Below are 115,343 nucleotides of genomic sequence, written 5' to 3'. Positions count from 1 at the left end.
CTACCTGCAGTCATTTGTCCGTACATCATCAGGCCTTCTTTATCGAGCTCATTGAAGTGCTCCCAATTGGCCCAATGTGGAACTAGGTTTGAGTTCGCAATCAGAACGCGTGGCGCATTTTTATGAGTCGGGAAAACGCCCACGGGCTTGCCTGATTGAACGAGAAGAGTTTGGTCATCGTCGAGTCTTTCTAACACTTCAACAATCTTATCGAAGCATTCCCAATTTCGTGCTGCTCGACCGATACCACCGTATACAACGAGCGAGTGAGGGTGCTCAGCTACGTCTGGGTCAAGGTTGTTCATCAGCATACGAAGTGGGGCTTCCGTCAGCCAAGATTTGGCGCGCAGGTCGGTACCGCGTGGAGCACGAATTGTTCTGCTGGTATCAAGTCGTGGATCTTGTCCTTGGCGCTGTGTCATTTTAAGACTCCTTTAGTTTCACGTGTACACCAAGTCTGTGCTTGGCTATTTAATCGTTATTGGGTTTATTTATTTAGGCTTGTCGTTTTTCTCTGCCATAGCATTAGCGATGTCCCAACATAAGCGGGCTGCCAATCGAGCGGTTTGACTATCGACGTCATACGTGGGGTTGTACTCGGCAATGTCTGCAAGCATGAGTTTGTTTTTGTAATGTAGGATTCGGTCGAGAAACGGCGAAATGATGTCGTAGCTAACCCCTCTCGCCGCTGGAGCGCTTACACCCGGTGCTGTTGCCGCAGGGAACACATCCAAATCAATCGTTAGATAGAGGTAATCGCAGTCATCGATAAAGTGCTGTAGCTGCGTTAAATGGTAGCTGTGATTCATGTAGCAAAGCTGTTTGTCTTCCACATACCAAACATTGAGTTCGTCCGCTTTCTGGAATAGTGCTTTGGTATTGCTGCTGCGACTGACACCGATGCAAGCGTAATGAAACTTCCAATCATTGTGTTGGCAGAAGTGATGGATTTGATTAAATGGTGTCCCTGAGCTCGGTTTTACATCTGCCAGCGAACTTTTAAAAGCGCGTAGGTCAAAATGTGCGTCGAAGTTGATTATGCCAATCTTCGGCTGCTTTTCTGGGTGATGAGTTTTGAAGTATTCGGCCAACCCAGAAAATGACGCCCAGGCGATCTCGTGCCCGCCACCTAGGACGACGACCGGCGTGTGGGGTAGTGCTTGAGCAACCGTGGTCGCGCATTGCGATTGGCTGCTCTCTAGTAAGTCGTCTTCGCAAACGACAGTACCAAGGTCATAAAGCGGCGCATCTTGGTGCCAAGCGAGATTGGCTAGGGCACGACGGATCAAATCCGGTGACTTTTTCGCGCCGATACGGCCTTTATTTCTGGCAACACCCGCATCGGTAGCAAAACCAAGGATCGAGACGCCTTCGCTTTTGCTCGGTAACTCTTCGACAGAAATATTTTTAATCACGTGGTGAACGCGTTTACCCAGTTCTCCATCTTCTGCATCGTGGCGACCTTGCCAGTGAAATGGAGCGGTATTTGGATCTGATTGAGCCATGTTACAGTCCTCCGTGAGAGACATATTCACCATTGACTATACGACCTACCAAACGTTTTGCGCCGACTTGGTAACTGAGGTCTGCCGGGTGTTCGATATCCCAAATTGAGAAGTCAGCGTCATAACCGACTTCAATCACGCCACGAGATTCCCCATAACCCAATGCTTTTGCTGCATTCTGGGTAACACCACGCAGCGTTTCTTGTGGCGTTAGGCGGAACAGAGTACAAGCCATGTTCATCATCAGGGTTAAATCTGCGAACGGCGACGTGCCAGGGTTGATATCTGTCGCTATTGCCATTGGCACCTTGTGCGTTCTAAGTAAATCGATAGGTGGTAATTGGGTTTCACGTAAGAAGTAAAATGCACCAGGGAGCAAGGTTGCCACGGTAGAAGAGTTGGCAAGGGCACGTACGCCAATTTCATCGAGATATTCAATATGATCGGCAGAAAGACCATTGTATTGGGCTGTTAGCGCCGTACCACCTAAATCAGAGAGCTGCTCAGTATGACCTTTCACATGCAAGCCATGTTTTTTTGCCACCTCAAAGACACGCTCTGTTTGCGCTAAGTTAAAACCAATCGATTCACAAAACACATCGACGCTGGTGGCGAGCTTTTTTTCTGCCACGAGGGGAATAATGTCATCACAAATATGTTGGATGTAATCGTCAGCTCGGTCTTTAAATTCTGGTGGAAGTGCATGAGCGGCGAGCAGGGTTGTGGTGATTTTGACTTTGCGCTCTTGCTCTAAGGCTTTGGCTGCTCGCAGCATCTTGATTTCATCACCTAGCGTGAGACCGTAACCAGACTTAACCTCGATAGAGGTAACGCCACTGGCAAGTAACCCATCTAAACGTGGTAGAGCGAGCTCAATAAGTTGCTCTTCACTGGCAGCACGAGTGGCATGAACGGTAGAGAGAATACCGCCGCCTTGCTTGGCGATTTCTTCATAAGGCACACCATTGAGACGCATTTCAAACTCGTTGGCTCGATTTCCGGCGTATACAAGATGAGTGTGGCAATCAATCAAACCTGGCAACAAAAGCTTGCTTTGAAGATCAATGGTTTGTTCGTAGTGGTCCGGATTCAGGATGGATTCAGTTTCTGCACTGTCTTCGCCTTTTGCTGCGGTACTGAGTGCAACAATTTTTCCTGACCGAATGCCGACGCGAGCAAGGGGAGAGGTTAGGTAACCTTGTTCTCCTTCTTGCATAGTGACGAGGCGTGCATTTTCAATCAGCAAATCCATTCTGATGTTTCCTTCTGATTTGTATCTTTAAATGTATATACAAATAAATAGGAGAAAAAAGCATCACTGACAAGGCTAATGTTGCTGAAATGTGATCAAAACGAAGAAGTAACGCCTAGTTTATAGCAGGATCTTAGAGCTTAATTTGTACTTGTTGCCCGGATGATAAAGGAGAGCTGTGCTGACCAGTTTATCTTGACTCCATGTTCGACGATTCAACAGCAAACACGGCTCGTTGGCTTGCATTTTTAGGTCTTGTTTTACACGAGCGTCGGGGATAATCGCTTCGACAGTATGTTCGATGGCACTGAGTGGACAGTTGCCCGACAAGTACTGGTTTGGCGTCATACAAGTGAAATCTTGTTGCAAGTAGTTGGGCGCATATTGGCTGTTGACCCAACGCAGCTCTAGTTGGATAGGAGTGTGGTCTTCAAAATGGACAATCTCACTGTAAAACACCGTGGTGCCAAGCATGACGCCAAGCTTGGTCGCAATACTGTCATCGGCTTTGATGGAGATTTGTTGCAACACTTCACTGTGATGTTCTCGTCCGCGGTTACTGATTTCATCGGCAATGTTGCGAATGTCTAAAAGTGGAGATTCAGACTTTTCTGCCGGATCGCAAACAAAGGTACCGAGGCGTGGTCGGCGTTGAAGTTTGCCTTCATTTACTAAATCTCGGATCGCTTTGTTGACGGTCATGCGGCTCACACCAAACTGTTCCGTCAATTCGATTTCTGTTGCGATACGATGACCAACCATCCACTCACCCGAATCAATTTTATCGAGGATAAATCGTTTGATTTGCATATAGAGTGGTGCAGACATAAAGGTTTCCTTTTAATTGACTATACAAATAGTGCGTAATCTATAGACAAATTGCAAACAGACATACGTATTTTGTGCAGTGATAAAAGGAATTAGTCCGCATTCTTGTCGTCTATTGCTTGCAGGAGTTTCATCAGTTGTGTAAACAGAGACTTATCAGAATAAAGAAAACAGACAGTCACAAAGGAATCGCATGTTTAAAAAACTAAAAGCGTCACTCGGTATCGGCTCAGCAAAAGTAGATACGATTTTAGATGAGATGAGTGTGTATCAAGGCGCGACTTTGCGTGGTCACGTTCAAATTAAAGGCGGTGATGTTGAGCAACAAATCGATGCCATTACCATTAAATTGAACACAGAAATGAAGGTGGAAGAAGACGATAGCGTTAGCTACCAAACTTTCACCATTGATCAATTGAAAGCGGTTGAGCCGTTTGTCATTCAACCGAATGAAGAAAAACAAGTACCTTTTGAACTCAAACTGCACGATGAAACGCCCATCACAGCCGTTAACGCACATAAAAACCAGTGTCATGTTTGGGTAGAGACCACACTGGACATCGGCTTTGCGATAGACCCTCGCGATCGTGATTACATTGAGGTTAAACCTTTGCCTGTTGCTGCTCGTGTGATTCAAGCGATAGAGCAAGCCGGTTTTACGATGGTAAAAGCAGATGTTGAAAAAGGCTTCTTGCGTGGGAATACCTTCTCTTCACGTTCGGGTATTTACCAAGAATTAGAATTCCGCAATAACGGCTTCGTTTCTACGAAAGAGATAGAGCTTTCCTTTATCTTAGATGGTGGGACTATCCACTGTTTAGCAGAGATTGACCGCTCGTTTAGTATGTCGGGTGACCAATACCGTTCGTTCTCGTTACCGATTGGGGCTTCTGATTCACAAGTTGCGGCAGCCATTGCGCCAACATTGAATCTGTAATATTTCTAGCTCTCATTATCTGGAGCGAACAAGTACCGATATCCAAATGTAAAGGCGATATCGGTACTGTTATCCATATTCCTCGCATTCTCAATCGCCATGACTTCTATGGCAGAGTTCTCCATTAAATAACGATACCCAATCACGAACTCATTCGATGCGTCGGCAAACTCACTTGGCCCTTCTGTCGAACCTTGATACCAATGGTATTCAAGTATGAAGTGGTGATTGTTTTTTAGTGCATAGCGATAACCGCCAGCAAAGGCGGCGGTGTTATGTCGATAGGGGAGATCAGCGAGTGCTTTATCACTGTTTCTAAAGGTCATTCCGGCCATCGAATAGAACACATTGGCTGCATTGAATCGATAGGTGTAGTTGATTTGTACCCCTTGCTCAAAACTGTTGCCTTTGAAAGAGCCATGAGCAACATCGTTATAGTAGAGACTTCCACCAACAGACAAACCATGATGTTCATTTTGTATTATTTGGTATTGGATATACGTTGAGAGGTTGTTCGCTAGCGTTTCACCTTCAAAATCCTCTATTAAAATGTCGTAGTCAGGCATCGACATATAAAAGCGGTTCTTGTCGACTTCATCACGTCCATTTTGTCCAATACCAAACAGGTCATGAAAGCTTTCGGTCAATCCATCTAAATGGTTATCCGCAGCAAAGACCCAACGATAGTTCAGTTCCCATTGCCACTTTTCATTGATTTGCCACTTACCGCCTAACTCGAGTTGGTTGTGGTAATAGTCTAGTGAATAGTCGCTGGTATGCGCCCAGACACTAGCAATTGTGCCCGAACCATACGCTTCAACATAACCAGAGGGGAGGGCATATCCGGAGCGAAGTATGTTCGTGTGGCTGACAACTTGCACTGGAGATTGAGCATAGGAACGTAGTGGACCATACAAATCTGAAGCGCAGATAGCCGGCGCAGATAGGAGAATGGTGCAACTCATGAGCGTAGGTTGCCATCTTAAATCCATCATGATGAGAGCCTAAAGTGAGATTACTCAATAGATTAACTATAGTCTTATCATGTTTTGAATGCCGTTCAATTGTATTAATTCCTCAATCTTTGCTTATCGATGAATTTGCTGTGATGAAGTTTCAATGACATTTTGAAATCGCACTTTGCATTCTAAATGTGAGCTATGTACAATCCTTGTTCCGATGAAGGTCCGGTATTCGTGTTACTGAGCGACCGTCATCGACTCTCGAAATATCTTCTAATTTGAATAACATGTGTTGCTTGGTGTGCAACACCACTGTAAAGGACATAGCATGCCTATTATTACTCTTCCTGACGGCAGTCAGCGTCAATTTGACAACCCAGTTTCTACTATGGAAGTTGCGCAATCGATCGGTCCTGGTCTTGCAAAAGCAACTATCGCTGGTCGTGTAAACGGTAACCGCGTTGATGCGTGCGATCTAATTGAAGAAGACGCAAGCCTTGAAATCATCACAGTAAAAGATGAAGTCGACGGTCTAGAAATCGTTCGTCACTCATGTGCTCACCTTCTTGGTCACGCTCTTAAGCAGCTTTACCCACAAGCTAAAATGGCGATTGGTCCAACCATCGACAATGGCTTCTACTACGACATCGACTTAGATGAGTCTCTAACGCAAGAAGATCTTGAAAAGATTGAAAAGCGTATGAAAGAGCTAGCGAAAACCAAGTACGAAGTTGTTAAGAAAAAAGTGAGCTGGCAGGAAGCACGTGATACGTTTGAATCACGTGGCGAACCATACAAAGTGGAAATCCTAGACGAAAACGTATCTCGTGATGATCGTCCAGGTCTTTACCACCATGAAGAATACATCGACATGTGTCGTGGTCCTCACGTTCCTAACATGAGCTTCTGCCAACATTTCACTCTATTGAATGTTGCGGGTGCTTACTGGCGTGGTAACAGCGACAACAAAATGCTTCAACGTATCTACGGTACTGCTTTCCACGATAAGAAAGCACTGAAAGCGCACCTAACTCGCTTGGAAGAAGCGGCGAAGCGTGACCACCGTAAGATCGGTAAGCAACTAGACCTATTCCACATGCAGCAAGAAGCACCTGGCATGGTGTTCTGGCATCACAATGGTTGGTCTGTTTTCCGTGATCTAGAAGTATTCATCCGCTCTAAGTTAGATGAGTACGGTTACCAAGAAGTAAAAGGTCCGCTAATGATGGACCGTGTTCTTTGGGAACGCTCTGGTCACTGGGACAAATACGCAGATGCAATGTTCACGACTTCTTCTGAAAACCGTGAGTACGCAATCAAGCCAATGAACTGTCCAGGTCACGTACAGATCTTTAACCAAGGTCTTAAATCGTACCGCGACCTACCGTTACGCATGGCTGAGTTTGGCTCATGTCACCGTAACGAACCATCTGGTGCACTACACGGTATTATGCGTGTACGTGGCTTTACTCAGGATGACGCTCACATTTTCTGTACTGAGAGCCAAATTCAAGAAGAAGTAACAAACTGTATCAAGATGGTGTACGATACGTACCAAACATTTGGTTTCGACAATATCGTAGTGAAGCTGTCCACTCGTCCAGAAAAACGTGTAGGTTCAGACGAAATCTGGGATCAATCTGAAGAAGCATTGAAACAATCTCTTGAATCGATGAAAATCCCATACGAAATTCAAGAAGGCGAGGGTGCATTCTACGGTCCTAAGATCGAATTCACTCTATACGACTGTCTAGACCGTGCGTGGCAGTGTGGTACTGTTCAGCTAGACTTCAACCTACCAGGTCGCCTAGGTGCAACTTATGTAGGTGAAAACAATGAACGTCTTGTACCGGTAATGATTCACCGTGCAATTCTAGGTTCACTAGAGCGTTTCATTGGTATCCTTATCGAAGAATATGCTGGTTTCTTCCCAACTTGGTTGGCGCCAGAACAGGCAATTCTTATGAACATTACTGATAAACAATCAGAATATGTTCAAGAAGTAGTACAAAAACTACAAAAAAGTGGAATTAGAGCTAAAGCGGACTTGAGAAATGAGAAGATTGGCTTTAAAATCCGCGAACACACTTTGAAGCGTGTACCGTATATGCTTGTAGTCGGTGACCAAGAGATGGAAGCAGGCGAAATCGCAGTACGTACTCGTAAAGGTAAAGATCTCGGCAAATTTAAAGTGGATGATTTTATCGCATACATCCAAGACGAGATCTCTAGCCGTAAGCTCAATCTGGAGGAATAAGCTATTAAAGGCGGAAGACGCGGCCAACAGCCGGTAAAACAAAACCCACACCGTATGAACGGTGAAATTCGTGGCGTTCGTGAAGTTCGACTAACTGGCGCTGACGGTGAATCAGTTGGTGTTGTATCGATTCAAGAAGCGATCGCAGCTGCTGAAGAAGCAGGCATGGATCTTGTGGAAATCAGTCCTAACGCTGAGCCGCCAGTCTGTCGTGTTATGGACTACGGCAAATTCCTCTTTGAAAAGAGCAAATCTGCTAAAGAGCAGAAGAAAAAGCAAAAACAGGTTCAGATTAAGGAAGTAAAATTCCGTCCTGGAACTGATATTGGAGACTATCAGGTAAAACTACGCAACCTGACGCGTTTCCTTGAAGAAGGCAACAAAGTGAAGGTAACAATTCGCTTCCGTGGCCGAGAAATGGCACACCAAGACATCGGTGTTGACGTTCTTCATCGCTTGAAAGAAGACACTGTAGACTTTGCTGTAGTGGAATCTTTCCCAAGTAAGATCGAAGGTCGTCAGATGATCATGGTTCTTGCCCCTAAAAAGAAGTAATTAACGGCTCATCAAGTAATTAAGACCTGGCCGTTTCCCTTTTAAAGGTAAACGGCTGGGTTTTGTTCGCCCTAATTACGTTGTTTATTAAACCTACTCAATGCGGAGTTATTCATCATGCCTAAGATGAAAACCAACAAAGGTGCTGCTAAGCGTTTTAAGAAAACTGCTGGTGGTATTAAGTACAAGCACGCTACAAAACGTCACATTCTGACTAAGCGTACTACTAAGAACAAGCGTCAGCTACGTCCAAATGCAATTCTTCCACGTTGTGAAGTTGCTGCAGTTGTTCGTATGTTGCCATACGCTTAATTCTTTTTAGTTATCAATCGTTTAGTTTAGGAGAAGCATAATGCCTCGCGTAAAACGTGGTGTACAAGCTCGTGCACGTCATAAGAAAGTTCTAAAACAAGCTAAAGGTTACTACGGTGCACGTTCACGTGTTTACCGCGTAGCTTTCCAAGCAGTTACTAAAGCTGGTCAATACGCTTACCGTGACCGTCGCGCTAAGAAACGTCAATTCCGTCAACTATGGATTGCACGTATCAACGCAGCATCTCGTCAAAATGGTCTATCTTACAGCCGTTTCATCAACGGTCTTAAGAAAGCATCTATCGAGATCGACCGTAAGATCCTAGCGGACATCGCAGTATTCGACAAAGCAGCATTTGCTGTTCTAGTTGAAAAAGCGAAAGCTGCTCTTTAATTAGCAGTTTAGGATTAAGAGAAGGAGAGCATTAGCTCTCCTTTTTTATTGCTTTCTGTTTCTTCTACCATAAATTCTCCCGTTTCCCGTTCATATCCCAACTCTGACCAAATCAGTTGCTCTAATGGCTGGATTTGCTATTTTTCCTCTACTCATCAAGTCATGGATAAGGAGCATCTGTGTTACCGAGCTATTGGGAATCAAAGCGTTTAATCTTTTCTACTTTTGATACAACACAGGCTGAGCTAGCCAAATCTCTATTCGATTCTAATCACCAAAAAGTGGTTTATGACCATACTTTTCGTGATTGGCCAATTGCAGAATATCAAGCGCTGATTTCAAAGAGTTCTCTACCAAAAAATCCCGATGACCTCGAAGCTTTTTACCTCAGAAAAATATCGACACAGGAGGGGGAGCCGATAGGTTATATCCAACTCGAACTGAATTTTCCGTACAAAGGGTGTTTATGGATCCCTATGTTGTGTCTTATTCCTGACTATCAATGTAGAGGTTTAGGAAAGGAAATCGTCGATAGTGTATTGGACGTTGCTCTTGAGTATGCGTCTTTCAATAAAACCATGCTAAACGTGTACGTTGAGAATACTGACGCTTTTCGCTTTTGGTATAAGCAAGGCTTCAATCACATAGAGCAATTTGATGATACTGAGCATGAGTTAGGGCGCGAGTACCATTGCATTGTCCTAAGTAAAGGTATATCGCGTTAAATCATTCTGTTATCTACTTATGGTAGGGTTTATTAGGATTACAAACAAAAGGATTAGAAATGGATATTCGACAACTACAAGCGCATATAAAAGAGTTTGATCACGACCCGGAACAGAAACAGCATTATTTCCTCAAACTGATTGAAGAAGTGGGTGAGTTGTCTGAATCGATTAGGAATGACGCCACTGGACAACCGACAGAGGACACAATTAAAGGAACAATCGCGGAAGAACTCTACGACGTACTCTATTATGTTTGTGCATTAGCCAATGTTTATGAAATAGATTTAGAACAAACGCACGAAGTGAAAGAGATACTGAACAAACGAAAATACAACCGCTAGGGAAGGGGAAACTACATGGTTCAACGAATCAGTTACGAATTTTTGCCGCAAATTTCTGGTCCTTATGTTCATGCGACAAGACATTGTGAGACCTTGTATGTGTCAGGGCTGACAGCTATGGGTTCACCAAGTCAAAGTGAAAGCCTAATCGAGCAAACGAAAACGATTCTGTCTTACTTGTCGCAGATACTCACTGAAGAACAAAGAGAGAAACGCGATCTCGTCAAGCTGACGATATTTGTAACCGACATGAACCAATTGCCAGAGATTCGGTCGGTATTATTCGACTTCTATGAAGGGTATTTACCTGCTTGTTCTTTAGTCGAGGTGAGCCGTTTGATTCACCCCGACTTATCTATTGAGATTGAGGCAGTCATCTCATCTGAAGCATTGTAGAGAGGCTTTAATGAAAATAAACCGCTTGGATCACCTTGTACTGACCGTTAAAGACATTCAAACCACACTGGATTTCTATACACAAGTTCTCGGTATGGAAAGTGTTACTTTTGGGGAAGGACGTGTCGCTTTGGTATATGGACGACAAAAAATCAACCTTCATCAGCTTGGCAATGAATTTGAACCTAAGGCGAGTCAGGTGGCCTCTGGGAGTGCCGATTTGTGTTTTGTATGTGATACGCCAATTGCAAACGTGCTCTCCCATTTAGACTCCCATTCTATCGAGGTTATTGATGGCCCCGTTCAACGGACAGGTGCAATTGGTAACATCCTATCGGTTTACATTAGAGACCCAGATGGTAACTTAATTGAGTTATCTAACTATCTTACTGAGGTATAACATGATTTATTCAACAACCGAGACGATTCCTGGACGAGAGATTGCTGAGATAAAAGGTGTTGTGACGGGAAATGTGGTTCAGTCAAAGCACATTGGACGTGATTTCATGGCTGGCTTAAAAAGCATTGTTGGTGGTGAGATTCGTGGCTACACCGAAATGATGACGGAAGCCCGAAATATTGCTATTCAACGAATGGTAGAGGATGCCGCGAACCTAGGAGCAGATGCTGTTGTCGGTATTCGTTTCACCACCAGTTCGATCGTTGATGGTTCTTCAGAGATTCTTGCATTTGGCACTGCAGTAAAGCTTGTTTAAGAGCGACTAGCCAGCGCGATGTGTTGCTAACTCATGATCAATAGAATGGGTTAGTAAGCTCCAACTCGATTATCCATTTTAAGTGAAACGCAGAATCTCGGCAGTGATGTTCTGCGTTTGCATTTCTGACGCCTACCTAATGTTCCTACATACTCACCTTATTGATCCGGATCGTAGCGTTCGCAAAAAATAATAGATAGAGATTTAGCATATGTAATTTGAATAATTATGCATTTCGGGTTGCATGTTTTGTAGGGTAAATATTCTAAGTTTTTGTGATGTCTTAAGTCGGAAATACTCTGAGAAAACGCTCAAGTTAGTAGTTAATGCGACGAATAGCATGTTGATTAACATGTTTATAATCTATTTTGATAACAACTTATAATGAAACTGAATGCATTTTAAGTGCCAGTATTAACATCATAAATGTGAATGAAAGTATATTAATTCAAAGTTTTCTTATAAAAATATGAACTTATGCCTTGCGAAGTGATTCTAAATTGTTACAAATACTATACAGCTGTAACATTGCCATAAGGAATTGTAGATGAGAGAACTCACTCCCGAGTACTTGTTAGCCGCATTACGACAAGCGATAAAAACTAAAGGGCTAACATATCGAGAGTTATCTGAGAAAATGGGCATGCCGTTGTCCACTTTTAAACGTCATTTAACTAGTACTAACCTTGCTTTAGATAAGCTACTCGAGTATTGCCGCGCGGTTGACTGCACCCTCGATGAGTTGCAGAAGTTGGCAAATCAACTTCAAGCTGAGGATCAAGATTACTTTAGCCACACGCAAGACGAAGTCTTTTTCCAATTTCCTCATCTTTACGATTTTTATCGAGAATTACGGATGCTTCGTGGGAAAGACGGCTATACCATCCTAATGAAAAAGTATGACCTCTCGAAACAAAGTATGTCGGACTATTTAGGCGCGCTAGAATTACTTGATCTGGTTTATGTTGATGAAGAAAACAACATTACGCTGCATGGTCCGCTTTACTACAGCTATGCTGAAAACTCGAAGCTTAACGACAAGTACACAGAGATCATCAAGGATCAAACGACCACGCACGAGAAGTGTGTTCGAGTCGCTTTGTCTCGCATGAAAATCACAGAAGAACAACTGCTTATCTTGGAAGAACAGGTCGCGAATACTGTGCTTGATTTTCATTCGAAAAATGTAGTGGCAGAGAACTTTAACGTATCCGATTTTACCAATGTCCTTTTGATTGCAGGCCCACATCAGCCCGTTACTTTTTCAGATGGTATCGTTCAAACAGAGACAAACTTTATTGATGATATTCGTTATGCGATAGCATCCGCAGGGGATAAGCCGAGTCTCTCGATATAATCTCTAGTTATTTTTAATGATTTATAAATTCATTGTTGAAATGTTTATTTGTTGAACTATTATGACGAAGTGTCAATTATGACGATTCGTCAGAAATGTGATGTCGTTTCTGCAAACCATATTCGTGTTACACTTCATTTGGGTTATACAGGGATACGGAACAGGGAAATATGTTTAACTTTGGCTGCAAGAAAAATGACAAACAAGAAGGGTGTCGTGTGGTTTCTGGTTTGACTAAGAAACAACAAGCGATCGCCGATCGTGAGGTGGAGTTAATCCAACTTGCAAAGTCATTGGTTCAAGAGCAGGGGTTTGCGAATCTCACCATGGATAAGCTGACCGCCGCAAGCCCTTACTCAAAAGGGACAATCTACAACCATTTCTGCAGCAAAGAAGATGTGATTCTCGCGCTTTGTATCCATTCTCTAAAAAGTGAGGCGGTGTTTTTTGAACGCACGGCCAACTTTGATGGCAATACTCGTGAGAAGATCATTGCAATGCATGTGGGCTACCGAATCTACGCTCGCATGGAGCCTGTCTTATCGACGTGCGCAATTGTTGCTAAAACCCCTTGGGTGATTGAGAAAGCCTCTCCGGCCCGCCTAAATGAATTGAATAAGCTTGAAGAGGAAGTGATTTCTGGTGCGGATGCATTAGTGAACCATGCGGTAGAAGTTGGAGATTTAAAATTCTCACCCGCAGTAGGCTCTGATGCCATTGTATTCGCAAACTGGTCTATTGCTTTTGGTTCTAATGCGCTTGCGCAAAATGCGTCAAATAGTCGATGCATACAGCGCTTGCAAGACCCTTTCTCAGTGCTCCATAACGCCAATATGTTACTTGACGGTTTGGGCTGGTTACCGCTCTCAACTGAGTGGGATTACCGCAAAACCTGGCGTCGAGTAGAGCAGGAATTATTCAGTGAAGAGCTTGCTTATCTTGACTCAGTCAATCGTTAAGTAAGCAACAAGCCAATCAAACCAGCGGATTGGCTTTTTAATCACACTATTTGACGGATCGTCAATAACGATGATTTTTACACCAATACTTCTAATTAAATCGGTGTAGAGATCGCGTTAGAAACGTATCTGGAATTAGAGAACAGCTAATGCTGCTTTTTTAACTCCGTTTTATGACGAAACGTCACAAAGGGAGAGTGTGATGAAACACCACCAAGCTCAACAAGCTTCCTCTGCTCAATGGGGGAAGATTCCAACCAAGTACAGTATATGGGTACTACTGGCCACAGTATTACTCGTTGTTATCGCGACAATAGGAGGAAAGAACCTTTATTTTCGTGGTGACTACAATATCTTCTTCGATGGCACCAATAAGCAGTTATTGGCGTTCGATGAAATTCAAACCACTTTTGCTAAAACAGACAATCTCGCCATTGTTGTTGCACCAGCCAACAACGACGTCTTCACTCCGGAAATCCTCCAACTTATACAAAGCCTCACCGTCGATTCGTGGCAAGTGCCTTATTCCAGTCGTGTTGACTCTATCGCCAACTACCAACATACCGAAGCGTTTGAAGACGATCTTCTCGTCGAGGATTTGTTGTACGAAGACTATGAGCTAACCCCTGAACGCATCGCTAAAGTCAAAAGCATTGCGTTGTCAGAACCTGTATTGAAAAGCGCATTGATTTCGGAAAAAGGGGACGTAACGGTTGTGAACATTACTGTTCAACTGCCAGAAATAGACAAGACGGCCGAAGTGCAAGAGGTGATGTCCCATATAAGTGCAATGCTAGAGCGTTACCAAGAGAAGTACCCAAATGTTGAGTTCCATAAAGCAGGCATTATCGCCATGAACTATGCGTTTATGACGGCAGCGCAGGAGGACAGCTCGACATTGGTGCCAACCATGCTGTTAGTGATCTTGGTGTTCTTGACCATTATGTTGCGCTCATTCTTGAGTGTCGTCGCCACTTTGATCGTTATAATCGGCTCAGTCATGGCGACAATGGGGCTTTCTGGTTGGGCGGGCATGTTCTTGAGCACGGCGACCGTTAATGTGCCAACACTAGTGATGACACTTGCCGTTGCTGACTGTGTGCATGTCATCACCACCATGCGCCACTCGATGCAAAATGGCTTTAGCAAAGCGCATTCTATCGAGAGAAGTATTTCACTTAACTTCATGCCAATTCTGATCACTTCAGTGACCACAGCTATCGGCTTTTTGATGATGAATATGTCCGATTCTCCGGTATTGAGAGACTTCGGCAACTTGTCAGCGTTAGGCGTAATGATCGCATGCTTCCTTTCTGTCACGCTTCTCCCAGCCTTGCTGAAGTTGCTTCCTATCAATGTTAAGCAAACGCCTTCGAACGGCAAGTCTGACTTTATGGATAAACTGGGCGACTTTGTTGTTACACATCGCAAAGCGTTACTGCCAGCATCTGTTTTGGTTATTGCAGTCAGCGCGAGTTTGATTCCTTTGAATCGCGTCAATGATGAATCCGTGAAGTACTTCGATAACCGCAGTGATTTTCGCCAAGCTGCCGACTTTATGGAGGCGCGCATCAGTGGCATGACCAACATCAGTATTGCGATTAAAACTAACGAGTCACAAGGGATTGCAGACCCGGTATTTCTCAATGCTATTGGTGGGTTTACGGATTGGCTGCGAATTCAACCAGAAACTGACCATGTCGCGACGCTAGCGGATGTGTATAAACGTCTCAACAAGAACATGCATGGTGACGATGAAAGCTACTACGCGTTGCCACAAAATCGTGAACTGGCTGCGCAATATCTGTTGCTTTATGAGATGTCCTTGCCGTATGGACTCGACCTAAATAACCAAATCAATGTTGATAAATCGTCAATTAAAATGGTCCTCACCGTCGATAACTTAGGCAGTGTTGAATTGGTTGATCTTGAGAATCGTATCTATGCTTGGTTTGCTGACAATGCCCCTCAATATGAAGTAGTTGCTTCGAGCCCTTCTTTGATGTTCGCCCACATTGGTGAGACCAACATGGCGAGTATGCTCTCTACTTTACCTATTACATTAGTGCTCATTTCCGCGCTGCTTATCTTTGCGCTTCGCTCTCTCAAACTTGGTTTGATCAGCTTGGTGCCAAACATCGCACCAGCCGTGATTGGCTTTGGTCTCTGGGCGCTTATCTCAGGTGAAATCAACCTCGGGCTATCTGTTGTTGTCACATTGACGCTCGGGATTGTGGTCGATGATGCCGTTCACTTCCTTTCCAAATATCAGCGTGCCCGAAAAGAAGGCCAAACCGCCGAACAGGCAGTGCGTTACGCCTTCCATACTGTTGGGCGCGCGCTCTGGATTACCACTGTTGTCTTGGTGGCAGGCTTTTCGGTGTTGGCCATGTCGAGCTTCCGTTTGAATGCTGATATGGGCCAACTCAGCGCGATTGTCATCTTTATCGCTTTAGTAGTGGATTTCTTATTCTTACCGACTTTGTTGATGCTGTTTGATAAGGCCGCTTACTCACAAAACACAGGGACGAAAAAAACACCTTCAGAATCTGAGAAAAACGTTACGGCGACACCGTTGTAATCGAGAAACGAACTTCAGGAATTAAGACAAGGAACACATGATGAAACTAGTTAAAACACCATTCAAAGTCGCCGCGTTATCGGTTTCACTTTTGCTTTCGCCTTTTACATGGGCAGATGAGGCAAAAGGATTAGAGATTGCACAGGAGCGCAAAGCTCGTGATGAAGGTTGGGGGGATTCGGTGGCAACCATGCAAATGATCCTTCGCAATGCACAAGGGGAGAGCAGTACGCGTTTGATGCGCTTGAAATCACTTGAGATTGCCGATGATGGTGACAAAGGGTTGACCATTTTTGATGAGCCACGTGATGTAAAAGGCACAGCATTCCTGAACCATTCCCATACTGTTGGTGCAGATGACCAATGGCTCTACCTACCGGCTCTTAAGCGTGTAAAACGTATTGCTTCACGCAATAAGTCCGGTCCGTTTATGGGCAGTGAGTTTGCTTATGAAGACCTGAGCTCATTCGAGATCGAAAAATACCGTTTCAATTACCTAAAAGATGAAACGATGAATGACCAAGAGGCGTTTGTATTAGAGCAAATCCCGACAGATAAAAACTCCGGTTACACCAAGCAGGTGGTTTGGTTGGACAAGGCGCACTATCGTCCTCTGAAAGTAGAATTTTATGACCGCAAAGGCGCGTTGTTAAAAACACTTTTATTCTCCGACTACAAACAGTATCTGAATCAATACTGGCGCGCTCACACCATGGCCATGACGAATCACCAAACGGGCAAAAGTACGGAACTGACGACCAGCGAATTGACGTTCCAGACTGGTTTGAAAGACAACGATTTCAACAAAAACGTCCTTAAGCGCGTTAAGTAGGGAGGTTGAATGACTAGGGCAATCGCTGCAAGCCGAACCTTGGCTGGCATTACGGCCATGCTGTGTTCTTCGCCTTTGTTTGGCGTTGAACTAGCGGGGCAGGTCAATATCGAGCATCGCCAGTTTTTCACTGACGGTGCTCAGGGGCAAGACAAAGGGCAAACATCACTCGTGTTGCAACCCGAGCTTTATTGGGAGCTGCAAGACGGTGATGCGAGTTTCACTTTCACGCCTTTTTATCGCTGGGATAGCATGGATGATGAGCGTACTCATGGTGATATTCGAGAAGCTTTATATTTAACCTATTGGGATGATTACGAACTCCGAGTTGGCATCAGTAAGGTGTTTTGGGGCGTCACAGAGTCTGCGCACTTGGTTGATGTTGTAAACCAAATTGATGCGATAGAGGCGGTTGATGGAGAAGATAAGCTCGGCCAACCTATGGTTCATTTTACTTCTATCAAAGATTGGGGGACGGTGGATGCGATGTTATTGCCCTATTTTCGTGAGCGAACATTTGCAGGTAAAGATGGACGTTTGAGGATTGATCCTGTTGTCTCTGATGATGCGCTGTATGAATCTAGCCGAGAAGAAAAGCATGTTGATGTCGCTTTTCGGTACGCACAAATGTTCGGCGATTGGGATGTAGGTTTAAGCTATGTCTATGGAACAAACCGTGACCCGTATTTTCGGTTTGATCAAGGAGAGTTAAAACCTTACTACGCCCTCATGAGTCATGTTGGGCTGGATGTTCAAGGCATCGTGGGCGATTGGTTATGGAAGCTAGAGAGTGTCTACCGCGATAGCTTCGACAATCATGTCGGCGTCGTGACGGGTTTTGAATACACGATAGTAGGCGCTTTTGATACGGTATGGGACGTAGGCATTATTGGTGAGTATCTCTATGATAGCCGTGGTAACAATGCGCAAAACATCGGTCAAAATGATGTCTTTGCAGGCATTCGTTTAGCACTCAATGACGAAGACGGCACAGAAATTCTTACGGGTATAACGCAAGATCTCGACAACTCAGATGTGTACAACGCAAAACTTGAGGCTTCCAGCCGCATTTCAAATCATTTCAAGTGGCAAATCGATGCTTGGTTGTTTAAAAATGACACGTCAACGGACCTGCTTTATTTCGCACGGGACGACGACTTTATCGAACTCTCTATCCAGTATTATTTTTAAATTGGTAGATAAACTAATCGAAAAGTTGGAGGCAAGTAGATCCACGTCATTATTTTGACTGACTGCTAAAGCGTTAAGGAAGATTTGTCGATACTATTCCTTATGTTTATTGTGGTATTGATAGTTGTATATAAGCAACTATCAATACTCACTGGTTTTACTCAGGAGTAGTAGCGTTGAATTCATTTCGTTGGGACACATATTTCGAAACTGGAATCGAACAAGTTGATGAGCAACACCAGTATTTAGTCGGCTTCATCAATAAGTACGGCGAACTTTTGGCGCAAAACAGCATCTCCCTGACCGATATTCAAGTCGCCTTGTTTGATCTTTCTCGTTACGCCGAGTTCCACTTCAAAGAAGAAGAGAACTTGATGCGCGAAGTGGGGATCTATCCTGAGCATCTACAGAAACATATCCAAGTCCATCGCGCGTTCATGAGCGATATCATCAGCATGCAAAGCTTCATCAATGAAGAAAATAAGCGTGCAGCCGAACAGTTACTGGATTTCCTTATTCATTGGCTGGCGTACCACATTCTTGGCATCGATCAGAATATGTCCAAACAAGTGGCGGCGATTCAATCCGGCATGTCTCCAAAAGCAGCGTATGAAGAGCAAGAAAAACAAGCTAATGCCTCAACAGAGCCGCTGCTTGACGCGCTAAATGCGCTATTTTCGCAAGTTTCCGAGCGAAATCGAGAGTTACTCAAGCTGAACCTAGTTCTAGAGGAAAAGGTGGACGAAAGGACGAAGCAGTTATCGAATGCAAATAAACAGCTAGAAGCCTTGTCCTTGACCGACTCATTAACCCAGTTACCAAATCGTAGAAGCGCGATAAAAACGCTTAAGGAATTGTGGAAGGATGAGGACGCTAAAGACCAGCCTTTGGTTTGTATCATGATCGATGCCGATTACTTTAAACAGGTGAATGATACCTGCGGCCATGAAGCCGGGGACTTAGTCCTAACCGAACTCGCGCAAGCATTGAAGCACTACTTCCGCAGTGATGACATTGTGTGTCGTTTGGGTGGTGATGAGTTTTTCGTGATTTGTCCAGATACTGGATTAGAGGGTGGTTTGCATGTGGCAGAGGCGGTGAGAAAGCAGGTCTCCCATATGCTTGTTCCTACTTCATTCGAACCTTGGCGAGGGAGCATCAGTGTTGGTGTTGCAGAGCGTCGAGACAATATGGAAACCTACACGGATTTGATTCGAGTTGCAGATGAGGGCGTTTACTTGGCAAAACAGAACGGTAAAAACCGAGTTCAAACCGTACAAAAACTGACGCCTTTAAACTAGATTACTTCTCATGTTAGTTCGCCAAAGAAAACGGGCTTCTTTTCCCGCTTGATAAGAACAATACCAGTGACTTTCTTTGGCCTCTTATGCAAAAACAACCTCGATAAAATGGGCGTTATTCCTAGACAAGGCTGCTTTTTTTACGTTTTTGTGTTCTTTTTATTCAATAACCTCTTCTTTTCATAATTCAATTTGGCTTTGGTGGCGCGTTTGGCTACTATGTACAGCTATCAAAAAACCAATCACTCCCTTATGGATACTACCAATAGGTAGATGAGGAAACGATGCAACATCTAGAAGAGATCATTGCTAACGCGAGCGCAGCAATTGAAACTGCAGAATCGCTAGTCGTACTTGATGAAGTGCGTGTTCAGTATCTAGGTAAAAAAGGTGAGCTAACTGCTCAACTTCAAAGCCTAGGTAAACTACCACCAGAAGAGCGCCGTGAAGCTGGTCAAGAGATCAACAAAGCGAAAGGCGTAGTTCAGCAAGCTGTCGCAGCTCGTAAAGATGCACTACAACGTGCAGAGCTAGAAGCGAAGCTAGCAGCAGAAACGATCGACGTGACACTACCAGGTCGTCGTATCGAGAACGGTGGTCTACACCCAGTTACTCGTACTGTTGAGCGTATTGAGAAGTTCTTTGGCGAACTTGGCTTTAACACAGAGTCTGGTCCAGAAATCGAAGATGCATTCCACAACTTTGATGCACTAAACATCGCAGCTGATCACCCAGCGCGTACTGACCACGATACTTTCTTCTTCAACCCAGATTTGATGCTTCGTACTCACACGTCAGGCGTACAGATCCGTACGATGGAAAATGGTAAACCACCATTCCGTTTCATCGCACCAGGCCGTGTATACCGTAACGACTACGACCAAACGCACACGCCAATGTTCCACCAAGTGGAAGGCATGTTGGTTGATGAGAACGTGAACTTCGCACAGCTAAAAGGCATCCTGCACGATTTCCTATGTAACTTCTTCGAAGAAGAAGTGGAAGTACGTTTCCGTCCATCTTACTTCCCATTCACTGAGCCTTCAGCAGAAGTTGATGTGAAAGGCAAAAACGGTAAATGGCTAGAAGTACTAGGCTGCGGTATGGTTCACCCGAACGTACTACGTAGCGTAGGCATCGACCCTGAAAAATACTCTGGTTTCGCATTCGGTATGGGTGTTGAGCGTCTAACAATGCTTCGTTACGGCGTAAACGACCTACGTGCGTTCTTCGAGAACGATCTTCGTTTCCTAAAACAGTTCAAGTAATCCAGGGGATAAATCACTATGAAATTCAGCGAATCATGGCTTCGTGAGTGGGTTAGTCCTTCGATTACCACTGACGAACTAACTCACCAAATTACAATGGCGGGTCTAGAAGTTGATGACGTGCTACCTGTAGCAGGTTCGTTCAACGGCGTTAAAGTTGGTCACGTTGTTGAATGTGGTCAACACCCAGATGCAGACAAACTGCGCGTAACTAAAGTTGACGTGGGTGAAGAAGAGCTTCTAGACATCGTTTGTGGCGCACACAACTGTCGCCAAGGTCTGAAAGTAGCAGTAGCAACAGTTGGTGCTGTTCTTCCAGGCGATTTCAAAATCAAAAAAGCGAAACTACGCGGCCAGCCTTCTCACGGCATGCTTTGTTCATTCACTGAACTAGGTATCGACGTTGAGTCAGACGGCATCATGGAACTAGCAGAAGACGCAGTAATCGGTACCGATTTCCGTGAATTCCTAGGTCTAGACGACGTAACAGTAGACGTAGACCTAACAGCAAACCGCGCTGACTGTTTCAGCATTCGTGGTCTAGCCCGTGAAGTTGGCGTACTAAACCGCGCTGACGTGACTGAGCCATCAGTAGAAACAGTAGCGGCTTCAATCGAAGACAAAGTGTCTATCGAAGTGAAAGCGCCAGCTGCGTGTCCACGTTACCTAGGTCGTGTAGTTAGGAACGTAAACGTTCAAGCTGAAACGCCACTATGGATGCAAGAAAAGTTGCGCCGTTGTGGCATTCGCTCTATCGACCCAGTAGTAGACATCACTAACTACGTTCTTCTAGAGCAAGGTCAACCAATGCACGCATTCGATCTAGCGAAGATCGAAGGTGGCATCGTAGTTCGTATGGCTGAGCAAGGTGAGAAGCTAACACTTCTTGACGGCAGCGAAGCAGAACTAAACGCAGATACACTAGTAGTTGCTGACCACAACAAAGCACTTGCAATCGCAGGTATCTTTGGTGGTGAAGAGTCTGGTGTAACAACTGAGACTAAAGACGTTCTACTAGAGTGTGCATTCTTTGCACCTGACCACATCCGTGGTCGCGCTCGTAGCTACGGTCTGCACACTGATTCTTCAATGCGTTTCGAGCGTGGTGTGGATTACGCACTACAAGTGAGCGCAATGGAGCGTGCAACTCAGCTTCTAGTTGAGATCTGTGGTGGTGAAGTAGCACCTGTTGTTGCAGTAGAGTCTGAAGCAGACCTACCTAAGCCAAACAAAGTTGCTCTACGTCGCACTAAACTAGACAACCTACTAGGTCACCACATCGCTGATGCTGACGTAGTAGAAATCCTAGAGCGCCTAGGTCTGACTGTAGAAGCTTCAGAAGAAGGTTGGATGGCAGTAGCGCCAACATGGCGTTTCGATATCGCTATCGAGCAAGACCTGATTGAAGAAGTTGGCCGTATCTACGGTTACGACAACATTCCTAACCAACACCCAGCAGCAGCACTTAAGATGCACAACCACGTTGAAGCGGATCTTCCACTGAAACGCGTTCGTGATCTTCTTGTTGACCGTGGTTACCACGAAGCAATTACATACAGCTTCGTCGAGCCTGAGCAACAAAAGCTAGTTGTACCTGGTGTTGAGCCTCTAGTGCTTCCAAACCCAATTTCTGCAGACATGTCAGCAATGCGTCTTGGTCTTATCCAAGGTCTGCTGAACACGGTTGTTCACAACCAGAAGCGTCAACAGCCACGCGTTCGTCTATTCGAATACGGCCTACGTTTCATCCCATGTGAATCTGCAGAAAACGGCATGCGCCAAGAGCCTATGCTTGCAGGTGTTATTGCTGGTACTCGCGGTGAAGAGCACTGGGATATCGAAACTAACACTGTTGATTTCTTCGACCTTAAGGGCGATCTAGAAGCGATTCTAGAGCTATCTGCGAACGAAAAAGCGTACTCTTTCGCTGCTGCTAAGCACCCAGCACTTCACCCAGGTCAATCTGCGGCAATCATCGTAGACGGCAAAGAAGTGGGCGTGATCGGTACAGTTCACCCTGAGCTTGAGCGTAAGTTCGGTCTAAACGGTCGTACTATCGTATTCGAAATCGAATGGTCTGCAATCAACAGCAAAGTGATCCCAGAAGCGGTAGCACTTTCTAAATTCCCTTCAAACCGTCGTGATATCGCGGTAGTAGTGGATGAAGCTGTTGCATCTGGTGACATCGTTAACGCTTGTCTAGAGCAAGGTGGCGAGTTCCTTAAAGATGCGAAACTGTTCGACGTTTACGTAGGTAAAGGCGTTGAAGAAGGTAAGAAGAGCCTAGCCATCGCTCTGACTCTACAGTCACTTGAGCGTACGCTTGAAGATGCAGATATCGCGGGTGCGGTTGACGCTATCGTTGCTCACGTTTCTGAGAAGTTTGGTGCGTCTCTACGTGACTAATCTCACGTAACGTATCTTCTTAAGAAATGAAAACCCTGCCAGCTCGGCAGGGTTTTTTGTATTAAGGGAATAGGGAATCGCTAGAGCCAAATTGTCTCCACTTTTATCCTCTCACCTTCAAAGCAAATCTTATTCACACCAATCCTTTCACTTCGGTTGTATTCCTCAAGACTGTGGTCAAAGCCATAAGCGGTTGCGGGTGCCATATGTTGAGTCACACCTTGACGCGTTATAGTCAGTGCATCATGACCATGCCCACAAATTACATCCTGAACTCGATGCTTTGCCAAAAGCGCAAGTAAGCTTGCATCGTTCTCCAAGCAAATCGCTTTCATCCAGTCTGAGCCAACAGGAATAATGGGATGGTGGACAACGACGACCGGGTTGGCGACATGGCGAAGCTGTTTAGTTAGGACTGCTAAACCACGGTTATCAACTCGGCCAGAGCCTAAAGGGTGTCGCTTATCCAATGGCTTTGCACTTGAGTCCAAAAATATAACCTCTCGTCCATGGAGCTTGGCTTTATCGACAACGGCGATGCAACTTCCACGCAGTTCTTGTTTCATCAGTTCATGGTCATCATGATTACCAGCGATGGCGAAGATACGCTTGTCTCGGGTGTGTTGCTCTATGAAGTTGACCAGACTGAGGTAGTCGCCTGATTGAGGGTTGCAACACAGATCACCAGTGAGAAAAAGAGTATCGCAGGATGAATCATTTTGAGCACACAACAGCGCTTTGCGCAGGTTTTCAAAGCTAGCTGGATCGCTTAAGTGACAATCGCTGATCTGGAAAATCGACTTCATGGAATTTCGCAATGTAACGTTTGGTTGAATGGTTTCAGTGTAACACTTAACCTCTTGGTTTTAATAGTAAACCTCTACCTTGCATATTACCGCTTTGTAAGAAAGGTAGATCTAAATCTTCCACTGGCTAATCGGACCTTTAGGGAACGTTCTCAAACATAAAGCTCAGCGTAGCAGCTAACGAGAACTTAAGTACTAAACCATAAATTAAAAGATGCTTTAGAGCGTTAGGTTGATCACGATTTTTGCTGTCTATGATCCGATGTTATCTATTAATTCGTTATTTGATATGTTATTTTTGCAAACGTTCCCAATTTGAGTTTTAGGTTAAAGTAAATGTCGTTAGCACCATACATTGCCGTTTGTGGGGGAGTTGAAAACATCTCTCGCGTTTTGATTCCTGATTCAGACCTTATTTTTGAAGTGCGTGAACACACGCTAATTCAAGACTCTGAGCTGATTGAGCAACTACAAGAAGTTCAGGGAAAAATGCAAGTGAGATTTGTGCGCTCAGATTCTGTCAGTGCGGAAGCATTACTTCAGCTAGGAGAGGCGATCACCAAAGAACAAGCGAAGCGTTTTGAATCACTTCAAGAGCCTGTTGAATGTGAGCACCGTCCCTTATGGCATATAACGCCACCACAAGGTTTGCTTAACGACCCAAACGGTTTTGTGTTCCACAATGGCCAATACCACATGTTTTACCAATGGTATCCGTATGGGTGCGAACACAAAGATAAGCATTGGGCACATTTAACCAGTACTGACTTGATCAACTGGGAATGGCAACCCGTTGCGCTCACACCTTCAGATTGGTTCGATAGTCATGGTGTATTTTCTGGTCATGCGCTTAGCCAAGAAAACGAATTGATGTTGTTCTACACAGGCAATACACGAATTGGGCCGCAACGAGATCGTCATACAACCCAGTGCTTAGCGACTTCAACTGACGGTGTGAACTTCGTTAAGCATGGTCCGGTGATTGGTGAACTACCTCCTGGTGTAACACCACACATCCGCGACCCTAAGGTGATTCGTCACGATAACCAGTGGCTAATGTTATTGGGTGCGCAGACGGAAGAGCTAAAAGGGCGCCTAGCGATTTACAAATCTGACGACTTGTATCAATGGACGTTTGACGGTTTGTATGGCGATGAGTTTGGTGATTTCGGATATATGTGGGAATGTCCGGACATGTTCAATTTGTCTGAGCAGAACTTTGTTGTCATTGGTCCACAAGGAATTCCTTCGTTTTCCGAATACAACTCAATTCCTCACCATAATGGCATTGTGAAGGCAAAGTGGAATGAAAAAGATGGCCTTCAGCTGAGCGAATTCCAGCATCTCGATTTTGGTTTTGATTTTTACGCGCCGCAAACCATGCTTACGCCAGATGGTCGCCGTGTTATGTGTGGCTGGATGGGATTACCAGATGAAATCGATCAACCGAGTTCAGACAATGGCTGGGTACATCAACTGACGACAATGCGTGAAATGAGCTTCCGTGATGGCAAGCTGTATCAATTTCCAATTCATGAGCTTGAATCGCTAATTGAATCAACAAACCAATTTGTGTTGAATTCCGATGGTATGGATATCGGAACCAAGTCTTTCGATTTAACTATCACGTTAGAATGGGGAGACGAGTTATGCCTCTTCGAAAATACAGCGCAAAAACTGACGATAAAAGCCGATGACGTTGAGCGTCGATTGATCTTAGATCGTTCTAAAACATTGAATCGAGCACAAGATACGGTTCGCGAGCTGCCTCTAGAGTCTGGCAAGATTGAACTGCGTATCTTAGCGGATACTTCTTCTGTTGAAGTGTTTGTTAACGGTGGTGAAGCGGTGATGACGTCGCGTGTGTTTACTGATGTCGATGCGACACGTTTGTCTTTACAAGGTGGAGAGCGAGAAACAACTCTGCATTATTTGAAAGCGGCAAAAGCGCCTTTCCAAAAGGTTTAATTCTAAAAACGGCAAATAAAAAAATCCCCGCAATTGCGGGGATTTCTATTTTATTACCTGAGCTTCAACCTATGGAAATGTTGTTTTAGATGTAAGCCAACAAAGCATCTTGAGTTGGCAATGCTGTCATCGCGCCTTTTTGCGTCGTCGCTAAAGCACCACAACCATTTGCCCAGTTAACTGCTGAATGGATCGCTTCTTTGTTCGCCCACTCATTTTGTTGAGCTAAACGAGCCAGCAAACCACCCACAAATGCGTCGCCAGCGCCTGTTGTATCTATTGGTTTGACTGCTTGGCCTGCAATCAGCTCTTGTTCACCTTCGAATACAACCAACGCGCCTTTTGCACCTTGAGTAATAAGGACAAGCGTATTGTTGAATGCTTTGATGGCTTCAAGACCCGCTTCAAGGGAGTCCGTGTCGGTCAGGAACAGTAGCTCATCATCAGAGAATTTCACCACGTCAGCCAGCTCAATTGCTTGGCGAACCACAGGTTTTAACTCTTCTGGGTTCGCCCAAACTTCTTCACGCAGGTTTGGATCAAAGCTGACGAAGCCACCGGCCGCTTTAATATCTTGCATCGCTTTTAGTGTGCTGCTGCGGCTCGGTTCGGTTGCTAGTGCGATTGAACAAACATGTAGCCATTCACCCTGAGCAAATTCGGGGATGTCAGCAGGGATTAGGAATTGGTCTGCACTTGGTTTCACCATAAAAGTAAAACTGCGTTCACCTGAGTCATCTAAATCTACAATCACTGTTGATGTGCGCTGTGCTTCATCCAACAGCATGTAATCTGTGTTGACTTGTTCTTGTGCCAGCGTTGCTTTCATGAAGCGACCCAAAGGATCTTGACCAACGCGGCCAAAGAAAGCACTGTTACCGCCTAATCGAGAGATTGCGACTGCAACGTTGGCTGGCGCGCCACCAGGGCACTTCAAATACGTGCTTTCTGTATCTGGAATCAAATCAACAACGGCATCGCCAGTCACCCAAATCTTACTCATAACTACTACCTAAAATAGAATCTAATCACTAACTACATTTTTGCTAAATCGTTTTAGCTAATCAATGTTTATTTGAACCAAAAAGGTCAAAATGACGTTAATTGTGATCTTAACCATGATCTAGAGTGTTTGCCCAAGCGCAAAGTGGGGGATTGTGATGGCTTTCATAATTAACCTGAGTATCATTGGCGGGATAATAAAAAAGCCCAAGCTTAAAATAACCACGGAATGACCAGGTGAAGAACAAAAAATTAAAGCTAGCGGACATTGCAGAACTAGCCGGAGTCTCTAAATCCACAGTCAGCTTTGTCTTAAATGGACACGCCAAGAAACACCGAATCAATGAAGACACCGTAAAACGTGTCCAAGCTGTCGTCGCGGAACACAATTACGCACCAAGCCTTTATGCCCGCGCTTTAAAAGCGAAAAAAACGTATACCTTGGGCTTGGTTATTCCTGATTTGGCCAACATGGGTTTTGCCACAACCGCTAAGCAACTCGAGAAGCTCGCTCGAAGCAGCGGTTATCAGCTGTTGATCGCCTCTTCTGAGGATGAACCTGAGCAGGAGCAAGAAGCAGTAAAGAGCCTATTAGAAAGACAAGTTGATTTACTGATGGTCGCAACGTCTATGTCTGACGATAGCTTTTATCAAGAAGTCAGACAGTCTACGCCCGTGATCTTGTTTGACCGTGTTATCGAGCAGCAACAGATGACGACAATCAAAACCGATGCTCATAACGCCGCTAAGCAAGTGGTAGAGAAGTTGGGTAAGGAAGCAAAAGAATGCGCTTACTTTGGTGGTCAGTTAGAGCTTTCTCCGAGTAAAGACCGTTTTGCTGGTTACCAAGCAGGATTGGAACAAGCCGGAGTGAAATTTGAAGCGGCATTAGTTAAACATAAGGATTACCAACCCGAGTCAGGCTATCAAATGATGCAGGAAACCTATCAAGAGTTAGGCCGCCTTCCGGAACGTTTATTCGTTGCTTCTTACTCTATCCTAGAAGGGGTTTTGCGTTTTCTTTCAGAGCAGCAACTGTTAAATGAAGAGATGAAAATTGCGACGTTCGACAACTACGCGATTTTGGATTGCTTACCAATTAAGATAGATTCGATTGAACAGGATTGTGATTTGATTGCGCAAAGCTTATATGAAGCTGGCAAAGCATTGCTTACCGATCCAAAACACACCCCGCAGCAAGTGGTGCTTCCTGCGAAGATCCACTATCGCTAGGACTGATTTGCTCAAGAGAGTGAAAGGGTAAACAACAGCAGTAGCGGCAACGTGATTATACTGAAGAAATTACCAAACAACACCATTGAAGCGACTGTCATTGGCTCAATGTTCAGTCGCTCTGCAAACAAATAGTTCATGACGGCTGGTGGCAGCATAGTGAACAACACCATCATTTGTAGTTGCATTGTCGGCAGTGGGATAAACCAATAGATTAATGTAAATGCGATCGCACCTGTCCCAAGCGATTGCACGGTACACATAAGGCCTACCTTCACCCCCCCTAATCTCAGGTTCAACATCTGGGCACCCAATGAAAGTAACATCACTGGTACCGCCGCTTGTCCGAGTAATGCGGTCGCCTCATACAACGGGTTCCAAATACCAGTTCCTGAAAGATTAATGAACAAAGCGAGTGAAGCAGATAGGAAAATCGGCATCTTAATGATCTGTTTGAATGGATTACCGCTACTGAGCAGCATTACACCCAAACTGATGTGTAAACAGGCAGAGACAACGAACAACAGCACTGCCGAGGGTAGAGCGAGTTCACCGAACGTATACGTGAACAGCGGGATCGCTAAGTTGCCGCTATTTCGGAACATGTGTGGTGGTGCCCATGCTTTAAATGAAAGACCGGTCAGTCTCGTAATCGGTAGCATCACAATGCCGGGAACGACGACAGCAAAAACAGCAGCAACTAAAAGAGGGGCTTGGTCCATGTCGAGAGGCATGCTTACCAGCGATGAAAAGACGAGTGCTGGCGTGAACACATCCATATTAATGCGATTGATGGGGCGAAAATCTGGTCTGATGTAGCGGCCAACGAGATAGCCAACAAAAACCAAAGCGAATACAGGGAAGAGAATGCTGACGACTTGGTGAAACATGTTGGCTCGCTAGTAAGAGGGCGGTATGTGAAAACAGTATCAATGTTTCCATTTGCCGTCATGGAGTAACACGCAGAATTTTGTCTTCGTTCAAGCTTTCGTTTTTCAATTCACCTAGCAGAATAGGTAAAAAAAGTATGCTGAATGTGACTGGTCAGATCTATTTTTGAAGTGACTCAAACTACTGAAAAACAGAGAAGTTTTGTGTCAATTGTTTGTAAAATAGCCAGTATCTGACATTTTTATTAAATAGTGATTAATGTTGTTTTAAGGTTTTAAACTAGTAATTTAAACTGGATATTTTTCTCGATAGAGAGGGAATTAAAGTAAAATCTGGAAATGATGGTAGGTAAAGTACCGCAGTGGTAAAACATTCGGTATATTAGCAAAGAAAAAAGTTGGCGAAAATCATAAGCTTGGCATACACTTCCTGATGTAACCCCGATATGTTGTTGAATTGGTAGGGTAAAACTGCTCTGGCGCTACACTAGGTAGCATTGTTTAACATAGCTTTGAGGAAAGTTTTATGGCGCTCACAAAAGCCGAACTTGCAGAAAACCTGTTTGATAAATTGGGATTTAGTAAACGGGACGCCAAGGAAACGGTGGAAGTGTTCTTTGAAGAAATTCGTAAGGCACTAGAAAGTGGCGAACAGGTAAAACTGTCAGGTTTTGGTAACTTTGACCTTCGTGACAAAAACGAACGACCTGGTCGTAACCCGAAAACTGGTGAAGATATTCCTATTACTGCTCGACGTGTCGTTACGTTCCGCCCGGGTCAGAAGTTGAAAGCTCGCGTAGAGAACCTAAAGGCAGACCAGTAAGCCATGTAACATGGAATGAGACCACGCTTTGTCGTGGTCTTTTTGTCTGTACGCTTCGTTACTTGCTAAAGAACAAATAAAAAACCACCGCAATTGCGGTGGTTTTTCAGTATTGAGGAAATCAGTTTCTAAAAGACGGCTTGTTTACGCCGCTTCTAGGTGTGTTGTCAGGTACGGATGCCAAGCTTCTTGATACAAGTTTTTCGATTGAGTGCGCATGCTGCGAATCGAAGCTGTCTCGATATCATTTAAGTTTCGTCCTTCTACTAGAGCCTGACGCTCCAGCTTCTGAATTTGTTCGTACAAATCATGCTCCGGGCCATTCTTAACATCAGCAATGGCTTTAAGGTGCAGTTGAACTTCAGCAATCAAATTCGTTTTAGGAAGACGAACCAACAGGTTCAAGTCGCGGTAGCCAGAAGCCGTTGGTTTCTTAAAGCGGTTTTTCACTTTAACGATGGTAGTTTCACGCTCTAACGCTTCGTACACAGATACAAGGCTTGCTACGTCATCCGCGACGATAGTTGCTCGTGCTAAGTCTGTAATTCGCTCTACTTGACCATCCAATTCGTGAGCAATTTTTTCTTCGGCACGATGTTGAGATTTAACGCCTGCGAAGTAAGGTTGGGCGTCAGTAAGAAGGGCAGTACTTTTACAGATGGTTTCTAACTCGAACTGTGCTTGGTGAGCTTTGCTGTAAAGTACGTCGAAATCTGAATAAGGTTGAGTTGGTTTGGAGTCGATTGACTGAATGCCATACAAACCACTAAGGCTATGCTTAAACAATTTTGAGCAAACTTCGTTTTGGCTAGCAGAACGGTTTTGTTGCTCGTTACTCGGGACATTTGGAAGTGCGGCGAACGCCGGCGCACGGCTTAGTACTAAAAGCATCAATGCTGTAGTACGTAAAAATAAGCTCATTCACTCTCCTTAACTTGCTTGCACTTAGAAAATGGGTAACGAAAAGGTCACTAAGATTCGCAAATCAGGTACTACCTAGTTAATGGGGGCTCTACGATAGATTCCAAGGCCGTTTTTTAGCCTTATGGTGGAATCGTGTTCTAGATCACCATTTTGCTTTCCTTTATTCTGACAACCAGATAAAGGAAGGGTTCATTCTTGAACGATAGCCATACTACCATTGCAGTATTAACCAAAGATGAACGGCATAGACAAATTTGAAAAAATCATTAGTCTTACCCCACAAAAGCGAAGCGCAAAGCTCGAATCCACAATCAGCCGACAAGTAGAAGTAAAATGAGAGATCAAGAATTTTGGCACAGTAAATGGGCGAGTAACCAAATTGGTTTCCACCTAGATGATGTGAATCCACTGTTACCTGCATTCTGGCAGCATACCAATCCTAAACGTGAAGACACCGTGTTAGTTCCTCTGTGCGGAAAGTCAGAAGATTTGGTATGGCTTGCGACGAAGCATGATGACGTGCAGGGTGTCGAACTCAGCCTTATCGCCGTGCGTGCGTTTTTTGCTGAACACTTCTACACGCCGACTGTCACATCACTAAACGGCATGCATGAGTTGTATCAGTTCGATGAGTTGTCGATTTACACTGGCGACTTCTTTACTGCGCCTGTTTCTAAAGCCGATATCATTTACGACCGTGCTGCGCTTGTGGCTTTGCCGCAAGAAATGCGAGAAGAGTACGTAACTCGTCTCAAGCAACTGTTGAACCCTGGTGGACGTATTTTACTTGTGACTCTTAACTACCCACAGGATGAGATGTCAGGCCCTCCATTTAGCGTGCCAGTCGAAGAGATTGAACAGCTGTTTGCGGGTTATAAGGTGACTTGTTTGAATGTCGAGCAAGCCGACGAAAACCATCCTAAAATTGTGAAGAAAGGTCTAAGCCGCTTCTCTGAAGAAGTCTACTTAATAGAGAGCGAATAAAGGACTTTTCGAACCCACAGAAAGAAAAAGCGCAGCCAATTGAGCTGCGCTTTTGTCTATCTTTAGCTGATTAATGAAATCAGTAAACGATCTGCACTTTAGATGCGTTATTTACTGCATCTTCAATCGAGTCTTCAATAGTCTTACGACGCGTTAAAACAACGCCTAAGCGACGACGGCCGTCTATCTCAGGTTTGCCAAAAAAACGTACTTGAGTTTGTGGCTGAGCCAATGCCTTGGCAACATTGTCAAAGCGGATATCAGTTGATGTACCTTGGCCTAAAATAACCGCTGATGCTGATGGTCCATACTGAACTATGTTGTTGATCGGCATTCCGGTGAACGCTCGAACATGCAGTGCGAACTCAGACATTTCTTGAGAGATCATGGTTACCATGCCGGTATCGTGTGGGCGAGGGGATACTTCATTGAAAATGACCTTATCGCCTTTAACAAACAGCTCGACACCAAAGATGCCGTAGCCACCCAGTGCATTAACAACTTTCTCTGCTGTATATTCAGCCGCTTTGATGGCGTTGTCTGACATTGCTTGTGGCTGCCATGATTCACGGTAATCACCATCTTCTTGACGATGTCCGATCGGAGCACAAAAGTGCACTCCATCAGCTGCGCGCACGGTTAGCAATGTGATTTCGTAATCAAAGTCAATAAAGCCTTCAACAATCACACGCCCTGCACCTGTACGACCACCTTCTTGTGCGTAATCCCAAGCCGTTTGAACATCTTCTTCTGATTTGATAACGCTCTGGCCTTTACCAGAAGAGCTCATCACTGGCTTAACAACACACGGGATACCAACGTGTTCTACTGCTGCTTTAAAGTCCTCAAAGCTGTCAGCAAATTGATAAGGGGAAGTGTTTAGGGCCAACTCTTCAGCTGCAAGGCGGCGAATGCCTTCACGGTTCATTGTCAGCTTAGTTGCTTTCGCTGTAGGAACAACGTTCAAGCCTTTCTCTTCTAACTCGACCAATTTATCGGTCGCGATAGCTTCAATTTCAGGAACCACGTAAGCAGGTTGCTCTTTATTGATGATCTCTTCCAGTGCCTGTCCATCAAGCATGTCGATGACGTAGCTACGATGCGCAACTTGCATCGCCGGAGCATCGGCATAACGGTCGCACGCGATCACTTCCAAACCAAGACGTTGGCATTCAATTGCCACTTCTTTACCAAGCTCGCCAGAGCCCAAAAGTAATACACGGGTAGCATGAGTGCTAGTAGCAGTACCGAACATAGTGTTCCCTTACAAAATAAAGTGATGAAACCGAATTTGCAGGGGATCATACTGATTTTTACGCACGAAGCAAACGTTTGCGCAAGGTTTTTTGATAATAAAAAAGCCCTACACTGGGTAGAGCTTCTCGCTTAGCGTTTGGATAAATTAAACGTTCACAAAACTCACTGGAATATCAGGGTTTAGCGCTTCTAGCGTTGATTGAGTATCGGCTAGGTGGCTGATCTTGCCTTGCGAGTTCTCAACCAGAGCAGCAGCTTTGATGTCTTCAAACTGCTCACCAGCCATCAGGATTTGAATCAGTGCAACCTGAAGCGGTGGAAGGCTAGGGTTGAACGCCGCGTTTTCTGCGTAAGCGCCTTGGAATACGCGACCACTGTTCATCTCTAGAGCAATACCGCTCAAGTTGTTAGTGTAAGGCGCGTGGCTGATGTTCATTGCGCTGACCGCTTTTTGGATCAGAGCGTCATCTTCATCACACACAAACTCGTGTTTTACATCTGCCATTAGACCAGATTCGATGCCTAAGTCTGCAGGACCAAAAGCTTCTGGAAGGTAGTGGTGTAGTGACTTTTCTTCGCGTTCTGGCAATTGGATCTTGAGTTCTTTTGCAGTAGTGAGTTCATTCATGAACTGACGACAGTGACCACAAGGGCTGTAGTTGATGGTGATGTCTTTCACACCATGTTCGCCTTTCATCCAAGCGTGGCTGATCGCACACTGCTCAGCATGAACGGTTTGACCCAGTTGAACGCCGAAAAACTCCATGTTCGCACCAAAGTAAAGGCGACCAGATAGACCGCGAACAATCGCACCGACATAGAATTCAGAAATTGGAGCGTAAGAAAACGCTGCGGCAAAAGGAAGTAGAGCAACACGAAGCTCTTTGTCTGAAAGGTTGGTAGCGTTCAGCAGCTCATCAAACTGTTGCTCAGAAATAGTGGCATCAAAATCGTCAGCGAGAACGATAGGAGCAAGATGTGTTGAAAGTGCTTCAGGAGCGCTTGCTAGCGCCTGTTCAATGCGACTTTTCATGTTGAATCCTTGTTATTGCATGGACAGTTATTCTATGTGAAAGATGGAAATGTTCTGTGCTTTAGATCACGTTAATGTGTGTAATGATAATTTACGTTACATAATTAGAGTGAGCTCACACATGTATTCGATTTCACGACGATTTAACGTTATCTCTGTCCCACTAATAACTATATCAACGTATATTCATACTGCGAATTTTCTGGATGAGATTATGACCTGCTCACTTTATCGGGAAGCAAAGTAGAGCAGGTCATTGAGGTCTTTATTGGTATAACCAAACAGCCAAAGCAAAGAAGCTTGGCGCAAGAATAGAAGTGATGATGCCACACAGCACCAAAGCTAGAGATGAGAAAGCCGCATCACCAGGCTGTTTTTCAGCACATGTTGCTGTCCCAAGTGCGTGAGAGACAGTACCCATTGTCAGGCCACGAGCGATAGGGTGTTTAATGCCGATAAGGTTGAAGATTGGGTAAGCCAAAATCGCCCCGAATAAACCCACGATAAGCACTAAAATAGCCGCAACGGCAGCTTCACCACCTAAGTGGCTAGAGATTTCCATCGCGATAGGGGTGGTTACCGATTTGCCCACTAAGCTTGCAATGAGGCTGATGTCTGCTTTGAATGCAACGGCGATCAGTGTCGCTGTTAGCATCGACATCACGCTGCCCAAAGAGCAAGCCAGTGCGATAATGCGCCAGTTGGCTTTGATTTGAGGTAGCTGCTCATAGAGCGGATACGCTAGCGCAACAACAGCGGGCTGAAGCAAGAAGCTAATATACTCGTTGTCGGCGTAGTAGGTTTCAAACGGCACTTTCAAAAAGGTGAGTAGAGGGATCAATACTGCGATGCTGATTAAAAGCGGGTTTGCGATTGGGTTGTTAACCTTAATTGCGATTTGACGAGCGGCAAGGAAAACCACAATAGTGACAAGTAACCACATATTAGTGTTTCTCCTTCAGCAAGTAATCTAAGAACCACGCTAAGCTGACCAATACGATCAGTGAGCCGCCTACTGCACTCGCAATGATTGGCAGCGCATTCGCCAACAACATATCAAAGTGCTGCATCAAACCAACACTGATTGGGACGAACAATAAGATCATGTATCGAATGAAAAGCGTCGCGCCAGGCTTAACCCATTCGACTTTGACGAAGCCAAGGGTCATAGAGAAAAACAGCACTAGCATGCCGATGACACTTCCAGGAACAGAAACGCCAGTGAATTTTTGAATAGTATTGCCGATGCCAAGTGCTCCCATGATGAGTGCGAGGGAAATGAGCAAATGGACCAGCTGTAGTAATCGATCTTTAATCATTTTGACAGCATATAAAACAACAAGCACACCCGAAGGTGCGCTTGAACAAGGTAAGAAATTAGGAGGCTAAGCTCTCTACATAACGATAGACGGATTTTAGTATCGCTATCTTCTTTTCGTCACTTTCATGTTCGTGAACTAAGTTTTCTAAATTCAGCATGTACTCTTCAATTTGGCTTTCGAAAACTTCACGACAGTGTTGTGCCCAACGTCTTTGTTCTTGTTCATCCAGTGTGCCGGCGTAGTGACGGGCACGGTAACGGAACAGCAATGGCTTGATGCGTTTGTCATCAAACTCAATATCCAGCGCAGCAAGGTTATTTGGATCTGTTTCACGAATGATGTCCATCGCTGCGCGATCTGCTGGTGAAAAGAAGCCATCGTACAGTTGCGTATCCACATCATCGCTCTTTTCGAACTCACGCTCAATAGAGAATAGACTAATTAGCTTCTCACGGATTTCTGGGTGTTGACGCAGCAGTGCTAGATTACTCAAACATTTCTGACGGTCGATTCCAATTACTTCTGCGTTCTCTGCCGTTAACGTTTTAGCTGGAGCAAGGATAGGGCACTTGTTCAGATGTACGAGCTTTACGGGTACAGGCAATAAGTCACCCAGTTCTTCACGCTTGGTGTACAAACGCTCTTTCAACTCTTCTGCTGAAAGCTCAAGAATAGGCTGAGGATCTTTGGCTAAATCAATTGTGATGACGGCGTTATTGTTGGTTGGATGCCAAGCCACAGGAACAATCCAGCTTGTGTATTGGCACTCACGTCCCAACATGCCTGATACGTGCATCAATGGCGTCATGTTTACAATATCGACTAACTCGTTCAGTTTACGCTTGTTACGCATCGAGTAAAAGTAATCAAACAGCTTTGGTTGCGCGGCTTTGACTTTCTTCGCCATCTCAATAGTAGCAATTACATCTGCCATCGCATCGTGGGCATTGCTGTGTTCAATGCCATTTTCCACAGATAAATGCTCAAGCTTGAAACTCGTAAAGCCTTCATCATTCTCCGGCCATTCCACGCCCTCAGGACGAAGGGCATGACACGCTCGCATCACATCGAGCAAATCCCAGCGCGAGTTACCGTTTTGCCAGCTCCACGCATACGGGTCGATAAAGTTGCGGTAACAAGTGTAACGAGTGACTTCATCATCGAAACGGATGCTGTTGTAACCAAGGCTCGTTGTGTTTGGTTTAGAAAGCTCAGCGTGGATCTTGGCGATAAACTCAGGTTCAGGTAGGCCTTCTTGCATGGCTTTTTGTGGCGTAATACCAGTGATCAAAGCAGCTTCTGGCGAAGGGAGATAATCAGCAGGTGGGCGACAGTACATGACCAAAGGTTCACCAATGATATTGAAGTTTTCATCAGTGCGAACGCCTGCGAACTGACTTGGACGATCTTTGGCTGGACTTGTTCCCCAAGTCTCGTAATCAAAAAAGAAAAAAGTGGGCTGATTATCTTGGTGCATTCTGCTTACCGTTTACGGAACCGATTGAGGGTATTAGACCATTCAACGCCTTGACTCGCAACGAAAGATGCAAGGTGATGTTGTGAAAATGGAAAAGCCGAAGGCGAACCGTCGGCTTAATATTTGGGAATTGACTAATGCTTAGACTATTGAGGTGTTGTATCACCCAAAATCTAAGGTTAATAGCAAGCGAGGTTCACTCGATTCAATGTTCGGAGACCGGTGTACCAGACCTCTGTTTTCATTGCCGCTCCAACGTTCACCTTTCAGAAGTGCAACATCACCCACAGACAAATGTTGAATGTCATTCTCTTTCATGTACAAACCTGATTCCGAGTCTGGGAGTCCATTGCTACCGTGCCCCAGTTTGGCGCGATTGACGGCATCGTTGGCTAGCCACTGTGTCGCAGTACCATGATATGTGGTTACCAATCGGCAAGGTACTTGGTCAACGTGAAAGCGGGGGCACATTGCGCTATTGAGCGTTGCGAGGCGTAATCCTGCATCTTTGAGTTCAAACAGATAGCAGAACATATCAACCAACTCAGCAATATTTCTTAGTAGTACTTCTGGCGCTTTTCCGTCAGTTGCGAATTGCAACGTTTCTAAGGCGTTTTCCGGGGAGATGCTCAACGACTTACCAAAGTTGGGGTTTGATGTAACAAAGGCTTTGCTGGCATCAATGAGTTGTTGATCAAATTGACGCTGCCAAATCGCGATATTGATGTCTTCCTGATAAATGTCTGCCAACACCGTCGGTTCTTTCCGTGCACTGAAACATGCTGTTTTGTGCGTGTTTCCCAAGGCTTCAGTTGTAATGGACTCGGTTAAAGTTGAAGTCATGATATAACCTCCGATGTTATTCGTATGCGGCTTTAGTTTATTGAAATGTTATATCATAACAATTGTTGCTAACAAACCCATTTGCCGCAAATGTTGTTTAGACTCTGGTAAGTCTTTGAAAGAGATTGGGGGAGATTCGTCATGCTTTTATATTAGCGAGTCTTAAAAGCAAAAAAGCCGATGGGAAAACCATCGGCTCGTGTAAGAAATGTTTATTGGGTAGCGATTACGCTTTCTGTTCTTCCAACGCAGTTTCGCTATTGGTCGACTTTAGCACTCGGCTAGTAATCGTTCCGGCTGTCATCGCACCAGACACATTAAGTGCCGTTCGCGCCATATCGATCAATGGTTCGATAGAGATAAGTAACGCTGCAATTGTCACAGGCAAGCCCATTGCTGGTAGTACAATCAATGCCGCAAAAGTTGCGCCGCCGCCTACACCGGCAATACCGAATGAGCTAATCGTGATAATAGCAATCAGTGACAAAATGAAGTTGATGTCTAGAGGATCAATACCCATCGTTGGCGCTACCATCACTGCAAGCATTGCAGGGTAAATACCTGCACAGCCGTTCTGACCGATTGTGGCACCGAAAGATGCGGACAAGTTCGCAATCGCTGGTGGGACGTTTAACTTGGTGATTTGTGCTTCAACGTTAAGTGGAATCGTTGCTGCTGAGCTGCGTGATGTAAATGCAAATGTCAGTACAGGCCAGATCTTCTTAAAGTACTCTGCTGGACTCACGCCAACGAAAGACACTAGCAGTCCGTGTACAAGGAACATAAGTAAAATAGCAACGTACGATGCCACGATGAAGCCTAACAGATTAAGGATGTCACCAGCACTTGAAGTGGCAACGACTTTTGCCATCAGCGCAGCGATGCCGTAAGGCGTCAGTGCCATGATCATCTTAACTAAACGCATCACGATAGATTGAGCAGCCTCAACGAAAGTGCGAATCGGAGATTCTAGCTCTTCTTTTTCTGCCATCACTTTACGCGCAGCGATACCTACTAACACACCAAAGATAACCACAGCAATGATCGATGTAGAGCGAGCACCTGTTAGGTCAGCAAATGGGTTGGTTGGAATAAAGCTAACTAGCATCTGAGGGATCGTTAGGTCGCTTACTGAGCCTACACGGCTTTCTAGTACCGCAATGCGAGCTGTTTCACGCGCACCTTCTGTGAGGCCTTCAGCAGAAAGACCAAACGTTGTGGTAACCAGAATACCAATCATGGCAGCAATAGCGGTCGTAACGAGAAGAACAGAAATCGTAAGGCCAGAAATCTTACCCAGAGAGCCGCCTTTTTCCAGCTTAACAACCGCTGAAATCATAGAGACCAGTACCAATGGCATAATGACCATCTTCAACAGGCCAACGTAACCACTGCCGACGATACCAACCCATTCAAGTGTTTGAGCAATCACATCGCTGCCTTCGCCATGAATCAGTTGTAAAGCAAGACCGAAAAGTGAACCAGTCACAAGACCAAATAACACAAGACGAGATAACGTGTTCTTTTTTTGTTGTTGGTTAAAAAGAAAGAATAATATGGCGATAAACACCGCCAGAGAGGCAACCACTGCGAAATTCATAATCTGACCTTATTAATCAGCGCCAAATGCTGACTGTTTTTTATACGGGGCTATATACTGGTAACGTAAGATACCGATCGGGATATAACTTTAAAAATGAAAAACAGGTATTAGATAGATCGAAAATGAATATAAAAGTGAGACGCATATCTCGTGCAATAACGTTTTAGCACAAGATTTATCCGATTTTACTTAGTCATAATGCTTGATGAGGTCCATCATCTCTATTCTATGCAAATAGACGATTGGGTCTTGTTGATAGCTGAAAACTTGGTAAATCATCGCTTTGGCTACGTCTTGAGCTTGAATAGGCACAAAATTAGCCAGTTTTCCCAGCATAAGCGGACGAATTACTTTAGAAAGAGTCTGAACAACCTTCTCATCTGTACGAGGATTTTCTCGTTGCCCGACCAGAGGCCCCGGTCTTGCGAAGACCACTTCTTCAAAGCCCATCTTTTCAATATTTTTTTCCATGTGGCCTTTGCAAGCAAGATAGTGGGATGATGAAGAGGCTTTTGCACCCAAACTCGATACGACTGCAAGGCGTTTTACGCCAATCAACTTCATTTGCTGAGCCACTTTACACACTAACTCGACATCGATTTTCCTTAAACCGTCTTTGCTGCCGGCTTGCTTCAATGTCGTACCAAGACAAATAAAACCAACACGAGGGGTAGGCTGTTGTTCGTCCCAGTCATGAATGGTGAGCTCAGCATCGAGAAGTGGGATGATTTTATTATCAGGGTCGGCAATGTCAGTGAGGGCTCGTCGAGAAAGGGAATACAGAGTTTCGATGCTAGGCTGTGAGATCAGTTGAAGGAGGACTTCTCTACCAACCAGCCCTGTTGCGCCAGCGATAATGACACATGCATTTGAATCGTTACTCATTGTATTCTTCCTTATAGAGAACAGTTGCTTAGGCTATTGTAGCTTAATTGTTCAGCCAAGCATTAGGCATGCTATCAATGTTTGACGCACGACCCGTTTGCTCTCTCTTCAAACGAGGCAAATAAAAAGACCCGCGGGACAAACGGGTCTTTTTTCTTAGGAGAATGATAAGGGTATGGATCGCCGAGATTGGCGTGGTGGGTTTGGCTTGCCTCTCTTAGCGGGGCGACGACTTTGATTGGCAAACATAATTTCTCGCTTTTTGTGTTAGGGACGGTTTGTTTAAAGCATCACACGTGCCAACTTTCAAAATACAGACGATGAGGAAATCAGCTCTCGTTTCATTTACGCCTAATCTGTGTTGGATGTGCTATTGGATAGTTTTTATTTATCAATGCTTTAAGTTGTTTTGTTAGACTGATATTGACCATCAGACGTTATCAATTAGAGCGCTGAAAAATAAATGACTGAGACTGAGTTGGTTTAAGTTGAATGCTTTTTTTAGTGGAACAAGCTTGTTGAAATAATATTTTTATCAATATGACTGTCGAATTGACAAAAAGCGCTGTCAAAAAGAGAAAATCAGATGAAATTGCACGGGAGAGGGGTACACTTGTTCTCTCAATTTGTCGGGAGTCTTATCTCTCTCGCGGTTTTCTAAGACCAAGGATGTCGTATGAACATAGATCTCAGTACGCTTGCGCCAACGCAGGTGTACCATTTGATGACTCAAACTGTCATTCCTCGCCCAATCGCTTGGGTGCTCACAGACTCAGGTGAGCAAAACTTCAACTTAGCGCCATTTTCCTACTTTACTGCGGTTTCTAGCCGTCCACCTTTATTGATGATTTCTGTGGGAAAAAAGCCCAATGGGGACATCAAAGACACCACGCGAAATGCATTAGAAACCGATAAGTTGGTTATCCATATTGCACCCAGTGATCTCGCTGATAAAGTCACTTTATCTTCTGCCACATTAGAACACGGGGAATCTGAACTGGAGACGACTCAACTTGAGACGGTTGATTTCCAAGGTTTCGAATTACCACGCTTAGAGGGCGCGCCAATTGCATTCGGCTGTAAGTTGCATGAAGTGATAGAGATGGGGGAGACACCGCAAAGTTTAATCTTTGCAGAGATTGAACACATTTATGTCGATGAGCGGGTCATATCCATGGAGGGTGACCGTTTAAAAGTTGATGCCTTAGCTGTAGACCCATTAGCTCGGTTAGGCGGTAATGAATACGCCACGTTAGAAAAAACTTTTTCTGTCGCTCGTCCAAAATAAAGAATAAGGAATCATCATCATGGATCGCTCTTTTGCCTCAGAAATTCAAGCTCGCATTGATAACAAAACCAAGCCATTAGGCGCTCTTGGTTTGCTCGAAAAAGTAGCGCTAGAGCTGGCGTTAATTCAAAGTCAAGATAAGCTTCAATCGGTTGAAACAATTGAAATTCGCAAACCAACCATGTTGGTGTTCGCTGGTGATCATGGTATCGCAGAAGAAGGGGTGAGCATTGCGCCAAGCGCTGTGACTCAACAAATGGTGGCGAATTTTCTCGCAGGTGGCGCTGCCATTAACTGTTTCTGCGATCTCAACCAAATTGACTTTAAGGTCATTGATTGTGGCATGTTGTCACCGATCGATACCTTAGTTCCTGACTTTAAACATCATCCCAACTTGATTGAGAAACGTCTGGGAAATGGCACGGCAAATTTTGCTAAACAAACAGCGATGTCGTTAGAGCAAGTTGCATTGGGTTTGGAATATGGAGCCCAGGTCGCGCAGCAGGCGATCCTTAATGGCTCGAACTTGTTGATGTTTGGTGAGATGGGGATTGGCAATACCAGTTCGGCATCGGCATTGTTAACTGCGCTGAGTCCATTGGAAGTCGACCATTGCGTTGGCTATGGCACGGGCATTACTCAAGAGCAGCTAAACCGTAAGATCAAGCTAGTCGCACAAGGTGTGAATCGCTGTCGTGATCTAGATACCAAAGGCGCGTTGGCTCAAGTCGGTGGGTTCGAAATTGTGCAAATGGTTGGCGCATTCTTAGAAGCGAAACGCCACAAAACGCCAGTCTTGGTCGATGGATTTATCGTATCTGTAGCCGCTTATGTCGCGACTCTATTGGATGAAGAGACGCGAGATTACATGTTGTTTGCTCATAACTCAGAAGAGAATGGGCACAAGTTTGTGCTGGAATGCTTACAAGCGGAGCCTCTCTTAGATCTTGGACTGCGCTTAGGTGAAGGAACCGGAGCTGCACTTGCTTTGCCACTCGTAAAAGCGGCGGCTCAGTTTTACAACAACATGGCGAGCTTTGAGAGTGCGGGAGTGACGGTTTAGTGTCTGCTTCTGATAATACACTCCATTCAGAGACTCGTTCTTTGCGCTATCAGAGTGAGCTTTTCTTGCTCGCAGTAAGCTTTTTTAGCCGTATACCTGTGCCTTCTGATTTACCTTACAGTGAAACGCGCATGAACCAAGCGGGGAGATACTTTGCTTTGGTCGGTGTGTTGCTTGGGCTACTGTGCGCAGCTGTGTTTTCACTGGCAAGTTTATTGTTCCCAAACTCAGTTTCCATCGTGTTAACCATGGCATTTAGCCTGTTGCTTACCGGCGCGTTTCATGAGGACGGTTTAACGGATATGGCAGATGGCATTGGCGGTGGTATGACGTTAGAGCGCCGCTTAACCATCATGAAGGACAGCCGCATCGGGACTTACGGAGCAGCAACGCTAATGATGGCGCTGCTGGCGAAATTTGTATTTTGGAGCGAGTTAGCCAATGAGCCTCAGTTTTGGCTAATGATCGTCGTGGCGTACACAGTGAGCCGAGCACTGGCTGCCACTCTCATATATGACATGCCTTACGTCAGTGACACGGATACCTCGAAAAGTAAACCGTTAGCGAATAAGCAATCGAGCTTGGAAGTCGCGATACTGCTCTTAACTGGTGGGGTTGTAACGTTGTTACTGGGTGTGACTCAGGCTGTTGTTATTGTATTGGTATTGGCACTGTTTCGTGTCGGCTATAAACGCTGGCTGACCAAACGTATCGGCGGATTTACTGGCGACTGCCTTGGTGCCGCGCAGCAGCTTGCAGAGTTGCTTGTTTATCTCACTCTTATCGCATTTAGTCATTCATTATGAAGCAACTTATTCTAGGTGGTGCGCGCTCAGGAAAGTCGAGCTTAGCAGAGAGCAGGGCGCAACAGTCGGCACAAAACAAAAACGGAACGCTTCACTATGTGGCGACGGCATTGCCTTTTGATGATGAAATGAGGCAACGCATTGCTCACCATAAACTGCAGCGAGGGACCGGGTGGATTGAACATGAATGTTCGCTTAACTTGCCTGAGCTCATTTGTGAGTTTTCGTCTCAAGATGTCGTGTTAGTTGACTGCCTCACGCTTTGGCTCAACAACTGGATCTTTGAACTTGGTGATGACTGCTGTAATGAGCGGTTAGAGGAAAAGATACATCAGCTGGTGAACGCGGTAGCACAATCTGAAGCGACGCTGATTTTTGTCTCTAACGAAGTCGGGATGGGCATTGTGCCGCTTGGCGCCGTCAGCCGTTACTTTGTTGATAATGCGGGACGGATGAATCAAAAACTGGCGACCGTATGTGAGCAAGTCACGTTTGTCGCCGCGGGTTTGCCACTTGAGCTCAAACCACAGGAAGGGAAGAGATGAAAACGTTGAATATCTACTTACTGCGACACGGGAAAGTGAACGCAGCCCCAGGTTTACACGGACAAACCGATTTAAAAGTCGATGAAGCTGAGCAACGCAAAATTGCACAAGCCTGGCAACAGACGGGTCGAGAAGTAGAAGGGATCATCAGCTCTCCGTTGTCACGTTGTCACTATCTTGCTGACATACTCGCTGAGCAGCAACTTTTGCCTTTAAGTGTGGAACCACAACTTCAAGAATTGGATTTTGGTGATTTCGACGGCATCCCATTTGACATGCTTTCTGAGCACTGGAATAAGCTCGATGCATTTTGGAAAGCACCGGCACAACACACCTTACCGAATGCGGAGAGCTTGGATGATTTCTCTCATCGTGTAACTTGTGCTTGGTCTCAAATCATCAACGATATCAATGACAACTTGCTAATTGTCACGCATGGTGGCGTAATTAGAATGATTCTTGCCCATGTATTGGGTGTAGATTGGCGCAATCCGCGATGGTATTCGACATTAGCGATAGGAAATGCGTCAGTAACACATATAACAATTACCATCGATGATCAGATTTACGCCTCAGTTCGTTCGATAGGCGTACCACTATTTGAAAATTAGTCACGGAAGTAGCCAACGCTTGGATCTCTACCGAGTTTAAGAGAGAAAAGGGCTGGCTCGATTACATCAAAAGGAACCATAAATGACCGCTCCTAGCTGGGATTTATCCATCGTTTATAACGATCTCGCTGACCCACGAATTCAAGATGACATTGCCCTTGTAGAGCAATGCATTGACCTACTCAATAAACAGTCTGCTGATTGTAACTCTGTTGAAGTGATGCAAAACGCAATCTTAACCAGTGAGGCGGCAAGCCGTTTGGCTGGCACTATTGCGAACTTCGCTAACTGTTACGCGTCTGTGGATGCGACAAATGCAGAGGCGAAAGCACTGCTGGGTCGTATGACGCGTATTTTCTCTGAGCTTTCTCAAGCTTACAGTGCGTTTGAGCTTAAATTGACTCACGCTGATGAAGAGTTCATTACTCGCGTTTTGGATCATGAAAATCCAGACATCAGTGGTCAGGCGTTTTCAATCCTAAACTCTCGCAAACTGGCTGACACACGCTTAAGCACCGAAGAAGAAAAGCTGTTAGCGGCAATGAGCGTGGATGGAAAATCTGCGTGGGGTAAGTTATACAACAACCTCACGGGCTCTTTGAAAGTGAAGCTTGACTACGCTGATGGTGAAAGTGAAGAGCTTGGCTTCTCGCAAGCAGCAAGCATTCTTTATGGTTCTGAATTTGATCGCCAAGAAGCTGCATGGCGTGGCGTTCAAAAGGCGATGGCAACACATCAAGAATCTTTCGCTTCTATCCTTAACGCGCTTTCAGGTTGGCGTTTAACAGAGAATAAAAAGCGTTCTACCAAACGTGATGTTCATTTCCTTGATCCAAGCTTGCATGGCAGCCGAATCAAAGCGGAAACGTTGGATGCCATGATGAAAGTCGCTAAAGACAGCCGTGAGATTGGTCAAAAAGCCGGTTTGTTGATGGCGAAGGTACACGGTCTGGATGAGATGAAACCGTGGAATCATCTTGCTGCGATACCTGCTTTGAGTGGTGAAGCGAAAGTTTACCCCTTCGATGAAGCAATCGACGTCATTTGTGAAGCGTTCGAAACCGTGAATCCAGACATGTCCGAGTTTGTTCGCATGATGGTACAAAACGGCTGGATTGATGCCGCGCCTAATGCCAACAAACGCCTTGGCGCATACTGTACTAAGCTACCAGCGACGCGTACGCCGCTCGTGTTTATGACGTGGAGTGGTAGCCGCTCAGACCTGATGACGCTGGCTCACGAGCTTGGTCACGCCTTCCACAACTGGGTGATTCGTGACTTACCGCTTTGCCAAACGTACTATCCAATGACGTTGGCAGAAACCGCCTCGATTTTCGCTGAAAACATCGTTCGCGATCATCTGATTTTAAAAGCAGAAAGTGTGGATGATAAGCTCGAAATGCTGTGGGAAGAGCTCTCTTCGGCGTTAGCGCTGATGATCAATATTCCAGTTCGTTACGAATTCGAAAAAGCTTTCTACGAGCGTCGCCAAGAAGGCGAACTGACAGCAGATGACTTCTGTGAGCTGATGTCAGAAACGTGGAAAGATTGGTATGGCGATGTGATGAGCGAAGCTGACCCTTATTTCTGGGCGAGCAAACTGCACTTCTCAATCTCTGGGGTGAGCTTCTACAACTACCCATATCTGTTCGGCTTCTTGTTCAGTAAAGGTATCTACGCTCAACGTGAAGCTAAAGGGGAGCGTTTCTACGACGATTACGTAGATCTATTACGTGACACTGGCAACATGATGGCTGAAGAAGTTGTAGACAAGCACCTTTCAATGGACCTGACGCAACCAGAATTTTGGCAGCAAAGTGTGGAGCTAGTTCGTGACAAAGTAGACGAATTTGAACGTTTACTCGCACAACGTGGTGAATAAACGCTAAAAGTTGATCAAATCATAATGATCTTCTTTAGGGCTGTGGTAAAGTTCACAGCCCTAACACTTTGTAATTGTTTAAAAAATAAACGCCTCAATGCTTGATTTGAGTGCATGGCGCGAAAAGGTATGGGATTTTAAATAAATTTGGTGGCTTCTACTCATAAGTGGGATCGCAACAACAAAAATCCTTTGTACAATTTATTAACATACCCGCCGTGCTATTAAGGAGTAACGCATGACGAAGTCTCTCTTTCGCCAATCGTTTTTAACTGACACGTTAGATGTTCATATTGATGTCGCGCCAGCGGAGCAGGTGCTGTCTAATGGTGTAAAACTTAAACTCTATCAGCGTGGTGTGCTAGAAGTGATTCCTGATGAATACACTCAGGAAACAAAGAACGTCATCATCTCTTGTGGTGTCCACGGGGATGAAACCGCACCGATGGAGCTGGTGGATTCAATTATCAAAGACATCGAATCTGGCTTCCAGAAAGTCGAGGCTCGATGCTTATTCATTATCGCTCATCCAGAATCCACGCTGGCACATACGCGATTTTTAGAAGAAAACCTTAACCGACTGTTTGATGAGAAAGAGCACGAGCCGACTAAAGAGCTTGCGATTGCTGATACTCTCAAATTGTTAGTCAGAGATTTCTATCAAGATACGACAGCGGAAACACGCTGGCACTTAGATTTGCACTGTGCGATCCGTGATTCAAAGCACTACACCTTTGCGGTGAGTCCGAAAACGCGTCATCCTGTACGTAGCAAAGCCTTGATTGATTTTCTCGACAGTGCGCATATTGAAGCGGTGCTGCTTTCTAACTCGCCAACCAGCACATTCAGCTGGTTCAGTGCAGAGAACTACGGCGCTCAAGCTTTGACGATGGAGCTTGGTCGTGTGGCTCGCATTGGTGAAAACGACTTAGACAAACTGACTGCGTTCGATTTGTCACTGCGTAACTTAATTGCAGAGGCGAAAGCGGAGCACTTGTCTAAACCATGTATCAAGTACCGTGTTAGTCGTACGATTGTGCGCTTGCACGAAGATTTCGATTTCATGTTTGATGACAATGTTGAGAACTTCACCTCATTCGTTCACGGCGAAGTGTTTGGTCACGATGGTGACAAACCATTGATGGCGAAGAACGATAACGAAGCCGTTGTTTTCCCAAATCGCCACGTCGCGATTGGTCAACGCGCAGCATTAATGGTGTGTGAAGTGAAAACGCGCTACGAAGATGGTGAGTTAGTCTACGATTAATGCCATATCGCTTTAATTTCAGCGAATAAAGCGTAAGAACACATTTGCAATTTACCGAGGCTTAACTGTAAGGTTAAGCCTCGTTTGTATTTATCGGCTACTATGGATTTTCAACAACTTATCCTGAACAAGGAACGACGCTGGCAACGCAATCTTTTAATCATGTCAGTGATTCTCGTGCTGCTCTCTGCTATCCACTTGATGGTCGGAGAGGTATTCCTTTCTCCTTTTCAGTCTCTCTCTGCATTTGAACAAAAACTCTTGTTGGATTTACGCCTGCCACGTTTGGTTTCTGCTGCCATTATCGGGGCAGCATTGGCGGTCTCTGGTGCTACCTTACAAGTTCTACTCGGGAACGTATTAGCCGAACCCGGCGTTCTCGGGATCTCCGGTGGCGCGAGCTTGGCAATGGTGCTCGTCATGTTTGCCTTGCCAGTTTTACCGTCTCCAATGATCTTTATGTTGGCTGCCATTGCCGGTTCGATGTTGTTTACTGTTATTTTGGTTGGTATCGCTAGGGCAATGCATCTTACTACCGCACGGTTGCTGCTCGTCGGTGTTGCTCTGGGTATTTTGTCGAGCGCAATTGTGACGTGGGCATTCTACTTTAGCGATGACTTGAGCCTGCGTCAGTTAATGTATTGGCTAATGGGGAGCATTGGTGGAGCAAGTTGGTATCAGCACACGGTTACTTTGGTCATGCTACCTGTGCTAATTTGGCTCTGCTGCAAGGGCAAACCGCTTGATAAGTTGATGCTTGGGGAAATCCATGCCACTCAACTAGGTATTGATGTTCATCAGATGCGCTGGAAACTCATTTTGGCAATTTCCATTCTCGTTGGTGGTTCCGTTGCATTGGGGGGGATCATTAGCTTTGTGGGCTTAGTCGTGCCGCATCTGCTTCGATTAGCGTTTGGTACAGAAAACCGTTACCTGTTGCCTCTTTCTGCAATATCTGGCGCAGCCTTATTAGTGTTTGCTGATATCGGCGCGCGTTTGTTGCTCGATTCTGCTGAGCTGCCGCTTGGAGTGATGACCACTTCTATCGGCGCACCTATCTTCATTTGGATGCTGGTGAAAAGTCATGATGCACGTTAAGCACATCGCAGTGGGAAGTCGACTGCTACCGCTCTCCTTTGAATGTAAGCCGGGTGAGGTTGTTCATGTCGTGGGTCCAAACGGCTCAGGAAAGAGTACATTGCTTGGTGCGATATCTGGCACCTTAACTCAGCGTGAAGGCGTGAGTGGGGAAGTGCTTGTCGACAATAACGACCTGCTCACAATGCCACTTTCAGAACAAGCGCATATCCGTGGGTATTTGTGTCAGCAATCAAGGCCCGCATTCAATGTTGATGTCTTTCAATACTTAGCACTTTCATTGCCTATGGGTGCCAATATCAGCGATGACAAAGTAAGAGATGCTGTTAATATCGTTATTGAACTGGTGCAACTGCAAGACAAGCTTCATCGAAGTATTCAGACATTATCCGGCGGTGAATGGCAACGTGTCCGTCTAGCCGGAGTGTGTTTGCAAGTGTGGCGTACGATTAACCCTTACTCTCAGTTATTGATTTTGGATGAACCTGCAGCGCCGCTCGATATTGCCCAAGAAGGACTGCTATATCAGCTCATTAATGCCGTCGCTGCGCAAGGTATTGGGGTGTTGGTCGCAAACCACGACCTAAACCGAACGCTTAGGCATGCTGACAAGGTACTGCTGCTCAATAACGGCGTATTGCATTCTTCCGGTAACGCCGACGAAGTGCTATCAGAAGAAGGATTAGCTGAGGTGTTCCAAACACAAGTTAAGAAGGTCTTGGTAGAAGAAAGGCCGTATCTAATTTTTGATTAGTATCCTAAAGAAATACAGAGCATCCAGATGCCAAGCGTTTATTTGTTGAGAGACTAAAACAGAGGCATCTGATGTGAATGGGATTTCTTGATATCTAATGGGTTATCGACACTCTGAAAGTACTCCACCCAAACTTTATTACTTCTCGGAAACTCTCGTCGGAGGGCTTTCTTAACGTGTTTACGCGTACTGACCAAATCTCCTGTCATCGTCTGATTATGATACCCCGTTTCAACAACTTGGAACTGGCTATCTGCTATACAGTAAATTAGAAAACCGCGATCTCTTTTGTAAGTCTTAAACTCTACCGCTTCTTTAGGCTGCAATTCTTTGAGCTGTTTTTCGACTAACGGCAACACCTGAGATATATGAATCATAGGTAATCCACGATATGGTAATTGAGATTAGGTTATCAGAGGGATAGACCTTAGAAATATCAATAAATACTGAACAGGTGTTTAGTGGAGTTAAAAGCATGGATTAGGATTCATTGACCGGAGATTCGATGAGGTTTAACGTTTGAGTAATTAGGCTTTGAGCAGAATAAAAAAGCGCCCACAATATCGAGTATTGTGGGCGCTGAATTTTATTTGTAGTGCCTAATCGACGACTTACTGTGTAAGTGGCTTAAGGTCTGCAGGGCGGTAGTAAACTGATTTTAGAACCTTGCCTTTACGTACCGTTTTGCCTTCAGATACAAAATCTTCTGCACATTTTGCAATGATGTATTCGCCTTTTTGAACCGCCATCAGCTTGATGCCTTGTTCAGCGTAGAAAGCTTCTGTTTCTGCGTATTCTTGTTCGTTGCGACACACTTTGCTCATGTTGCTTGAGTGCACTTCGTCCCAGCAAGGAATAAAGTCGATACCACGGTTCACCGCTACGTTAAGCAGTAGATCGATCAAGTAGCTGATCGCTAGGTTATCTTCAACTTTGCTGTCACCAAGGTGTACTAGACGGCCCATTAGAACGTAAACGCTGTCAATGATTGCGTCTGCTTGCTCGGTTTTGCAATCCGCTTCCGCTAGTTCAGTAAGCTCTTCGATCGCAAGAGAAGTGTGTAGCGTATCTGCTTGTGCGTCTAGGCTTGCAACATCCGCCACTGGTAGGTCGAAAGTGCTACGGAACTCGGTAATGTCACGGTATAGGTGATCAAAAATCTCTTGGGTTAGCTTTGACAGTTGCATTCTAATGTCCATTGAATCGATTGAAGTCGCAATCATATCAAACCGAACTTTAATCCCCAAGCGATCCCATTCTAACTGGTTAGAATTCTGTCTCTTGGGGAGTGAGTTTTAGCGGAATAGGTAAGGGAAGAGCTTCTGACGTTCTTCCTCTGAAAGCGCTGAGACACGTGCAATATTGGTATCTGGAATGGACTCTGGATCAGGGTAGTGTTTAAGTACCTTTTCCATGCTCTCTTCACGGATCAAATGAAACACTGGGTATGGAGAGCGATTCGTCAGGTTTTCATCATCTTCTGGTTCTGCTCCGCCAAAGCAGTAATCAGGATGGAAGGTTGCAACTTGGAAAATGCCTTCCCAATCTTGCTGTTTGATCAAGCCTTCAACCCAATCAATGAAGAAGTTGTAATCCCAGAAATCTTGCAGCATGTTTGGAACCACAACCAAGGTTGTCTCCAGTTTTTCTGGCTCGGTATTACTGAGTTCGATCAGTTGCAGCAAAATGTCTTCAAGTAGAGCTTCTTCTTGCGAGGCTTCACTAACGAAGATTTTGATTTGTTTATTTCGCTGTGGCTTAGCGGCGAACGGGCAGAGATTTAACCCGATCACGACATCATTGAGCCACTGATCGACTTGCTCTGTGATCGCATTGATATCGGTGTTTGGTGATTCTTGTGTTGAGCGCGTTGGCATACGACTTTCTTGCTTTTATGAATGTGGCGCAAGCATAGCAGACCAACGCCACAACATAAAATCAATAGGGCTTAACGCCTTACTAAGCAGTTATATCTGCGTTATCGCCAGCGTCGATTCGCTCTGTGATGTGTTTTAAGAATGCGATAGCAGCGAACATGGCAATGTACAGTGCACTGCCACCGATGAGTACACTCGACCAACCGCCGTTTTGCCAGCAATAGAGCAATAGGAATCCACCTAAACTGCCGCCAATGTAGTAATGCACGAGATACAATGCGGTCGCCGTCGCTTTTGCTTGTGTTGCGTTTTGTCCAACCCAACCGTAGGCTAGCGTGTGAGTGAAGAACGCACCGAAGCTGATCAATAACAAACCTGTCAACATTGCAGGTATGCTTTCAATTACTGCGATCCACATGCCTGCCATACTGACGATAGAGCCCAAAAACATGCCAAGTATCGGCGAAAAGCGTTTACTCCAATGTCCGGCACAACGGGAAGAAAACGTACCACCTAGGTAGCAAACAAATATGAGAGAAGCTAACCCGACAGGCACATTATGTGGCGCACTGACCAAGCGGAATCCCATTACCGAATAAAGATTAACGAACAACGCAAAGTTCAAACCGCCAATCAGCATGGCGAACCACACACGTTGATTTTTGAAGTGTCCGATAATAGCTTTATTGTGGTGCCTTAAACTGCTCGACGAAGGGGTAAAGTTTTTCTGTTTTGGTAGCAAGTAATGCACGCTAACCACGCCGATAAGGGTGAATAGCATCATAACTTCGATGGCGACGTCGATGCTGAAGTTGTCTGCCAGCAAACCTCCGCTGATACGTCCTGCGATCCCTCCCAATGAATTGGCTGCGATATAAGTACCGATCGCCATTGAAAATGCGTGTTTATCTAGCTCTTCCGCCATATAAGCAACGGCAACAGCGGCAAACGCGGCAAGCGCAACACCGATCAAAGCGCGGCAAACTACTAAGAACAAAAACGAATCGCCAAGCAGCATTAATGCGGAGATAGCAGGGATCGAAAACAGACCAAACATCATTACAGGTTTGCGCCCAATCGATTCAGAGAGCACAGCCATCGGGACCAAGCTAAAGGAGAGAGCCAGTGTGGTAGCGGCGAATAGCCAGTTGACCTGAGTTTCCGAGATCTGAAAGTGCGCCGCAAAGCTTGGCAGCATCGGTTGAAGGAGATAAAGGTTCGAGAAAACCAAAAACGAGCCGAGCGCCAGAGATAGCGTAATGCGTTTGTATTCCGGAGTGCCGAAACTGACCATGAGTCCTGCCTAATGCGAGCGAGCAAATATAAAGAAACTGTGATCAATCTATCAGTTAGTTGTGGATTGAAAAAATATATTAAAAATATGGTTGGTATATATTTTTGATCTAATGGAATCGAAGCAACTCAAACACTTTTTAGCGGTCGCGGAACATGGCAACATCACTCATGCAGCCAAGGCTTTGCACATTGCTCAGCCAGCGTTAAGTATTTCAATTAAGAAGTTCGAACAGTCTCTTGGTGTGACGCTGTTTCGCCGAGAAGAAAAGAAAATCAGCTTAACCAAAGAAGGGGAAACCCTGTTGGTTCACGCTAAGCGAGTAATTCAGCAGTTACACGATGCGCAGTTAGCAATTGATGAACTCAAAGGTTTAGCCAAAGGGGAAGTGCGCCTTGGTACGCCTTCAATGATGGGCAGCTATTTTTTCCCTCGAATTGTCATGGCGTTTAAGAGCCAGTATCCAGATTTAAAGCTGACGCTGGTGGAGGCGGGTACTCAGTCTATCCGCCGAATGTTACTTAATGGACAGCTCGATATTGGCGTGATCAGTTGTGACGATGTACCAGAAGACTTAGAAACTGACCATCTGTTTACTAGCCAAATGGTTGCTGTTGTGGCTCCGGAACATGACTTAGCTCAGCACAACGCGATCACATTTGATCAGTTTTTCGAGCATGATTTGGTGATGTTCCAACATGGCTACTTCCACCGAGAATTCTTAGACCACGTCAGCGAAGAGCATGGCTTTACAATGAAGTCCTCATTTGAAACCAACTTGCTGCCGCTCATTCTGAGTATCGTTAAACAAGAATTTGCTATTACCGCGCTTCTAGAACTGGTGACACAACATGAGCAAGGTGTAGTGGGTATTCCATTTGTACCGAGCGTTAAGCTCGACCTTGCACTCGCGTGGCGAAAACAAGGCTATCTATCCATTGCCGACCGAACTTTTATTGACTTTGTGAAGCGGTATGTTTGATTTGCATCCAATTAAAACCAAACTGTTCAATGGAAAGCCTCCCTTTAATTGGGAGGCTTTTCTTTTTTATGCAGTTATCTCTTTCTCATTAAGTGGTATCAAAACCCCAAGAGCCACCATGGTAGCGCCGCCAATTACGGTGAACAATATTCGCTGCGAAAAGATCAATTCAGCCATTTCCGGATTAAAAGGGCTCACCGATACAGTAAGAATAAGCAGCATGATGCAAGCTGTGGCAATGGTGTAGTTGTGTTCGAGATACACAAGGATGCCGTATAACGAAGCGATGACCAAAACCCACATGGTTATTGTCATTGCCATGTGGGAGTTGAACGAGCCCAATAGCAATCCCACAGGCAAATAAACTAATGCGCCAAGCAAGGTTCCGTTCAAACGTTGCCAAGCTTTCGGTGCTAAATCTTTGCTGAACGGGCTGTGGATCATCATAAATAGGTATGCACCTAAAACGGCTCCTGTGCCACCCCATATACCTAACGAGAGCACCAAGCCAATCCCTAGCGCTTTGCGACTGGAGTACTTGAGATCAACGCGATCTATTTTATGTGTGGTGTTCGTCGAGCCATTCTGGGCGTTGGCGTTTTTCCAAACCAGCGTACTAGCAATGATCGCCACAGTGATGCCAAGCACAACCGATACTGAACGTTGAAGCATAAGTTCTGTGGCTGGGATATCTACCGGCATCATCATCGATAACAACATAAACGTCAGCGGCAGAATGTACTTTGGTACTCCTTGGTGGTGTTTATCGCGCTCTGTTATGACGAGCAAGAAGGCAAACAGCGCACTAGTAAAAGGTGCATAAGTGATAGGTACCATGGAAAGTGGTACCGCAACTAATGTCATGACCAAAGGATGGAGGCTACCTAGTAGGGTGTCTTTTGTCGTACTGAATTTGAGATTGTATAGGTAGTGGATGATTCCCACTTCCACCGCCACAAAAGCTTCTCCGACATCATAAAAATACGCGCTGATGATAAGCAGCACGATAGAAAGCAAAAACATGCGGTTGCCTAGCACAAGGTAGGGCTTTGGTGGAATGAATTTTTGAGCGAGTGAATCGAGCATGGCGTATTTCCCATCCTTCAGTGAATAACAATATGAAAGGTATGAGATTACCAATTTGATGAAATATTCATTGCCAGTTTGCGACAATAGTGATGAAAGCTTGAGCAGCATAAAATGCCCAAGCTTAATGTGACTACGGGGCCTTTTTGTCGCGAGATTCGAAGAAATAGGTCACAAATACCATGTAAGCAACGACCAACACTAACTGCCATATTCGAACGTAGAACTTATCGTCTAGCGCCCCGCTGCTCATGGAGGTGCCCATTAACACCATAAAACCCGTAAATGCAGTGGCGTAGACTGGGGATTTGGCGGGCTCGGTGTAAATCTTGGTCCCAAGTAACGTAATAACCACCAACATCACGAGCATGTAGATATACATATTTGGCACCAAAGAAATGGTAACGAAAGCGGCGAAAGCGAGTAGTCCTCCTAACACATTACTGATAACAAAAAACAATGATGTCTTGCCCGCTTTGTCGCTGGTTGCCATCAGAGAAAGCAGCATGACAAACGCAACCGTGAGCAATATTTGTGACAGTTGGAAATAGAAATAAAAACAAACTAAGGGAAACGACATCATCCACGCTCGAATCGCGGCATTCCAACGTACTTCTTGAGTTAGAGGGGAAGGGGGAAAGCCTTCAAACTCAGTTGCATCTTCTTCAGGTAAGTAAATATGCGACACCCCGTAAAGCGCTACAGCGACGATACCAGAAAACGCAAAACCGATGCCTACGTCTAACGCGGCTTGCTTGTCGATGATGGTAACCGATGGAATCAAAATCAGGGCAATCATCAAGAAGGTGGCAAACATTACCCATTTCGGATCGGTAAATAGGTAATAGCTCCACAGCATGCCCAATGACAGTACCGCCAGAAAACCTATTTTGTACTCTGGTAAGCCGCTCGATACCAAAAAGCCAATGACCGCGGTGGAGATCAACGCATAGCCAAGTTGTTTGACATGCAAAATATGAAATTGCGGTTTATCGACGATGAATTTTGCCGTCAAAAGAGGCGTACAAAATGCCAAAGGCCAGTTAAACCATAATGCGATAAAAGTAGCCAAACCTACAGTGACAACATAGCGCAGTATTCGACGTTCTTGTGCTTGAGTCAGACTATCTAACATAAGAGAACACGCTCACTAAATTGATCCAAACCTTACCCAGAAAGTTAAATAGAGCGTTGCTCTCTGTGTAGATCACCACATCTGCTTGTCCACCGATGCGCATGAAGTCAGCCGCATGTTTATCATCGAGCTTAATGGTCACGGGCATACGTTGTGTATCGCGCAGCCAACCATTTTGATTTTTCACGGTGGCTAAGGTGCCTGGCTGATTATTCGCGCCCCATGCAACCCCTAAATCTACTGAAGATACTGTGCCAGAGAAGGTTTGTCCGGGAGCATAATCGAGTGCAATTTCAACTTTATCTCCGGCGTTAATGTTGCCCATGCTGTTTTCGCGGAAGAAGGCTTCAAGCCATAAACCGTCGCTTTCGACAAACGTCATCAAAGGAGAACCTGCTGTGGCATAAGCCCCTTGAGACAAATTAAAATTGGTCACAGCGCCATCAGAAGGTGCTCGCATTGTCGTGCGTGATAAATTCAGTTGCGCTTGTTGCAGTTCTAGTAAAGCCGATTGGATCTGAGCGTTCTCTTCACCTGCCGCTCCCACGTGAGCTTTTGCTTTTTCTAGGTTCGCTTTGGCGTTAACGACATCGGCATTCGCTTTATCAATGGCCGCGCGAGTAGTGTCTGCATCTGATTTTGAAACCACGCCTTTTTCCGCCATGGCTAAAACTCGCTGCCCTTGGCGTTTAGCATTTTCTTGTGCGACGATCGCGGTGGTCAATTGAGCTTGTGCCGACATCACACCTGCCATTTGCGAGCCAACATTCTGTCCTGCGATTTTGAGCTTTGCTTCTGCTTGCTTGACCGCAATCTGGTGATCGGTGGTATTAATTTGCAGTAGCACATCGCCTTTTTTGACTTCGGTATTTGGCTTAATGCTGACGCTGTCAACTTGACCAGAGACTTGTGGGATCAATGAGACGACATTGCCTTCCACGCGGACATTATCGGTCGTCGGAATGATGCGATCTGCCACAATCGCTGTACCAATGGACACCATAGTGAGTGCCAATAATGCATTGGTTGTGCGCTTGACCTTATTAACAGGTTGCGGCGTCTGGCTTACTTGGTTTTCTGCTGCTGTCTCTGACATATTCACACTCACTGATGGTAGAAGAGAACGGTCAGAGTTTATGAATGACGCAACATAAGGCGCGAATTAAACTGAGACCGATTGGCTTGAGTGTGAAAATACAGTGTGTGAGTAACTAAAAATTGCCATTACACGACATTTGCTAATTTGAATAATCGCTTGGTTGAGCAGAGGAGCGTAGATGCTCAGGCGAGATAAGGGTGGGGCAGATATAAAAAGAGCCTCTCTTTGGAGAAGCTCTTCAGTGTGGACTAAGTAACCGGGCAATTGGATTGGTTCGTCTCTTAGTTACTGTACATTTTTTCAAAGTTCTTTGGGTTCCAGCCAATCATGACTCGATCACCAATCTTCAGTACAGGCACAGAACGAGCACCTAGAGCATCGAGCTCTTTGCGACCGCGTTGCATCTTAGCGTTGCACAGACGGTAGTTAATATTTTTCGAATCAAGATAACGTTGAGCATCTTTGCAGTGCGGGCATTTGTCTTTGACGTAAAGAACGACACGTTTCATCCAATTTCTCTCCATTATCGTCGGGAGGCGAAGTTTAGCGAGGTTTCAAGGGAAAGAAAAGCTTGGTGAACGACTAAGTAAAGTAGGATTAACGGGAGGAAGAGCTTAGACATCAGAGAGATTGAGGATAAAAAAATCCCCTCCGTAGGGAGGGGGAATAATAAAGCATTATGTAGTTCAAGACTAAAGACGAGCACCATGAAAGTGCTACGAGAGAGATAGTATGTAAGTTTATAGGCATGTTATATAGCACTTCATATTAATTTGTATAAAGAATGCATACTGTGTTTAATAATGTCATAAATGAAAAATGCTATTTTATTTTTCCTTGATAAAAATGAGATTAAATAGCCTACAATTCACTAGTTTAGAAGTTTTATTAGCATGAATGTAAAACATAAAACAAGAAAGCTATTCTAGCTAAAATATTCATTATGAAATTATCAATCAACCAAAGGATATGATGTTTAATGAATCAAAACTAGCGATAAGACCATGCCGAAAGATAAGATAACCCGCGCGGAGCAGTTTATTATTAAAGCAAAAGAGAAATATGGAGATTTATACGATTACTCAAAAGTCGATTACCTCAACCAAAACACCTATGTGCAGATCATTTGTCTTGTACATGGCTCTTTCTACACATCCCCTAAAAACTTCCTAGCTGCCAACAAAAAAGTAGGGTGTCCCGTTTGCAACCGTCAAAGCCGACAGAGCAAATTGAGTCAAAAACAGGTTCCTAAAGCCGCGTCAACAAAAGGATGTAACACCAACAACTTCAATGTGTGTGGGAGTGCCAGTAAGCATAAACACTTACTGTGTGAAGTGTTTCGATAACAAGCTATTCCAAAACAATCACCAGTCTACCCAGTAGATCGAACGACTTGTCTCTATCTTCTATCTATCTCTACTGAACTTCAGAACATCATCCGATTGTGCATTGGGTGATGTCCAACGCTCTCTGATTTTAACCACTTAGTCGTCACCCTCTGACTCAGCAGAATCTTGTTAACTCGCAAAATTTCTGTCCTTTTTGATGCTAAATAAAAAGAAGGTTCTTCCTATTGTTTCTGCAATCGATTTTATTTTTTTTGATAGAGCATGACGTTGTCATATATATGGGGCGAATATAGAAAATAAGTAATAATCACTTTGCCATAGGCAGTTATTTATATTGATTGTTTGAAATGCTCAATAAATTACTTCGAGTGATTTGCAAAATACACACATCTGGTCACGGCGGAGTGAGGAAACATATCCAACTGATTCAGATTAACTTACTTACATTGTGTATTTATATTTCCTAAGGAAGACAAAAATGAACAACTTCAAAAAAGCAGCACTAACTTCTCTAGTTTTGGCAGGTATGGCTATGGGTAGTGCACAAGCGGCAGATCCAACTGCAGTGGTTGTATGGACAGGTAAAGTTCCTGCAATCAACGCAGGTGACACACTACTTATTACTGGTCTTGGTGGTGATTTGAGCCCTGTAACAGGTACTCTTGCTCCAAATGTTGACGGTACATTCGTATCTCCAGCTCTTCTACTTGAATCACACACTAACGATGGTACTGCAGAAGCGCCTGTAGTTGGTGCTCTAAAAGCTGCGACTTGGACTCTAAAAGCAGCTGAAATCGCATACGCGGGCTCTCCACAACTTGACCAAGTTGCTGAAGTTAAGATTAACGGTGAAGTCGTTGCTTTAAACGCGGCACTAACTGGTACTACTGACTCAATTGGCGTGACTATCTCTCAAACCGCAGTACTTGCAGCAGACGTTAGTGGTCAAGATGTTCAAGCGTCAGTAACGCTACTTGCATCGGCAATCTAATAAGCCTTCTCTATAAGGTTTTATAGTTAGGGCTTGCGTCAGGCAAGCCCTATTAATTTAAGCTAGTGAATCGATATGAAAAAAACAACAGTAATGTTACTTGGATTTATGTTCATTAGCATGAATGTGAGTGCTTTAGAAAAAACACTAAGAGTAACAACAAACATAGATATTAGTAACCTTTATACCGATGCGATTACCAAGGTCGAATTCGAGCCTGCGTCATTACAACTTGATATTCAAGACGATAGATCAGGGTTCAAGAACGAAGTTACAACGATGAAAGTATCAACCGATATACCAATGAATACTTCGAGCGTCGGGTATACCTCTGAACTATTAAGAAATACAACAAGTTGTACTGATTATTTTGGCGAGGTGAATCCCCAAGAGAATTTTACCTCTGTCTATTTTGATGGCGATTTGATTGCGATAGGTGAGAAGGCTTTGTTGGAAGACTTTAAGACTGATGATGGTACTTATAAATATAGCGAACACAGTATCGAATTAAAATTTATCCCTTTTTCTGAAGCCATATCAACAGGTCCTTTGAAAGAATGCAGTGGTGAAGTCGAGTTTAGAGTTGGAGTAGATATATGAACAACAAATTTAAGTATGCAAGCATTTCTTTCGCTATAGCATGCCAACTTTACTCAAATAATATTTTTGCTGCAGGTGTTCCTGATGGCTTTGAAGATCATTTCAAGTTACAAGAGACGTTTGTTAAATTCCGAAACCTCGATGGCTCTTTTTCTGAGCCTGTACCTGTGTTGAGCTCATTTCAAACATTAAAAATTGATGAAAATAATCAAGACTCTTTAGATAAGATCGAAAAGTACCTCAACGATAACAATATTAAAGCCGATTATCACCAGCAAATCATCTCAGTCTTAATTCAAGGAATAGAAGATAAGTCACAGTGCATTGGCAAAATTGAAAACTGTGAGATTTTCCCGGAAACCTTCGAAATTGTTCAAAACTATAACGACCAAGAAGTGTATTTGTTTGTTTCTCCGAGCATTCTCGAACTCTATAATTCAAACAAAAACCGCAGATATCATGAGCCCAAAAGTAATAGCAATGGTCTGATCAATTCTTTCGATTTGTATGTTAGTACCTATCATGAAAGGGATTCAGTTGTATCACTCAATGATGAAGTGACACTTGGTCTCCCTTATGGTTATTTAAGAAGCGATTTCAATTTAACCAATAGTGAAAATGGCTCAGAGCTGTACGAAGCGGCATATCATTTGGACGTGGACGCCTACGCTTTCAAAGCAGGACATTTTGAGTATGACCCAACCGTAAACTCCACAGATTACTTAAACAATACTGCTCGTTTGTCACAAAATTCGGTGACTTTTGCCACTTCAGAAAAGCTCTTAGTAGGCGGCAAGAACAGCAATAAAGTGTTGAGTTTCTATGTTCCTTCGAGTGGTCTTGTACAAGTCTTTCGTGGTGAGCGAATAATCTATCAAGCGAATGTGCCAGAAGGCCAAAATTCAATCTCTTACAGTGAATTACCATCCGGACGATATGAGGCAAGAGTTGAAGTTTCTAATAATGGACAAGTGGTAAACACACAGACATTCCAAGTCTACAACAGTACAAATGACACGCTTACTGAAGGAAGTGTGGACTACGCCCTCAGTGCAGGTTTGTTCGCGGAAAGCTACTACGACTATGAAGAGAGTGGTGTCACAGACGTTAAAGACGATGCCTATGGTCGAGGGCTTATCAACTACCAAGTATTGCCATCACTCCAATTAGGGGCTGGGGCTCTGGTTACGGATACTGGAAACATGTATAGCCTAGGGGCTAACTACTATCTGCTTAACACCGGGATGGTATTGGAAGGTGTTCACAGTCAGTTTGATGACGCAGCGCACAGTAACGTCAACCTCGGTTTGCCTTGGTTTAATGTGTCATACGAATCGTTAGATAACGACAAAGGTGACCCAGTTGCCTCACATATGTATGGCTATATTGATTACTCTCGGTGGTCGGTCAACTCGAGTTATAACTTTGGGCAAGGCCGCTCCATTTACGCGATCTATACCCGCAGTGATGAGACATTACTCAATAATCAGATCGGTGGCGGAGGTCTTGAGCGAGAAACCAACCTTGTTTCTGTTGGTTACAGTGCGCCGGCAATTTTAGATTCTCGTTTGAACCTAAACTTTGACTACTCCGACGTCGATGAGAGCAAGAACATTAGCGTACTGTGGACTATTCCTCTCTCAGACTCAATGGACGCTATCGCGAGTATTTCGTCTGATACTGACACGCTAAACCAATTACGAACGTCAGTAAGAAAAAGCAACTTATTAGACTCTGATTCAGTGAATACGGCTTTAGAGGTTGGCAACACTTATAACCGTGACATCGAAGATATGTATCAAGACGCTACGTTGAGTGCTGATGGCTACAACGATTATGCACGAATGAACGCATTGGCTTATGTCTCTTCGCAAGACAGCACTCGCGGTATTAACGCTGGCTTATCGAGTACACAGATTGTCACGACGGAAGGCGTTCATATAACCAAAGATCGTTCGGAAGCTTATACCTTGGTCAATATCCAAGATATTCGCAACACCGAAAATGATGAAGAGATAATAGAAAAAGGTTATCTAACGCTCGCTCGAGATGGCAAAACCAACAGTAAGTTTATTGTATATGACGATGACCAAATTGTTCCTTTGCGAAGTTACCATGAATACGATGCTAACTTTGATTCCCAAAGTGTCAATTTGTACAACTCAGGTGAAAGTAAGAAAAAAGTCTACACCCACCCGGGTACGGTTTCTTACCTATCTCCTAAGATCAGTCGCGTCGTTTCATTTGTAAGTGCGTTCAACAACATTTCTGATGAACCTATTACTGACGTCCAATGTGAGGGCATAGGATGTTTGGAAGTCAATGAACTGGCTGATGGTGTTTATCGAGTAACGGTTCTGGAAGGGTTGGATTTTGAACTGACCTCGGAACAAAACGAATGCTTACTACCTTATGAGTTTACATCAACGACTCAATTGAACTTTGGACAGAATTACTGCTTGCCAATTGCAGACGGTAATGAAGTTCAACAGATTGAGATTGATGAAGAGTTGTTTAGTGCCATTTTTCTAGGTTCCTATGAGGAGTCTGAACAATTAAATGATTCAGTTAAGAAGCTTAAGTCATTGGGATATCGAGTTATTCAAAAAGACATCGGCTCTTTGAAGGCCGTTTATATTGCCCATAAAGCGCCGAATATGGCCGATATGTTAGCAAGCCATGAAAAAGAAATTGAAACGATCAAACTATTAGCAAAGCGTTTGTATAAAACTAATTCAATCAGTTACCCAGTTGCGAAAGTAAATTAAGGCATGTCATGAAATTAAAGAATATTACCTTACCATTGTTGAGTTTAGCTTTTACTGTTTTTTCTGTTCCATCACAAGCATTCAAGGTGGATAAAATGGTGATTGTTGGTGACGAAAGAGGTAATGGAATAATTACCCTGAGTAACGATCAAGATGTTCCACTGTTTATTAATACGGAAATCGATGAAGTTAATATTAATAATGGGGTGGATATTGATAAGGTCAATTACTCGAGAGACAACTTAGAAGATTGGAAGATCTCGTTAACTTATCAAAAGTTGGTGCTTAAACCTGGTGAAACGAAAGACATCGGTATTCGAAGCCTTTGTCACAATACAACTTGTGATAACTCAAAGGACTTAATGTTTATGTTGTCGTTCATTCCAAGTAAATATCAAGAAGGTGAAAGACAAACTTCTGGTGTTGATATCAACTATGGTTTCGCACCCGTTTATATCATTCCGACGACTGCTCCTCAGCTTAATTATGAAATCTTAAACAAAGGGGAAACGTTAGAAGTTAAGAACGACAGTAATACGATGATCAATATCTTCATAGATAGTTGTGACTCTCAAGTGACTGCTCAGTGTCGACAAAAGCTCACCGTTTTAGCTGGTCGCGAGAAAACCTTTAACTTGTTGGATACCATTCAGCGCGATGCGTTAAATATCATAGTCAACTCTCACGATGGTAGCTATTCCAAAGCTGAAATCATTAGACGGAGTAATTAAAAATGCACAAGGTGTTTCATCATTTCATAGCAACGAGTGCGTTGTTACTGTCTAGTTATTCTCATGGCGCTTTTTACGTCAATGCTGAAGTGAAATCGGATGGTATAAAATGGGACAACGTCACTTATGGTAAAGGCGATAACAAGGTGCCAAGTAAATGGGGAGTACCACCCGCTTTGCGCTCAGTGCTTTCTTGGTCTGCCGGCTCTTTCCCCGTTGTCCCGCAAAGTTCGATTACCTTGAGAGGGGGGCTGAATGTAGAAACCACAGATAGCATTCCTATCACGATTACAGGTATTCAGTACAACACGACAGGTATTAACTTGACTGAGAGTACGAATTCGATTGGCGGCGGGTGTACGCGAGATGAAGTAGCATTGCCACTCATTACGCTAGAGAGCACAGGTGCTGGATGTATTTCCTCAACGAAACTGTCTCCTGCGACACCTACATCGCCGTTTCTCTTGTTTCGTCCGATGTTTCAAATCGATGATATGGCGATCGTAAACGCCTTATATGGCAAGTCTGAAGGCAGTTATTCAGCATCAGCACCAATCATGATTCGCTATTACTACGAAAACACCAGTGGCATTTCGACATTCCGAAACATAAACGATGTGATCATTTTTAACTTCGATTACGACCCTGTAGAAATCACAGGTCTGGAAGTCAGAAGCGGGGACGGCATCATGACGCCAAACTACAACAGTACTGATCGTCGTGTGACTTCTGAAACTAATTACCGACTTGAGGCTATAGGCTTTTTCCATGATGGCATTGTGTTAACCATGCCGTCGCAAGACTACCAGATGGTGAACAGTACTTCTCCCGACGTCACCATTCCTTATAGCGTTGTGTGCAATGAATGCAGTGCGACCAAATTGGTTGATGATGGTGTTTTGCTTGAACAAGTCACGACGATTGGCGAGGGGAGTGGTATTCAAAAAAGCATTACTTTCAATCTGAAGTTCGATTACGACGTTGATGGTGAAACCTTAGTGTCCGGCGATTACGCCGATACAGTAACGATTATGGTAGGGCCGGGTATATAAGATGAAACAGTATTATTTATTAGCGTTAATGGCATCTGCGGCTCCCATATCTAACGCGCAAACCGTGGAGGTTGCCACGCCATATTATGTCAAAGGTGGACTAAACGCCTCTGTTTTAGATGACAGAAAAAAAGATGGTGAAGGGTTCGGTTTTGAAGCGATGGCAGGCTTCACCTATAAAAATGATATTTTTCTTGAGGCCGGATACCAAAACTTCGACTGGCGACGAGATGATGGTCTTGAACTTGATGCACTCTCGATTAAAGCGAATTGGCTGATGCCAGTCAGTGATTTTGCTTCGATTTACGCAGGTCCTGGCTTTGCATTTATTGAAAGCGAAGTAAGCCCATCAGCACAGCTGGGAATTCAATATCAATTATCAACCAATTGGTATGCGGATGTGAGTTATCAAGGTGTCTTCAATATTGATGAACTGGATGATGATCTTTATTCATTCAATTTTTCATTCTTATATCGTTTCTCTGAGGCACAGCCTGTGGTGTATGAGCCAGTTAGTCCGCCTGAAGAACCTATCATAGAGGAGCCTATCGAAGTTGTACCAGAACAGAAAGAGTGCCGCTTAGAAAGTTATCCTTACCAATTGGTTAAAGGAGATTACTTATTGAAAATCGCGCGTATTAATAACTTAACGCTGCGGGACATCGTGGAACTCAACCCTCAATTAAATGGGCGAAACTTGGATCTTGTTTATCCGGGAGAAGTCATTAACTACCCAAGAGCTGTTTGTGAATAAAGACAAAAGGCACTGTAACCACAGTGCTTTTTTTAACCCTATTTAACACCTCAGTCTTATTCTCAACGGCTAGCTAAACCTTGATAACAAAAGCATTGCGCTCGAAGCAAACTCTATTGGCACTTGAATAGGCAACGATGAAAAAGTGCCCTATGTCTCTATGGCTGAAATATTTACCATAGCAAAATTCAATAAATGATAGGAAAGATGTCTATGCACCATAACCTTTACAAAAGGAAGTTCCCATACGCCGTGGTAGCGATGGCTATTGCCCTTGCCGGCTGTAATGGCGAAGGTGACAATGCAAAAGATACTGGTTCACCAGAAAGTACCGTACCAGCGACAATCGTTGCTCAAAACGCGACTTTTATTACTCAGCATGATGCGAACTACAAAGTGGATCTGTCAGATAAAGTCTCGGTAAGCGACGGCAAGAGCTTTAGACTTGTTGAGGTAACTTCACTAACGCAAGATGCAGAATGTTACCCACTTGAGCAAACTGAACAAGCGTTTACTATTGCGGCAGACACTTCGAAATCTTGTACATATGAATATAAAGTAGAAGTTGTTGATGCCCCTAGTACTGCTCAGGCAAGCATGAGCTCTGTCTTTGCTGCCAGTGCGGATTCGACTCCGACTGATATCGCAATAACGCGCGTAGCAGTGACGAGCGCAGAAGCGACCGCGACCTCGGAAGTTGAATGGCCAGCGATCAGTGCTGTTACCTTTGTTGAAACAGAGGTAACGGTGGATATTAAAGACGAACTACTTTTTCAAGCGGCTATCAGCGTTCCTTCCGGTTTTAAGCTGAGTGAAGAAATTTCTTTACCTTATGCGTTTCCTGGCGCACCAATTACTGCGACAGTGAACTCGCTCAGAAACACCATTACTTACACGCCGTTCTTTGGCTTTGAGGGTATTGAACGTATCTTGTTCAGTTATATCAACGAATCAACAGGCGAGGTTTATCTCGGCACGTTAGATATCGCTGTTGCTTTTGATCCAAACCTGGGGCTTCAAGTTGAAAAGGGTGGCACTGTAGACAAAGTCAAAGTTGGAGAAAAGACGACGATTGATATCGCTCCCTTTGTGACTTCATTGGATGATGACCGATTCCAGTTGATACATGTCGATTCCTTTAATGCTGCCACTGCACCTCTAAACCCTGGCTTTTTAGGAAATACACAACTTACGTTTGAAACATCTGTCGTAGGTTATCATTATGTGTCTTTTGCAGTATCAGACAACAATGGTGCCTATGGATACGGTTTGGTCGAAGTTCCAGTGTATGACCCGAATAAAGCAGCTCAATGGAGTGGTATCCATAGTCAAGCGCAGTTCTTCACAGCGCCACTGACGACTTCAGAAGCACTGATGGAACAGATTGAGTACAGCGGCTCCTTCGTTGATGGCACATTTACACCTGAGTTATCTCTCGCTCTATTTAACTCAAGCAGTTCGCAAAGTTTTTGTACGAGTAATGCTTCTGGCCGCCTACCAACGTCTACAGAACTTAACGTCTTAAGTGCTGAAGATGTAGAAACATCGAATAACTGGCCTGTGTCACAGCAGTACATTGCGAATGATGCTGGTGTGTTCAAGACGGTAGATATGAAAACGGGCCTAGCGTCAGATTATGTCGATGGCAATTACCTTGTGACTTGTGTTCAGGATGAGCCGACACCTTTTTAATTTGGCTTAACTTAAAACAGAAACTAAAAGAGGGCATCATAAAGATGCCCTTTTTGCATTTACGGGTTAGGTCAGAAATCATGGATTAGAGGTGAAATGGAGTACGAGTTTAAACAGCAGTGTTGGACTCAATGCTGATTCCCCTCAAATGTCTGACTCTTGTTAGAAGGTGACTTTGATTTTGGTTTGACGGTAGTACATCGCAACGTTCAAGCTATAGCCATGGCGCTGGATCGTTGAGATTTCCCAGAAATCCCCGACGAGATGCAGTTTTTTGCGTAAAGACATGATGGTCATTGGTAAAGAATTACTACCGACGTAGCTATCTGGCCAGCCGATTCGAAAAAGGTGTTCTTTGGAGAGATGTTTTCCGCAGTTGGAAGCAAGCTCTTTAAGCACTAAAAATTCACTGCGGGTCAAGGTTAGGCTAAATGGTTCCGTTTTCTTTTTATGACGTTTTTCTATTACGAGTGCGAGAGAACCAGCATGGAACTCGATATTGATCGGCATAGTAGTGACTAAAAGTTAAGAAATAACTCCAATCATCTATCTAAATACGGCCTCAGTTAAGGGCTGTTTTAATTTGCTGTACTCTGAAAGTGCTTATAGGCTTGTTCTAAAAGTAGGAAAGCGAATAACAGCCACTCAAGACGATTGAAGTGGCTGTTTTCAAATTCACATGTCAAAACTTACTATTTTTTGATCTTCATTTCTTTTTTCTGCATTGGACTGAGTTTCAATTTTGAACTCCGATTTGCATTTCTCATCGAGAGATTCAAAGTCGATCTGATTGCTGATTGGACGAGAAGAGCAGTCGAGACTAGGCACAACGCCGAACCACTTTACTGTCACATTTGCAGCTGAAGCACTGAAGGAAATAAAAGCCAAAACACTGAACATTGAAATAACAAAATAACGCATAGTAGGCACCTTTAGTTGTTAGGTTGGTTGGTATGCCTATTAGTATGCTGCTCATTTCCGAATTTTGTAAAATAAAAAGTTATAAATGCCATAGTGAGAGTTTGGCCATATTTTAGCTATAAAGTACATCGTCAACAAAAACGATTGCTTATTTCGGTGTGGGTTATTTATATCATTGTTTTTATTGGATATTTATTGCTACTTTCTTATGTTGTTGAATGTCAGGTTTGTGTCAGGTCATTAGCATCTTAGCTATGTGCTACATACAAATGCTATATGAAACATCGGTCAAATTAGGCACTGTACGCGCATTTGCACTTGTAAAGTAAGGTGAATTGCATTGATCAAATATCGAATAGATGAAGCGTTGTTTCAGAAAAGCACTGGTGCGGAGTTTACATCGAATAAAGGAATTCATTTTAGAAGACTGGCAGTCAGTGGATTAAAAGCACTCCACGCAGATGTAGTAGAACAAAGCTACAGCAATAAGACTTTAGCTCACCGATTAAAAGGTATTGTGTCTGCTTGTGGGCTCAATGATGTGGCCTCTGTATGTCAAAAACTTGAATTATATGATGGTGTACTTAATGAAAAGCGCACAAGAACAATAATCTCTGATATGGCACTGAACTCGATTTGTTCTTTAAGTATTTAATGGAACAGCCCATGTCTTTCAGAAATAAGATACTGATCATCAACGCAACTCTTTTTCTCGTTTTCGTTGGCATTTTTGTCTACGGGACAATTCAGTATGTTAAGGGGAGTTACAATAACCAGTTAGACAGTATTAAAGAGGGTATCATCGGTCAAAATACGAAATTACTACAAACGTTTGTTCAAAGCCAAGATGCCTTATTAGAAGAGAAAGCTGATTTTATTTTGGAGGAGGTGAAGTATCTATCTTTGGTTTTTGAATCTTCATGTGTACGAGGGTATCCAACACTTGATCATATAGGGGAGAGCCTGCAATGCATCAACGATACCGCGACAGATTATATTAAAAGTATCGCATTTGTCGATATTTCTAAGAATATTCAAATTTCTTTGGCCGAAAATGGTTCAACATCAATACTCAGATATGATTCTAAGCACACGCCGCTGTGGGCGAGCGACAATGCTTTTAAATACAAAGTAGTACGAGATAATATTGCGAATAACTTTTATATACTGCAACCGACGAAAGGGTTTCCAAACGTATTATTAAAGTTTGAACTCGATTTGAAAATTTTTTCACGTTCGTTGTCTTTTGATGGTTTAGATAACAATCAGTATCGCTTTCTATTATTGGATGGTGAAGGCAATTTTATTGCATCGAACTTACAGCAGAGTTTTCGCCGCTTATTAAACACAAAGATTGTGGTTGACGATCATTACGACACGTTACGCGATTACATTCAAAGTATGAAATCTGGCTCGTTTACCGTGAAAGCAAAGGATGACGTTTACAACATTATCCATCGTCAGAATCAGACCATGAAGTGGCGAGTAATATTAGTGACGCCGGAGTCTTATCTCCATTCTAGTTATGTCTCGACAAGAGAGTTGTTGCTTTACTCTGATAATCGATTAGTAGAAAAGATTCTGTTTTCTTCTCTTGCATTATTCATACTATTTCTCGTTCTTATTTATTTTACTGTAATGAAAACATTCCGCCCAGTGAATGATCTAATAAAACAAGCGAACTACTTAAAAGATAAAGACTTCACTAATGCTGCGAATATTGTTTATCACAACGGGGACGAGATCGAAGTGCTGTCTCAAGCTTATAGCGAAGCAGGAAGAACGATCAAGCTGCTCGTAGAAGGGCTGGAAGGGGAAGTAAAACTGCGTACCGAACAGTATGAAAAGGCTGCGAAAGAGGCTCTTGATGCGACGAAGAAAAAGTCAACGTTACTCTCTAATGTCTCACACGAAATTCGAACGCCTCTCAATGCCATCATTGGCTATTTACATATGCTGAAAATAGAAAAATGCGGCACGTATTGCAGTCATGAGCTTGAGGGAATAAGCACGGCGAGCAACACGATATTAGATATTGTAAATGACCTTTTAGATTTTGAACGACTTGATTCCGTCAACTACAAGCTTCACCCGAAACATGTGGCAATAAATAAGATTGCACGAGATCTAGAAAAAACATTTCATCCTCTCGCAAAACAAAAGGGACTCAAACTCAACATTGTTAAAGAGGGGATTGGAGGGGCACATCAGCTATTTATTGACGAGTTGCGATTTCAGCAGGCATTGTCGAACATTATTACGAATGCTATTAAGTTTACTGACATCGGAGAGATCGAAATTAGTATTTCAATGGATTCGTTTGACGGCCAGAGAATGGTGGTTTTTGCTGTTCGTGATACTGGTAGAGGAATTAGGCAAGAGGATCTTGAGACGATATTTAATAGCTTTGAACAAGCAAATCAAGAAGATAAACAGTTCGGGTTCGGGTTAGGTTTAGCAATCACTAAGGCTATCATAAATCTGATGGGTGGTGTGTTAGCAGTGGAGAGTAAAATAGAACAAGGAAGCATATTTAAAATTGCGCTTCCAATCTCTATGCTAACTCATAACGTACTTTTAGCATCTGAAGAAGATGAAGGAAGTGCCGACGATGAAAATATTGAAATGCAGAGCTTTGAAGGTATTAAAGCGCTGGTGGTTGACGATGTTGAGTTCAACCGTGAAATATTACAGTACCACCTAAATTTGCTTGGGATTGAATGCGTGACGGCGATAGATGGAGTCGATGCGCTCAATAAATTAGAGAACGAAGTAGTGGATGTGATTTTAACGGATGTCTCTATGCCAAATATGGGTGGTGTCGAACTCGCAAACAGAAGTAAAAATATTGCCCCAACGTTACCTATTATTGCCGTCACAGCAAGAGCAACCGTTCAAGAGGAAGAAAAAATGAGTCACTATTTTGATAATTATATTACGAAACCTGTCAACGAAATTGATCTGATGACGGCATTGTCCCTGACTTTACATAAATAAATGCCCATCGTTTTCCTGGCGTAGGACCGGAGGAAAACGCTTGTAATTACTCGTGTTGTTGCACTAGTTGAGCACATGAAAAAAAACAGTTTGAAAAGTGCTCTTATGTTCATAGCTAGTCATACAACAAAATTTAATCTTAGTTGATAAAGCAATAGATAAGTAGTCGCCTATGTTCGGAGAAATCATTCGCTCATTTAGAAAGCAGAGTGGCCTATCGCAATTGGATTTTGTTAACGCACTACAAAAAAGTAGCAGTAACTTTGACAATTTAGATGTCGTCACATTGAGTCGATGGGAAAGGGGAGCAACAAAACCGCACTTAAACAGGCAAAACGAGATTTTAGACATGTTGGGTGTCGATATCTTTGACGTGTGGTCGGCCGTCAATGACGTCAACAACTTGCCTGACTATACCAACAGAATAAACAACCACGGTTACTTTAATGAACGTGGTGTCGACGAAGTCGAGCTGATCGTACTCAACGCGACAAACCTAGACAGACTGGGCGAGGTGTTAAACCTTGTTGATGCGATCTTTGAATACGAAGAAAACGCAGTGTTAAAAGCGATGGAGTCTCAAGGATTAACACGAGAATCCATTGTCATGAAGATAATCAATCAATATGGAGGTGAGCTTACGATTGCAGTTAAGCATGGTCAAATATTGGGGCACTTGTTCTCAGTCAGTTACAGTCTTGCCACTGATTTTTTAGGTGAGGATATGTTGTTTCATGACAAGAATGTGCACTTTATTTTGTCATTTAACTGCTCACACATTGCTTCTCTGGTCGAGACATTAAGCCGAGAAGTCTATCGCTATATCCATAGTTTGGATCCAAATACAGAGCTGGTTTTGTATGTGAACAATCCAGTTATATTCAATCTGTTTTTCTCTTTGAGTTTCGAGTATCGAAGTGTATCGAGACAAGATGTGGTGTTCAAACTGATGAATATTGACATCAAGACTCTGAAATCTCAGAGGGTTTGGATGAACCTACTATCTCAATATAAGGATAAGCATGATGTATAAATCAGTACTTGTTGTTGATGACGTAGAGTTATCGCGAGAAATTATTAAAAGTGCGGTTTTGGCTGCGAGTGATTGTGCAAAGATCACCTGTGTCGAAAACGCTTATTCAGCGATCAATAAAATACGCAGTAAGAAGTTTGATTTGGTCATTATGGACATCATGATGCCAAATGGAGACGGCTTTGAATTGTTGAGCATGATTTCACAGCTGGCGATCTCGACGAAAATCATCGTTATTTCGTCACTTGATAGCGCAGTTATCGATTCAATGCCGCAAATTGGAAAACTGTATGATCTTAATATCTTCAAAGCGTTAGAAAAGCCAATTAACTCCAAGAACGTCACTGATCTTGTCACGGAGGTTTTTGCCCAAGACGATGAGCAGCGAGAAACGGTTCATCGATACGCCCATGATGTGAACATTTTTGACTTTCCGATTGGTGCTTATTATCAACCCCAGGTATCAACGGTTAGCAACGATATCATTGGCGTGGATATCAGTGGTAACTGGTTCAATAATGACGATGGACTGTTGTTGTCGACACACCTTCTGCCAGAAATTGGTACATTGACGAGTAAAAAACTCTTTAACCAGATCGTTATTGGAAGGTTCCTTCAAGACTACAAGGCGTATTTTAAGGAACTAGCCAACCGGCTGTTTTTTACCCTTCATATTCACAGTGACTTCATTGACGATAGCTTCATTTACGGTTGCTTGATGGAGTTGGTTAAGTTTAATCCAAACCATCATTTTAGCCTGTATGTGGAGAGTGATGATGTACTTGAAGCCGATAGCTCGACGCGTATTCACCAGCTAGATGCACTGTTGGACAATGGTGTTAGCTTGATTCTGGGCTCGGATAAGCTAACAGCGGAGCGTGTTATTTCAGCCTCGAAATTGCCTGTACGCGAACTAAAATTAGCCGGTCATAACGATCCTACATTCAGTGCGAATGATAATGCTGATTTACTGCTGAGTATTTCTAACGCGTCTAAGCAAAGTAACCTCAGTGTGATGCTCGATGGAATAGAAGATGCTGCACTAAGTCAGTTGGCGGCTTCCAATGGTTTGACAAAGCAACAAGGCATTTTATTTGGTGGGCCTGTCAATGCGGAAACACTCACCAAGACACTAATAAAACAGAATAGGGGCATACCTGAAGGGGAGGTTTAATCACCGAGCAAACTATGGCTTCGCTTTCCCGAGCCTTAATTTTCAATCAACACCAATCGTTTTCTTGGTTTGATTCTTCCCAAAGTTGATCCTCCGAGAAAAGTGTCTCACAGTGGCAATGGCATTACTTACTTCAAGCCCTCCACGTTTATTTGGTAGACACTTTTCTCTCAAACCCTTGCACTTCACCTTCTATTGAATGCAAAGAACTCTACCTAAACAAACCGAGCTTTTTCAATAGGTTTCATTCTGAAATGCTCTATTTTCCTGACGCTTAATTCAATCAAAATAAGAATGACTTTAGTGTTAGCTCAAAAGGAGTTGTTATGAAACAAAACGATCGAAGAGGCTTTATTAAATCGTTTACCGCAACATCAGTCGCGGTTGGTCTAGGTGTTGCTTCAGCACCTTCAAAAGCCTTTTTCTTCAAAAAGAAAGAAGACACGGACCTAGATGTAGTGAAGGGCTCCCCTATATTAGAAAAGTATTTGCCCGAGCTTTTTGAGCGTCCGCCTCAGCTAAAACACCACACGCCAGTGCTGATTATTGGTAGTGGTTTTGGCGGAGCAGTCAGTGCGTATCGACTTGGCAAAGCCGGTATCAAAACTTCGGTGATTGAACGAGGTAACCGTTGGCCAGTAGACACTAAGCGTGCCGTGTTTGCTCACGATATGATTGCGGACAAGCGCATGTTTTGGCAACGAGATAAAACGACATTTCCTGCGCTGACATTCGATCTACCATTCCTGCAAACAATCACTCCTCGAAATATCGAAAAATTTGGCGGGGTGTTGGATATTGTTGATAGACCGGGAGAAAACAATATCGATGGCTCTGATTTGCTACTCGGTACTGCAGTTGGCGGTGGCTCAGTCATTTACACAGGCGTGATGGTCATTCCCAAAGAGGAGCACTTCAACAAACTGTACCCTCAAGAGCTGTCATACAAAGAGATGGTAGAGACATATTATCCTCGTGTTCAATCTGTACTGAAACACAGTGAAATGCCCGATGACATTTTTGCTAGTCTGCCTTTCAAGCACTGCCGTGATTGGAATAAAGAAGTGAAAAAAGCGGGTTACCAGCCTTATAAAATCGAAGGCAATTGGAACTGGGATGTGGTTCGCAAAGAGCTAAAGGGGCAGAGCCTTCCTTCGTCGACCATCGGCCTGACTAACTTCGGTAATAGCAACGGTTGTAAGAACGATCTTGGTCAAAACTACATTCCTTTGGCTGAGGCGACAGGGAATGTGACAATCCACCATAATCACGATGTGCGTAACATCCGCATGAATGGTGATATTTACGAGTTAGATGTGACGGAGATCGATGCGTATGGCAATGTTGTACATGAACAAACCGTGACATGCGATAAGCTGATCATTTCTGCGGGTTCTTACCATACAACACGTATGTTGGTTCGTGCGAAAGGTCGAGGTGACTTACCTGATCTCAACCAATATGTGGGGCAAAACTGGGGAGATAACGGGAATCGAATGGGCTTCCGACAATCGCCATTTGGTCTTCCGTCTGGCGTTGCTCAAGGTTCGCCATCACCAACGGCCATTTACGTTGATGAAGATGGTAGAAGTCCGATAGCCGCTGAAAACTGGGCGAATGCGGGTATTGCAGACGTTGGTATTTCGATGATGCTGTCAGTGACTGCAGACTTCAAAAACCGTGGTAGCTTTAGTTACGATCCATCAATCGATGATGCAAAGCTCTATTATCCGAAAGCGTTGGAAAAAGATGCGACAGATGCACTCCGAGCGATCAATAACCGTGTGGCAAAAGCCAATTGGCAACGCATCGGGGCACAAGGTTTCTCTGATGTGATCTTTACTGGTGCACATCCGGTTGGTGGTATGGAGCTTGGTAAGGCGACGGACATGTACGGTCGTGTCCATGGTTATGAGGGTTTGTACGTGATCGATGGTGCGCTCATTCCTGGCAACAATGGTTGTGCTAACCCTGCACTGACTATTGCAGCACTGGCGGAACGAAGTATCGAAACGATTATTGCTGAAGACCTCGCGTAGCTTACGCTGAACAACCAAAGGCCTGATAGATTCGGGCCTTTTTTACGAGTGTGAGTTTTTAACGTAAGTACTATCGTTTGAGTGTTTACGCAACGGAGGGCCAAGCCGCTGCCATCAATGCAGATGCTGGATGAATCGACAGGCTAAAAGGAGAGGGCAAGATAAAGCCACCTACACAGTAAGTGGCTTTACGGTTAGTTAGTTGTTGCTCATTAACCAAAAGAGAATGATTTAAAGCAACCTTGAATCCAAGCTTTACTGTCACCCTGAATATTGTAAGTTTTGTTCTTGCCACTGCCATGTGGGTAGAACTTAAAGCTTAGGCCACCTAGGTTATTGAACTTCACAGATGGTGTTGTACCACCAACGACTTTTTCAATCTTTAAACCAGATATGGATGATTCAAGCAATTGAATGCTGTCTATTCCTTTGCCCGGATCGTAATTTCCATTCATAAAGAGTTTGAAGTAGAAGTCGTGTGCGTTGTATGCGGAGCGGCCTACAAATTCGATCGTCATCGCTTTTGGACCATGACCTGTATTGTTGGCAATTGGTAAGCCTTCCCAGCGTGCTCGGTTAGAGGTATTAACCTGACAAACTACGCCAGAATCACCACTTGGACCTTGAGGACCAGTCGCACCACGGGGACCGGTATAACCGCGAGGGCCAGTCGCGCCGCGAGAGCCCGTGTAACCGCGTGGTCCAGTCGCACCTTTAGCACCAGTTGCGCCTTTTGGTCCTGTTGCACCACGTTCTCCAGTATCACCTTTTGGGCCTTGTGGACCCTGAGCGCCAGTTTCCCCTTGCGGCCCCTGTGGACCTGTATCGCCTTTCGGTCCTTCTATTGCTCCATTGCCAACCCATTCACCATTTTCATTGATCACCTCGGAACCGTTAATGCTAAGGGTTGATGTATCAACAGAGTCAGGGGTAATGTCACCAGTCACGTTGGTTGCAATCTCCGCAACGCGTGAATACAGCACTGGCTTTACGGCGTATTTTAAGGTGTTATCCGTCAGGTTCGGTGTTTTAACACCAACCGAGACATTAGAAACATCGTAAGAGAGGGTATTTTCATCGATCAAATCAGGAATGCTGACAGAAAAAGAGATACCGGTTAGGTCTGTAAGAGAGGAGAGGTTTTGCTTAGAGATAGGCAGAGAACAAATGCCATTAAAAAAGTCACATTGATACTGCTCTGTGCCTATGGTTAGGCTGGTGTCATTATCAACAATATCCACTTCAACATAATATTGTCCATCATCAATAGGGTCACCGGTTGTGATATCAAAAACATTCACAGCGAGCGCATGGGGTTGATCGAAGACATCACCTGCAAAGGTTGAGGTAGAAGCACCAAGTGCTACCGCGAGATATATTGCACTCTTGCTCAAACTGGGCTGTGTTAAATTAAACACTGTTTACACTCCTTGGTATTAAAATAGACAAGTTTCATTTTTTCCGTATGTAATAAAATTAATCGCCTAACGCTCTAATTGAGAATTGCACGACTGCTATGAATTAATTTATTTGAATGTTCTAAATTAATTCATTTTTATTGAATAATAATTAACCTGAATGTGAATTGGCATTTATAAATAAAAGCATTTAAAAGAGCCTTTGAAGGTGTAGTGGTGCGTTTAACTGTCTGTATTTAATGACTTTTTGATTTTTAATTGAAGTTTTCTGATAACTTTTATGTATTGAAATTAGCAAAGTAAGCATCTCTGCAAATATTAATGCATACGTGCTGTTACTCCTTGTTACCTATATCGGTAAGCTTATATTCGCTCAGCAAATATAGGAGTAAGCGCATGAAAATAAGCACCTCAATAAGGTCTACATTACTGACTGTGCTGACAGTAATAGGACTTAGTGCATGTAACCACGGAGTGAAAGAACTGGTAGTGACACCAAAAGAAAACAGTGTTCCTATTGGTTTTCAACTTCAATTAAAAGCAGAAAAAGTAACAAAAAAAGGCAAAGTTACTGATGTAACCATTAGTGATGATGTTAAATGGAGCAGTTCAGACGAATCAATTGCAACGGTTGATGACAATGGACTGGTGTCTACAGGTGATGTCACAGGTGTTGTGAAGATCACTGCAGTGGGCACATTTAGTGGTAAAAAATACGAAGACACAGTGATTGTCGAAGTCACGGAAGCGGTTGTTACCTCTATCACCGTAACGCCAAAAGATGCCTCGACACCTGTTGGTCTGACTCGTTCGTATACAGCGACGGCAAACTTCTCTAACGGCCAGGCTATCGATGTTACAAGCGATAGTTCGACCAGTTGGGATAGTAGCGATTTTAACGTTGCAACCATCTCAAATGATGAGGAAACCAAAGGCCAAGTGAAAGCGAAGTCTGTGGGAGAGTCGACGATCACGGCATATATTGACGTTGATGGAGAACGCTTTAGCGATAGTGCGACATTGAACGTCACTGAAGCAATTGCTGTTTCTTTGGAAATTACGCCAAAACTTCAGAGTGTATCGGTGGGGCTGACAGAGCAATTCTCGGCTATCGTAACCATGTCTGATGGTGAAAAGCTGGATGTTACTAATGAGAACTCAATCAATTGGTCAAGCAGTGAGACAGATATTGCAACGGTATCAAATGACGCGGGTTCAAAAGGTCTCGTAACGGGTGTTGATACTGGTTGGACAACGATTGTTGTTTCTGGCGAAGTAAACGGCGAGTTTGTATACGCAAATGCGGGTCTACAAGTAACGCGCGCGGTTATCACTTCTCTCGAAGTTACCCCTGAAACGGAATCAGTACCTGTTGGTCTTGCTAAGCCGTTCAAGGCATACGCGACATTGTCTAGCGGCGAAGTTATCGATGTTACCAACGACAGTGCGCTAAGTTGGAGTAGTAGCGATTCTAAAATCGCGACGATTTCAAACTCAGAAGTGGATAAAGGTACAGCAACGGGTGTTGCGATGGGTGAAGTTACCATTACTGCCTTTGTTGAAGCGGACGGTGAAGAAATTACCGACACAGCGAAATTGGTTATTACAGAAGCGGTTGTGTTGAAGCTAGATGTGACGCCTAAACCTCAAGACAGCTTGGATACGCCTCAAATTCCATCAGGAAAGACAAAGCAATTCAAAGCAGAAGTCGTGATGTCAGATGGTGTTCGCATTGACGTAACAACAGCAGACAACCTTTACTGGAGCAGTGATGATCCAGAAATTGCAACCATCTCTAACAGTGCTGGTGAAAAAGGTCTTGCGACGGGTGTTGATGTTGGCAAAGTATTTATTACTGCGCGTCTACTAACTGATGATTACACCATCGAAGATAACGCTGAGCTAACGATTACGCCACCACATAGTGCCTCATTCTACGTATTTACGGAACGTTCTGAAAATATCGTTCAAGGTGAGATGGTGCATTATATCGGCTATAGCCGAAACATCATGGGTCGCTACATTCCAACCTCTGGCTTCATGTACCTAAACAGTGCTATCCAATTCATCTACATTGATGGTGGTGAAGGTAAGCCAATTGAAGAACACAAATTCTTCTTTGGTCAAAGCAGTGAGGAGCCAATCTCAGGTGCTTTACGCTATGAAGCAACCTTTGAGTGGGATGACGGTACAGAAACGAAAGGCATCCTAGAATGGGATTTCGAAGAGAAAGTTTACTTCCTAACGGATCCTACCGTTGTTGAAAAGCTTCTTGATTTCGAATTGGACTTCAGTCTTATCGTTTCTAACGAAGGCGACTTCTAAATACCAATGAAGTAAAAATACCGATAGCAATCGTCATTGATGTAATGACTTGTCTAAGAGGGAGTGAGAAATCGCTCCCTCTGTTTTGTTTATCGCCTTAAAAACAAAAGAAATAACCACCGTCACATCTTCTGGAGGGAATATGCCTGATGTAGAGCGCATAAAAGATGAGTCAATAGAATTGCCCAACGCCTACCGATCTTGGTTAGAATATTGGGAAACCGTCCAAAACCAGCAAGCAACCAATTGTTGCAACTCTCGTTGCCTAGAAAGAGCAGAGTTAGGTTGTTTGGTTCGAAATAAAACAACGCAAGAAACCTTCGTTACTGCTTTGTGCCCATTGTGCGCAAGTGACACGAATAAGAAAGTGCACATAACAAAGCGTTTACTCGCTAAAAAGCCATATACAAAATAAACGTATCTGCCGAGAGGAGAACATGCTGTTCCAGACGAGCAGGGGGCACAGGATTGAAAGCCCACGTGAATAGCAATCCCAAGATGAAACTCTTGCTCATCTCAGGTATATTTAGCGCCTTTCTTTTGTCATAGCAGACTTAATACGCATGCATCCGTCACTTCGATACATTCAAGGTTATCCGCAGAACATTGTCGAGCAAGTCAGTTCACTCATAGACAGTGGTAAACTGGTGCCTTGGTTCGAAAAACGCTACCCAGATAGACACCAAATCAAAAGCGAAAAGGCACTCTACGAGTACGCAATAGCAATCAAAAACCGCTACATGAAGAAAGCCGCGCCAATTAGCAAAGTGGTCTACGATAAGAAAATTCACGTTGTCAATAATGCACTTGGTTTGCATAGCGTGATCAGCCGTAACCATGGTGGCAAGCTAAAGTCTAAGAATGAGATTCGCATTGCGAACGTGTTTAAAGATGCACCTGAAGCGTTATTACGCATGCTGGTGGTGCATGAGTTGGCACATACTCGTGAGAAAAACCACGACAAAGCCTTTTACCAACTGTGCTGTTATATGGAACCTGAGTATCACCAACTCGAATTTGATGCTCGTCTGTTTATGATTTACCTCGATTTAAAAGCGAATTCGAATGAAGACCAATAATCACAACGCGAAACAAGCTCAGCCAAAATCGGCGAAGTCTAAGCCGAGCAAAGAAATCGCCAAGATCAAACCAAAGCGTGTGAAAAATAAGCCGATAGCAAAAGCTACAAAAAGCACAGGTCTGAAAACTAACGCCGCGAACAAAAGCAGCGATGTGGAAGTGATCAAAATTGCTAAAAGTGGATTGCATGAACGTAATGCACATCGAGGTCGCTACGATTTCAAAAAGCTAATCACAGCAGAGCCTCAGCTCAAATCATTTGTGATAAAGAATCCGAAAGGGGAAGACTCAATCAACTTCTCCGATCCAAAGGCCGTCAAGATGCTCAATAAAGCATTGCTGGCGGCGCACTATGATATTGAATATTGGGATATCCCTGATACTTACTTGTGCCCGCCAATTCCCGGGCGTGCGGATTACGTTCATCGTGTAGCAGAGTTGCTAGATGGTGAAGTAAAAGGCAAATACGCCCACCATAAAGTGCGAGCGCTTGATGTCGGTGTTGGAGCAAACTGTATTTACCCAATCGTAGGTGTGAGTCAATACGGCTGGCATTACACTGGTAGCGATGTTGACCCAACATCGATTGAATCTGCACGAGCAATTACAGAGCGTAATGCCTCGTTAAACGGTAAGATCGAACTCGTACAACAAACCAGTGAGTCAAATATTTACCGCGGTATAATCCAGCCGAACGATCGCTACGATATTACGACTTGTAACCCGCCATTCCATCGTTCTGCAGAAGAAGCGGCGATGGGCAGTCAGCGTAAGCTGGATAATTTAAAAGCGAATCAGCGTAAAAAGGGCGTGAAGGTTCAAGCTAATCAAGCGAAAACGTCGCAAGTAAAAGCCAATAAACCAGCGCTTAACTTTGGTGGCCAAAATGCTGAGCTATGGTGTGAAGGTGGTGAAGCTGCATTCATCCGCAAAATGGCGAACGAAAGCCAAGTATTCAGTGCGCAAGTGCTCTGGTTTACCACGTTAATCTCAAAGAAAGACAATGTTCGCCCGATGCGCAAGCAACTTGAAAAGTTGGGTGTAAAAGCGATCCGAATCGTGGAAATGAGCCAAGGACAAAAAGTCAGCCGCTTTATAGCTTGGTCCTACATGGACAAATCGCAGCGTAAAGCGTGGATTGAATTAAAGTAATTATTCACCGCATACTTTTCCAACCAATAAAAATAGCACCACTCTGTTGGTGCTATTTTTTAACAATAAATTTATTAATTTAATATTTATAACAAATTTGGCTATTCTTCTGATTAATAGATTTGATTATAAGGGCTATCAACTTTAAATAACATGGGGTACTATTCCCCACAAGAAATAGTGTTAATACATGAATAGTTATGTCTGATAATGAACTGATCATTTTTCCTTGGAATCACAATTTTGAGACAGGGATTAAAAAGGTCGATGAACAACATTACCATCTCTTTTTATTGGTAAATAAATTAGCCAATACGTTGATTTATGATGATCAAATAGAAGTTGACGGTGTGTTTAGTGAATTAAAAGACTACGCTCAATACCACTTCTCTTTTGAAGAAAGCATCTGGAACGAACACTTTGTCGATGATGTTTGGAATGATGATCACAAGAAAAGTCATGCGTCGTTTGTCAACGAAGTCATCAAGATTCAATCTGAATCTAAAACCCTCAACTGGCAAGAATCTATCGAACATATTCTGCAGTTCTTAATTCGTTGGCTCGTATTCCATATCATCGGCGATGACAAGAAAATGAGTGTCGCGTTGAAAGAGTTGGAATCTACCGATTCTTTAGAGACGGCAAAAGTGAACGCGGTAGATACACTGCAGGGTATCAATGGTTTAGTCGCAGATACTGTTCTCAAAATGTATTTTGAAGTGTCTACTCAATCCATTGAGCTTGTTAGAGAAAAACATCGTCGTTTTGTGGCAGAGAAAGAGTTGAGATGCCTCAACAAAAAGCTGCAAGAACTTGCGATAACAGATGAACTATCGGGACTATATAACCGTCGATACTTCAACATCATGACGCCAGACATTCTTTCCAAAGCGCAAGCAGGAAAGCAAACCGTCAGCTTTATTTCTATTGACTTAGATTACTTCAAACAACTTAATGACGAGCTTGGTCACCTAAAGGGCGATGAGGCAATTACCAAAGTAGGGGCGTTATTATCTTCGCAATTCAATGGTGTTGACGAAATCGCTTTTCGAATGGGCGGGGAAGAGTTTTTGATTGTGCTTGTCGACTCAGAGCATGAACATTGCGTTGAGCGCGCAGAGTCACTGAGAGAGTCCATCTCTAAACTTTCAATCTTATGCGAAGATAATTCTCACACCCATTTATTAACCAGTTCTATTGGCGTATTTAGCCAGCGAGCAGAAACATGCTCAGATATTCGCTATTTCTTGGATAAAGTCGACCAATGCTTATATAAAGCCAAATTGAGCGGCAGAAATACCGTAATCGCAGAGTCTATATTAACGATTTAATTTAAACTGCGGCTAAGGTAATAACTTAAATCAGGTTGTTTTTCTAACTCATCGTTTTGTTAGTGAATTGAGCAACCTGTTTTAATAAGTCGCCGTCAATGTCAGGCAATCCATCAGAGAAGAAAATCTGTGTTCCAGGAGTACAACGCATTAATACGTTGGTGAGTTCACCGTCATCATTAGAAGTATTGATTGCATTGAGCTTGACTAGCTTGTTGTAAACTTCTTCTTCTAGTTGTTGGCGCTGTGCGTTGGTCAAGCGAATACGACCTACACAAATACCCGGATCTACCTCGTGAGATAAGGATTCTTTTTGGAAGCGTTCACGAAATAGTGAGTCGAGTTCAGAGCCTTCTTCCATCAAAAAGCGTCGCCCAGAACGGTAGAACAGCCCATCACCAAAATCTTCAACATAACCTAGCATTTCCGCTATACGCAGATAAAAACGCAGACTGGTTTCTGATAACTGATAGGTTTTCGCAATGTCTTGCGGGTCGAGGTTACGAGACGTCACCATATAGATAAAGTCGAGAAGGTAGGGGTGTTCAAGAAATAACGCGCTTTGCTCTTCTGTCAGCATTTGTTCGTTCTCATGCTGAAGCTGATTGGCGAGGTTGGCTAGCTCAATAAGATCGGTGTTTAGATAGTTGAGATAGACAAGGATTTTATCCAAGCCCAAAGAAGGATTATGAAGGTGGCGTTTGATGCTCGACAAGGGAATACCGCTTTTCTCTGACAAAGAGCTGTAGCACAGCCCCTCATCTTTGATCTTTTGTCGCAGCGCCGCTAATAGAAATTTAGGTCCGATATTCATTTCTTAACACCACCTTAACTGCTGAGCTTATTTTGATGTGTTCTGTTGTTCCAACAACAAGTTACGAATGGCGGTGCCAGCTTCCAAAATGTGTTTTTTCAGCAAATACTTAGCGCCGTCCACATCACGGTTTTGACACATTTCGAACAAGGTCAAATGCTCTTGCTCTGCCTTTTGAATGCCCGTCGTGAACAGCAGTTGCATGCGAATGTAACGGTCGCACTTAGTGTTGAGGCTGTAAATCACATCCATGGTTTCTGGCATGTTTGCTGAGGCATACAGAGCTTTATGGAATTCGTAGTTGTAGTTGCTCCATTCTTCTATTTCATCGCCGCTGTTAACTACTGCTTCAAAACGTTCACGGACTTCACGGGCACGTTCGAGATCTTCGTCAGTCATGTTCTGAATCGCACGCTCTAAAATGTGGCATTCCACTACGGCGCGCAGTTCGAACAACTCGTCGATTTTATCTGGAGAGAGCTCGGTTACTGTTGCCCCTTTATGAGGCTCAAAGCTCACTAATCCTTGTGCTTCCAATTGCACTAATGCTTCACGAACGGGAATGCGGCTAACATTAAACTCTTTTGCCAACGCGTCCTGACGTAAAGGTTGACCAGTTTTTAACTCGCCCTTTAGGATCTGAGTTCGAATCGCTTCCTCAACCAGTTGAGTGCGGGTCTTAAAAACAGGTTTTTGTGACATTGAAGTCTCCCGTCAAAAATAAATATTGTATCCAATTTCTTTAGTTTATTGTTTTTCTGGATTAAGCCAACTGCAAGCGAAGGTTTTGAGATGTGGCGTGAAATAAAAGGCACCAACTGGTGCCTTTTTGAGCCAATGACTTAACTGTGAGCTGCTTTGCCATCTGCTGCGCGCGCGATCTCCAATGGATTTTCTGCTTTTAACGAGTCGGGCAGTAAGCTTTCTGGTAACGCTTGATAAGCCACCGGACGTAGCCAGCGGTGAATGGCTTCTGCACCAACAGAAGTCGAAGCCGAATGGGTCGATGCGGGATAAGGGCCGCCATGCACCATGGCATAACCGACTTCTACGCCTGTCGGCCAGCCATTAAATACCAATCGTCCAGCAATCTCTTCCAAACGAGGGATGAGCTGCGCTACTTGTGGGTAATCTTCTTCCGTTGCATGAATTGTCGCGGTTAGCGATCCTGCCAGCGTTTCACTGAGCGAAAGCATATCAGCCACATCTTCACAAACGACGATCAACGATTGTGGACCAAAAATCTCTTCTTCCCACGCAGGATGCTTACGCCAGTTTTCACTGCTCGTAACAAAGAGAGCCGATGCAACACAAGGGGACTCCGCTTGAGAAAAAGTGACGTCAATTCCGTCGTCAGAACCTCGGCTGACGACCTGTGATTGGTAACTATCACTGATTCCGGGAGTAAGTAGAGTAGAAGGGGATTGTTGGCGAATTAGGGATTGCGCGGTTTCAATAAACGCTTGTGTTTCCGGTGTGTTCAGCGCGAACACTACGCCAGGTTTCGTGCAAAATTGCCCACATCCCATGGTCATTGAGGCAACAAATTGATCCGCTAAATCTGCTTTGGCTCTCATTGCAGAAGGGAAAATAAACGTCGGGTTAATCGCACCAAGTTCACCATAGAACGGGATTGGCTCAGGTCGCTGCTGCGCTAGGCTGAACAGGGCGCGTCCACCGCCAACTGAACCAGTAAAGCCCACCGCTTTAATTTCAGGATGGCTGACCAGAGCTTGTCCTAAAGCACGCTGATTTCCTTGCAGCAAGGTGAAAATCGCTTGTGGTAGCTGCTCTTGTTTCAGCGCTTGCTCGATACACTCTGCAACGATTTGGCTTGTACCTGGGTGCGCAGTATGACCTTTTACAATGACCGGGCAACCCGCTGCGAGGGCAGAAGCCGTATCTCCACCAGCAGCAGAGAAAGCCAACGGAAAGTTGGATGCACCAAATACAGCGACAGGACCAAGCGCAATTTGTTGGCGACGAATATCTGGCTTAGGTAGTGGGGTACGATCGGGTTCCGGCGTATCAAGAATGACTTGGTGGTAACTGCCGGAATCGACTACGTCAGCGAATAAGCGAAGTTGATTAGCTGTACGAGCGATTTCTCCTGTCAGACGTGCTTCTGGAAGCGCCGTTTCTAAATGGGCTCGGGCGATAATGTCATCGCTTCTTGCTTCTAATTCACTGGCAATCGTGCGAAGCAGGCTAGCGCGCTTGCTGTTACTTAAGCGGCGAAAATCGCGCGAGACTTTTGCCGCTGCAGTAGCGGCTTGATTGACCTCAACTTCCGTATGAACAGGAAAAGCTAACGGGAGCGCCTCACCGGTAAAGGCGTTGGTCGCGTAAAAAACGTTGTCGGTTTGCGGGTTCATTGTGATTCCTTACTGTCCTTATTTCACTTCAAATCCATACGCGTATGGGTCTTCGTCATCCACCCAAATGGTGTTGTGTCCATACACTTGCGCCCAGCCTTCGATGCTAGGCAGAATGGCTGCTCGCCCGTTCACTTCAGTGACGCCTTCAATACGTCCGTTAAACAGGCTGCCGATAATACTTTCGTGGACAAAGTCCTCGCCTTGTTGAAGTTTGCCTTTGGCATGCCACTGCGCCATACGGGCACTGGTGCCTGTGCCGCAAGGGGAGCGGTCAAGGGCTTTGTCGCCATAAAACACGGCGTTGCGACCGGTTGCGTTTTCATTAGTAGGGCTACCTGTCCAAAGCACGTGAGAGACGCCACACACGGTTGGATCGTCTGGATGCACACATTCCACCGCTTTTGAAACGGCTTCACGAACTCGGGGGGAGAGCATCAAAATTTCATCAGGCGAGTGGTGCTCAAGACCGGCATAGTTGGTTTGTGGGTCGACAATCACGTAGTAGTTGCCTCCATAAGAAACATCGACAGTGATTTCTCCGAGTCCTTCTACTTCAACGGTGACATCTTGATGAGCAAGGTAAGCAGGAACGTTAAAGATTTTAACTGACGTGACCTTGTCACATTTTGTTTGATAATGTACTTCGATTTGTCCAGCAGGGACGTCAAGGATCAAACGACCTTCTTCCTTTGGGGTGATCAGTCGATTCTCAATTGCCGTGGTGACAGTACCTATTGTGCCGTGCCCACACATTGGTAAGCAGCCGCTGGTTTCGATAAACAAAATCGAGGCATCAGCATTGTCACTACAAGGCGGTAAAACAACGGAACCTGACATCATGGAGTGACCACGAGGTTCAAACATCAATGCCTGACGAATCCAATCATAGTGTTCCAAGAAATATTGGCGCTTCTCACTCATGGTATTGCCCTTAAGCGGAGGAACACCGCCCGCCACCAATCGGACAGGGTTGCCACAGGTGTGGGCATCGATACAGAAAAAGGTTCCTTGTCTCATTTTTCGCTCCTTGCTGAAAAAATGGGTTGAATCGAACGGGCTTAATGTTATCGTGATGTAAAATATATTGTATACAATCTGCTTTTTCAAATGTGACTTGGAGCATATTCATGTTGGTCAAGGAAGAAACTGGAAATCAAAATATAGCGATAGTAGGCGCGGGGATCATCGGCTTGGCAATTGGCTTAAAATTGCAACAGCAAGGACATCAGGTGACGCTATTCGACCCGAATGGCGTGGGAAATGGTTGCTCGAAAGGGAACGCAGGACACATTGCCACTGAGCAAGTTTTTCCTCTCGCAACACCGGGTCTTATTCCTCAGTTACCTAAGATGCTATTGAACCCAAAAAGTCCGGTTTCTATCCGATGGCAAGATCTCCCTTCCACTATGGGTTGGATGCTTCGATTCTTATCAAAAGCCAAACCATCGTCGACAGAGCCTTCGACCAACGCCATCAATAGTCTCAATTCAAGAGCAGTGAAAAGCTGGCAACAGCTGCTCGATTCCATCGAGAAAAAAGACCTGATCAAAATGGATGGCTCGTTATTGACCTTTGACAGTGAACGGCTGTTCGAACGTTATCAAAGTACGCTAGAAGAGCTAGAAAAACACGGCGTGAAGTATCAAGTGTGGACGCAGAAAACCATCCGTGAACAACTTCCCGAGATCAGTCGACAAATTCGCCATGGTGTATTTTTCCCTGAGACGGGGCATACGTTAGACCCTTATTCCATCTGCGTTGAGCTCTATGATGCATTTGAGAAGCAGGGGGGAACCATTGTTAATAAAACGATTGATGCTCTAAGTAAGTCGGGGCAAGTGTCGGTGGATTCAAGTCAATATTCATTCGACCGTATCATCGTTGCTGCCGGGGTACATTCCAAGCCATTAGTAAAGCAATTAACTGGTATCGCTGTGCCCATTCAAGCCGAGCGAGGGTATCACTTGATGATGGATGATAAACGGCAAGCGTTGCCGTTTCCGATCAGCTCTGCCGACCGAAAATTCATCATGACGCCGATGGCGAGTGGGCTGCGTTTAGCGGGGACAGTGGAGTATGCACGCATAGAATCTCCCCCGAATATGAAGCGTGCAGAGATGCTGTATCAGCAAGGCGATGCGATGTTTGAAGATGGATTAAATCCACTAAAGCAACAAGAAAAGTGGATGGGAAATCGACCTTCAACAGTGGATTCGTTACCTGTGATTGACCAGATTTGCGAAGGAAAAGTGCTGCTGGCATTTGGGCATCAGCACCTTGGATTAACCCAAGCTGCAATCACCGCCGATCTCATTTTGGAGCTTGTTGAAGGTAAAAGTCCATCGGTTGATCTTTCACCATTTACGCTCAAGCGATTCGCTTAAAAAATTTTAAGATTAAATATTGTATAAAATATATTTAATGCTAATGTTAACGAAAATTTAACAACAAGGTGTCCAGCAGCCGTATCCGGATACCTCCAGAAAACGACCAAAGGAGTAAAACATGTCACGAATGACGAAAGCACCACTGGCGATGTTGATTTCAGGAATGCTGTTGGGGACCTCTGCATACGCAGAAGAGAAATTAACGATTGTGTCTTGGGGCGGTGCGTTTACCAAGAGCCAAGTTGAGGCGTACCACAAACCTTTTATCAAAAAGACGGGCGTTGAGATTGTCTCAGAAGACTTCAGTGGTGGTTTAGCCGAAATCAAAGCGCAAGTAGAAGCCAATAATGTGCGCTGGGATCTGGTATCACTAGACAAGCCAGACATTGTACGCGGCTGTGCAGAAGGGCTGTTAGAGCCTGTTAATCCGAGTATTTTGCCGCCGGGTGCGGATGGCACGCCAGCAGAACAAGATTTCATTGAAGGGGCGATTCACGAATGCGCAATCAACTCGATTGTGGTTTCGACGGTACTTGCCGTAAATGAAGAGGCATTTAAAGGCAAAGCCGCACCTAGCAAGTTGACCGACCTTTTTGATTTGAACACCTTTCCTGGTCGACGTGCGCTGCAAAAGCAACCTCAAGGCAATTTAGAGTGGGCACTGCTGGCGGATGGTGTGAAGCCTGAAGAGGTTTATGCCTTGCTAGAGACAGAACAAGGGCGTGAGCGAGCATTTGCCAAGCTCGATACCATCAAATCACAAGTGTTGTGGTGGACCACAGGTGCTCAGCCACCACAAATGCTCGCCGATAAAGAAGTGGTAATCGCCTCGGCATTTAACGGTCGTATCCATAATGCTAGACAAGATGAAGGTCAGCCATTTCGTATCATTTGGGATCACCAAATGGGATACATGAACGGCTGGGCGATTCCAAAAGGCAGTGCGCACACCAAGCTAGCGATTGATTTCATTGCTTTTTCTTCGGGTACCAAGCCTTTAGCTGACCAAGCAAAATACGTTGCCTATGGTCCAACCCGCAAGTCGTCTTCGGCACAAGTGAGTCCTGAGATTTTGGCAAACCTGCCTACCGCACCGCAGAACTTTAAAACAGCCTTTTTGATTGATGACGAGTGGTGGTCGGATTATGCCGATGAACTGAATGAAGAATTCAACACTTGGCTGCTTAATTAGGCGTTAATCAAACGCTAACTCAGTTGAGTGTTACCTCTGAAGGGGCGGGCTTGATAACCAAAAGTTCCGCCTCTGACGTTCCCCTTTAGTTGCTTTGGAGAAACCATGAACGTTATCGATGCGCAGCAAGTTGCCAAGTGTTTGAGCATGAAGTCATTGATTGAAACCATGCGAGAAACTTATGCCCAGCCTGCTGCTATTCCCCAACGAAGAGTGATGCCTTTGGAAGAAGGTAAGTATGAAGCATTTGCTTTGCTGCCCGCATGGAACCAAGACTTAATCGCGGTCAAAGCTTTTACCTATTTCCCACAGAATCCAGTACACGGCAAAGATACGCTGGCTTCCAAAATCTTGGTGTTTAAAAGAGAAGACGGTCAACCCGTTGCATTGGTCGATGGAAAAGTGCTGACCTTCTGGCGCACGGCAGCTGCGTCTGCATTAGCTGCGGATTACCTAGCGCGCGAAAACGCTTCTCGGTTGCTGATATGCGGAACTGGCAATCTGGCACCATATTTTGCGTGGGCGTATGCCGCAGTTCGCCCGCTTAAACAGGTTTATGTTTGGGGACGAAGCTTGGACAAAGCGATGGCTACCGTTGATCGCATTGTCTCTTCGCCAGAGTATCAATCCTTGCCAATCGAACGTCAGTTTGCGGTGTCGGTGGTTGAGAGCGTCGATGAGACTCTTGAACACGTTGATATTATTAGTTGTGTGACCGCTTCCGCTACACCACTGTTTGATGGTGCAAAGGTTCTACCCGGTACGCATATCGACTTAGTGGGCAATCATGATTCGGATAAACGAGAGTGTGACTCGACAGTTGTGCAACGCGCACAGGTGTATGTCGATAGCCGCATTAATGTGTTAGCGGAAGCAGGGGATTTACTGATCCCAATCCAAGAGGGCGTCTTTAACGCCGAGCAGATTAAAGGAGAGTTGCCACAGCTTTGCGCCAAAGAAGTGAGAGCGCGTCAGAGTGATGAGGCGATCACCTTATACAAATCGGTGGGCAGTGCCTTAGCCGATTTAGCCGCCGTACAAGCGGTATTGAAAGAAAGCGGCATCAGCCTAGTTTGAGCATTTTCGCTCGCCTTTTAAAATTGCATACAATATACATATAGGGAAGAAAGTTCATGAAAGTAGAATGGAAAGGTGTCTATCCAGCGGTCAGTACTCAGTTTCGTCACGATCAGTCAATTGATTTAGATGCAACACAAACCGTTATCGATAACCAAATTAAAGATGGCGTCAACGGCATTATCTGTTTGGGTACGGTAGGAGAAAACTGCGCCTTGTATCCAGAAGAAAAACGTCAGGTATTGCAGGCAGCACAAGAAGTGGTCAATGGTCGTGTACCTTTGATTGCAGGTACGGCAGAGTCCATCACCACTGCAGCGGTTGACTATATGCAAGACGCACAAAAAATTGGTATTGATGGCTGTATGGTGATGCCTGCAATGGTGTACCGCACGTCAGAAAGCGAGACCTTTGATTACTACCGCACCTTGGCGCAAGCAACGCCAGAAATGCCAATCATGATTTACAACAACCCAGTTTCTTACGGTGTGGACGTCAATCTCGACATCATGGCGAAACTGGCTGAATTTGAAAGCATTGTGGCGGTGAAAGAATCCACCACGGATACGCGCCGCATTACAGAGCTCTACAACCAATTTGACGATCGCTTTACCGTGTTCAGCGGCGTTGATGACATTGCGCTTGAATCATTAATGCTTGGTGCTACGGGCTGGATCTCTGGCTTAACCAACGCATTCCCTGAAGAGTCAGTAGCGATTTACAAGTTGGCAAGTCAAGGTCGTTACTCAGAAGCGTTGGAGATTTACCGCTGGTTCCTACCATTGCTGCGTTTAGACACCATCCCAACTTTGGTTCAGTGCATCAAGCTAGCAGAGCAAGTGTGCGGACGCGGCTCTGAGCAAGTTCGTGCCCCTCGTCAAATCTTGCAAGGCGAAGAGCGTGAACAGGTGATTCGATTGGTCGAGCATGCGCTTGCTACTCGTCTAGACCTGAGCAAATACAATCTATAACCAAGCTGCTTAGCAGGGCGTTAAGTGACGCTCTGCTTATTCTTGATGTTCAAAAAAGTGAGAGGAGGGAAGCCATGAATTCGGCGAACAAGGACTATGTCAGCTTTCAACGCGTTAAGAAAACCTATGATGGCACCAACTTGGTTGTAAAAGATTTTAACTTAGATATTGCCCCCGGTGAGTTTGTCACCATGCTTGGACCTTCAGGCTCTGGCAAAACCACGTGCTTAATGATGCTGGCAGGGTTTGAAACTGCCACTGGCGGCGAAATTTATATTGATGGCGTGCCAGTGAATAACCTTGCTCCCCATAAGCGAGACATCGGCATGGTATTTCAAAACTACGCGCTCTTTCCTCATATGACCATTGCTGAAAACCTTGCTTTTCCGCTAAAGGTTCGCAAGCTCGACAGTGAAACCATTGAGAGTAAGGTGCAAAGCGCATTAGACATGGTGGAGCTAGGGCACGTTGCCAGTCGTTATCCCAAGCAGTTATCTGGCGGTCAGCAACAGCGCGTTGCACTCGCCAGAGCCTTGGTGTTCGAGCCAAAACTTGTGTTGATGGATGAGCCGTTGGGTGCGTTGGATAAGCAGCTTCGCGAGCAAATGCAGATGGAAATAAAGCATCTTCACGAAAAGCTCGGCATCACCATTTTGTACGTGACGCACGATCAAGATGAAGCGCTGACGATGTCTGATCGCATTGCGGTATTTAACCATGGCGAAGTGCAGCAATTAGCGCCGCCAACTGAGTTGTACGAATCGCCAAGCAATGCGTTTGTGGCGCAGTTTATTGGTGAGAACAATCAACTTACCGGTATTGTAAACACGTTAGATGATGCTCGCTGCCAAGTGCAGGTAGGGAAAGCGGCATTCAATGCGAAACCGGTAAGAGTCACAGAGCGAGGGCAGCGCACCATGCTTTCGATTCGACCGGAAAAAATCAGCCTTCAGTCTGATGGCGATCAGTGTGATAACCAAGTTTCCGGTATCCTGCGTGAGCTGATTTACCATGGTGATCACTATCGTTTAGTGGTTGACGTTGAGACAGTCGGCAAACTCGTCGCCAAAGTACCAAATGACAACCGCACCCATCTCTCACTTACTCCCGGCGCACAATGCCGCATCGGCTGGCAAAGTGAAGATTGTCACGCCCTTGATTGCTCGCAGCCTCAATCTCAACCGCAAACGGAATGCAATGAGGAGGCAGCATGAGTCGAGAGCTAACCTCGTTGGACTCGGTATTGGAAATCGAGCGCCAAGTTCATGAACAAGAACACGATCTCAAAGCTCAGCTGCAAAAAGCAGAACGGAGAAAAACCATTCGCTCGATCATGCTTACTGTGCCCTTGGTGTGTTTTATTTTGCTCACCTTTGCTTTTCCCATCTTAGAAATGCTGTATCGCAGCGTTGACAACCGAGCCATACCACAAGCATTGCCAGAAACAATTCAAGCGCTGGAAAGCTGGGACTATCGCGGTCAGCCGCACCCAGAAGTGATCACTGCGTTTTCTCATGAGCTATTGGGTTTGTATCAAAGCAAAACGCTGCCAAAAATCGCCAATCGCATGAATATTGAAGTTTCCGGAATGCGCAGCTTAATGATGAAAACCGGAAGAAAGCTATCTCGCCTTGAGTCATTGCCAGCATCGATAACAGAGTTATCCAAGCTCGATAAACGCTGGACAGAAACTAAGTATTGGGCGGCGTTTAAGAACCTCAGTGGTGCCATTACATTGAGCCACTATTTAGCGGCATTAGACATGCAAGTGAATGAGTTTGGTGAAATTGAAGCGCAACCAGAAAAACGCCAGATCTACGTCGACCTTTTCTTTAAAACCTTTTGGATGTCGGTCTTAATCACGCTCATTTGTTTGGTGATGGCATACCCCGTAGCGTACTTGCTAGCAAACTTACCAGATAAGCGCGCAAACCTATTGTTGATCGTTGTTCTTTTGCCATTTTGGACTTCGCTACTTGTTCGGACTACGTCTTGGATTGTGTTGTTGCAAAACCAAGGTGTGATTAACGACTTACTGATTTGGTCTGGCTTGACGTCGGAACGGATTCAAATGATCCACAATACGTTTGGCACCGTGGTATCGATGGTTCACATCCTTTTGCCGTTTATGATTTTACCGCTCTACAGCGTGATGAAGGGCATTAGTCCGACTTACTTCCGCGCGGCTCGTTCACTTGGTGCCACGCCTTTGGTGGCGTTTACCAAAGTTTATATGCCGTTGACATTACCCGGTATTGGTGCTGGCGCGTTGCTGACCTTCATTCTTTCCATCGGTTTTTACATCACACCGGCATTGGTGGGTGGACGAAGCGGGCAGATGATTTCCAACATGATTGCTTATCACATGCAAACCTCGTTGAACTGGGGCATGGCGGGGGCTTTAGGCGGTCTGTTGTTGTTTGTGGTGTTAGCGCTGTTTTATGTGTTCAACCGCGTCGTGGGCATTAATAATATCAAGGTAGGAGGGTAATCATGGGTTTGCCGAATTATGCATCCAAAGGCGAGAGAGTTGCGTACGCTGGGTATTTGGTTTTTTGCGGCTTAGTGCTGTTTTTCCTTATTGCACCGATTTTAACCATCATTCCTCTGTCGTTTAATGCCACACCTTATTTTACCTTTACTGAGGGCATGCTAAATCTTGATCCCGAGGCGTATTCAGTGCGTTGGTATCAAGAGATGTTCACTAACGAGCAGTGGTTGTTAGCGCTCAAAAACAGTACCGTTATCGCTTTGATGGCGACTTTGATTGCCACAGCGCTTGGCACATTAGCGGCACTAGGATTAGCCAGCAGTAATTTGCCGTTTCGAAATGCCATCATGGCGCTACTTATCTCGCCAATGATTGTTCCGGTGATCATCTCGGCGGCCGCAATGTATTTCTTCTATACGCGCTTAGGACTTTCCCAGACTTACATTGGCATCATCTTAGCTCACGCTGCACTTGGTACACCGTTTGTGGTGATCACGGTAACGGCAACACTTAGCGGTTTTGACCACAGCTTAGTTAAAGCCGCTGCTAGCCTTGGAGCTAATCCGGTGTATACCTTTAGGCACGTGACGTTTCCTCTAATACGCCCGGGCATGATCTCCGGTGGCTTGTTTGCTTTTGGTACTTCGTTTGATGAGGTGGTGGTCGCGTTGTTCTTAACGGGAGCGGAGCAAAAAACCGTACCAAGGCAAATGTGGTCTGGCATTCGCGAGCAAATCAGTCCGACCATACTCGCCGTCGCGACACTGTTGATTTTTATGTCGGTGTGTCTGCTCGTAGCGCTAGAAATACTGCGTAGACGAAACGTGCGCATCCGTGGCATTCAAGAATAAATCTGGTTAAAGCAACAAGCCATTTTGCGGTTACCCTGAGCTTTCTCTGCAAAGAATTACTCACTTTTTTGACCGAATGCGCCTCCTTGTGGGCGCTTTTTTCGTTGAATACTGACGCTTTGCTCAGTTATGAGAGCTCGTACTTTCAAACCGGACTTTTGTCCTGAAACTTTGTCCTGCTTCCTCATTATGATTGCGCCATCAGAACGAACGAGGAAAACATTATGACTGCTCATATCGCAGGTTCTGCAGAAGATTTTGCTTCAACTGTTATCATGCCGGGCGATCCGCTACGCGCGAAATACATCGCGGAAACCTACCTAGATGACGCCAAACTGGTTACGGACATTCGTAACATGCTGGGCTACACCGGTTATTACAAAGGTCAGCGCATTTCAGTGATGGGGCACGGCATGGGCATTCCATCAATGGTGCTTTACGGTCACGAGCTGATTAATGACTTTGGTGTGAAACGCATCATCCGAATCGGCAGCATTGGCGCGACGCAAAAAGATGTTCATATGCGTGATGTTATCCTAGCCCAAGCGGCAGGCACAGATTCACCGACGAATGCGAAGCGCAGCAGTGGCTACCATATGGCAACGTCTGCAACGTTTGAACTGCTGCACAACGCTTACATGTCTGCGAAAGAGAAGGGCATAGATGTCAAAGTGGGTAACATCTTCACAGGCGATCTTTACTACGATCCGGATGAAGACATGATCCCAGCCCTAGAGCGATTTGGCGTGCTTGGTGTGGATATGGAAGTCGCGGGCTTGTACGGCTTAGCACACCAATTCGGCATTGAATCGCTGGCGATTTTGACCGTGTCTGATCACTGCATTACTGGCGAAGAAACCACTGCAGAAGAGCGTCAGCTTTCTTTCAACAACATGATTGAAATTGCGCTAGAAACTGCGATTAAAGCTTAACCCTACAATTAAGTTTTCTTTGAGAGCTGGCACGCTGGCTCTCTCTCATACTAAGAACATCTATCTCATGAGCCCTTGGAGTGAATTATGAAAAATAAAATAACACTCACCGCAATTAGCTTTCTCGCCAACTTCATCATGGCGGGTTTTGCGACCCAATTTGGTATGTTGGTTGAACCGCTTGCCAACACCTTTGATGCGAACGTTAACGAAGTCGCATCGATTTTCTCGCTGTTAAACGGCGGCGCACTTGCCGGTACTATCGCGGCTTTCTTTTTGATTGAAAAAGTCGGCATCAAACGCATGACCGTATTGTGTTACGGTGCGATTGCCGCTGCGGCACTGAGCCTATACGTTGCGCCTTCTCTGTTTATCGTGATGCTCGGCATGACCGTAATTGGTTTCTGCGGCGGTGTCGGTCTTTGTATCGCGGGTACTATCGTGGTATCGGTATGGAAAGACAAAATTCAAAGCACAATGCTGGTGGTACAAGACGCGACCTTTAACATTGCAGGCGTCGTCTTCCCATTGATCACCACTTACGCGCTGACGAACGCAATGAACTGGAGCATCAGTTACCTAAGCGTGGGCGTTGTGGCGTTGGCAACCATGTTTGTTGCTTTGCTGACTAACTTTAACCAATGTGGTGGTGAAAGCGGCTCTGAGCAAGAAGCAAAATCTGAATGGAACTTCGGCATCATCAGCGGTGGTGTAGGTTTGTTCCTAGGTATGCTTGCGCTATACACCTTTCTAACTTGGGCACCAATGTTCGTGAAAGAGAAGTTTGATATTCCATTTGAGCAAGCTGGCAACATCATCACTCAATACTGGTCTGCAGCTCTGGTTGGTGCATTGGTTTCTACCGTGATTGTTTCGCGCATGAAGATTCAAACTTTCCTACTGACTATCATCTCTGTTGCTATGGTGATCACCAGCGTTATCGTCACCACGGATAAACTAGAATGGTTGTCATACCTGACTTACGGTTACGGCTTTGCTTGTGCAGCGCTTTACAATGCTTTCATCGCTTACGGTGTTTCGTTTGTGCGCAATGCAACCAGCAAGAACGTGTCTTACATCTTAATCAGCGGCAGTGCGGGCGCGATGTTCAGCCCAGCTATCAGTTCAGTAATGGAAAGTGTGGTTGGTCTGCAAACCGTGATGTACGCCATCCCAGTTATCTACGCAGTAGTCGTCGCAATGCTGGTGGTTTCAATGAAGTTTAAGACAGTAGAGCAAACGCAAACCGCTTAATGAAAGCGAGCGAATTAAAAAGGTCTGCACTGTGCAGACCTTTTCTCATTTACGATTGAAGAACTCAGCTATTCTTCAACAAAGTTACGTAGTCCTTCCAAGTCGAGAATACGTAATCCTTTCTTTTCTTTAGCGATAAAGCCTTTGTTCTCTAGTTCTTTCACAGCGCGACGATACACACGATCTGAGGTGGCAAATCGCTCCGCTTCCAAATAGTTCTTTTGGAATCCATCCACTGGCAGGTCATTTAAATACTGATGATAAATGTCGTACGCCACGTTATAGGTGATTGGGTAAAGTAATCGGCGAGAAAGAATCTCCACCGTATCTTGGTAATCAATCGCGATGGCGCTGGCAAAGTAAAGCGACAGTCGAGGCTGTTCTAACAAGCATTTTTGCAGCTTTTGCGCGTCAATAATCGCAACTTCAACCGGTTCTACCGGAACGATGTCCATTTGGCAGCGGTAGCCAGTAAAGAACTCCATCTCACCAAAGACTTGTTGTTCACACTCAAGCGTACCAAGCAGAAACGTTTTGCCGTTTCTTGCTGTAACGCCCATAGAGATGCGCCCTGAATCGACCAAATATAAGTTCTCGACATGCTCACCTTGGGTGAGGAGCTTTTCATTTTCATCAAAAATTCGGCGCGTACAGATGCAATCTCGGATCGTTTTTTCGATGAGATGTTTATCTTCACTCCATTGCGCCTCAAAGCGTCCTTTACCTAGGGTTTGTAACTGCATCGACGTACCTTAAATCACAATACCTGCGAGCTCAAAACGTGCCATTAATGGCTTAGTCTCTTGCTGATACCAGCTTGCCGGCATGTTGGGTTTTAGCTGGGCTTTTTCTTGTTTGCTGATCACAACATAGCGCAAAAACGTGTCGAGAGTGCTCGCCATCATTTCAAAGCTCATATCGCCATCTTTACTGATGGTTTTTAATAGTCCAACGACCGTATCTTCCGGTATCAATGGTTCGATAACTGCATGTTTGCGCTCGGTAATCGTCTTAGAACAAGGTAGCGAAGCACGGGCAGTTTCCCAGCACACTTTATTGGTTTTACTCACGAGGTTGTGTTTGTAGCAGTAATAGCTAAACAAAAAGCGTGACAAGTTCTGCCAGCGCTCAGCTTGGACTTCTAACCAAAGGTGTTGCAGCTCGATATCAGCGTCAGTCATGGGAATGAGTCAGAAAAGGAAAAGAGGGCGTAGTGTAACTTGCTTTTAAATGAACACCAATGCTCGCTTAGATGCATTACCAATAGCTAGTCAACAAACATCAATCAAGCAAACAGATTTTATAAAGTTCGTCTTCTGGCAGATTGAGTACTAGAAACTGAGACCAAAGCTCTTGAATGTTAATGAATTGTTTCTTTTAAAGCTCAGGACGCTTTATATGAGAGTGCTCTTTGTCGTGAGAAGAGTAAATGGTGATGCCTAAGTGGTAACGGCATTTAAGGAACTCATCATATAGAAGAATAAAGATGGAACTAAAAAATCTCACCGTCGCGACAGCGACCTTCTTTGCTAGTACGAATGCGCTTGCTTTAAGTGAGCCATCGCAGCAAGTCACAGAAATATATCAACATCACGCTCATCAAAACGGTAATGATAGAGCGTTGCCAGATTATGCACCAACTAAGCTGCTTCCCCAGCAACCGAAACCGACCCTTCGAACCCTTTCTACTCGGTCTGCGGAGCAGGCAGCAAACGTGTGTGATGTAGAAGCTTTCACTTCGAACAGTAGCAATGATGTGCTCAACGCAATCAAAACCCAAGGAGCAAATTGTGTTAATGCGCTTTTCTCAGCCGAGAGTCGAATACAAGAAGCGGCGTTCGAATCTGGGCACATGTACAACATTGCAAAACATACGACCAATTTAGCGAAAGCCTACGCTGGGGGCGGCAGTGATGAGCTTGAAGCTTTGTTCCTGTACTTACGAGCGGGTTATTACGCTGAGTTTTACAACAGCGAGGTCTCGTTTCTTTCTTGGGTTACACCTGCAGTAAAAGAAGCCGTCGATGCCTTCGTTAACAATGCGAACTTCTATGAGAACAGTGACCCACATGGCAAGGTGCTCAGCGAAGTTATTATCACTATGGACAGTGCAGGGCTCCAGCATGCCTATCTACCACAGATTACGCAGTGGCTCACTCGCTGGGACAGTCAATACGCTCAGAACTGGTACATGCGTAATGCAGTGAATGGCGTATTTACCATTTTGTTTGGTGGTCAGTGGAATGAGCAATTTGTGCAAACCATCGGTAATCAGACTGAGCTTGTTAAAGCACTAGGGGACTTTGCGCTACGCTCGTCAGCTATCGGTGCTAGTGATGAGTTTATGGCAGCGAATGCTGGTCGTGAGTTAGGACGATTAACCAAATATTCCGGTAGTGCTTCCAGTACAGTGAAAAGCAAACTGACCGAGATCTTTGCTCAATACGAGATGTACGGTAGAGGCGATGCCATTTGGCTTGGCGCTGCCGATACGGTCTCTTATTACGCGGATTGTAGTGACTATGGAATTTGTAACTTTGAGTCCCAGTTGAAAGGTTTGGTGCTTTCTCAATCGTACACATGTAGTCCTACCATTCGAATATTGTCGCAGAACATGACGCAAGAGCAGCACGTCGCGGCTTGTTCAAAGATGGGGTACGAAGAGGGGTATTTCCACACTTCACTTGAGACAGGAAGACAACCTGTTGCGGATGACTACAACACGCAGTTGCAGGTCAATATCTTTGATTCAAGCGATGATTACGGCAAATACGCTGGACCGATTTTTAACATCAGTACCAACAATGGGGGAATGTACCTTGAGGGCGATCCAGCAACGCCGGGGAACATCCCTAATTTTGTTGCTTATGAAGCGCCTTACGCCAATCCGGATCACTTTGTGTGGAACCTAGAGCACGAGTATGTTCATTACCTTGATGGACGATTTGACCTTTATGGTAGCTTCGGTCATCCAACTGAAAGAATCGTGTGGTGGAGTGAGGGCATTGCCGAATATGTGTCGAAGGAGAACGATAACCAAGCTGCGATAGATACCATCAAAGATGGGTCAACGTTTACGCTCAGTGAGATCTTTGAGACCAGTTATGATGGCTTTGATGTCGATAGAATTTATCGTTGGGGTTATTTGGCGGTTCGATTCATGTTTGAGCGACATAAAGACGACGTAAATCAAATGCTGATAGAAACTCGTCAGGGTAATTGGGCAAATTACAAAGCAACCATCAATCAGTGGGCAATCTTATACCAGAGCGAGTTTGAACAGTGGCAACAAGCTCTTGTTTCTGGTGATGCTCCTAATGCAGTCATAACCGCAAACAGTGAGGGTAAAGTCGGTGAAAGCATTACATTTAGCAGTGAAAACAGCACGGATGCAAACGGGAAGATCGTCAGCGTCTTGTGGGATTTCGGTGATGGCACGACCAGCACACAAACCCAGTCGTCGCACCAATATGGGAGTGAAGGGCAGTACACGATCAGCTTAACCGTGACTGATAATGATGGGCTAACGTCAAGTACGACACACAGTCTTACTATTACGGCGCAGGGTGGTACTGATGCGCTTCCACAAGATTGTGCAGTGCAAAGTAAAATCAGTGGTGGACGCTTAACTGCGGGACAAGCGGCGTGTTTGGCGACGCAACAAACCATCTGGTTGAGTATCCCAGCGGTCAATGAGCACACCAGCATGGCAATCACCACGGCAAATGGGGTAGGCGACCTAAAAATTGAGTACAGCAATGATGGTTGGCCAAACGGTTCCAATCACCATGCGTGGTCAGACAATGCGGGTAATGCTGAGTGTATTACCTTGTCCAATCAGCGCAATTACTGGGGGTACGTTAAAGTCTCTGGTGAGTTTGAAAATGCCGCGATTGTAGTGGACTTTGAAACCTCAGGTTGTCGTCGGTAAACATTGTTTCTGTTAATTAAGATCAACTGGTCCTAGCAACAACAGAAAATGAAACGCCCAGCACGAATTTACATTGTGCTGGGCGTTTTTATTCATATTGAATATCGGTTAAGGCTTAGAAGTGCCCCAAGTACTGCCAATCAGCGTTGTTTGGGTTGGCCTCTGTTGGCCAAGGGAAGTACCAGTACTTGCAGTCAATGAGGCGGTAGTAATGGTAACCACCACGGAAGTGGTACACGTAAATATCGTTTATCGTTCCCGTGTTGTTGTTCTCGCCCCAAACTCCCATGCGACCTTGCTTGTGCCAGTTTAAGATTTCGGCTTCAAACTTAGCTAGGTCACTGTTGAGCTCAGCAATGTACTGTTCAATATCCGTATCGCTACCAATAAAGCGCCAATCAGCGTCAGAGGTGTTTTGAACTGGCAACGCGCTGTTCACTCCCGGACGTTTTTGCATAAAGTAACGGCGCTCACCGCTTTCATCGGTATCAATGAAAATAGCGTTCTCAGATAGACCCCATGTTGTTGAACTCGCTTGTTCCCAAGTTAGCAATTGAGATTGATTGAAGTAGCTGGCAACACGCTGTGCATTGTCGATGTTACTACGATCGACTTTCAGTGGGTTAAAACCAAACTGGACATGGTTTTCCGCTGAGCCTAGGTACTTCCAGCCTTCATTGTCTGCTTGGTTGGTTGGGAAATCCGCCGCAGAGATATCACGCATCAGGAAGTAATCGCGAGTGCCGGTGACTGGGTTAGGGTACACGTAAAGTGCACCAGCGCGGCGTTCTGCGCTTGTCTCACCATTGTTCAGCACACCCGCTCCGTAGTTGTCTGCAACGAACTTGTCGAAGTCAGCCACAAAGCCAAAGTCGATGCGGTTTAACGCTGCGTTGTCGGCAAACATGACTTGTTCATCAACGTATTGTTTGTAACCGTGCTCCTGACCAACAAAGATAGGACCAACAAGCTTATCGATCGCTGGGTTTTGATCAGGGATCAAGCTATCTAGCACTTGTTCACCATTCACGTCAGTACAACTTAAGGTGACGCGAGTCGGTAGTGGCAGTTGCTCTAGGTTAAAGTGGAACTTATTGCTTTGTGAGTCGTTTAATCGGCTACTTGCAACCGCAATGTTTTGTACTGAGCCATCCTGGCGCTCCACCGTAACTGCACAGCTACGTTGAGAGACCATACTCGGTTGATGCATTCCACCTTGATGTCGTGCGTAACGCCAATCTGCACCGTTGTTGTGTTTCACGCCACTAAACTGTTGGCAGTGGGAAGAGGTAAAGTAGCCCGCACCATCATGGCTCGTGCCAGATTTATCAAGCACGCAAAGTGGCACTTCGCCAATTTCGGCGTTTGGCGTGTAAGTCACTGCACCTTCACCGTATTTAGACAACAACGAGTAGTCATGATCTTGAGAAATCATGTGCTCACGCTGACCATTAATATTCCAGTACATGTCTTCGCTGCTTTCACAACGCACCATATCTGCACTGACTGTACCAACGAAGTTTGCACTTTCGCCGTTGCTTGCCGTGTAGGTGAACTGACAAATACGAGCTTGCTGATTGTTGACCTTCATCGTCTGCCACAAATCTTGTTGAATTTGTTCGTCAGATAAAGAAGACACCGCTTGCCAACCTTCCGGATGATAAGTTACGTCTGGTGAAGAAGGCAGCTCAAACACGTTGCCGTAGTTGGAGTAAATCAGCGGGTAAACTTGGCTTGCAAGTTCGTTACGCGGATCGTAAATGCCTAACATGGTGACAACAGGCACGCCTGCTGCAGTAGGTACTGGCGTGTCGGTTTGTGCTTCTTCGTAACTTTGGCTTTCTTGATTCCAACGAACATAACCAGTTGAGCTGTTTAGGTCGACGTTAAAGCCGTTATTGAGCCACGTTTGTACACGGCGAGACTGAGAAGGATGCTCTAACGTGTAATGACTAATGGTGCCCAATAGTGCGGCTTCACCACCGGCTTGAGCGTCACGCATAAAGCGGAATTCACCCGCAAATGGTGGTACCACCTCTCCACCCACATCGTTAGTCGTGGCTTCACCTGTCCAGTGTAAGTTACCGATAAATCGGCGATGCAGAGCATCCCAACCCCAACCAGATTCCAAATCGTGCGTAGAAGCATACCAAGGGTAGTGACCCAGACCGTAGTTATGACCCAGCTCGTGCGACCATTCGTTACCGGTTGTCGCCGTTAAAGTCACGATGCCACCGCCGCCACTGCCGCCATGATCAATAATGCCGTTGGTGTACACACCGCGGTTGGTGTGCGCAGTAATGTGATTGAAGCGTTTATTGTAAGCTTGCGAATAGCCAGCACTGTCGGTAATGCCAACGTTCGCATTATTCACACCTGTAGAGACCAGTGCTTTACCAATGGCTTCACGCATATCACCGCCGTGCCAACCACCTTCACCATCGGAGCTTGTGGTGTAAACCTTGCCGTTTGGCAGCGTCACTTTCGGGAAATAGGCGGCAGTGTAATCCGCCATCACCAGTTTAGATGCTGGGATTTTCTGGAAGTAATCGGCGCTGAGTTTTGCCATGTTTTTGATCATGGTGTTGCCATCACGCGGCGCCGTGAGCATACCCATGTCGATGTTTTGGATGATAAGTTCCGGCGCGCCGCCAAAGACAAGTTCATTAGCAGCTAAGTCGCCTTGTCGATCAGTGTTATCGGTCAAGCGCAGCGACAAGCCTGGCTTCATCCAATCCCATTGCAGCGGCAGTGACCACGCGTGATGGGAGAATACCACTTTAGAACGTCCATTATCTGGCTGATCAGAAGCCGCAAGCGCGCTTGGCGGCAGCATTGGGAGGCGAGTGATGACAGTGCTTTCAAAGCTCACTTCTACCCAAACTTGCTGAACGTTTTTGTCTTCTGGCGTGAATAAAAGCAAAGCTTCACGGTCGATCACCAAGTCAGGGAATAGGTTCACATCGTTTTGATTCGGGGCGGTGGTAGTATGGGTTTGAGCAAAATGGATAGAACCAGTCAAATCGCCATTTAAGTGATTTACTAGCGGCAATTCGTCTGCGTAACCAAGGCGTGCTGCAATTGTCGTGAACTCAATCTTTTGTGGCTCGATACAATCAATCGCATTACACGAAGAAAGCTCCGCCGTGTACCGAGTGTCTGGCTTCAGGTTACCAATGAACAAGCCAGATTGAACGTTGTCGTAACGAACGGGCTCTGAACCTGATTCGGTCAACGTCAAAACCACATTGTCATTCGCGTTTTGCGTAGCCCAATCTAGTTGAACACCTTGATCTGAAACGCTGGCTACGTTCAATGCATTGATGCTTGGCGCAGATAGGTCGCCACAATCAGAAGTCTCGATGTTTTGAATCATATCTGACTGCCAAATGTATTCGCCATTTGGACGCTTCGAGCCTCGGGCTGCAGGGATATATTCTACGTAACAGCCTGTATCGTCTGGGTTCATCACGCCAAACTCTTTGTGCATCAGGTAGAAGCCACCGTTGTACATGATGAATTCCCATTCAGGACCGACGAAGTCTACCACATTGCGGTAGGCTTGGTCTTGATCGCCGAATAAGAATGGGAACTTAGGGTAGCCATCAAAGTTAACCCAGTATTCATAGCCTTGAAAATCAAGGTAGGTTTCGCCATCACGTTGGGACGTGCCTTGACCTTTGTCTGCTAACTGCTTGAGCATTTCTATGCGTTCAAAGGTTTGGTTACCGACTTCGACCAAGGTTAGGTCGTGGTTCGCGTTTGCGAAAGCGGCTGTACTTCCTAACAAGGATGAGATCAGCCAAGCGAGCGTGTTTTTCTTCATATTAGACTCTACTTTTGCCAATGGAATAGACATTTATGTGTCGCCAGAAGCTCGACACAGTATGGAGGGGATTACATAAGCAATCTCAATGTGAGTGGCTTACAGATTTGATTATCTGATGGGAATTGACGGCGAAATAGATAGCATGAATTGCGCTTGTGATTTTGCTTCCAGCTCTGATTTGATCGCGAAATTAGATTGGTATCTTATGTCCAAATTCGTATTTATCTATCTATACAAAATGATGTTTCCTATGTATGCGAATGGCATGTTGTTCTAAGAAAAAAGGGATTTTTAGCGAGGAATGAGTCAGTGAGAAGAAAAAAGCCAGCCCGAGGACTGGCAATCAAACTAAGTTATTTGAAGTTAACAAGAGTTTGAAATGAAAATGAAATTGGAGATGAAGAAAACGCTATTTATCTACCATCTGGGTTGCGCCTTGTAACCAAGTTTTGTCATGCGCATCTAATGATGGGCTGAGCGCTTTGTAAACCTGCGTGTGATAGTGATTTAACCAATCCACTTCGTCTTGGCTAAGTAAGGTGACATCGAGCATGCTGGTGGCAATTGGGGCGAGGGTAATGGTCTCAAAACCGTAAAATGTGCCAAATTCATTCTGATCGACTTCCACGACTTTCATAATGTTCTCGATACGAACGCCGTATTCACCTTCGCGATACACGCCCGGCTCGTTGGTGATCACCATGCCTGGTTTCAGTTCCACTTCGCGATGGCTTTGCGAAAAGTTTTGTGGACCCTCATGAACATTTAAGCAAATACCAACGCCGTGTCCCGTGCCGCATTTATAATCAATACCATGCTGCCACAACACACCGCGAGCCATGATGTCGAGATTGGCACCCGTAGAGCCTTTCATAAATCGAGTCTGAGTCAGTCGGATGACCGCTTTGAGCACTAAGGTGTAGTCTTTGCGTTGTTTAATGGTCGGTGACCCGAAATGGAAAGTACGGGTGATATCCGTAGTGCCGCCAAGGTATTGACCGCCGGAGTCAACAAGAAAGAAGTTGCTCTCGTTGACGACGGCATTGCTTTCTTCATCGGCGGCGTAGTGCATTTTGGCACCATGGGCAGCAAAGCCTGCGATGGTGCGAAAACTGTCGCTCACATAATGGCGAGTTTGACGGCGATAACTTTTTAACTGCGCCTCAGCAGACAATTCAGTAACAAGCCCACTTGGAACTTGGTCTTCTAACCAACTCATGAACCTGACAACTGCCACACCATCGTCTTTCAATGACTGTTCGAGATTGGCTAGCTCGGTCGGGTTTTTGCTGGCTTTCATGTCGGTGACCGGGCAAGCCATTGGCTTTAGTGAAACGTTTTGCTCAATTGCACTGACCAATAAACTGTCGGTGTAGCTTGGGTTAAACGCAAGAGAAAGCCCTTCACATTGCTGATTCAAATATTGGCTCACGTAGTCGTAATGACGAACGCTGACACCTTGCTCGTTGAGTTGTTTTTCTATCTCAGCTGGTAACTTCGCTTTGTCGATAAATGCGGTCGCACGCGTCTGTTCTACTACAAGATACGCCTCAGATACTGGGCAGTAAGGAGTATCTGCGCCACGAATATTTAGCGTCCACATTACATCATCTAACGTGGACACCAACAAACCGTCAACGTAGTTGTCGCCAAGCCAAGAGCGAAGGTCAGCCAACTTTTGCTTGGTCTCTATGCCGGCAAAGGCGACAGAGTGCTGAAAGATCTGCTCAGTTGGTCTACTAGGGCGGTCATGCCAGATCGGTGTCAGTAAATCGAGATCGAGGATAATCTGGATGTTTTTAGGTTCAAGCGCTTGTTTGAGTTCTTGGTGAAATGCATAGCTGATAGAGCGCCCATCTACCGCGATGGTACTGTTGGCTTCTAACGTGCTGGCTAACCATTTGGGAATACTTGGCGTCTCTGGTTGACGCGCTTTAAATAGGTTGAGTCCAGTACCATGAAGCTGTTCTTCAGCTTGAATGTAGTAGCGACCATCGGTCCATAATCCACCGCCTTGAGTGGTAATGACAACGTTGCCTGCCGAACCGGTAAAACCAGAAATCCATGTTCGACCAGCCCAATGATCCGCAGAGTATTCACTATTGTGAGGATCGTTATTCGTTACGATATAAGCTGCAACGTGATAAGTTGCCATCGCATCTCGCAGCGATGAAAGACGTTGATTTACCGAGTTTGTTGTATTCATGAAAGACTTCCTGAAATCATGTTTGAACAATAGATATGATGTTGCTCAGAGCCAATTTTTGCAGGGCTTTGCTGCCCGCAGAGTTGGGTCGCTTCTGGGCATCGGGTTCGAAAGACGCAACCGCTCGGAGGGCTGAGCGGGGAAGGGAGATCTCCGGGCAGTAATTGGATCTCGCGGTTGCGTGCTAATTGAGGGTTGGCGATTGGCACAGCAGAAAGCAGCGCTTTGGTATAAGGATGCTGCGCATCATCAAATACTTGGTCGTAACGTCCGACTTCCATCGGCTTACCCAGATACATCACCATTACGCGATCACTAATATGACGTACCACGCTGAGATCGTGAGCAATCATTACCAGCGTCAGTCCCATTTCTTGTTTTAGGTCATCGAGTAGATTGATCACTTGCGCCTGAATGGACACATCAAGTGCGCTCACGGGTTCATCACACACCACCAAGTCGGGGTTAAGAATCAACGCTCGTGCGATGCCGACACGTTGACACTGACCACCAGAAAACTCATGCGGATAGCGGTTACGTTGGCTTGCGAGCAGTCCTACTTTGTCCATCATGGCGATGACTCGCTTTTCAACTTCGGCACGTTTGAGCCTTGGTTCGTGCGTTAGTAGTGGTTCGGCAATGCATTCTGAAATGGTTAAGCGCGGGTTTAAGCTGGCTGATGGGTCTTGAAATATCATCTGGAACTCTCGACGACGAAGGGCGAGTGCGTTTTTGCCAAAGCCACGCATATCTTCACCTTTCCACGTCAGGGTGCCGTATGTCGGTTCAACCAACCGAAGTAGGGCGCGCGCCAATGTGGACTTACCACAGCCGGATTCGCCGACAATGCCAAGGGTTTCACCTCGGTACACATCTAAGTCAATGCCATTCACCGCTTTGACGATCTTTCTTCGACTAGGAATGATATGGCGCGATACTGGAAAGTGGACTTTCAGGTCGCGGGCAGACAGTAACACTTCTTGCTGGGTCATAACGTTTCCTTAAGCCGATTGATGAATAAGAGAAATACTGCCTTGCGCTTTGACATGACAGGCGATGGATTGGCGTCCGTTAAGGGGCGCGAACCGAGGTGTTTGTGTTTGGCAACGTGGTTCACGATAGTCACAGCGATCTCTAAACGGGCAGCCTTTGTGATTGATCAGAGCGCTCGGCGGGTTACCGGCAATGGTTGGCAAACGAGGCATATCTTCTGTAATCGATGGGATCGCCTTTAGAAGCCCTTGGGTATATGGGTGAGCGGGTTGGGCGAATAACGTGTCCGTATCGGCTTGTTCCATTTTTTGTCCGCCGTACATGACTAAAACTCGGTCACACATTTCAGCGACCACGCCCATATCGTGAGTGATAAGCAAAATGGCAGTGTTGAACTCTTGTTGTAACTCGCGTAATAGCGTCAGGATTTGTGCTTGTACTGTTACGTCGAGTGCGGTTGTGGGCTCATCGGCAATAAGCAGTTCCGGTTTACACAGCAACGCCATGGCAATCATCACACGTTGGCGCATACCGCCAGAAAGCTCGTGTGGATATTGGTTCATGCGCGTTTCCGGAGAAGGGATACGCACTGCATCCAACATCTGTATGGATTCTGCTATGGCCTGTTTTCGGCTCATTCCTTTGTGCACCATCAGCACTTCACTAAGCTGTTTGCCAATCTTCATAAATGGGTTAAGAGAGGTCATCGGATCTTGAAAGATCATGCCGATTTTCTCTGCGCGAATGCGGTTTAGTTGCTTCTTCGACATCGCGAGTAAGTTCTCGCCATGAAAACGCGCTTCGCCAGAGACGTTCCCGTTATCAGCTGTTAGCCCCATTAGCGCAAATACCGATTGGCTCTTGCCTGAGCCGGACTCGCCAACGATACCTAGCGTTTCTCCCGCTTTAATCGTGTAGGAGAGGTTGCTGACCGCTTGCACTTGTCCGTCTGGCGTATCGAAGCGCACGTTCATGTTTTCAATTGATAGCATGGGAAGTCCTTATCGATCTTTCGGGTCAAGGGCGTCGCGTAAGCCATCGCCGATGAAGTTAAAACAAAACAGGGTTGCGACCAAAAACAGCGATGGGAAAAGTAGCATCCACAATGCCACGTCGATGGTTTTTGCGCCTTCTGAAATCAAGATTCCCCAACTGGTGTCTGGCGGTTGAACACCTAAACCTAAGAAACTCAAGAAGGATTCAAACATGATGAATCCGGGCACCATTAAGGACGAATAGACCATCACGATCCCAAGCACGTTTGGCAACACATGACGGCGCACAATGGTGAATTTAGATACGCCAATGGAGTGTGCTGCTTCAATAAATTCGCGCTTTTTGATGCCGAAGGTTACGCCCCGTACCACTCGGGCAATACCTAGCCATGAGACCATGCCAATCACGATAAAGATCAGATAGATGTTGTTACCAAATAAGGTCACGAACAGGATGACCATGAACATAAATGGCACTGAGTCGAGCACTTCGATGATGCGCATCATTACGCTGTCTACCACACCACCAAGATAGCCAGAAATACTGCCCCAAATAGTGCCAATCACAACGGCAACCAAGGCACCAACAAAGCCAACCAAAATCGACAGGCGACCACCTTGCATCGTGCGGGCAAACAGGTCTTGTCCTAGGTCGTCGGTACCAAAATAGTGCCCGCTGCTCAAAGAGGGTTTCCCTAACTCGTACGGGTCAGCAAGGATGTTCCAATCAATCTCATCATGTCCAAAGGCAGCAAGTGAAGGACCAAAGGTGATACACAAGATGATGAACGCCAGCACGTATACGGAGGTCATTGCCGCGCGATTTCTGCGAAAGCGAGTCCACGCGTCTTGCCACAGACTGCGACCTTCTACGGCTTCTATATTATCAACGACTCGGTCTTGTAAGGATTGAGTATCCAGTTTTTTAATCGATAACATGCTCGGCTCCTAAACTCGGATACGCGGGTCGATAACGGTGTAGAGCAAGTCGACCACAAGGTTGAAAAAGATCGTCAGTGAAGCAACGATGAGAGTAATACCCATGACTAAGCCGTAATCGCGATTCAGTGCGCCGGAGACAAAGTGTTGACCCATACCGCCAGTACCAAAAAAGATATCGATGATGACCGAGCCTGTGACAACCGAGACAAAAGCTGGACCCAGCATGGCGACGACGGGGATCAATGACGGTCGCAGTGCATGGTGGAACAAGATGTATGCGGTCGATAACCCTTTGGCTTTTGCAGTACGAATATAAGGTTGATTCAGTGTTTCAATCATGGCGCCGCGCATAACACGAGCAATACTGGCGATAGAGCCAATCGCAAGACTTAGCACTGGTAGAACGAGAAAAGCGAGTTGTCCTCCTTCCCAACCACCGGCAGGTAGCCAACCTAAATGAATCGCAAATATCGTCACCAATACTGGCGCGAGGACGAAAGCTGGCACAACAACACCCGTCATGGAAAGGGTCATCAACCCGTAATCTAAGCGGCTATTGCGCTTTAACGCAGCAATGGTGCCGAGCAACATGCCAAGTGGCACTGAGATACAAAAAGACAGAACGCCGAGCAGGGCAGAGACTGGCCAAGATTGAGCGACCAACTGAGTCACAGTAAAGTCTTGATAGACAAAGCTTGGTCCTAAATCGCCTTGAGCGAAGTTGGTAATATAAATCCAGAACTGAACCAAAAATGGTTCGTCGAGGTGAAATTTGGCTTCGATGTTAGCGCGAACCACTTCCGGCATAGGACGCTCCATGTCAAACGGTCCGCCGGGTGCGATATGCATCAACCAAAAAGAGACCAAAGCGATAAACAACAACGTCGGAATCGCGATGGCTAATCGTCTGAGAATGTACCAAATCATGATCCATCATCCTTTGGTCATTCGACGTCACATGTCGTCACGTCGAGAAAGAGAAAAAATTGGCCTGAGCTCATCACCGAGAGAAGAGAAGTTCGACACGATATGCCATGTACTCGCAATGTCAGTGCGTGTTACCGAGCCGACTCAGGCCGAAAGCATGCCATTAGTGGACTTTCACATAGACATTCTTGCGGTAGTACGAGGACTCGGGGTTAGTACGCTCGTAGCCACCAACATAAGGCTTGATCAAATATTGATCGTTGCCTGGACGGTAAATCGGGATAATCGCCATATCTTCAATCAGCATGCTTTCTGCTTGTAGATACAGCTTTGAGGGATCATTCATGGTTTTAGAACGCGACATCAACTCATCATATTTGGGGTTGTTGTAGCGTGAATCGTTGTACTCACCATTGGAGACGAAGATATCGAGCCATGTTGAAGCTTCGTTGTAGTCTGCGGTCCAGCCGCCACGAGTGATTTCAGTTGGCTCTTTTAATGCGTAGAACACTTTAGGCTCGAGTTGTTTAATGGTGATTTGCGCGCCTAAGCGGCTTTTCCACATGCCTGCCATTGCTGTTGCCATTTTCACGTCTTTAGAGAAGGTAGGAACAGTGAAAGTGAGTTTGAGTGGATTCGCTTTGTTATAACCAGCCTGTGCCAATAAGCGTTTGGCTTTGTCGATACGCTGATTCGTTGTCCATGTCGCGTATTCTGGGATGTGTGATTGAAAGCCATCGGTTTGTGGCGGCACCAAGGTAAACATTGGGATACCACCGTTTCTTAAAATCGCATCGGTTAAGATCTTGCGATCAATGGCATAGGATAGGGCTTGTCGAACACGCAGGTCTTTAGTTGGACCCTGCTGGGTGTTGAGGTAATAAAACGTCGAGCCAAGTGACGCACTGGTGTCTGCGACTTCTTGTGGCAGCTTGGTGATCAGCTTTTTCTTTTGCGCAGAAGGAATCGACATCACTTGGTCTATTTCCCCCGCTAAATAGCGATTGAGCACAACATTGGCATCACCAATCGGCAACCACGTGATTTTATCCAACACGACGTTGCTTGCGTCCCAATAATACGGGTTTTTCACCATCACCATTTTTTCGTTTACCTTCCACTCAGAAACGGTAAACGCGCCATTAGTAACAATGTGTTTTGGTTGCGTCCAGTTGCTGCCGTACTTTTCAACCGTGGCTTTATACACTGGAGCAAGAACCGGATGGCTAAGCAGCTTGATAAAAAATGGAATTGGCTTTTCAAGCGTCACTTGGAAGGTTTTGTCGTCCAGCGCTTTTACGCCAAGTGTTTGCGGTGTTGCTTCGCCTTTCATAATGGCTTGTGAGTTTTGGATGTTTGGAATCGCGGCAAACCAAGCGTAAGGTGAAGCAGTATTGGGGTCGAGTAGACGCTGCCAACTGTAGACAAAGTCTTGTGCAGTGACATTGTCACCATTCGACCATTTCGCATCACGAAGCTTGAAGGTGTAGACCGTATTGTTGTCGTTCACCGACCAAGATTTCGCAACGCCGGGAATGGTTTTTCCTTGTTTGTCTTGAATCGTTAACCCTTCGAACAAGTCTCGACCAAGGTTAAATGCGGGCTCAGCTGCTTGTTTAGCCGGATCGATAGACGTCACTTCTGCACCGTTATTAAGCGTGATCTCTTGTGCTTCGGCGAGTGTCACGCCCGATGGGTACGGCACAGCATAAGTCGAAGCCGCAAACATTGGGCTCATCACAGATGCCAACAAAAGTAGCTTAGGTAGTTTCATCCTTTCCTCACTCGATTCATCCTTGAAGATGAGTTGAATGTATATTGTATAAATTGTTCAGACAATCGAGTTTTAACATACCTGTAACAGGGTGTTAGAAGCTGAGCTTTTTGGTCTCAAAAAGTGAGCCAGTAGAATTTCAATCCATGAATTTATGCCAACTTGGCATAGTCAGATTCTCTGCTAAGAATGCAGGGCAAAGAGATAATGGAGAGAGTGAAGCGGATAGAAACGAAAAATCCCCTTCATGCGCGAAGCAAGAAGGGGATCAGTGTTAGCATTTCAAATTCAGCGTAAATTGCGCTCTATTCTCTAGATTATTTCACTAGGAAGTGCTTAACGAACTCAGTGATTTTCACCATGTCGTCAACGGCAATGAATTCTTCAGTGGTGTGGACTTTCGCCATACCAGTAGAAAGGTTTACTGTTGTTAGACCTTTCTTGTTGAAGTTGTTTGCGTCGCTACCGCCACCAGTGCCTTTTGTGAATGCATCGATGCCCATGTCAGCAAATGCCGCTTTGATTGCTGATACGTGAGCATTGTCTTCTTCGATAACAAATGCGTCGTATGCGCGGCTTGATTCGATTTCAACTTCTGCGCCGTGTTTTTCACATACTGACTCGAAGGTAGAGATCATGTGGTTCACTTGTGCTTCTAGCTTATCACCGTTTAGAGAGCGTGCTTCAGCAACAATTTTTAATTCCGGCATCACGATGTTTGTCGCTTGACCGCCGTTTACCATACCGATGTTTGCTGTGGTTTCTTCGTCGATACGAAGCAGCTTCATCTGGTTGATTGCATCTGCCGCTACCATGATTGCGCTGATGCCTTCTTCAGGTGCTAGACCCGCGTGTGCAGGGCGGCCTTTGATTGTCGCAACGATTTTTTGCTGACCAGGTGCCGCAGTCACGATAGTGCCGATAGGGCCGCCTGTATCCAGTACGATCGCTTCTTTAGACGTTACGTGCGTCATGTCGAAGTACTCAGAGCCGAACAGGCCGCCTTCTTCATGCACAGTGAAAGCAAGCTCTAACGTTTTGTGCTCTAGGTTTTCAGCTTGGATGCAGCGAACCGCTTCCATGATCGCTGCGATGCCTGATTTGTCGTCACCACCAAGGATCGTATTGCCTTTAGAGCGAATGATGCCATCTTCGATGATTGGCTCGATACCGATACCAGGCGTTACTGTATCCATGTGGCAGCTCATTAGGATAGAGCCTTCTTTCTTGCCTTCTAGACGTGCGTACACGTTGAAACCGTTAGAAATGTGCTCTGGTACTGGTAGTTTGTGAACCGTAAAGCCTAGTTCGCCCAGTTGCTCAGCCAGAGTTTCTGCAATTTGTTTTTCATTCATAGATTCGCTGTCGATGCGAACCAGTTGGCAGAAATGTTCAACTAGACGTTCTTGGTTAATTTGTGTCATTTGGATGTCTCTTTCTTTCTTGGTCGAGACCGCAGCGGTATAGAGTGCGAGCCCGAAAGGGAACAGAACACCTCTTATTACACAGCTAATCCATGTGAAAACTGTCTTGAATCAAAAAACACCTCTGCCTGACATTATTCTGACCTGTGAATTACCGGATCTGATGCGGCGGTCACGAAAGTAAATAACAGCTAGGAAAGCACGAGGGTAAGAGCTACGTATGAAATCAGTGTTAGGGGGAATAGGACGTAGAAGAATGATGTGAGCTTTTTACGAATCTCTATATGTCGAGAAAGTCTCTGTTTTAACTGAAGTACTTCAGTATTTATGTACAGAGTCGAGCTATTTTTGTAATTGATGAAAAGTTAGCAGTATATGTGTAGAGCTGATTGTAATTTACCCTCTATTTATTGAAGCAATGTCACGAATGTGGATTAATACAATCTCTGTTTATTCATGTCCTCTCGCACTGCCTTTCTGGATAGACCGAACTCTGCAAAGGGTTCGGTCGCTTTAGTTTCAATGCTGCTAACCTTTTGTTTTTATGTATTCAACACCCTAAAAAAGCAAAAAGCCGAGTAGGGTACTCGGCTTCACTATTGATTTGACTTTATTCGTATCGATGAATGCTTAGCAGGGTTAATCCAATCAACCACTCAACCGTGCGCTGGCTATCTTTGTGCAACTTGTAAGAAGCCACTGCCTCTACCTGATTTTGAAAGTCTTTGAGGTAAGGAGTGTGGTGCTCGCAAACGGTCATCAAGAATGCCAAGCGCCAGATCGCCATGAATTCAGAATCTTCGAAATGTTGCTTCCAACTACTGACAAATGCCTCTTCGCTACCGGACAGGTCGAGCTTATCCATCAACATTTTTAGCAGTCTGCCTTGCAGAGCGCGAGGGATATCGGCTTTCTTTGCAAAGTGGTGGCTTATCCCCGTCCTCGATATTCCCGATTGCTCGCTCAACGTTGTGTAAGACATTTTCTCGTAGCCAAGCGTGATCAGTTGCTCTGTCGCGACATCGAGAATGGTGTTGATCGTAATTTGGGTATCTGCGTGAGTTCGGCGTGCCATAACTATTTGCCAATGTTGTGGTTAAAAAAACGATACTAACACTTATCGTCTTGCATTCCATATAAATATCCTTAACGGGACCTTGTTTGAATGATAAATGCGCGTTACTGCCCAAAATAATCGCCGCGGTAACAAGTTGTTTACATCTTGCTGCGGTGTGTAAATTGATGTGGTATATGATAATGCATTGATATAGCTCGCTTTCCGTATAATTGTCGTAAACGTTTGCTATAACAAAATTGCGTGTAACATAAATTTTACAACTGCCGTTTAAAACTGCGTAAAGCCAGATTTCCACTCATGTATTCCAATTCTTGTCCTCCTGCGCCAAGTTAGAAATATCGAAAGAGAACGTATGTTCAAACACAACAATGACATAAGGAGAAAGTCATGGTGGACACCTACAACCCATTAGGCACGGATGGATTCGAATTTGTGGAATACACAGCGGCGGATAGCGAAGGTATTGAACAACTGAAAGCGCTGTTTGTTTCGTTGGGTTTTGCAGAGATCGCAAAACACCGTTCTAAAGAGGCTTGGCTATACCGACAAGGTGACATCAGCTTTATCGTTAATGC

103 protein-coding genes (2 of these 103 only partly in view) are annotated in these 115,343 nt (G+C 45.0%); 60 read left to right on the top strand and 43 right to left on the bottom strand.

Going from position 1 to position 115,343, the window contains the following annotated elements:
• The 4 genes from hutU to hutC all read right to left on the bottom strand — a co-directional run.
• Window positions 1-422 carry the start of a urocanate hydratase gene (hutU, locus tag A9237_RS01530; protein ID WP_020194865.1) on the bottom strand. It extends 1,276 nt beyond the left edge of the window, so the window shows 422 of its 1,698 coding nt (coding positions 1-422); it begins with the start codon at window positions 420-422; the stop codon falls past the left edge of the window.
• A gap of 69 nt (window positions 423-491) precedes the next feature.
• A complete protein-coding gene (hutG, locus tag A9237_RS01525; RefSeq protein ID WP_078607367.1) occupies window positions 492-1,505 on the bottom strand; it encodes a formimidoylglutamase in 1,014 nt (337 codons plus the stop codon).
• Window position 1,506: 1 nt separating this feature from the next.
• Complete coding sequence (gene hutI / locus A9237_RS01520; protein WP_078607365.1) at window positions 1,507-2,757, bottom strand: imidazolonepropionase; 1,251 nt, start codon at window positions 2,755-2,757, stop codon at window positions 1,507-1,509.
• 120 nt (window positions 2,758-2,877) lie between these two features.
• The gene (gene hutC, locus A9237_RS01515) at window positions 2,878-3,585 is read right to left on the bottom strand and encodes a histidine utilization repressor (protein ID WP_005536165.1); all 708 of its coding nucleotides are present in this window, start codon (window positions 3,583-3,585) and stop codon (window positions 2,878-2,880) included.
• Window positions 3,586-3,778: 193 nt separating this feature from the next.
• Between hutC and A9237_RS01510 the strand changes: the two genes are divergently transcribed.
• A complete protein-coding gene (locus tag A9237_RS01510; RefSeq protein ID WP_005443164.1) occupies window positions 3,779-4,522 on the top strand; it encodes a sporulation protein in 744 nt (247 codons plus the stop codon).
• A 5-nt stretch (window positions 4,523-4,527) separates the two neighbouring features.
• On the opposite strand, the gene A9237_RS01505 is transcribed toward A9237_RS01510, so the two are convergent.
• Window positions 4,528-5,517, bottom strand: a complete 990-nt coding sequence (locus A9237_RS01505) for a DUF3187 family protein (protein WP_078607363.1) — start codon at window positions 5,515-5,517, stop codon at window positions 4,528-4,530.
• A gap of 295 nt (window positions 5,518-5,812) precedes the next feature.
• Between A9237_RS01505 and thrS the strand changes: the two genes are divergently transcribed.
• The 17 genes from thrS (at window position 5,813) to pheT (ending at window position 23,078) form a co-directional block, all read left to right on the top strand.
• On the top strand, window positions 5,813-7,741 hold the full coding sequence (gene thrS / locus A9237_RS01500; RefSeq protein ID WP_078607361.1) for a threonine--tRNA ligase: 1,929 nt from the start codon (window positions 5,813-5,815) through the stop codon (window positions 7,739-7,741).
• A 54-nt stretch (window positions 7,742-7,795) separates the two neighbouring features.
• Entirely contained in the window at window positions 7,796-8,296 is a 501-nt protein-coding gene (gene infC / locus A9237_RS01495; RefSeq protein WP_005443158.1) for a translation initiation factor IF-3, read from the top strand.
• A gap of 117 nt (window positions 8,297-8,413) precedes the next feature.
• Window positions 8,414-8,608, top strand: coding sequence for a 50S ribosomal protein L35 (gene rpmI / locus A9237_RS01490; RefSeq protein WP_009705876.1), 195 nt, complete (start codon window positions 8,414-8,416; stop codon window positions 8,606-8,608).
• 40 nt (window positions 8,609-8,648) lie between these two features.
• Entirely contained in the window at window positions 8,649-9,002 is a 354-nt protein-coding gene (gene rplT, locus A9237_RS01485) for a 50S ribosomal protein L20 (RefSeq protein ID WP_004727974.1), read from the top strand.
• Window positions 9,003-9,181: 179 nt separating this feature from the next.
• Window positions 9,182-9,727: a GNAT family N-acetyltransferase gene (locus A9237_RS01480; protein ID WP_078607359.1), complete on the top strand. Its 546-nt coding sequence runs from the start codon at window positions 9,182-9,184 to the stop codon at window positions 9,725-9,727.
• Between the two features lie 59 nt (window positions 9,728-9,786).
• Complete coding sequence (locus tag A9237_RS01475) at window positions 9,787-10,071, top strand: MazG nucleotide pyrophosphohydrolase domain-containing protein (RefSeq protein ID WP_005443152.1); 285 nt, start codon at window positions 9,787-9,789, stop codon at window positions 10,069-10,071.
• Window positions 10,072-10,086: 15 nt separating this feature from the next.
• Complete coding sequence (locus A9237_RS01470; protein ID WP_009705879.1) at window positions 10,087-10,467, top strand: RidA family protein; 381 nt, start codon at window positions 10,087-10,089, stop codon at window positions 10,465-10,467.
• A 10-nt stretch (window positions 10,468-10,477) separates the two neighbouring features.
• Window positions 10,478-10,867, top strand: a complete 390-nt coding sequence (locus A9237_RS01465) for a VOC family protein (protein WP_020194858.1) — start codon at window positions 10,478-10,480, stop codon at window positions 10,865-10,867.
• A gap of 1 nt (window position 10,868) precedes the next feature.
• Window positions 10,869-11,183: a heavy metal-binding domain-containing protein gene (locus tag A9237_RS01460; RefSeq protein WP_005443150.1), complete on the top strand. Its 315-nt coding sequence runs from the start codon at window positions 10,869-10,871 to the stop codon at window positions 11,181-11,183.
• Between the two features lie 547 nt (window positions 11,184-11,730).
• Window positions 11,731-12,540, top strand: a complete 810-nt coding sequence (locus tag A9237_RS01455) for a helix-turn-helix domain-containing protein (RefSeq protein ID WP_009705881.1) — start codon at window positions 11,731-11,733, stop codon at window positions 12,538-12,540.
• Window positions 12,541-12,710: 170 nt separating this feature from the next.
• Window positions 12,711-13,499, top strand: coding sequence for a TetR/AcrR family transcriptional regulator (locus A9237_RS01450; protein WP_009705882.1), 789 nt, complete (start codon window positions 12,711-12,713; stop codon window positions 13,497-13,499).
• A 202-nt stretch (window positions 13,500-13,701) separates the two neighbouring features.
• Window positions 13,702-16,080 (top strand): efflux RND transporter permease subunit, encoded by a 2,379-nt coding sequence (locus A9237_RS01445; RefSeq protein WP_078607357.1) that lies wholly within the window; start codon window positions 13,702-13,704, stop codon window positions 16,078-16,080.
• A gap of 40 nt (window positions 16,081-16,120) precedes the next feature.
• Window positions 16,121-16,912, top strand: coding sequence for an outer membrane lipoprotein-sorting protein (locus A9237_RS01440; protein ID WP_078607355.1), 792 nt, complete (start codon window positions 16,121-16,123; stop codon window positions 16,910-16,912).
• 9 nt (window positions 16,913-16,921) lie between these two features.
• Window positions 16,922-18,103 carry a hypothetical protein gene (locus A9237_RS01435; protein WP_078607353.1) on the top strand — a complete coding sequence of 394 codons (1,182 nt, stop codon included), beginning with the start codon at window positions 16,922-16,924 and terminating at the stop codon, window positions 18,101-18,103.
• A 176-nt stretch (window positions 18,104-18,279) separates the two neighbouring features.
• A complete protein-coding gene (locus A9237_RS01430) occupies window positions 18,280-19,404 on the top strand; it encodes a GGDEF domain-containing protein (RefSeq protein ID WP_078607351.1) in 1,125 nt (374 codons plus the stop codon).
• A 284-nt stretch (window positions 19,405-19,688) separates the two neighbouring features.
• The gene (pheS, locus tag A9237_RS01425) at window positions 19,689-20,672 is read left to right on the top strand and encodes a phenylalanine--tRNA ligase subunit alpha (protein ID WP_078607349.1); all 984 of its coding nucleotides are present in this window, start codon (window positions 19,689-19,691) and stop codon (window positions 20,670-20,672) included.
• An 18-nt stretch (window positions 20,673-20,690) separates the two neighbouring features.
• Window positions 20,691-23,078 carry a phenylalanine--tRNA ligase subunit beta gene (pheT, locus tag A9237_RS01420; RefSeq protein WP_078607347.1) on the top strand — a complete coding sequence of 796 codons (2,388 nt, stop codon included), beginning with the start codon at window positions 20,691-20,693 and terminating at the stop codon, window positions 23,076-23,078.
• Window positions 23,079-23,158: 80 nt separating this feature from the next.
• Here pheT and A9237_RS01415 read toward each other — a convergent pair whose 3' ends face one another.
• The gene (locus A9237_RS01415; protein WP_078607345.1) at window positions 23,159-23,884 is read right to left on the bottom strand and encodes a metallophosphoesterase family protein; all 726 of its coding nucleotides are present in this window, start codon (window positions 23,882-23,884) and stop codon (window positions 23,159-23,161) included.
• A gap of 336 nt (window positions 23,885-24,220) precedes the next feature.
• Between A9237_RS01415 and A9237_RS01410 the strand changes: the two genes are divergently transcribed.
• Window positions 24,221-25,852: a glycoside hydrolase family 32 protein gene (locus tag A9237_RS01410; RefSeq protein WP_078607342.1), complete on the top strand. Its 1,632-nt coding sequence runs from the start codon at window positions 24,221-24,223 to the stop codon at window positions 25,850-25,852.
• 85 nt (window positions 25,853-25,937) lie between these two features.
• Here the strand turns inward: A9237_RS01410 and A9237_RS01405 are convergent, their stop codons facing one another.
• The gene (locus A9237_RS01405) at window positions 25,938-26,855 is read right to left on the bottom strand and encodes an aminoimidazole riboside kinase (protein ID WP_078607340.1); all 918 of its coding nucleotides are present in this window, start codon (window positions 26,853-26,855) and stop codon (window positions 25,938-25,940) included.
• 236 nt (window positions 26,856-27,091) lie between these two features.
• On the opposite strand from A9237_RS01405, the gene A9237_RS01400 reads away from it, so the two are divergent.
• Window positions 27,092-28,087: a LacI family DNA-binding transcriptional regulator gene (locus A9237_RS01400; RefSeq protein WP_009705891.1), complete on the top strand. Its 996-nt coding sequence runs from the start codon at window positions 27,092-27,094 to the stop codon at window positions 28,085-28,087.
• Between the two features lie 11 nt (window positions 28,088-28,098).
• Here A9237_RS01400 and A9237_RS01395 read toward each other — a convergent pair whose 3' ends face one another.
• Complete coding sequence (locus A9237_RS01395) at window positions 28,099-28,977, bottom strand: AEC family transporter (RefSeq protein ID WP_078607337.1); 879 nt, start codon at window positions 28,975-28,977, stop codon at window positions 28,099-28,101.
• Window positions 28,978-29,503: 526 nt separating this feature from the next.
• Between A9237_RS01395 and ihfA the strand changes: the two genes are divergently transcribed.
• The gene (gene ihfA / locus A9237_RS01390; protein ID WP_005427969.1) at window positions 29,504-29,800 is read left to right on the top strand and encodes an integration host factor subunit alpha; all 297 of its coding nucleotides are present in this window, start codon (window positions 29,504-29,506) and stop codon (window positions 29,798-29,800) included.
• A gap of 144 nt (window positions 29,801-29,944) precedes the next feature.
• Here the strand turns inward: ihfA and A9237_RS01385 are convergent, their stop codons facing one another.
• Entirely contained in the window at window positions 29,945-30,721 is a 777-nt protein-coding gene (locus tag A9237_RS01385; RefSeq protein ID WP_005439815.1) for a RelA/SpoT domain-containing protein, read from the bottom strand.
• Window positions 30,722-31,057: 336 nt separating this feature from the next.
• On the opposite strand from A9237_RS01385, the gene A9237_RS01380 reads away from it, so the two are divergent.
• Window positions 31,058-31,708 (top strand): thiopurine S-methyltransferase, encoded by a 651-nt coding sequence (locus A9237_RS01380; protein WP_078607334.1) that lies wholly within the window; start codon window positions 31,058-31,060, stop codon window positions 31,706-31,708.
• A gap of 79 nt (window positions 31,709-31,787) precedes the next feature.
• Here A9237_RS01380 and purT read toward each other — a convergent pair whose 3' ends face one another.
• The 8 genes from purT to A9237_RS01340 form a co-directional block, all read right to left on the bottom strand.
• Window positions 31,788-32,963: a formate-dependent phosphoribosylglycinamide formyltransferase gene (purT, locus tag A9237_RS01375; protein ID WP_078607332.1), complete on the bottom strand. Its 1,176-nt coding sequence runs from the start codon at window positions 32,961-32,963 to the stop codon at window positions 31,788-31,790.
• A 147-nt stretch (window positions 32,964-33,110) separates the two neighbouring features.
• Window positions 33,111-33,998: a cytidine deaminase gene (cdd, locus tag A9237_RS01370; RefSeq protein ID WP_005439818.1), complete on the bottom strand. Its 888-nt coding sequence runs from the start codon at window positions 33,996-33,998 to the stop codon at window positions 33,111-33,113.
• Window positions 33,999-34,263: 265 nt separating this feature from the next.
• A complete protein-coding gene (locus tag A9237_RS01365) occupies window positions 34,264-34,941 on the bottom strand; it encodes an LrgB family protein (RefSeq protein WP_009705896.1) in 678 nt (225 codons plus the stop codon).
• A gap of 1 nt (window position 34,942) precedes the next feature.
• Window positions 34,943-35,317 (bottom strand): CidA/LrgA family protein, encoded by a 375-nt coding sequence (locus A9237_RS01360; protein ID WP_005439820.1) that lies wholly within the window; start codon window positions 35,315-35,317, stop codon window positions 34,943-34,945.
• Between the two features lie 58 nt (window positions 35,318-35,375).
• Window positions 35,376-36,797, bottom strand: a complete 1,422-nt coding sequence (gene sbcB / locus A9237_RS01355) for an exodeoxyribonuclease I (protein ID WP_078607329.1) — start codon at window positions 36,795-36,797, stop codon at window positions 35,376-35,378.
• 162 nt (window positions 36,798-36,959) lie between these two features.
• The gene (locus A9237_RS01350) at window positions 36,960-37,640 is read right to left on the bottom strand and encodes a DUF1826 domain-containing protein (RefSeq protein WP_078607327.1); all 681 of its coding nucleotides are present in this window, start codon (window positions 37,638-37,640) and stop codon (window positions 36,960-36,962) included.
• A 226-nt stretch (window positions 37,641-37,866) separates the two neighbouring features.
• A complete protein-coding gene (locus tag A9237_RS01345) occupies window positions 37,867-39,240 on the bottom strand; it encodes an L-cystine transporter (protein WP_078607325.1) in 1,374 nt (457 codons plus the stop codon).
• A gap of 192 nt (window positions 39,241-39,432) precedes the next feature.
• The gene (locus tag A9237_RS01340; protein ID WP_078607323.1) at window positions 39,433-40,128 is read right to left on the bottom strand and encodes an NAD(P)H-binding protein; all 696 of its coding nucleotides are present in this window, start codon (window positions 40,126-40,128) and stop codon (window positions 39,433-39,435) included.
• Between the two features lie 676 nt (window positions 40,129-40,804).
• On the opposite strand from A9237_RS01340, the gene A9237_RS01335 reads away from it, so the two are divergent.
• From A9237_RS01335 to btuD, 9 genes are all read left to right on the top strand, one after another.
• Entirely contained in the window at window positions 40,805-41,416 is a 612-nt protein-coding gene (locus A9237_RS01335; RefSeq protein ID WP_078607321.1) for a flavin reductase family protein, read from the top strand.
• 19 nt (window positions 41,417-41,435) lie between these two features.
• A complete protein-coding gene (gene cobT / locus A9237_RS01330; RefSeq protein ID WP_078607319.1) occupies window positions 41,436-42,479 on the top strand; it encodes a nicotinate-nucleotide--dimethylbenzimidazole phosphoribosyltransferase in 1,044 nt (347 codons plus the stop codon).
• Window positions 42,479-43,285: an adenosylcobinamide-GDP ribazoletransferase gene (locus A9237_RS01325; RefSeq protein ID WP_078607317.1), complete on the top strand. Its 807-nt coding sequence runs from the start codon at window positions 42,479-42,481 to the stop codon at window positions 43,283-43,285. The genes cobT and A9237_RS01325 overlap by 1 nt, the downstream gene beginning before the upstream one ends.
• Window positions 43,282-43,830 carry a bifunctional adenosylcobinamide kinase/adenosylcobinamide-phosphate guanylyltransferase gene (gene cobU / locus A9237_RS01320; RefSeq protein ID WP_078607316.1) on the top strand — a complete coding sequence of 183 codons (549 nt, stop codon included), beginning with the start codon at window positions 43,282-43,284 and terminating at the stop codon, window positions 43,828-43,830. The genes A9237_RS01325 and cobU overlap by 4 nt, the downstream gene beginning before the upstream one ends.
• Window positions 43,827-44,441, top strand: a complete 615-nt coding sequence (gene cobC, locus A9237_RS01315; RefSeq protein WP_078607314.1) for an alpha-ribazole phosphatase — start codon at window positions 43,827-43,829, stop codon at window positions 44,439-44,441. Before cobU ends, cobC begins: the two co-directional genes overlap by 4 nt.
• Window positions 44,442-44,523: 82 nt before the next feature.
• Window positions 44,524-46,323 carry a M3 family oligoendopeptidase gene (locus tag A9237_RS01310; protein ID WP_078607312.1) on the top strand — a complete coding sequence of 600 codons (1,800 nt, stop codon included), beginning with the start codon at window positions 44,524-44,526 and terminating at the stop codon, window positions 46,321-46,323.
• Between the two features lie 238 nt (window positions 46,324-46,561).
• Entirely contained in the window at window positions 46,562-47,590 is a 1,029-nt protein-coding gene (locus tag A9237_RS01305; RefSeq protein ID WP_050924730.1) for a succinylglutamate desuccinylase, read from the top strand.
• A gap of 102 nt (window positions 47,591-47,692) precedes the next feature.
• The gene (btuC, locus tag A9237_RS01300) at window positions 47,693-48,688 is read left to right on the top strand and encodes a vitamin B12 ABC transporter permease BtuC (RefSeq protein WP_009697375.1); all 996 of its coding nucleotides are present in this window, start codon (window positions 47,693-47,695) and stop codon (window positions 48,686-48,688) included.
• Window positions 48,675-49,442, top strand: a complete 768-nt coding sequence (btuD, locus tag A9237_RS01295; protein WP_020197785.1) for a vitamin B12 ABC transporter ATP-binding protein BtuD — start codon at window positions 48,675-48,677, stop codon at window positions 49,440-49,442. The genes btuC and btuD overlap by 14 nt, the downstream gene beginning before the upstream one ends.
• A 53-nt stretch (window positions 49,443-49,495) precedes the next feature.
• Here the strand turns inward: btuD and A9237_RS01290 are convergent, their stop codons facing one another.
• The 4 genes from A9237_RS01290 to A9237_RS01275 form a co-directional block, all read right to left on the bottom strand.
• Complete coding sequence (locus tag A9237_RS01290; protein WP_078607310.1) at window positions 49,496-49,819, bottom strand: hypothetical protein; 324 nt, start codon at window positions 49,817-49,819, stop codon at window positions 49,496-49,498.
• Window positions 49,820-50,053: 234 nt separating this feature from the next.
• Window positions 50,054-50,629, bottom strand: a complete 576-nt coding sequence (locus A9237_RS01285) for a nucleoside triphosphate pyrophosphohydrolase family protein (protein ID WP_005445519.1) — start codon at window positions 50,627-50,629, stop codon at window positions 50,054-50,056.
• A gap of 108 nt (window positions 50,630-50,737) precedes the next feature.
• Entirely contained in the window at window positions 50,738-51,319 is a 582-nt protein-coding gene (locus tag A9237_RS01280; protein ID WP_078607308.1) for a DUF1415 domain-containing protein, read from the bottom strand.
• Between the two features lie 82 nt (window positions 51,320-51,401).
• Window positions 51,402-52,613, bottom strand: coding sequence for an MFS transporter (locus A9237_RS01275; RefSeq protein ID WP_078607306.1), 1,212 nt, complete (start codon window positions 52,611-52,613; stop codon window positions 51,402-51,404).
• 112 nt (window positions 52,614-52,725) lie between these two features.
• Here A9237_RS01275 and A9237_RS01270 point away from each other — a divergent pair, with 112 nt between their 5' ends.
• Complete coding sequence (locus tag A9237_RS01270; RefSeq protein ID WP_078607304.1) at window positions 52,726-53,595, top strand: LysR family transcriptional regulator; 870 nt, start codon at window positions 52,726-52,728, stop codon at window positions 53,593-53,595.
• 66 nt (window positions 53,596-53,661) lie between these two features.
• Here A9237_RS01270 and A9237_RS01265 read toward each other — a convergent pair whose 3' ends face one another.
• The 4 genes from A9237_RS01265 to A9237_RS01250 all read right to left on the bottom strand — a co-directional run bounded on the left by A9237_RS01265 (window position 53,662) and on the right by A9237_RS01250 (window position 57,424).
• Window positions 53,662-54,681 (bottom strand): FUSC family protein, encoded by a 1,020-nt coding sequence (locus A9237_RS01265; protein WP_078607302.1) that lies wholly within the window; start codon window positions 54,679-54,681, stop codon window positions 53,662-53,664.
• Between the two features lie 133 nt (window positions 54,682-54,814).
• The gene (locus A9237_RS01260; protein WP_078607300.1) at window positions 54,815-55,816 is read right to left on the bottom strand and encodes a DUF2955 domain-containing protein; all 1,002 of its coding nucleotides are present in this window, start codon (window positions 55,814-55,816) and stop codon (window positions 54,815-54,817) included.
• The gene (locus A9237_RS01255) at window positions 55,806-56,912 is read right to left on the bottom strand and encodes an HlyD family secretion protein (protein WP_078607298.1); all 1,107 of its coding nucleotides are present in this window, start codon (window positions 56,910-56,912) and stop codon (window positions 55,806-55,808) included. The genes A9237_RS01260 and A9237_RS01255 overlap by 11 nt, the downstream gene beginning before the upstream one ends.
• A 284-nt stretch (window positions 56,913-57,196) precedes the next feature.
• The gene (locus tag A9237_RS01250) at window positions 57,197-57,424 is read right to left on the bottom strand and encodes a glutaredoxin family protein (protein WP_005439862.1); all 228 of its coding nucleotides are present in this window, start codon (window positions 57,422-57,424) and stop codon (window positions 57,197-57,199) included.
• Between the two features lie 495 nt (window positions 57,425-57,919).
• Between A9237_RS01250 and A9237_RS01245 the strand changes: the two genes are divergently transcribed.
• The 8 genes from A9237_RS01245 to A9237_RS01210 all read left to right on the top strand — a co-directional run bounded on the left by A9237_RS01245 (window position 57,920) and on the right by A9237_RS01210 (window position 66,852).
• On the top strand, window positions 57,920-58,261 hold the full coding sequence (locus tag A9237_RS01245) for a hypothetical protein (RefSeq protein WP_078607296.1): 342 nt from the start codon (window positions 57,920-57,922) through the stop codon (window positions 58,259-58,261).
• Window positions 58,262-58,742: 481 nt separating this feature from the next.
• Window positions 58,743-59,255 carry a hypothetical protein gene (locus tag A9237_RS01240; protein WP_038873267.1) on the top strand — a complete coding sequence of 171 codons (513 nt, stop codon included), beginning with the start codon at window positions 58,743-58,745 and terminating at the stop codon, window positions 59,253-59,255.
• Window positions 59,256-59,330: 75 nt separating this feature from the next.
• Window positions 59,331-59,855: a hypothetical protein gene (locus A9237_RS01235; protein WP_041055579.1), complete on the top strand. Its 525-nt coding sequence runs from the start codon at window positions 59,331-59,333 to the stop codon at window positions 59,853-59,855.
• On the top strand, window positions 59,852-62,623 hold the full coding sequence (locus A9237_RS01230) for a TcfC E-set like domain-containing protein (protein ID WP_078607294.1): 2,772 nt from the start codon (window positions 59,852-59,854) through the stop codon (window positions 62,621-62,623). The genes A9237_RS01235 and A9237_RS01230 overlap by 4 nt, the downstream gene beginning before the upstream one ends.
• 8 nt (window positions 62,624-62,631) lie before the next feature.
• Window positions 62,632-63,354, top strand: a complete 723-nt coding sequence (locus A9237_RS01225) for a hypothetical protein (protein ID WP_078607292.1) — start codon at window positions 62,632-62,634, stop codon at window positions 63,352-63,354.
• Between the two features lie 2 nt (window positions 63,355-63,356).
• Window positions 63,357-64,406 carry a hypothetical protein gene (locus tag A9237_RS01220; protein ID WP_078607290.1) on the top strand — a complete coding sequence of 350 codons (1,050 nt, stop codon included), beginning with the start codon at window positions 63,357-63,359 and terminating at the stop codon, window positions 64,404-64,406.
• A 1-nt stretch (window position 64,407) separates the two neighbouring features.
• Complete coding sequence (locus tag A9237_RS01215; protein WP_078607288.1) at window positions 64,408-65,160, top strand: outer membrane beta-barrel protein; 753 nt, start codon at window positions 64,408-64,410, stop codon at window positions 65,158-65,160.
• Window positions 65,161-65,373: 213 nt separating this feature from the next.
• Entirely contained in the window at window positions 65,374-66,852 is a 1,479-nt protein-coding gene (locus tag A9237_RS01210; protein WP_078607286.1) for a hypothetical protein, read from the top strand.
• A 162-nt stretch (window positions 66,853-67,014) separates the two neighbouring features.
• Here the strand turns inward: A9237_RS01210 and A9237_RS01205 are convergent, their stop codons facing one another.
• Both A9237_RS01205 and A9237_RS01200 read right to left on the bottom strand, forming a co-directional pair.
• Window positions 67,015-67,362 carry a winged helix-turn-helix domain-containing protein gene (locus A9237_RS01205; protein WP_078607284.1) on the bottom strand — a complete coding sequence of 116 codons (348 nt, stop codon included), beginning with the start codon at window positions 67,360-67,362 and terminating at the stop codon, window positions 67,015-67,017.
• Window positions 67,363-67,527: 165 nt separating this feature from the next.
• Window positions 67,528-67,773, bottom strand: a complete 246-nt coding sequence (locus tag A9237_RS01200) for a hypothetical protein (protein WP_078607282.1) — start codon at window positions 67,771-67,773, stop codon at window positions 67,528-67,530.
• Window positions 67,774-68,113: 340 nt separating this feature from the next.
• Between A9237_RS01200 and A9237_RS01195 the strand changes: the two genes are divergently transcribed.
• The 5 genes from A9237_RS01195 (at window position 68,114) to A9237_RS01175 (ending at window position 75,016) form a co-directional block, all read left to right on the top strand.
• The gene (locus A9237_RS01195; RefSeq protein ID WP_050541003.1) at window positions 68,114-68,428 is read left to right on the top strand and encodes an Hpt domain-containing protein; all 315 of its coding nucleotides are present in this window, start codon (window positions 68,114-68,116) and stop codon (window positions 68,426-68,428) included.
• 11 nt (window positions 68,429-68,439) lie between these two features.
• On the top strand, window positions 68,440-70,770 hold the full coding sequence (locus tag A9237_RS01190) for an ATP-binding protein (protein WP_237358422.1): 2,331 nt from the start codon (window positions 68,440-68,442) through the stop codon (window positions 70,768-70,770).
• Window positions 70,771-70,942: 172 nt separating this feature from the next.
• A complete protein-coding gene (locus tag A9237_RS01185) occupies window positions 70,943-71,803 on the top strand; it encodes a helix-turn-helix domain-containing protein (protein WP_005439877.1) in 861 nt (286 codons plus the stop codon).
• Window positions 71,793-72,977, top strand: a complete 1,185-nt coding sequence (locus tag A9237_RS01180) for a response regulator (protein WP_237358421.1) — start codon at window positions 71,793-71,795, stop codon at window positions 72,975-72,977. The genes A9237_RS01185 and A9237_RS01180 overlap by 11 nt, the downstream gene beginning before the upstream one ends.
• Window positions 72,978-73,303: 326 nt before the next feature.
• Complete coding sequence (locus A9237_RS01175; protein WP_078607276.1) at window positions 73,304-75,016, top strand: GMC oxidoreductase; 1,713 nt, start codon at window positions 73,304-73,306, stop codon at window positions 75,014-75,016.
• A gap of 212 nt (window positions 75,017-75,228) precedes the next feature.
• Here the strand turns inward: A9237_RS01175 and A9237_RS01170 are convergent, their stop codons facing one another.
• Complete coding sequence (locus A9237_RS01170) at window positions 75,229-76,434, bottom strand: collagen-like protein (RefSeq protein ID WP_078607274.1); 1,206 nt, start codon at window positions 76,432-76,434, stop codon at window positions 75,229-75,231.
• 396 nt (window positions 76,435-76,830) lie between these two features.
• Here A9237_RS01170 and A9237_RS01165 point away from each other — a divergent pair, with 396 nt between their 5' ends.
• The 4 genes from A9237_RS01165 (at window position 76,831) to A9237_RS01145 (ending at window position 82,322) form a co-directional block, all read left to right on the top strand.
• On the top strand, window positions 76,831-78,759 hold the full coding sequence (locus A9237_RS01165) for an Ig-like domain-containing protein (RefSeq protein ID WP_167371675.1): 1,929 nt from the start codon (window positions 76,831-76,833) through the stop codon (window positions 78,757-78,759).
• A gap of 563 nt (window positions 78,760-79,322) precedes the next feature.
• The gene (locus tag A9237_RS01155; RefSeq protein ID WP_078607270.1) at window positions 79,323-79,838 is read left to right on the top strand and encodes a M48 metallopeptidase family protein; all 516 of its coding nucleotides are present in this window, start codon (window positions 79,323-79,325) and stop codon (window positions 79,836-79,838) included.
• The gene (rlmF, locus tag A9237_RS01150; RefSeq protein WP_078607268.1) at window positions 79,825-80,991 is read left to right on the top strand and encodes a 23S rRNA (adenine(1618)-N(6))-methyltransferase RlmF; all 1,167 of its coding nucleotides are present in this window, start codon (window positions 79,825-79,827) and stop codon (window positions 80,989-80,991) included. Before A9237_RS01155 ends, rlmF begins: the two co-directional genes overlap by 14 nt.
• A 200-nt stretch (window positions 80,992-81,191) precedes the next feature.
• Window positions 81,192-82,322: a GGDEF domain-containing protein gene (locus A9237_RS01145; protein ID WP_078607266.1), complete on the top strand. Its 1,131-nt coding sequence runs from the start codon at window positions 81,192-81,194 to the stop codon at window positions 82,320-82,322.
• Between the two features lie 43 nt (window positions 82,323-82,365).
• On the opposite strand, the gene A9237_RS01140 is transcribed toward A9237_RS01145, so the two are convergent.
• From A9237_RS01140 to A9237_RS01125, 4 genes are all read right to left on the bottom strand, one after another.
• Window positions 82,366-83,136, bottom strand: a complete 771-nt coding sequence (locus A9237_RS01140; protein WP_078607264.1) for a transcriptional regulator — start codon at window positions 83,134-83,136, stop codon at window positions 82,366-82,368.
• 27 nt (window positions 83,137-83,163) lie between these two features.
• On the bottom strand, window positions 83,164-83,838 hold the full coding sequence (locus A9237_RS01135; protein WP_078607262.1) for a GntR family transcriptional regulator: 675 nt from the start codon (window positions 83,836-83,838) through the stop codon (window positions 83,164-83,166).
• 140 nt (window positions 83,839-83,978) lie between these two features.
• Entirely contained in the window at window positions 83,979-85,511 is a 1,533-nt protein-coding gene (locus A9237_RS01130) for an aldehyde dehydrogenase (NADP(+)) (protein ID WP_078607260.1), read from the bottom strand.
• A gap of 18 nt (window positions 85,512-85,529) precedes the next feature.
• The gene (locus A9237_RS01125) at window positions 85,530-86,531 is read right to left on the bottom strand and encodes a 4-hydroxyproline epimerase (RefSeq protein WP_078607258.1); all 1,002 of its coding nucleotides are present in this window, start codon (window positions 86,529-86,531) and stop codon (window positions 85,530-85,532) included.
• A 110-nt stretch (window positions 86,532-86,641) separates the two neighbouring features.
• Between A9237_RS01125 and A9237_RS01120 the strand changes: the two genes are divergently transcribed.
• The 9 genes from A9237_RS01120 (at window position 86,642) to tsgA (ending at window position 96,669) form a co-directional block, all read left to right on the top strand.
• Window positions 86,642-87,898 carry an NAD(P)/FAD-dependent oxidoreductase gene (locus A9237_RS01120; protein ID WP_078607256.1) on the top strand — a complete coding sequence of 419 codons (1,257 nt, stop codon included), beginning with the start codon at window positions 86,642-86,644 and terminating at the stop codon, window positions 87,896-87,898.
• Between the two features lie 121 nt (window positions 87,899-88,019).
• On the top strand, window positions 88,020-89,093 hold the full coding sequence (locus A9237_RS01115; protein ID WP_078607254.1) for a polyamine ABC transporter substrate-binding protein: 1,074 nt from the start codon (window positions 88,020-88,022) through the stop codon (window positions 89,091-89,093).
• Between the two features lie 105 nt (window positions 89,094-89,198).
• On the top strand, window positions 89,199-90,170 hold the full coding sequence (gene lhpI / locus A9237_RS01110; protein WP_078607251.1) for a bifunctional Delta(1)-pyrroline-2-carboxylate/Delta(1)-piperideine-2-carboxylate reductase: 972 nt from the start codon (window positions 89,199-89,201) through the stop codon (window positions 90,168-90,170).
• Between the two features lie 56 nt (window positions 90,171-90,226).
• The gene (locus A9237_RS01105) at window positions 90,227-91,141 is read left to right on the top strand and encodes a dihydrodipicolinate synthase family protein (protein WP_078607249.1); all 915 of its coding nucleotides are present in this window, start codon (window positions 90,227-90,229) and stop codon (window positions 91,139-91,141) included.
• A 74-nt stretch (window positions 91,142-91,215) separates the two neighbouring features.
• A complete protein-coding gene (locus tag A9237_RS01100) occupies window positions 91,216-92,355 on the top strand; it encodes an ABC transporter ATP-binding protein (protein ID WP_078607247.1) in 1,140 nt (379 codons plus the stop codon).
• Window positions 92,352-93,632: an ABC transporter permease gene (locus tag A9237_RS01095; protein WP_078607245.1), complete on the top strand. Its 1,281-nt coding sequence runs from the start codon at window positions 92,352-92,354 to the stop codon at window positions 93,630-93,632. The genes A9237_RS01100 and A9237_RS01095 overlap by 4 nt, the downstream gene beginning before the upstream one ends.
• 2 nt (window positions 93,633-93,634) lie before the next feature.
• A complete protein-coding gene (locus A9237_RS01090; protein ID WP_078607243.1) occupies window positions 93,635-94,483 on the top strand; it encodes an ABC transporter permease in 849 nt (282 codons plus the stop codon).
• A gap of 221 nt (window positions 94,484-94,704) precedes the next feature.
• Entirely contained in the window at window positions 94,705-95,415 is a 711-nt protein-coding gene (gene deoD / locus A9237_RS01085) for a purine-nucleoside phosphorylase (protein WP_370445480.1), read from the top strand.
• Window positions 95,416-95,502: 87 nt separating this feature from the next.
• Complete coding sequence (tsgA, locus tag A9237_RS01080; protein ID WP_041055627.1) at window positions 95,503-96,669, top strand: MFS transporter TsgA; 1,167 nt, start codon at window positions 95,503-95,505, stop codon at window positions 96,667-96,669.
• A gap of 68 nt (window positions 96,670-96,737) precedes the next feature.
• Here the strand turns inward: tsgA and A9237_RS01075 are convergent, their stop codons facing one another.
• Both A9237_RS01075 and A9237_RS01070 read right to left on the bottom strand, forming a co-directional pair.
• Window positions 96,738-97,412 (bottom strand): Crp/Fnr family transcriptional regulator, encoded by a 675-nt coding sequence (locus A9237_RS01075; RefSeq protein WP_038874788.1) that lies wholly within the window; start codon window positions 97,410-97,412, stop codon window positions 96,738-96,740.
• Window positions 97,413-97,421: 9 nt separating this feature from the next.
• The gene (locus A9237_RS01070; protein ID WP_078607241.1) at window positions 97,422-97,850 is read right to left on the bottom strand and encodes a hypothetical protein; all 429 of its coding nucleotides are present in this window, start codon (window positions 97,848-97,850) and stop codon (window positions 97,422-97,424) included.
• Between the two features lie 305 nt (window positions 97,851-98,155).
• Between A9237_RS01070 and A9237_RS01060 the strand changes: the two genes are divergently transcribed.
• Complete coding sequence (locus A9237_RS01060; RefSeq protein WP_078607239.1) at window positions 98,156-100,600, top strand: collagenase; 2,445 nt, start codon at window positions 98,156-98,158, stop codon at window positions 100,598-100,600.
• Between the two features lie 115 nt (window positions 100,601-100,715).
• Here A9237_RS01060 and A9237_RS01055 read toward each other — a convergent pair whose 3' ends face one another.
• The 9 genes from A9237_RS01055 to A9237_RS01010 form a co-directional block, all read right to left on the bottom strand.
• Entirely contained in the window at window positions 100,716-104,426 is a 3,711-nt protein-coding gene (locus A9237_RS01055) for a M66 family metalloprotease (protein WP_153303191.1), read from the bottom strand.
• 412 nt (window positions 104,427-104,838) lie between these two features.
• Window positions 104,839-106,635, bottom strand: a complete 1,797-nt coding sequence (locus A9237_RS01045; RefSeq protein WP_078607235.1) for an aminopeptidase P family protein — start codon at window positions 106,633-106,635, stop codon at window positions 104,839-104,841.
• Window positions 106,632-107,627 (bottom strand): ABC transporter ATP-binding protein, encoded by a 996-nt coding sequence (locus tag A9237_RS01040; protein WP_009702673.1) that lies wholly within the window; start codon window positions 107,625-107,627, stop codon window positions 106,632-106,634. The genes A9237_RS01045 and A9237_RS01040 overlap by 4 nt, the downstream gene beginning before the upstream one ends.
• A 9-nt stretch (window positions 107,628-107,636) precedes the next feature.
• Window positions 107,637-108,620, bottom strand: a complete 984-nt coding sequence (locus tag A9237_RS01035) for an ABC transporter ATP-binding protein (RefSeq protein WP_078607233.1) — start codon at window positions 108,618-108,620, stop codon at window positions 107,637-107,639.
• A 9-nt stretch (window positions 108,621-108,629) separates the two neighbouring features.
• Window positions 108,630-109,562, bottom strand: coding sequence for an ABC transporter permease subunit (locus A9237_RS01030; RefSeq protein WP_005439955.1), 933 nt, complete (start codon window positions 109,560-109,562; stop codon window positions 108,630-108,632).
• 9 nt (window positions 109,563-109,571) lie between these two features.
• Window positions 109,572-110,492 (bottom strand): oligopeptide ABC transporter permease OppB, encoded by a 921-nt coding sequence (gene oppB / locus A9237_RS01025; RefSeq protein WP_005439957.1) that lies wholly within the window; start codon window positions 110,490-110,492, stop codon window positions 109,572-109,574.
• A gap of 163 nt (window positions 110,493-110,655) precedes the next feature.
• On the bottom strand, window positions 110,656-112,266 hold the full coding sequence (locus A9237_RS01020) for a peptide ABC transporter substrate-binding protein (RefSeq protein ID WP_078607230.1): 1,611 nt from the start codon (window positions 112,264-112,266) through the stop codon (window positions 110,656-110,658).
• Between the two features lie 317 nt (window positions 112,267-112,583).
• Window positions 112,584-113,690, bottom strand: a complete 1,107-nt coding sequence (locus A9237_RS01015; RefSeq protein WP_005439962.1) for a M20/M25/M40 family metallo-hydrolase — start codon at window positions 113,688-113,690, stop codon at window positions 112,584-112,586.
• Between the two features lie 610 nt (window positions 113,691-114,300).
• A complete protein-coding gene (locus A9237_RS01010) occupies window positions 114,301-114,765 on the bottom strand; it encodes a TetR family transcriptional regulator (protein WP_078607228.1) in 465 nt (154 codons plus the stop codon).
• 390 nt (window positions 114,766-115,155) lie between these two features.
• Here A9237_RS01010 and hppD point away from each other — a divergent pair, with 390 nt between their 5' ends.
• Window positions 115,156-115,343, top strand: the 5' end (the start) of a protein-coding gene (hppD, locus tag A9237_RS01005) for a 4-hydroxyphenylpyruvate dioxygenase (RefSeq protein ID WP_005427851.1). Its footprint extends 886 nt past the window's final position; the window shows 188 of its 1,074 coding nt (coding positions 1-188); the start codon lies at window positions 115,156-115,158; the stop codon falls past the right edge of the window.

The organism is Vibrio owensii (genome assembly GCF_002021755.1).
GTDB lineage: Bacteria > Pseudomonadota > Gammaproteobacteria > Enterobacterales > Vibrionaceae > Vibrio > Vibrio owensii.
This window is presented reverse-complemented; position numbering and strand designations above follow the sequence as displayed.

Bases quoted from the DNA above. Each gene is read 5' to 3' on its own strand.
- hutG (WP_078607367.1), bottom strand. From the start codon at position 1,505: ATGGCTCAATCAGATCCAAATACCGCTCCATTTCACTGGCAAGGTCGC.
- hutI (WP_078607365.1), bottom strand. From the start codon at position 2,757: ATGGATTTGCTGATTGAAAATGCACGCCTCGTCACTATGCAAGAAGGA.
- hutC (WP_005536165.1), bottom strand. From the start codon at position 3,585: ATGTCTGCACCACTCTATATGCAAATCAAACGATTTATCCTCGATAAA.
- A9237_RS01510 (WP_005443164.1), top strand. From the start codon at position 3,779: ATGTTTAAAAAACTAAAAGCGTCACTCGGTATCGGCTCAGCAAAAGTA.
- A9237_RS01505 (WP_078607363.1), bottom strand. From the start codon at position 5,517: ATGATGGATTTAAGATGGCAACCTACGCTCATGAGTTGCACCATTCTC.
- thrS (WP_078607361.1), top strand. From the start codon at position 5,813: ATGCCTATTATTACTCTTCCTGACGGCAGTCAGCGTCAATTTGACAAC.
- infC (WP_005443158.1), top strand. From the start codon at position 7,796: ATGAACGGTGAAATTCGTGGCGTTCGTGAAGTTCGACTAACTGGCGCT.
- rpmI (WP_009705876.1), top strand. From the start codon at position 8,414: ATGCCTAAGATGAAAACCAACAAAGGTGCTGCTAAGCGTTTTAAGAAA.
- rplT (WP_004727974.1), top strand. From the start codon at position 8,649: ATGCCTCGCGTAAAACGTGGTGTACAAGCTCGTGCACGTCATAAGAAA.
- A9237_RS01475 (WP_005443152.1), top strand. From the start codon at position 9,787: ATGGATATTCGACAACTACAAGCGCATATAAAAGAGTTTGATCACGAC.
- A9237_RS01470 (WP_009705879.1), top strand. From the start codon at position 10,087: ATGGTTCAACGAATCAGTTACGAATTTTTGCCGCAAATTTCTGGTCCT.
- A9237_RS01465 (WP_020194858.1), top strand. From the start codon at position 10,478: ATGAAAATAAACCGCTTGGATCACCTTGTACTGACCGTTAAAGACATT.
- A9237_RS01460 (WP_005443150.1), top strand. From the start codon at position 10,869: ATGATTTATTCAACAACCGAGACGATTCCTGGACGAGAGATTGCTGAG.
- A9237_RS01455 (WP_009705881.1), top strand. From the start codon at position 11,731: ATGAGAGAACTCACTCCCGAGTACTTGTTAGCCGCATTACGACAAGCG.
- A9237_RS01450 (WP_009705882.1), top strand. From the start codon at position 12,711: ATGTTTAACTTTGGCTGCAAGAAAAATGACAAACAAGAAGGGTGTCGT.
- A9237_RS01445 (WP_078607357.1), top strand. From the start codon at position 13,702: ATGAAACACCACCAAGCTCAACAAGCTTCCTCTGCTCAATGGGGGAAG.
- A9237_RS01440 (WP_078607355.1), top strand. From the start codon at position 16,121: ATGAAACTAGTTAAAACACCATTCAAAGTCGCCGCGTTATCGGTTTCA.
- A9237_RS01435 (WP_078607353.1), top strand. From the start codon at position 16,922: ATGACTAGGGCAATCGCTGCAAGCCGAACCTTGGCTGGCATTACGGCC.
- pheS (WP_078607349.1), top strand. From the start codon at position 19,689: ATGCAACATCTAGAAGAGATCATTGCTAACGCGAGCGCAGCAATTGAA.
- pheT (WP_078607347.1), top strand. From the start codon at position 20,691: ATGAAATTCAGCGAATCATGGCTTCGTGAGTGGGTTAGTCCTTCGATT.
- A9237_RS01415 (WP_078607345.1), bottom strand. From the start codon at position 23,884: ATGAAGTCGATTTTCCAGATCAGCGATTGTCACTTAAGCGATCCAGCT.
- A9237_RS01410 (WP_078607342.1), top strand. From the start codon at position 24,221: ATGTCGTTAGCACCATACATTGCCGTTTGTGGGGGAGTTGAAAACATC.
- A9237_RS01405 (WP_078607340.1), bottom strand. From the start codon at position 26,855: ATGAGTAAGATTTGGGTGACTGGCGATGCCGTTGTTGATTTGATTCCA.
- A9237_RS01395 (WP_078607337.1), bottom strand. From the start codon at position 28,977: ATGTTTCACCAAGTCGTCAGCATTCTCTTCCCTGTATTCGCTTTGGTT.
- ihfA (WP_005427969.1), top strand. From the start codon at position 29,504: ATGGCGCTCACAAAAGCCGAACTTGCAGAAAACCTGTTTGATAAATTG.
- A9237_RS01385 (WP_005439815.1), bottom strand. From the start codon at position 30,721: ATGAGCTTATTTTTACGTACTACAGCATTGATGCTTTTAGTACTAAGC.
- A9237_RS01380 (WP_078607334.1), top strand. From the start codon at position 31,058: ATGAGAGATCAAGAATTTTGGCACAGTAAATGGGCGAGTAACCAAATT.
- purT (WP_078607332.1), bottom strand. From the start codon at position 32,963: ATGTTCGGTACTGCTACTAGCACTCATGCTACCCGTGTATTACTTTTG.
- cdd (WP_005439818.1), bottom strand. From the start codon at position 33,998: ATGAAAAGTCGCATTGAACAGGCGCTAGCAAGCGCTCCTGAAGCACTT.
- A9237_RS01365 (WP_009705896.1), bottom strand. From the start codon at position 34,941: ATGTGGTTACTTGTCACTATTGTGGTTTTCCTTGCCGCTCGTCAAATC.
- A9237_RS01360 (WP_005439820.1), bottom strand. From the start codon at position 35,317: ATGATTAAAGATCGATTACTACAGCTGGTCCATTTGCTCATTTCCCTC.
- sbcB (WP_078607329.1), bottom strand. From the start codon at position 36,797: ATGCACCAAGATAATCAGCCCACTTTTTTCTTTTTTGATTACGAGACT.
- A9237_RS01350 (WP_078607327.1), bottom strand. From the start codon at position 37,640: ATGACTTCAACTTTAACCGAGTCCATTACAACTGAAGCCTTGGGAAAC.
- A9237_RS01345 (WP_078607325.1), bottom strand. From the start codon at position 39,240: ATGAATTTCGCAGTGGTTGCCTCTCTGGCGGTGTTTATCGCCATATTA.
- A9237_RS01340 (WP_078607323.1), bottom strand. From the start codon at position 40,128: ATGAGTAACGATTCAAATGCATGTGTCATTATCGCTGGCGCAACAGGG.
- A9237_RS01335 (WP_078607321.1), top strand. From the start codon at position 40,805: ATGAACATAGATCTCAGTACGCTTGCGCCAACGCAGGTGTACCATTTG.
- cobT (WP_078607319.1), top strand. From the start codon at position 41,436: ATGGATCGCTCTTTTGCCTCAGAAATTCAAGCTCGCATTGATAACAAA.
- cobU (WP_078607316.1), top strand. From the start codon at position 43,282: ATGAAGCAACTTATTCTAGGTGGTGCGCGCTCAGGAAAGTCGAGCTTA.
- cobC (WP_078607314.1), top strand. From the start codon at position 43,827: ATGAAAACGTTGAATATCTACTTACTGCGACACGGGAAAGTGAACGCA.
- A9237_RS01310 (WP_078607312.1), top strand. From the start codon at position 44,524: ATGACCGCTCCTAGCTGGGATTTATCCATCGTTTATAACGATCTCGCT.
- A9237_RS01305 (WP_050924730.1), top strand. From the start codon at position 46,562: ATGACGAAGTCTCTCTTTCGCCAATCGTTTTTAACTGACACGTTAGAT.
- btuC (WP_009697375.1), top strand. From the start codon at position 47,693: ATGGATTTTCAACAACTTATCCTGAACAAGGAACGACGCTGGCAACGC.
- btuD (WP_020197785.1), top strand. From the start codon at position 48,675: ATGATGCACGTTAAGCACATCGCAGTGGGAAGTCGACTGCTACCGCTC.
- A9237_RS01290 (WP_078607310.1), bottom strand. From the start codon at position 49,819: ATGATTCATATATCTCAGGTGTTGCCGTTAGTCGAAAAACAGCTCAAA.
- A9237_RS01285 (WP_005445519.1), bottom strand. From the start codon at position 50,629: ATGCAACTGTCAAAGCTAACCCAAGAGATTTTTGATCACCTATACCGT.
- A9237_RS01280 (WP_078607308.1), bottom strand. From the start codon at position 51,319: ATGCCAACGCGCTCAACACAAGAATCACCAAACACCGATATCAATGCG.
- A9237_RS01275 (WP_078607306.1), bottom strand. From the start codon at position 52,613: ATGGTCAGTTTCGGCACTCCGGAATACAAACGCATTACGCTATCTCTG.
- A9237_RS01270 (WP_078607304.1), top strand. From the start codon at position 52,726: ATGGAATCGAAGCAACTCAAACACTTTTTAGCGGTCGCGGAACATGGC.
- A9237_RS01265 (WP_078607302.1), bottom strand. From the start codon at position 54,681: ATGCTCGATTCACTCGCTCAAAAATTCATTCCACCAAAGCCCTACCTT.
- A9237_RS01260 (WP_078607300.1), bottom strand. From the start codon at position 55,816: ATGTTAGATAGTCTGACTCAAGCACAAGAACGTCGAATACTGCGCTAT.
- A9237_RS01255 (WP_078607298.1), bottom strand. From the start codon at position 56,912: ATGTCAGAGACAGCAGCAGAAAACCAAGTAAGCCAGACGCCGCAACCT.
- A9237_RS01250 (WP_005439862.1), bottom strand. From the start codon at position 57,424: ATGAAACGTGTCGTTCTTTACGTCAAAGACAAATGCCCGCACTGCAAA.
- A9237_RS01245 (WP_078607296.1), top strand. From the start codon at position 57,920: ATGCCGAAAGATAAGATAACCCGCGCGGAGCAGTTTATTATTAAAGCA.
- A9237_RS01240 (WP_038873267.1), top strand. From the start codon at position 58,743: ATGAACAACTTCAAAAAAGCAGCACTAACTTCTCTAGTTTTGGCAGGT.
- A9237_RS01235 (WP_041055579.1), top strand. From the start codon at position 59,331: ATGAAAAAAACAACAGTAATGTTACTTGGATTTATGTTCATTAGCATG.
- A9237_RS01230 (WP_078607294.1), top strand. From the start codon at position 59,852: ATGAACAACAAATTTAAGTATGCAAGCATTTCTTTCGCTATAGCATGC.
- A9237_RS01225 (WP_078607292.1), top strand. From the start codon at position 62,632: ATGAAATTAAAGAATATTACCTTACCATTGTTGAGTTTAGCTTTTACT.
- A9237_RS01220 (WP_078607290.1), top strand. From the start codon at position 63,357: ATGCACAAGGTGTTTCATCATTTCATAGCAACGAGTGCGTTGTTACTG.
- A9237_RS01215 (WP_078607288.1), top strand. From the start codon at position 64,408: ATGAAACAGTATTATTTATTAGCGTTAATGGCATCTGCGGCTCCCATA.
- A9237_RS01210 (WP_078607286.1), top strand. From the start codon at position 65,374: ATGCACCATAACCTTTACAAAAGGAAGTTCCCATACGCCGTGGTAGCG.
- A9237_RS01205 (WP_078607284.1), bottom strand. From the start codon at position 67,362: ATGCCGATCAATATCGAGTTCCATGCTGGTTCTCTCGCACTCGTAATA.
- A9237_RS01200 (WP_078607282.1), bottom strand. From the start codon at position 67,773: ATGCGTTATTTTGTTATTTCAATGTTCAGTGTTTTGGCTTTTATTTCC.
- A9237_RS01190 (WP_237358422.1), top strand. From the start codon at position 68,440: ATGTCTTTCAGAAATAAGATACTGATCATCAACGCAACTCTTTTTCTC.
- A9237_RS01185 (WP_005439877.1), top strand. From the start codon at position 70,943: ATGTTCGGAGAAATCATTCGCTCATTTAGAAAGCAGAGTGGCCTATCG.
- A9237_RS01180 (WP_237358421.1), top strand. From the start codon at position 71,793: ATGATGTATAAATCAGTACTTGTTGTTGATGACGTAGAGTTATCGCGA.
- A9237_RS01175 (WP_078607276.1), top strand. From the start codon at position 73,304: ATGAAACAAAACGATCGAAGAGGCTTTATTAAATCGTTTACCGCAACA.
- A9237_RS01165 (WP_167371675.1), top strand. From the start codon at position 76,831: ATGAAAATAAGCACCTCAATAAGGTCTACATTACTGACTGTGCTGACA.
- A9237_RS01155 (WP_078607270.1), top strand. From the start codon at position 79,323: ATGCATCCGTCACTTCGATACATTCAAGGTTATCCGCAGAACATTGTC.
- rlmF (WP_078607268.1), top strand. From the start codon at position 79,825: ATGAAGACCAATAATCACAACGCGAAACAAGCTCAGCCAAAATCGGCG.
- A9237_RS01145 (WP_078607266.1), top strand. From the start codon at position 81,192: ATGTCTGATAATGAACTGATCATTTTTCCTTGGAATCACAATTTTGAG.
- A9237_RS01140 (WP_078607264.1), bottom strand. From the start codon at position 83,136: ATGAATATCGGACCTAAATTTCTATTAGCGGCGCTGCGACAAAAGATC.
- A9237_RS01135 (WP_078607262.1), bottom strand. From the start codon at position 83,838: ATGTCACAAAAACCTGTTTTTAAGACCCGCACTCAACTGGTTGAGGAA.
- A9237_RS01130 (WP_078607260.1), bottom strand. From the start codon at position 85,511: ATGAACCCGCAAACCGACAACGTTTTTTACGCGACCAACGCCTTTACC.
- A9237_RS01125 (WP_078607258.1), bottom strand. From the start codon at position 86,531: ATGAGACAAGGAACCTTTTTCTGTATCGATGCCCACACCTGTGGCAAC.
- A9237_RS01120 (WP_078607256.1), top strand. From the start codon at position 86,642: ATGTTGGTCAAGGAAGAAACTGGAAATCAAAATATAGCGATAGTAGGC.
- A9237_RS01115 (WP_078607254.1), top strand. From the start codon at position 88,020: ATGTCACGAATGACGAAAGCACCACTGGCGATGTTGATTTCAGGAATG.
- lhpI (WP_078607251.1), top strand. From the start codon at position 89,199: ATGAACGTTATCGATGCGCAGCAAGTTGCCAAGTGTTTGAGCATGAAG.
- A9237_RS01105 (WP_078607249.1), top strand. From the start codon at position 90,227: ATGAAAGTAGAATGGAAAGGTGTCTATCCAGCGGTCAGTACTCAGTTT.
- A9237_RS01100 (WP_078607247.1), top strand. From the start codon at position 91,216: ATGAATTCGGCGAACAAGGACTATGTCAGCTTTCAACGCGTTAAGAAA.
- A9237_RS01095 (WP_078607245.1), top strand. From the start codon at position 92,352: ATGAGTCGAGAGCTAACCTCGTTGGACTCGGTATTGGAAATCGAGCGC.
- A9237_RS01090 (WP_078607243.1), top strand. From the start codon at position 93,635: ATGGGTTTGCCGAATTATGCATCCAAAGGCGAGAGAGTTGCGTACGCT.
- tsgA (WP_041055627.1), top strand. From the start codon at position 95,503: ATGAAAAATAAAATAACACTCACCGCAATTAGCTTTCTCGCCAACTTC.
- A9237_RS01075 (WP_038874788.1), bottom strand. From the start codon at position 97,412: ATGCAGTTACAAACCCTAGGTAAAGGACGCTTTGAGGCGCAATGGAGT.
- A9237_RS01070 (WP_078607241.1), bottom strand. From the start codon at position 97,850: ATGACTGACGCTGATATCGAGCTGCAACACCTTTGGTTAGAAGTCCAA.
- A9237_RS01060 (WP_078607239.1), top strand. From the start codon at position 98,156: ATGGAACTAAAAAATCTCACCGTCGCGACAGCGACCTTCTTTGCTAGT.
- A9237_RS01055 (WP_153303191.1), bottom strand. From the start codon at position 104,426: ATGAAGAAAAACACGCTCGCTTGGCTGATCTCATCCTTGTTAGGAAGT.
- A9237_RS01045 (WP_078607235.1), bottom strand. From the start codon at position 106,635: ATGAATACAACAAACTCGGTAAATCAACGTCTTTCATCGCTGCGAGAT.
- A9237_RS01040 (WP_009702673.1), bottom strand. From the start codon at position 107,627: ATGACCCAGCAAGAAGTGTTACTGTCTGCCCGCGACCTGAAAGTCCAC.
- A9237_RS01035 (WP_078607233.1), bottom strand. From the start codon at position 108,620: ATGCTATCAATTGAAAACATGAACGTGCGCTTCGATACGCCAGACGGA.
- A9237_RS01030 (WP_005439955.1), bottom strand. From the start codon at position 109,562: ATGTTATCGATTAAAAAACTGGATACTCAATCCTTACAAGACCGAGTC.
- oppB (WP_005439957.1), bottom strand. From the start codon at position 110,492: ATGATTTGGTACATTCTCAGACGATTAGCCATCGCGATTCCGACGTTG.
- A9237_RS01020 (WP_078607230.1), bottom strand. From the start codon at position 112,266: ATGAAACTACCTAAGCTACTTTTGTTGGCATCTGTGATGAGCCCAATG.
- A9237_RS01015 (WP_005439962.1), bottom strand. From the start codon at position 113,690: ATGACACAAATTAACCAAGAACGTCTAGTTGAACATTTCTGCCAACTG.
- A9237_RS01010 (WP_078607228.1), bottom strand. From the start codon at position 114,765: ATGGCACGCCGAACTCACGCAGATACCCAAATTACGATCAACACCATT.